This window comes from Streptomyces sp. C10-9-1 (genome assembly GCF_024497955.1).
GTDB classification, from domain to species: Bacteria; Actinomycetota; Actinomycetes; order Streptomycetales; family Streptomycetaceae; genus Streptomyces; species Streptomyces sanyensis.
Genome location: NZ_JANHKP010000016.1, coordinates 1 through 114,308 on the forward strand (window position 1 = coordinate 1; position 114,308 = coordinate 114,308).

Genomic DNA, 114,308 nt, shown 5'->3' on the forward strand with positions numbered 1-114,308 from the left:
CAGGGGCGGATAGACGTTTGTCGCACCCGACCTGCCCGTTCGATCATGGAAGTCTCGATCGAGGAGGCTTCGTGGGACTGTGTCTGTTCCCCGGGGATGGTGACCTCACCAGCCCGGACATCAGCTGGTCCTACTCGGGCTTCAGCGCCTTCCGCCAGCGCTTGGCCCAGGCCGAGGGGTTCACGCTGCCGGACATGAGGGGCTTCGGCGGGGACCGGCAATGGAGTGAGATCTCATCGACGCTTGAGCCCCTGCTCGACCATCCTGACGACGCTGGCGATCTATCCGCCGCCGACTGTGCCCGGGTCCTGCCCCGGCTGGCCGAGATCATCACGGAGTGGGAGGGCGAGGAAGGTGACTCCACCCTCTCGCGACACATCGAGGACGCCCGACAGCTCGTGATCGTGTTGAAGACCTGCGTCGACTCGAACGTCGAACTGCTCTTTGGGTGACCGTGAGAAGGACCCAGCTGCCAGCCGTCGAGCCGGGACGGCTTTGAGGAAATGACATGGCCGTGAGACAGCACCCATGCCAACCCGCGTGAGACACCGCCAAGACCTGCAGGTCACAGCGTCGCGATATGACACCGAAAGCGAGAACCTACAGGCTTCCTGCCGGTTCACAGAGCGCCTGTCACCGATCGCGTTGTCAACCGACCGGCCGAGTCGGCACGGGCCGTGCGACGAGGCGACCGGAGGGACCCCGGGGCACGACGGAGGCGGTCTCCGAGGCCGCCGAATATCCCCGTGCCGTGCCACCGGCTGACGGGCAGACTCGCCCCATGGCGGACATGAGGGCGTTCCGGGATGCGGTCACCGGCTGGGCGGCGGGGGGTCCCGGGGGGCCGGCGCGCGATCTGGCGGAGCGCCTGGGGGTGCGGACCGCGGTGCTTCTGGAAGGGCGGAGCGACCTCGCGGCCGTCGAGGCGCTGGCCGCCCGGCACGGCCGGAGCCTGGACGCCGAGGGCGTGTGCGCCGTGCCGATGGGCGGGGCGATGAACGTCGCCCGCTACGCCGGGCTCCTTGGACCCACCGGGCTCGGTCTGCGCCTGACAGGGCTGTGCGACGCGGGCGAGAAGGGCTTCTACGAGCGCGGGCTGGCGCGCTCCCGGGCTCCGCTCCGGGACGTCTACGTCTGCACCGCGGATCTGGAGGACGAACTCGTCCGCTCGCTCGGCACGGCAGGAGTCGAGGAGATCCTCCGCGCCGAGGGCGAATTCCGTGCGTGGCAGTCCTTCCAGCGCCAGCCCGCACAGCTCGGCCGGCCCCGGCACCAGCAGCTGCGGCGCTTCCTCGGAACGAAGAAGGGCCGCAAGATCCGCTACGGCCGGCTCCTTGTCGAGGGCCTCGCAGCGGATCGGACACCGCCCCCGCTCGACGGCCTCCTCACGAGCCTGTGACGGCGTGAAGGCACGGGCCCCCTCCGCGTCCGCTCGACAGCGGACGAGCGCGGGCGGCGGACGGCCGACCCGGTGGCAACGGCCGGGCGGGCCCCGGGCAGACGCCGCCTGTTCCCGCGGGTGACCTGCGGGCGCCGTCGCCCTCCGTGGGGTGGTCTCCGGACGCTGAGGTCGGGCAAGACCCGCTGGACCCCGGCCCGCGACAGCCGCCGAAGCGCCACCGGCGGGGGATTCGGCCGGGTCGGGCCAATCGGGTCGACGGGGTGGCCGGGCCACCGATAGACCTGGGGTATGACCTCAGAATCGGAAGAGTTGCTGCCCGGCACGCGCAGGGCCCTGCTGCACCGCATCGCGGTCGCGCAGACGGAGGGGCGCACGCCCAGCTGTGTGGGAGGCGTGCTGCGGGACGGGCGAGTCGTGTGGACTGGCTCGCGCACCGGGCTCGACGAGGCCACCGCTCCCGGGACCGACGCCCAGTACCGGATCGGCTCCATCACCAAGACCTTCACCGCCGTGCTGGTCATGCGTCTGCGTGACGAGGGGCTCCTCGACCTCGGCGACCCGCTGGAGAAGCACCTTCCCGGCACCGAGGTGGGCGAGGTGACCGTCGCCCAGCTCCTGGCGCACAGCGGGGGTCTGGGCGCCGAGGCGCCCGCTCCGTGGTGGGAGCGGACGCCGGGCTCCCTGCGTCCCTCGCTCCCCGACGTGATCGGGGAGGGCGCCCGGATGCATCCCCCCGGCCGTCTGTTCCACTACTCCAACCCCGGTTACACGCTGCTCGGTTCACTCGTCGAGGCGCTGCGAGGGATGTCCTGGGAGGAAGCCCTCCGGCGCGAGGTCCTCGAACCGCTGGGGCTGCATCGTACGAGCGCTCAGCCGCAGGAGCCGTACGCGAGGGGGTGGGCCGTTCACCCCTGGGCCGACGCCCTGCTGCCCGAGCCCGCCGAGGACCTGGGCCTGATGGCACCCGCGGGGCAGCTGTGGTCGACCGCCGCCGACCTGCTCCGCTTCGCCTGGTTCCTGGCGGAGGGTGACGACCGGGTCCTCGGCGCGGCCTCGGTCCGGGAGATGCGCACCCCCGCCGTCCCGGCGTCCGCCGGGGACTGGAGCGGCACCTACGGTCTGGGGATGCAGATCACCCGCAGCGGGGACCGCACCCTGGTGGGCCACTGCGGTTCCCTGCCGGGCTTCCTGGCCGGCCTGTGGCTGTGTGTCGAGGAGGGCGTGGCCGCCGTGGCGCTCGCCAACGCCACCTCGGGGCCGCTGCCCGGCCCGGCGGCGGCCGAGCTGGTACGGATCGTCGCCGACGCGGAGCCCCGCTTCCCGGCCCCCTGGCGCCCCGCCGGGGACGTGGACACCCGGCTCCTGGCCCTGGCGGGCCCCTGGTACTGGGGAACCCACGCCTACGGACTCCGCCTCACCTCCGACGGCGGGCTGACGCTCGACCTGCTGCGCGGCGGAGGGCGCGGCTCCCGGTTCGTCGCGGCGGGCGAGGAGGCGTGGACCGGCCTGGACGGGTACTACGCAGGAGAGACGCTGCGGGTGGTGCGCCGCTCCGACGGGTCGGTCAGCCATCTCGACCTGGGGTCCTTCGTGTTCACCCGGGAGCCCTATGAGCCGGGTGACGCGGTGCCGGGCGGTGTGGACGAAGGCGGTTGGCGCGGCATCTGAGAGCTGCCCGGGCAGCTGCGCCGTGCGGAGGCTCTCCGGGGGGATGGTCCGGCCCGGAGCGGTCCGCGGCAGGGACGCACGGGCCGGCCGCCTCCTGGGCGGTCGGCCCGTTGCGGCGCCCGGGAGGCCGGGGTGCCTCGCGCGGGCGCTCAGAGGGTGAGCTTGAAGCCCAGATGGGACGGGGTGAAACCAAGGCGCTCATAGAAGCGGTGGGCATCGGTCCGCTTGGTGTCCGAGGTGAGCTGGACGAGTCCGCACCCCAGGCGGCGTGACTCCTCGACGGCCCACTCGATCAGCTGTGTTCCCAGGCCGCCGCCACGCTCGTCTTGGTGGATGCGGACGGCTTCGATGATCGCCCGGGTGGCACCGCGTCGAGACAGGCCGGGCACCACGGTGAGCTGCAGCGTGCCGACCACGCGGCCGCCCCGCACCGCCACCGTCTGGTGCTGACGGGGGTCCGCGGCCAGCTCTTCGAACGCGGTGAGATACGGGGCGAGGTCGTCCGGCGTCTCCCGCTGCGCTCCCAGCGGGTCGTCGGCGAGCATGGCCACGATCGCCGGGATGTCCTCTGCCGTCGCGGGGCGTATCTGAAGATCGCTCATGCCCCGCAGACTACGCAGTCCGTCCGTGCGGTCCGTGGAGGTGCCCGACGGCCGGGAGCAGTGGGGCGAACGGCCCGAGACCGGCGGGCGATGCGGGGTCCCGCGCCCTACCGTCCCGTGCCTCCCGAGCCGTGGCCCGCTGTCCCCGGTGCGTGGTACGGCTCCGCGGCGAGGAGGCGAGGAGGCGAGGAGGCGAGGAGGCGAGGAGGCGAGGAGGCGGGGAAGCGGGCAGCCCGGGAGCCCTCCGGAACGGGGCGCCGAGCACCCGCTCCGGGGGCGAGGGTCCTCCCGCCGGTTGGCGTGGGTCAGCCCGCTGCCACGGTCAGGGGGGCGAAGCGGCGGGTCCAGTCCCCGGGCAGCTCCTGCATTCCGAGGGTCATCACCGCGTTGTGGGCGATCGTCTCCAGGCCCTGGGCCCGCACCCAGCGCAGTAGTTCCTCGTGCCGGACGTCGATGTCCGTCCGCAGGGGCCGGTCGGTGCACCGCGCCAGAGAGGCGATCAGCGCCTTCGCCGTGTCCGTGTTCTCGGCGATCAGAGGGCCGACGACATGCGTGTCCATATTGGGCCAGGCGGCGGTGTAGCCCACCAGAGCGCCCGCCCTCTCCGCCACCCGCAGGTGGTCGGCGAAGGCGGGAAGACGGGCGAGGAGCGGAGTGCGGTCGGCTCCGAACACCTCGGCGTCCAGACGGAGCATCCGGGGGATGTCCTCCGCTGTCGCGGCACGGGTGGCGACCGGGGGCACCGCTTCCCCCCGGGTGAAGCGGCCCCGAAGCATCTCGGCCCGCCCCTGGACCCGGAATCCCAGCTCCTCGTAGAGGGGGCGCCCGGTGGGTGTGGCGTGGAGAGTGAGCGGAGTGTCCCCCACCTCCGCGAGAACGTGCCGCATCAGGCGCCTTCCGATCCCCTGGCGCGAGAACCGTTCGGCGACCAGCACCATGCCGATGGCCGCGAGGCCGGGACCGTACGAGGTCACCACGCAGGCGGCGGCCAGGCCCTTGCCGTCGGGGGCGTCGATCCCGTGCCCTGTGCCGGCGCTCAGCAGGAGTCCCCACTTGTGCTCCTCGCGTGGCCATCCCCGGTCCTCGGAGAGATCGGCGCAGGCGGAGAGGTCACGGTGGGTCAGGTGCCTGATGGACAGTTCGGCAAGAAGTGTCGGCATGGAGCCAGGCTGTACGACTCATGGATCTTCCGTCCAGTCCTTTCGGGCAATACTCGGCCGCCCACTCGGCCCCGCGGCAGGCGGTGGCCTCTTCGGTTCGGAGCCCGGGGCCGATCCCGGGACCCACCGGCACGGAGCCGTCCGAGCGTGATGGCGCTCCGTCCGACCGGGAGGAGGGCCTGGCCCGCAGGCAGGGACCGGGCACGTCGTTTCACGTGAAACATCCACCGCGACGCCTTCCTCGCCGTGTCCGGCGCGAGGGCTACCGCGGGATCCCCCCGGGGGAGCGGGCGCCGACCGCGTGCTCCTGAGGGATGCCGGGGACGCGAGTGGCGTTGGTCAACCTCGGGGCCATGGCGGCCGGGGGCCGGTCGCACCGCCCTGTGCGACGGGGCATTGGGAGAGTGACACAGCCTAGAGGGAAAAGGATTCGCCCGGGCGGGACTTCCCGCTCTTGCCTCCGGCTCCGTGGGGCCTCTGCCATCCTGCGACAGCGGCCGGTGCGGACGGAGCGCGTGAGGCGCGGCCCCGCACGGCCCCCGACGCGCGGAACCGACCGAGATACGGCGGGTTCGGCCGGACGCGGCGCCCGGACCGAGATCCGGCGCACCCGATCGAGAGATGTTCGAGTGAGGCAGACACATGGATGCTCCGGCCGGTATGCCGGCAGGGAACGGCAGGCCCGGTGGCAGAGGCATACGGGCGACAGCACAGCCGTGGTCCGCACACGGCGGGCACCCGTCGGGCGGCCCCCTCCCCGGCCCCCTGCCCCCACTGTCCCCCGGCACCGCCCGGCCGAACGCGGAACAGCCGGTGGTCCCCGCCGATCCTGACTCCCCGGTGCGCCCCGCGGGCCCCTGGGCCGCCGGCCCCGGCAGACGGCCGCAGCTCTCGATCGTCCGGGAAGCCGCGGACCCCGGGGAGGCCCCCGAGGCGCGCCGGGCCCCCACCGCGCCCCCCGTACCGGAAACCGCCCCCACCGCACCCCCGTCGAGGGACGCCGTCCTCGTACGCCGCACGATGGCCGCCGTCGCACCGGTCGCGGACCAGCTCATCTCGTACTTCTACGCCCTGCTCTTCGTCCGCCACCCCGCGCTGCGCCCGATGTTCCCCGTCGCGATGGACCTCCAGCGCGACCGGCTGGTGAAGGCCCTGCTGACCGCCGCGGAGCACATGGACGACCCTGCCGTCCTCTCGGGCTACCTGGGGGACCTGGGACGCGGCCACCGCAGGTACGGGACGCAGTCCTTCCACTACCCCGCGGTGGGCGAGGCGCTGATCGGCGCGCTCACCCGCTACGCGGCCGAGGTCTGGGACGCCGAGACGGAGGCGGCCTGGGTGCGCACGTACACCACGATCTCGCAGATCATGATCGACGCCGCCGCGGAGGACGAGCGGCGCCACCCCGCCTGGTGGGACGCCGAGGTGGTCTCCCACGACCTGAGGACGCCCGAGGTCGCAGTGGTCACCCTGCGGCCCGACCGTCCCTATCCGTTCCTCGCCGGCCAGTACACGGCTCTGGAGACGCCCTGGTGGCCGCGGGTCTGGCGCCACTACTCGTTCGCCGGGGCGCCGCGTGCCGACGGGCTGCTGACCTTCCACGTCAAGGCGGTGCCTGCGGGCTGGGTCTCCGGAGCCCTGGTGCACCGGGCCCGCCCCGGTGACGTCCTGAGGATCGGACCGCCCGCCGGGTCGATGACCGTGGACCACGCCTCCGACCGCGGCCTGCTCTGCCTCGGCGGGGGGACGGGGATCGCCCCGATCACGGCCCTCGTCGAGGACGTGGCCGGGCGCGGCGGACGGCGGCCCGTCGAGGTGTTCTACGGGGCCCGCTCCGACCACGACCTGTACGCCCTCGACACCCTGCGGCGCCTTGGGCGGACGTACCCCTGGCTCTCGGTGCTCCCCGTGGTCGACGCCGACGCGAGGTTACCCGCGGCCCTGCGCAGGCTGGGGAGGTACGGTCCGTGGGACGGCTTCGACGCCTGCCTGTCCGGACCCGCCGGAATGATCAGGAACGGGGTGGAGGAGTTGCGCACGCTCGGCTTCCCCGGACGGCGGATCCTGCACGACGCGGTCGAGGACCTGGTGCCGTACGCGTACTGAAGCCGGCCCGGCGGCCTGGCTCAGCCCAGGTCCGGTGCGTGCATGGCCCGCACGCCCTCGATGTTGCCGTCCAGGTAGTGGCGCAGGGACAGCGGAACCAGGTGGACGGCGGCGATGCCGACCCTGCTGAAGGGCACCCGCACGATCTCGTACTCGCCGACCGGCTCCTCCACCTCGGGGCCGTGCCGGAGCGAGGGGTTCATCGACTCCAGGCGGCAGACGAAGAAGTGCTGCACCTTCACACCGGTCACGCCGCCGTCCGCGATGTGCTCCACCGTGTCGACGAAGCAGGGGACCACATCGGTGATCTTGGCGCCGAGTTCCTCGTGCACCTCGCGGTGCAGGGCGTCGACCACGGTGGCGTCCCCCGGCTCCACGCCTCCGCCGGGGGTGAGCCAGTAGGGGTCCATCCCGGGCTTGGTGCGCTTGATCAGGACGAGGTCGCCGCCGTCGAGCAGGACGGCGCGTGCGGTGCGCTTGACCACGGGTCGTTCGGTCATGGCAAGAGAGTGGCCCACATCGGGCCCTCTGAAACGCGTGCCCGGTCCGGATGCGCTGCGAAGGCGGTCACCAGTCGGCGGCCGCACGGAGCAGGTGGTCGTGGGCGCGGGCGATGTGCGGATGGGCCAGTGTGCCGGTGCGGACCACGAGGAAGTACGTCCGCAGCGGAGGGACGGGGGGCTCCAGGAGGGGGATCAGCCGCCCCTCTCTCAGCGCCCCCTCGCACAGATAGCGCGGCAGCACGGCGAGCCCCGCTCCCGCGGTGGTCGCCGCGAGGACCGCGTGCAGGTCGGGCGCGACCACGGCAGCCGCGGCCGCAGGACGCGACTCGAACACCGCGTGCCAGTAGCGCGAGACGAGCGGCAGCGACTCGTGCACCTCCACGACGGGCAGCTGCGCGAGGACCACGTGTCCCTTGCGGAGGTCCTCCGGCGGGAGGTGGTGCGCCCAGCGCGGGGCGGCGACGAGGACGTGCTCCTCGTCGCAGAGGGCGGTCGACGCCAGGAGGCGTCCGCGCGGGCGGGCGGTGGTGATCGCCAGGTCGTGGTGGCCCGCGGACAGCCCGTCCAGCGAACTCTCCGCCGTGCCGAAGGACGTCCGCAGGGCCAGCCCCTGGGACACCAGGGGGGTGAGTGCGGGCAGGGCACGGACCGCGGTGAACTCGGGCGGACCCGCGAGATGCAGTGTGCGGACCGCGGAGTCGTCCCGCAGCCCCCCTTCGGCGATCTCCACCAGTGCGTCCAGGTGCGGGGCGGCCCGGTGGGCGAGTTCGTCGCCGATGGTGGTCGGAGTGACACCGCGGGCCTTGCGCAGGAAGAGCGGACGGCCGAGCTGGCGCTCCAGTGTCCGTATCTGGCCGGTCACCGCCGGTTGGGAGAGCCCCAGCAGTGCCGCGGCCCGTGTGAAGGACCCGGCCCGGTGCACCGTGACGAACGTGCGCAGCAGGGCCAGATCCATGCCATGACCTCCCGATCCGGCGATGCTCTCGAACCCGGCCAACTATAAATATGTCGATAGGGCGCTGTCGCTAGGGTGATTGGACACTGACGCTGAGTCAATTAGCCTTGTCCGCACGGTTCTTCGCAGGGGGAACCGGAACGGTCCGAGCCACGAGGGGGGAGGCTCGGACCGTTCGCCGGGGGGCCGGGGTCAGCGCGCCGCCGCGTCCAGCGCCCGGGCCACGTCGGCCAGCAGGTCCCCGGGGTCCTCGGCGCCGACCGAGAAGCGGATGAAGCCTTCCGGGACGTCGTCCCCTCCCCAGCGGCGGCGCCGCTCGGCGGTGGAGCGCACCCCGCCGAAACTGGTCGCGTCGTCGACCAGCGTCAGGGCGCTCAGGAAGCGCTCCGCATGGTCGCGGTCGGGCAGCACGAAGGAGACCACGCAGCCGAAGCGCCGCATCTGGCGGGAGGCCACCGGATGCGAGGGGTCGCCGGGCAGGCCCGGGTAGCGCAGGCCCGTGACCTCCGTCCGCCGCTGAAGGGACTCCGCAAGCGCCAGCGCGGTGGCCGACTGGCGGTCGGAGCGCAGGTGCAGGGTGGCGAGGGACCGGTGCGCCAGCCATGCCTCCATCGGGCCCGGGATGGCGCCGACGATCTTGCGCCAGTGCCGCACTTCGGCGGCCCTCTCGGCATCGTGGCAGCTCACATGGCCGAGCAGCACGTCCCCGTGACCGGTCAGGCCCTTGGTCCCGCTGGCCACCGAGAAGTCCGCGCCCAGGGCGAGCGGACGCTGCCCGAGCGGGGTGGCGAGGGTGTTGTCCACCGCGACGAGGGCCCCGGCGGCGTGTGCCGCCCCGGTCAGCCGCCGGATGTCGCACACGTCCAGCCCGGGGTTGGAGGGCGTCTCGATCCACAGCAGCCGTGCCCCGTCCAGCACGGCCAGTTGCGCGTCGCCACCGGTCGGAGCCGTGCGCACGGTGATCCCCCAGGCGCGTAGCTGCTCGTGCACCAGCGGGAGTGCCTGGTAGCCGTCGGAGGGGAGCACCACGGTGTCGCCGGAGCGCAGCTGGGACATGAGCACGGCCGAGATCGCCGCCATGCCGGAGGCGAACGCGACGCTCTCCACGCGCTCCCCGGGGGCTTCCAGCTCACCGATGGCCCGCTCCAGGTGCGTCCAGGTGGGGTTGGAGTCCCGGCCGTACGCGTAGGGCCCCGTCGGGTCGCCCGAGAGGTGGAAGTGGGCGGCGAACACGGGCCCGGGCAGGGTGGGTTCGTGGTTCACCGGGTCGGGCAGCCCCGCCCTGACCGCTCGGGTGCCCTCTCCCGCGGGTGTACCGGTCATGCCGCGACGCTCCTCCGCCTGTGCTGGTCGCGCCGGGCGGGTGCCCCGCCCGGCGCCTCGCCCATTGTCGGCCACGGGCGGCGGAGGGGCGGCGGCCCCGGCGGGGCGTGGTCCCCGCCGGGGCCGGGAGGCGCCGGTGGGGCGGGGTTCAGTCGCCGTCGGGCAGCACCACGTTGAGGGCCCAGGAGACGATGGAGATGATCAGGCCGCCGAGGACGGCCGTCCAGAAGCCCTCGACATGGAAGTTCAGGTCGAACTGGTCGGCGAGCCAGGACGTCAGCATCAGCATCAGCGCGTTGACGACGAGCGTGATCAACCCGAGCGTGAGGATGAACAGCGGCAGGGTGAGGACCTGGACCACGGGCTTCACGAAGAAGTTGACCAGTCCGAAGATCAGCGCGACCAGGATCAGGCTGAGCGCCTTCCTGCCGTTGCTGTCGCCGGTCAGGGTGATGTCCTGCACGAGCCAGATGGCGACCAGCAGGGCCCCGGCGTTGGCTAGCGTCTTGACTGCAAAATTCATCATGTGTCTGATCGTGGCAGACACGATCGGGCGAAGGGCAGGGGCGGACGGGCATGAAGGCATTCCGGCTGGACGAACTGGAGGCGGAGCGCGCCGCCAACGAGGGGGCGTATCTGCAGTTCCTCCGCGAGCGGAACATGTCGGTCGGGCTGTACGCGCTGGACGCCGGGCAGACGGACCCGCAGCAGCCGCACGGGCAGGACGAGGTGTACTTCGTCGTCAGCGGTCGCGCCGCGATCACCGTCGGTACCGAGACGACGCAGGTCGGACGGGGCAGCGTGGTCTATGTGCCGGCCGGGGTGCCGCACCGTTTCCACCACATCAGCGAGGACCTGCGGGTCATGGTCGTCTTCTCGCCGCCCGAGGGCTGACGGGGCCGCCGTGCCGGGGCGGCGTCCGGGACGGGGGCCCCGGGTTCCCTAGGGGGTGGCTCAGGGGAGTTCGGGGGATCGAGGGCGCCGCTCGATGTCCGCTGCCGCCTAGCATCGAAGGCACGGACTCGGAGAAAGAGGTGGCGCGATGGCTGTGCGGGAGATTTTCGCGGGGATGCCGTGGTGGGTGAAGTGGATCGCCGTACCCGTCATCGCCCTGGTCGTGTTCGGCGGGCTGATCACGAGCATCGTCGCCTTCGTCGTCGGCCTGCTCTTCAAGGTGCTGCTGTTCGTGGCCCTGGTCGGTGTGCTCGTCTTCGTCGTCAGGAAGTTCACGGCGTCCTCCGGCTCCTCGCGGAGCGACTGGTGAGGATCGGCGAGGGGCCGGTCGGGCCCCTCGCACGGAGCGGGCGGAGCGGCCCGCGCGGCGCCGGGTGACTGCCCGGCGCCACCGCATTAGCCCGCCCGGGGGAACGGAACGGCGTACGCCCGTGCCGTCCCCCGGCTGCCGTTAGAGTGACAGCCTTCTGCCGCCCCCTCGGCCCATCTCCACAGGTGACGGCTCCGCCCCGAGCCCCTGCCGTCCCGGGCAGGTGCCCGCGTCCCGGCCGGTCGGCCCGGAACGGCGGTCCCGGATCTGTGGTCCCCAGGACCGCGGGCTGCGGCGGCCGCGCGGGGGCGGCCCCCGCGGGCGGGCACGCAGCCCGTCACCACGCCTGGGGGTGACCTATGGCCAGGGCTACGTCCGCTGCCGTCCCTACCCTGATCGGCTCGGTGCAGAGGGCCTTGAGGCTGCTGGAGGCGGCCGGGGCGCATCGCGACGGCGCGCCCGCCAAGCAGCTGGCGCGGGAGGCCGGCATCCCGCTGGCCACCGCCTACCATCTGCTGCGCACCCTCACGCACGAGGACTACCTGCGGCGGGACAAGGGCGTCTTCACCCTCGGCCCCGCGGTCGACCGGCTGGCCCTCGACCGCTCCCAGCAGAATCGTCGCGTCAGGCTTCAGGACTCGCTGACCCAGTGGCGGGACGCGATCGGCGTCGCCGTCTACTTCGCGGTGTACCGCGAGGGTGAGGTCGACGTCCTGGCGGTCTCCGACACGCCCTACGCCCCGGCCGTCCCCGAGTGGGCCGACTTCCGCGAGACCGCCCACGCCCATGCGATCGGGCAGTGCCTGCTCGGTCAGCTCGACGCGGAGGCGCGGCGCGACCACCTCGACCGCCACCCGGTCCAGCAGGTCACGCCCTACTCCGTGCGCAACCGGGAGGCGCTGCTGGAGCGCATGGCCGCAAACGCCCGCCCGGGAACGGTGGTCGAGCGCCAGGAGTACGCGCTCGGAACCGTCTGCGCCGCCATTCCCGTCACCGTCGGTGACATGATCGGGACGATGGCTCTTTCTCTGCCCCTGGAGCAAGAAGCCCGTCTCCGTCCCGCAGTTGAACAGCTGCGGAGAGGAGTCAGGGAGCTCATGGAGTCTCTTGCGTTCTCTATCAGTATCTGAAATATCACTCCTTGTGATCTGCTAGCGGTTCCAGCACCATGGCGTCAAGAGGGACCGGGGGATCGTTCCCGGCCAACTCTTCTTCGTCGGTATGCCAGAACGCCGGTACGTCAGCACGGTTCAATCAGCTCCATCTCTGCGAGGTATGTGATGCGCGAGTCGGTTCAGGCCGAGGTCCTGATGAGCTTCCTGGTCTCCGAGGAGCTCTCCTTCCGGATCCCGGTGGAGCTGCGCTACGAGACAGGCGATCCGTACGCGGTGCGGATGACCTTCCACCTCCCCGGCGACGCTCCCGTGACCTGGGCCTTCGGGAGGGAGCTGCTGCTCGACGGGATCAACGCGCCCAGCGGTGACGGCGACGTGCACATCGCGCCGACCGGCCACGAGCCCCTGTCGGACGTGCACATCCGCCTGCGGGTCGGGGACGATTCGGCTCTCTTCCGGGTGGGTGCCCCGCCGCTCGTCGCCTTCCTGGACCGCACGGACAAGCTGGTTCCGCTCGGACAGGAGCTCGCGCTCGGTGACTTCGAGCTGAGCCTGGAGGAGGCACTGGGGCGCATCCTGGCCGAGGAGAACGCGGGCTGAGGGCGGCGGGACCGGGGAAGCCGGCCGCTGGGAGCCCCGGCCGAGGTCCGGGCGGTGGAGGCGCCCGGCCCGCACGCCCCGTCGCGGCGCGCTCCGCCACCGCCCGACCGGCTACCGCTTCCTGCGCCGTCCGCGGCCGCCGGTCCGCCCCGCCCCCGCCGCGGTCCGCTTCTCCCCGGCGGCGGGCCGGTCCGCGGAGACCACCAGGGCGGCGAGCGCCGTGGTGACGGGCACCGAGGCGACCAGGCCGATCGAGCCGACCAGGGTCCGCACGATCTCCTGCGCCACGAGCTCGCTGTTGGCGACCGTGCCCACACTGGACTGGGCGATGCTGAAGAGCAGGAGCAGCGGAAGTGCCGCGCCCGCGTAGGCGAGCACCAGGGTGTTGACGACCGAGGCGATGTGGTCGCGGCCGATCCGGATGGCCGCGCGGTACAGGGCGCGCGGCCCCATCCCCGGGTCCGCGTGGTGCAGTTCCCAGACGGCGGAGGTCTGGGTCACGGTGACGTCGTCGAGCACGCCCAGCGAGCCGATGATGACCCCGGCCAGCAGCAGGCCGCTCATGTCCAGCTCCGGGTAGAGGCCCTTGATCAGACCGGTGTTGTCGTCGGTGTTGCCGCTGAGGCTGGCCCAGCCGATGAACAGCGAGCCGAGCAGACCGATGAGGAGCAGCGAGATCAGGGTGCCGAGCACCGCCACCGAGGTGCGGGCCGTGATGCCGTGGCACAGGTACAGCGCCATCAGCATGATCGCGCTGGAGCCCACGACGGCCACGATCAGCGGGTTCGACCCCTGGAGGATCGCCGGGAGGATGAACAGCGTCAGCACGGCGAAGGACACGGCCAGGGCGATCAGCGCCATGAGGCCGCGCATCCGCCCGACCAGCACCACCGCCAGGGCGAAGATGCCGGCCAGCACGGCGATCGGCACCTTGCGGTTCACGTCGGTGACCGAGTACTGGAGGTCCCGGGGGGCGTCGGGGGCGTAGGCCACCACGACCCCCTGGCCCTCCCTCAACTGCCTCGGGGCGTCGGGCTGGACGATCTCGACGAACCGCCGCCCCTTCTCCGGACCGGTGGTCACCTCCACGGTCGCCCGGGCGCAGTCGCCCTGCCGGCGGTCCACCGCCTCCCGTCCCTCCGGGGTGGAGGTGTCGCCGGTCGGCGGTACCTGGGCCGCGTTGACCTCCTCGCAGGACACCCTTTCGAACTCGACGACGGTGCCCTGCTCGGTCTGGCGGTCGAAGCCCACCCCGGTGCGCTCGTGGCCGGGGGCCCCGCCGGGCCAGAGCACGGCCAGGCCCACCAGCACGGCGGTGGCGAAGGGGATGAGCACCGCGGCGATGACCCTGCGGAGGTGCCGGGACACCGGCTCGGCGGGGCCGTGCGCGTGGGAGTGGACATGCCCGGAGGCCGCGACATCGTCGGGGGCGGCTCCGTGGCCGTGGGAGTGCGGTTCGGGAGTCTGCTGCGAGGAGGTCACCGACAGATCATCGCAAGAACGCGAGGGGCCCACTGTTCAGCACGCCCGGCGGGACGCTAGCGTGGTGGCACGTTTTGCACACGCGGGAGCTCGGAGCACCGGGCTGAGAGGGCGTTGACCTCCGTATATCCGTACGGGACAGCTGCGCCGACCGCCGAACCTGTTACCGGGTAATGCCGGCGTAGGGAGTAGGTCACATGACCACATCGGACGCACACACGCCTGCCTCCGACCAGAGCGGCGAGGCCGGGAGGTCCATCGGCTGGCACAAGGGGTACGTCGAGGGGTCGCGCCCCGACATCCGGGTGCCGGTGCGCAGGGTGCACCTCACCAACGGCCGCGACGTGACGCTGTACGACACCTCCGGTCCGTACACCGACCCCGGGGTCGACACCGACGTGCGCCGCGGGCTGCCGGCCCTCCGGGAGAACTGGATCGTCGGGCGCGGGGACACCGAGGAGTACGCCGGCCGGCCCGTCCGCCCCGAGGACGACGGCATCAAGCACACCGCGCCGCGTGGCGGACTGCGGAACCTCGACGCGGTGTTCCCGGGACGCCCGCGCCAGCCCCGCCGCGGCCGCGAGGGCCGGGCGGTCACCCAACTCGCCTACGCCCGACGGGGCGAGACCACCCCGGAGATGGAGTACGTGGCCCTCCGGGAGAACGTCTCCCCCGAGGTCGTGCGCGAGGAGATCGCGGCGGGGCGGGCCGTGCTGCCCGCCAACGTCAACCACCCGGAGATCGAGCCGATGATCATCGGCAAGCGGTTCCTGGTGAAGGTCAACGCCAACATCGGCAACTCCGCCGTGACCTCCTCCATCGAGGAGGAGGTGGAGAAGATGACCTGGGCGACGCGCTGGGGCGCCGACACGGTCATGGACCTCTCCACCGGCCGCAACATCCACACCACCCGCGAGTGGGTGCTGCGCAACTCCCCGGTGCCGATCGGCACGGTCCCGCTCTACCAGGCGCTGGAGAAGGTGGACGGCAAGGCCGAGGAACTCACCTGGGAGATCTACAAGGACACGGTCGTCGAGCAGGCCGAGCAGGGCGTCGACTACATGACCGTCCACGCCGGTGTGCTGCTGCGCTACGTGCCGCTCACCGCCCGGCGCAAGACGGGCATCGTCTCGCGCGGCGGCTCGATCATGGCCGCGTGGTGCCTCGCGCACCACCGGGAGTCCTTCCTGTACGAGAACTTCGAGGAGCTCTGCGAGATCCTCGCCTCCTACGACGTCACCTACTCCCTCGGCGACGGCCTCCGTCCCGGTTCGATCGCGGACGCCAACGACGAGGCGCAGTTCGCCGAGTTGAGGACGCTCGGCGAGCTGAACACGATCGCCAAGCGGCACAACGTGCAGACCATGATCGAGGGCCCCGGCCATGTGCCGATGCACAAGATCAAGGAGAACATCGACCTCCAGCAGGAGATCTGCGAGGAGGCGCCGTTCTACACGCTCGGCCCGCTCACCACGGACGTCGCCCCGGCCTACGACCACATCACCTCGGGGATCGGCGCCGCGATGATCGCCTGGTGGGGCACGGCGATGCTCTGCTACGTCACGCCCAAGGAGCACCTCGGCCTGCCCGACCGCGACGACGTGAAGACCGGCGTCATCACGTACAAGATCGCGGCGCATGCGGCGGACCTGGCCAAGGGGCATCCCGGTGCGCAGGAGTGGGACGACGCGCTGTCCGACGCGCGGTTCGAGTTCCGCTGGGAGGACCAGTTCAACCTGGCGCTCGACCCGGACACGGCCCGGGAGTACCACGACGAGACGCTGCCCGCTGAGCCGGCGAAGACCGCGCACTTCTGCTCCATGTGCGGTCCGAAGTTCTGCTCGATGAAGATCAGCAGAAGCATCACGGAGCAGTTCGGCGGCGACGATCCGCTGGTCGGCGACGACGAGGCCCGTGCCGGGATGCTGGCCAAGTCGGCCGAGTTCGCGGCCCAGGGCAACCGGCTGTACCTGCCGATCGCCGACTGAGGCCCCGAGGCCGCGATGTCCCCCGGCAGCTGCCGGGGGACATCGTCGTGTGCGGGGGCTTCCTCGGCGGACGGGCTCCCCGTGCGGGCCCGCTGCCGCCGCCGGGCCCGGGACCGTCGGAATCCGGCCCGAGCGGTGGGGCCGCCCGCCCTCCGCCCCGGCTCACGGGTGCCCCAAGGAGGGGTGGCCGGAGTGCGCTGTCCCCGGGGCCCTTGTCGGGCCTCGCGGTGCCGCGCCGCCGCCCGCGGGGCGGGCTGCGCTCGGACACGGTTGGGACGCAGGTCGGTGACGTTTCGGCCGTGACCGGTCCGCGCCTTGCCCGGCGACCACCCCATGGATAAGTTTCAGCCGCTTGTCCGAAATTCGATCTGCCCTGACATGGGCATGGGGAGGGGACCGCAGTGAACTGGTACCTGGCAGTGCTGAAGAACTACGTGGGATTCAGCGGCCGTGCGCGCCGTACGGAATTCTGGATGTACACGCTCTTCAACTTCCTTGCGGCGCTCGTGCTGTACGTCGTGGGCATGGCGATCGACACGATGGTCCCGTACTTCCTCTACGCCGTCGCGACCTTCCTGCCGTCCCTCGCCGTGTCCTTCCGGCGGCTGCACGACACCGGCCGCCCCGCGTGGTGGCTCCTGCTGGGCTTCGTCCCGCTCGTCGGCGGCATCATCCTGATCGTCTTCATGGCCGCCGAAGGCCAGGAGGAGGAGAACCGGTACGGCGCCAGCCCCAAGGCCGTGCCCGCCGCCTGATCTCCACGCCGGCCCCCGTTGCCGTCCCGTCCCCGTCCACCGCACACCCCGGTCCGGCCACCGGCTGCCGGGGGGCGGTGGACGGGCCGGTCACTCCGGCCGGTGCTCCGGGCCGCCGAACTCCGGCCCGGAGAAGTCGGGGCTGGAGAACGTCGGCCGCCGCTTGCCGGTCCGCCCCTCCGAGGGGCTGGTGAAGTCCGGCCCGCTGTAGCCGACCTTGGGTATGCGGCCCACCCGCGGCGGCGGGTCCAGCCGGGCCCGGGGGGCGGTGTCGTCGAGGGCCGCCCTGAGGAAGGGCAGCATCCCCCGTTCCAGCAGTGCCGCACCCCAGGCGTCCTTGGCGCTGCGCACCTCGTCGGGCAGCGCGTCGAAGGGTCTGCCGTCGGCGACATGGCTGGCGTCGTTGCGCAGGGCCGTCAGCAGCAGGGCCACCGCCGCGGCCAGGATCGCGGCGGCGGTCAGGGCGGCGAAGGCCCAGCCGGTCGAGACCAGGGCGCCGGCCAGGGACGGCGGCGGGCTGAGCACCTTCAGCAGGTAGCCGACGGCGAGCAGGATCACCGCGGCCGTGCCCGCGAGCATCGGCGCCAGGACGGTGACCACCGCGGCCAGCCCCGCTCCGGTCCGGGTCGTCTCCCCCGCACCCGACGGGGGGACCGTGCCGGCCGCCGCGGCGCGGACCTCGGCGCGGACCTTCACGTAGTGCTCGTACTCGGCGGCCGCGGCGGCGGTGATCAGGGCCGTCGCGTCCAGTGCGGTGGCGCGCAGCTGCTCGGTCGTCAGTCCGGTGCCCGCGATGGCGGGATCCCGTCCCTCGCGTGCGGTGCGCAGTGCTGCGTCGAGGATCCGCTCGTAGTCGGTGCGGTCCTCGGCCAGCAGGTGCGGAGCGCTTCTCATGTGCATCCCCCGAAGCTCCGTAGGGCCGGATCGCACGTGGTGGCCGGGCGGTCGGGCGGAAACGGAGGAGAGCCTGCTACGGATACGCCGATGGTAGAGCGGTCACGGCACACGGTGACAGAGGGTTTCCGTAATTCGCCGGATGCCCGGGAGGCGGGTGGTCGGTCAGCGAGCAAGCGGCAGCTGCTGGACAAGCAGCTTTCCGGCCATGGTCACGCCGCCGTCCATGGCGATGGCCAGGTCGTCCGCGTAGACGTGCGGGCCCTCGACCCGTGGGCGCTCGCCCTCCCCGCCGTCCTCGGTGCCGACCTCGCCCAGGAGGTAGGGGATGGGGCTGTGCCCGTGGACCACGCGCTGCCCTCCGTAGGCGTCGAGCAGCTCGCGCACGGCCGTCGGGCCGGCCTCGTCGCGGAAGGCGAAGCGCTTGGTGAACTTGCGGAAGAGGTCCCAGCACTGGTCGGGGTCGTTGCGGGTGAGGACCTCGTGCACGGCGTCGTTGACGTCCGCGATGGTGGAGCCGTACTCCAGGTACGCGGTCGTGTCGGAGTGCAGCAGCAGATGGCCGTCCTCCTCGACGACGGCGTCGAGCCGGGCCATCCACTGGAGGTGGACCTCCTCCAGGCGGTCCATGTCCTGCTTCTGGCCCCCGTTGAGCAGCCAGGCGGCCTGGAAGGTGGCGGTGCCGGCACCGGAGTTGACGGGCGTGTCGCCGAACCGCTTGGCGCCGAGCAGCAGCAGCTCGTGGTTGCCCATCAGGGCCTTGCAGTAGCCTCCGGCGGCGGCAGCCTCGGCGGACAGTCTCATGACCAGGTCGATCACGCCGATGCCGTCGGGGCCGCGGTCGGTGAAGTCACCGAGGAACCACAGCCGCGCGTTGCCGGCGGCCCAGTGGAGGTCGGTGTCGATCAGCCCCTTCTCGGCCAGGGCGGCGACGAGTTCCTCCAGGTAGCCGTGGACGTCTCCGACGACGTAGAGCGGTCCGAGGCCGGCGGTCGACGGCTCCTCGGGCGCGACGGCCACCTCCAGCGTGTCGCCGGGCCCCCCCCGGCCGATCACCGGGAGGTTGCGTTCGGTGGGGGTGTACCCCTCGGGCACCTCGCCCTCGGGGAAGGCGCCCCCGGGGCGGGCGTCGTGCCCGGCTGCGGCGGACTGCGACTGCACGGGCACCTGGGCGTACGGCGGTACCCGGAAGTCACGCAGTGTCGCCGTCCGCACCGCGGGTCCCTGACCGGCCCCCTGAGTCATCGACCCCTCCACCACCGTCGCGCGCCGTTCACCACTCGGCCCAACCTGGTCGGGGTGGTCCGCGGTGTCGTTCGCCCATCATAGGAACGCCCCAGGCGGTGTGTGACGCACCAGGGGCGACGAATCCCGCCGCTCTCCTGGTTCACCTGATGTTTCGTCCCAATTGAGAAGCTCTAGTCCTGGGCGGGGGACCGCGGTGCGCTCACGGTGGTGCGCGGGGAGCGGCGCTGCGAGGACGTCCTGACGATCAGTTCGGTCGGTATCACCTGCTCGACCGGCCGGTCCTCGTCGATTCCCTCGATCGCGTCGATCAGCAACTGGACGACCGCGGTCCCGATGCGCCGGGGCTTCAGCGAGAGGGTCGTGATGGGCGGCTCCGTGCTGGCGTACACGGTGGACTCGCTGCAGCAGACGAGCAGCAGGTCCTCCGGGACGCGCAGACCGTAGCGCCGGGCGGCGGCGAGGAGGTCCGTGCCGTTGGGGTCGAAGAGGCCGTAGACCGCGTCGGGCCGGTCGGGCCTGGCGAGCAGCCGGTCTGCGGCGACCGCGCCGGCGCAGGGGTCGTGGGCCGGGTAGGACTCGTACACCGGGTCCTGGCCGACGCGCTCGCACCAGCTGAGGTACGCGGTGGTGGACAGGCGGGTGTAGGTGTCCGTGGTGGTGCCGGTCAGCAGGCCGATGCGCCGGGCCCCGGCGTCCGCGAGGTGGTCCAGCAGGCCCAGCACGGCGGCCTCGTGGTCGTTGTCGACCCAGGCCGTGACGGGCAGGGTGCCCGCGGGGCGGCCGTCGGAGACGACCGGGAGCCCCTGGCGGACGAGCTCGGCGACCACGGGGTCGTGGTCGGAGGGGTCGATGACCACGGTGCCGTCGAGTGCCACGTTGGACCAGACGTCGTGGCGGGAGGTGGCCGGAAGGATCACCAGGGCGTAGCCGCGGTCCAGGGCGGCCGAGGTGGCGGCCCGGGCCATCTCCGCGAAGTAGGCGAACTCGGTGAAGGTGAAAGGTTCATCCCCGTAAGTGGTCACCGTCAGGCCGATTAAGCCGGACTTCCCGGTGCGGAGCGTGCGGGCCGCTGCGGAGGGGCGGTAGCCCAGCCGGTCGGCGACCTCGCGGACGTGCCGACGGGTGGCGTCGGGGAGTCTGCCCTTCCCGTTGAGCGCGTCGGAGACGGTAGTGATCGAGACCCCGGCTGCGGCGGCGACGTCCCGGATGCCCGCCCGCCCCTGCCTGCCGCCCCGGCGGGATGTTTCCGTCCGGCTCACCTGGTGCTTCCCTGCTGCTGTCATGGCGAGCCGATAGTAGGGCTCACGCGGTTGGTCTGGCCGGTCGCATATGCGCGCGTTGACAGTCACGATTCTGCATGATCACAGCAGGCTAACTGCCTTCGAAGATAAGGCTGTTGGCCGATTCAGGCTGCATGCCGTGGGTAGGGAGCGGTGTGCACCTGTCAGGCGGGTCAGGTTGCGAACCGGTCTCAACTCACCTCTACGAGGGATGCGCGCCACGGAGTGAGCCACCGGCGCGCGACGTGCTCGTGCGCTCCCCAGGCCCTGCCCGAGCGGGATCCGGCGGCGCCCGCGGAGCCCGCCGGGAGACCGCCCGGCGGGCTCCGCGCGGTCGGTGGGCCTCCGGCGGCCCGCAGGGGATTTCCGGCTCCGGCCATTCGCAGGAGACGCGAATCCTCATAAGGTGAGCAGTATTGGTGAGCGGTACACGGTGGCCGGCCCGGCGTGCGCGCGGGGAACGGCCGGCAGGACGGTCGAGGAGGACCTGCGGTGAGCGAGACGACGCCCAAGCTGCGCGCGGCGCTGGACGACATCCCCACGTACAAGCCGGGCAAGCCCGCGGCGGCCGGCGGGCCCGTGGCCTTCAAGCTGTCCTCCAACGAGAACCCCTACCCTCCGCTGCCCGGGGTGATGGAGAGTGCCCTGGCGGCGGCGGCGAGCTTCAACCGCTACCCGGACATGGCCTGCACCGGGCTGATGAACGAGCTCGCGGAGCGCTTCGGCGTCCCGGTCTCCCACCTCGCGACGGGCACCGGCTCGGTGGGTGTCGCCCAGTCGCTGCTCCAGTCCACCTCGGGCCCCGGTGACGAGGTGATCTACGGCTGGCGTTCCTTCGAGGCGTACCCGATCATCACCCGGATCAGCGGCGCCACGGCCGTTCCCGTGCCGCTCACCCCGGGCGAGGTGCACGACCTCGACGCGATGGCCGAGGCGGTGACCGACCGCACCAGGCTGATCTTCGTCTGCAACCCCAACAACCCGACCGGCACGGTCGTCCGCCGGGCCGAGCTGGAGCGCTTCCTCGACCGTGTGCCCTCGGACGTGCTGGTCGTCCTGGACGAGGCCTACCGCGAGTTCATCCGCGACGCGGAGGTGCCGGACGGCCTGGAGATCTACCGGGACCGCCCCAACGTCGCCGTGCTGCGGACCTTCTCCAAGGCGTACGGGCTGGCGGGCCTGCGGGTCGGCTTCGCCGTCGCGCACGAGCCGGTCGCGGCGGCGCTGCGCAAGACGGCCGTGCCCTTCGGTGTCTCGCAGCTGGCCCAGGACGCGGCGGTCGCCTCGCTGCGTGCCGAGGACGAGCTGCTGGGGCGTGTCGGCTCCCTGGTGTCCGAGCGGACCCGGGTGTACGAGGGGCTCGTCGGCCAGGGCTGGACCGTGCCGGAGACCCAGGCGAACTTCGTCTGGCTGCGGCTCGGCGAGCGGACCGTCGACTTCGCGGCCGCCTGTGAGGAGGCCGGCGTCGTGGTGCGGCCCTTCCCGGGGGAGGGCGTGCGGGTGACCATCGGCGAGACCGAGGCCAACGACCTCTTCCTCCAGACGGCGGAGGCCTTCCGCAAGGCCCTCTGATCCGCCTGCGCGTGTCCGCCCCGGCGTCCCGGCGCCCGTTCGCGCCGGGGTGACGCGCCGCCGCACCCGCCACGGCTCGCTCGGCCCGCCTTTCGGTGCCGTCCCGGAGGCGGCGGGCGGTCGCGGGGCTCCCCCGATCCGTCCTGGCACCCCCGTGAGCACCCTGCTCACGGGGGTGTTCCCGGTGGCCGGGCGCCGGTCCTGCCGACCGGCCGGGAGGCGCGGCCCGTGTGGCCGGCGCCACACTCCGGCGGCGCCCGGGGTGGAGGGGCGGTTTTCGGACCCCCCGGTGAAAGGTGCGGATCGTGAATGAGCCATAATGCTTGTGAATGTGAACGCGTTCACAAGCTCCCCTGTTTCTCCCCGGATGCGGGGGTTTGGCAGGCGGGCGGTTCGCGGTGACCACGGCGACGTAAGGAGAACCGACGTGGACCTGAACCTCGCACTCGCGCCCGAGACACTGGCGCGCTGGCAGTTCGGCATCACCACCGTCTACCACTTCCTCTTCGTCCCCCTGACCATCTCGCTCGCCGCGCTCACGGCCGGACTCCAGACGGCCTGGGTGCGGACGAACAAGGAGAAGTACCTCCGGGCGACCAAGTTCTGGGGCAAGCTGTTCCTGATCAACATCGCGATGGGCGTGGTCACGGGCATCGTGCAGGAGTTCCAGTTCGGGATGAACTGGTCCGACTACTCCCGCTTCGTGGGAGACATCTTCGGGGCTCCGCTCGCCTTCGAGGCCCTGATCGCCTTCTTCTTCGAGTCGACCTTCATCGGCCTGTGGATCTTCGGCTGGGACAAGCTGCCCCAGAAGATCCACCTGGCCTGCATATGGATGGTCGCCCTCGGGACCACCCTCTCCGCCTACTTCATCCTGGCGGCCAACTCCTGGATGCAGCACCCGGTCGGCTACCGGATCGACGAGGAGCGGGGCCGGGCCGAACTCACCGACTTCTGGCTGGTGCTGACCCAGGACACCGCGGTCACCCAGTTCTTCCACACCATCACCGCGGCCTTCCTGGTCGGCGGTGCCTTCATGGTGGGGATCTCCGCCTTCCACCTCGCCCGCAGGAAGCACGTCCCGGTGATGAGGAGCTCGCTCCGGGTCGGCCTGGTGACCCTCACCGTGGCCGGTCTGCTGACCGCGGTCAGCGGCGACCTGCTCGGCAAGGTGATGTTCAAGCAGCAGCCGATGAAGATGGCCGCTGCCGAGGCGCTGTGGGACGGCGAGGCCCCCGCACCCTTCTCGGTCTTCGCCTACGGCGACGTCGACGCGGGGCACAACAAGGTCGCCATCGAGATCCCCGGCCTGCTGTCCTTCCTGGCCAACGACGACTTCGACTCCTATGTGCCGGGGATCAACGACGTCAACAAGGCGGAGCAGGAGAAGTTCGGCCCCGGGGACTACCGGCCGAACATCCCCGTCGCCTACTGGGGCTTCCGCTGGATGATCGGCTTCGGTATGACGTCCTTCGGGATCGGCCTGCTCGGCCTCTGGCTCACCCGCAGGCGGTTCCTGCTGCCGCCCGCGCTGCGGACCGGGGAGGAGGAGGTGCCCCGCCTGGTGCTCTTCAGGACCAAGGCGCTCAGCCCCCGCCTCACCGGGTGGTACTGGCGCATCGCCCTGTGGACCACCGGCTTCCCGCTGATCGCCAGCTCCTGGGGGTGGATCTTCACCGAGATGGGCCGCCAGCCCTGGGTGGTCTACGGCGTGCTCCGGACCAGCGACGCGGTCTCCCCCGGTGTCTCGCAGGCCGAGGTGATCACCTCCATGACGGTGTTCACGCTGCTCTACGCCGTGCTCGCCGTCATCGAGGTCAAGCTCCTGGTCACGTACGTCAAGGCCGGCCCGCCGGAGCTGACCGAGGCCGACCTCGACCCGCCCACCCGGATCGGCGGACACGACCACGACGCCGACCGGCCGATGGCCTTCTCGTACTGAGACCGCAGAGGAGCTGTTGACGCATGGAACTCCACAACGTCTGGTTCGTCCTGATCGCGGTCCTCTGGATCGGCTACTTCTTCCTGGAGGGCTTCGACTTCGGCGTCGGTGTCCTGACCAAGCTGCTCGCCCGCGACCGCGCGGAGCGGCGGGTGCTCATCAACACGATCGGGCCGGTCTGGGACGGCAACGAAGTGTGGCTGCTCACCGCGGGCGGGGCGACCTTCGCCGCCTTCCCCGACTGGTACGCCACCCTCTTCTCCGGTTTCTACCTGCCGCTGCTGCTGATCCTCGTCTGCCTGATCGTGCGCGGGGTGGCCTTCGAGTACCGGCACAAGCGTGAGGAGGAGCGCTGGCAGGCCAACTGGGAGCGGGCGATCTTCTGGACCTCGCTGCTGCCCGCCTTCCTCTGGGGCGTGGCCTTCGCCAACATCGTCCGCGGTGTCGCCATCGACGCGGACAAGGAGTACGTCGGAGGCCTGCTCGACCTGCTCAACCCCTATGCCCTGCTGGGCGGGCTGGTGACGCTGACCCTGTTCACCTTCCACGGCGCCGTCTTCGCGGCCCTCAAGACCGTGGGGGAGATCAGGGTGCGGGCCAGGGCGCTGTCGCTGAGGCTGGGTGCGGTGGCCGCCGTTCCGGCGGTCGCCTTCCTGCTGTGGACCCAGGCCCTGCGGGGCGACGGGGCCAGCCTGGTGGCGCTCGCCGTCGCCGGGGCGGCGCTCCTCGCGGCGATCGCCGCGATCCGGGCCGGTCGTGAGGGCTGGTCCTTCGCCCTGTCCGGCGTCGCCATCGCCGCGGCCGTCGCCATGCTCTTCCTGGCGCTCTTCCCGCGGGTGATGCCCTCGACCCTCGACGACGCCTGGAGCCTGACCGTCACCAACGCCTCGTCGAGCCCCTACACGCTCACGATCATGACCTGGCTCGCCGTGATCGCCACTCCGGTGGTCCTGCTCTACCAGGGCTGGACCTACTGGGTGTTCCGCAAGCGCATCGGCACCCAGCACCTCGCCGACACCCACTAGCGGGGGATGTTTCACGTGAAACCGATCGATCCGCGTCTGCTGCACTACGCCCGCGCCACCCGCCTCTTCCTGGCGGCGGTGGTCGCGCTCGGCCTGGCCGGGGCCGCGCTCGTCGTCGCCCAGGCGATGCTCATCGCCGAGATCGTCGTCGGCGGCTTCCAGCAGGACCTGGCGGTGGCGGAGCTGGCGACGCCGCTGCTGCTGCTCGGGGCCGTCGCGGTGGGCCGGGCCGTCGTCTCCTGGCTCACCGAGCTGGCTGCGCACCGGGCCAGCGCCGCGGTCAAGTCGGAGCTGCGCGGTCGGCTGCTGGACCATGCCTCGGGGCTGGGTCCCGGTTGGCTGAGCGGGCAGCGCAGCGGCTCCCTCGCCGCCCTGGCCACCCGCGGGATCGACGCCCTGGACGACTACTTCGCGCGCTATCTGCCGCAGTTGGGCCTCGCGGTCGTGGTCCCGGTGGCGGTCCTGGCGCGGATCGTCACCGAGGACTGGGTCTCCGCGGCGATCATCGTCGGCACCCTGCCGTTGATCCCTCTCTTCATGGTGCTCATCGGCTGGGTGACGCAGGCCCGGATGGACCGGCAGTGGGGCCTGCTGTCGCGGCTCTCGGGGCACTTCCTCGACGTGGTGGCGGGCCTGCCCACGCTCAAGGTGTTCGGCCGGGCGAAGGCGCAGGCGGAGTCGATCCGGGAGATCACCTCCGAGTACCGCCGGGCGACGATGCGCACCCTGCGCATCGCCTTCCTCTCCTCCTTCGCCCTGGAACTGCTCTCCACCCTCTCGGTGGCCCTGGTGGCCGTGACCATCGGCATGCGCCTGGTCCACGGCGACCTGGACCTCTACACCGGTCTGGTGATCCTCGTCCTGGCGCCCGAGGCGTATCTGCCGCTGCGGGCGGTCGGCGCCCAGTACCACGCGGCGGCGGAGGGACTCTCGGCCGCCGAGGAAGTCTTCGAGGTGCTGGAGACCGGGCAGCGGCCCCCCGGCACCGCGGCCGTCCCCGAGGTGCTCCGCCTGGAGATCGAGGAGGTCTCCGTCCACCACGAGGGCCGGCGCGGGGCGGCGCCGGAGCGCGCCTCGCTGGTGGTCGAGCCGGGTGAGACGGTGGCCCTGGTCGGGGAGAGCGGCAGCGGGAAGTCCACCCTGCTGAACGTCCTGCTGGGCTTCACGGAGCCGACGAGCGGAACAGTGCGGGTGGGCGGTGCCGACCTCCGGGAGATCGACACCGAGGAGTGGTGGCAGCAGGTCGCCTGGGTCCCCCAGCGCCCCTACCTCTTCGCCGGGACGATCGCCGACAACGTGCGCCTGGCCCGTCCCGGGGCCGATGACGCGGCGGTGCGCGAGGCGCTGCGGGACGCGGGCGCGCAGGAGTTCGTCGATGCCCTCCCCCACGGCGCCCGGACGCCGCTGGGTGAGGACGGGGCCGGCCTCTCCGCAGGGCAGCGCCAACGGCTCGCGCTCGCCCGGGCGTTCCTCGCCGACCGTCCGGTGCTGCTTCTGGACGAGCCGACCGCCGCCCTGGACGGTGAGACCGAGACGGCCGTCGTCGAGGCGGTCGGGCGTCTCGCCCGGGGCCGCACGGTGCTGCTGGTCGTCCACCGCCCCGCCCTGCTGTCCGTCGCCGACCGGGTGGTCTCCCTCGCCTCCGCCTCCGTCGAGGAGACCCCGGACGCCGTTCCCTCGGCCGAGGCTGCCGGCGGTCGCCGCGAGCGTCCCGCGCCCGGCCCCGGCGAGGTGCGGACCGGTGACCCGACGGAGTCCCGCCCCGGCGGCGGTGCCCCGGATACCGGGCGCTCCCGGGGAGGCCCGGTCCTGGCCCGGGTGCGGGCGGCCGCGGGCGGCCTCCACGGCAGGCTGCTGCTGGCGCTGCTGCTCGGCACCCTGGCCCTGGCCTCGGCGGTCGGCCTGATGGCCGTGTCCGGATGGCTGATCTCCCGCGCCTCCGAGCAGCCCCCTGTGCTCCATCTGATGATCGCGGTCACCGCCACCCGCGCCTTCGGCATCGGGCGCGCCGTGTTCCGCTACGCGGAGCGGGTCGTCGCGCACGATGCCGTGTTGCGGATGCTCGCCGAGACGCGGGTGGCCGTCTACCGGGGGCTGGAGGCCATCGCCCCCGCCGGGCTGGGTGGACGGCGGCGGGGAGACCTGCTCTCGCGACTGGTCGCGGACGTGGACGGCCTCCAGGACTACTGGCTGCGCTGGCTGCTCCCCGCGGGAGCGGCCGCCCTGGTCGGCGCCGGGACCGTCGGGTTCACCGGCTGGCTGCTTCCCGAGGCGGGCGCCGTGCTGGCCGTCGGCCTGCTGGTGGCGGGCGTGGCGGTCCCGCTGCTGAGCGGCGCCGTCGCGCGGCGCGCCGAGCGGCAGCTGGCCCCGGCCCGCGGCCGCCTCACCGACACGGTGGTCGACCTGCTGCGCGGTGCCGCGGAGTCCACCGTGGCCGGGGCACGCGCCCGCAAGCTCGCCGCCGTGCGGGAGGCGGACGGCCGGCTCACCCGGATCGCCGCCCGGGGCGCGGCCGCCACGGCGCTGGGCGGCGGGCTGTCCGCGCTGGTCTGCGGGCTGACCGTGCTGGGCGCCGCGGCCGTCGGGCTCCGGGCGGTGCAGGAGGGCCGGCTCTCGGGCGTGGCGCTCGCCGTCGTCGTGCTGACCCCGCTCGCCGCCTTCGAGGCGGTCGCCGGTCTGCCGCTCGCCGTGCAGTACCGCAAGCGGGTGGAGCGCAGCGCGGAGCGTGTGTACGAGGTCCTCGACGCCCCCGTCCCCGTGCGGGAGCCCTCGTCCCCCGCCGAGCCGCCCGCCACGCCCTTCCCGCTGGTACTGCGCGGAGTCGGGGCACGGTATGGGACGGATGCGCCCCGGGCGCTGTGCGACGTCGACCTCACGCTCACCCCCGGCCGTCGCGTCGCGGTGGTGGGCACCTCCGGAGCGGGCAAGACCACCCTTGCCCAGGTGCTGCTGCGCTTCCTGGACACCGACTCCGGCCGCTACACGCTCGGCGGCACCGACGCCGGGACCCTGGACGGTGACAGCCTGCGTCGCTTCGTGGGCCTGTGCGCCCAGGACGCCCATCTCTTCGACAGCTCGGTGCGGGAGAACCTGCGCCTGGCGCGCCCCGGCGCGAGCGAGGAGGAACTGCGCCGCGCCCTGGCCGCCGCCCGTCTGCTGGACTGGGCCGACGCCCTGCCCGACGGCATGGACACCCTGGTGGGCGAGCACGGTGCCCGCCTCTCGGGCGGCCAGCGGCAGCGACTGGCCCTGGCCCGGGCCCTGCTGGCCGACTTCCCCGTGCTGGTGCTGGACGAACCGGCCGAGCACCTCGACCTGGTGACCGCCGACGCGCTCACCGCGGACCTGCTGGCCGCGACCCGCACCCGCAGCGGCGCGGGGCGTGCCACGGTGCTGATCACCCATCGGCTGCGCGGGCTGGAGGCCGTCGACGAGGTGGTCGTCCTCGAGGAGGGGCGGGTCGTGCAGCAGGGGCCCTACGAGGACCTGCTCCTCGTCGACGGACCGCTCCGGGCGATGCTGGAGAGGGAAACCGCGGCCGAAGAGGGAGGAATCCGACTTTCCGCCTCCGTCGGTGCTCACTAGGCTCGGAGGCATGACCGCCTCCGCACGCTGGGCCACGCATGGTCCGGCGGAGCCGCCCGGCGGGCCGGAGGACCGGGTGCCCGGGCTGCTGCGGGCCCTGCGGTCCATCGGCGCCGGGGCGGAACTCCGCTCGGCCCTGGACCGCATCTGCCGCACGGCGGCCGAGCTGACGGGGGCACGGTACGCGGCGATCGGGGTGCTCGACCCCGAGGGCGGGGAACTCGGCGACTTCGTCGCCCACGGGGTCCCCCCGGAGACCGAGGAGGCGATCGGGCGCCGGCCGGACGGTCGCAGCGGTCTCCTCGGCGCGCTGATCCACGATCCCGGCCCGCTGCTCCTGGACGACCTCACGGCCGACCCCCGGTCCCTCGGCGTCCCTCCGGGCCACCCGCCGATGCGCACCTTCCTGGGGGTCCCGATCCGGGAGCGGGGCGAGGTCTTCGGCAACCTCTACCTCGCCGAGAAGCACGGCGGGCAGGGGTTCACCGAGGAGGACCTCCATCTGGCGCACGTCCTCGCGACGGAGGCGGGGATCGCGGTCGGCACCGCGCGGCTGTACACACGGGCCCGCCGGCGTGAGCGGTGGATCGACGGCGCGGTGGCCGTCACCACCCAGCTGCTCGCGGGGGAGGACGCGGACGAGGCGCTGGCCGTGGTCGCCGAGCAGGCGATGAGCCTGGCCGAAGCGGCGGCCGGCGTGGTGCTGCTTCCGGAGGAGGGCGGTGGACTGGAGATCGTGGCCGTCTCCACGCCGCCGGTCCCGTCGTCCGAGGGGACCGGCGCGCCGTCCGGGGCAGGGGACCGGTCCTCCGGTGCGGCCGGGACGCCGGGCACCGCGCGGGGGGCCGCCACCCGTGCCGAACTGCTGGGTGTGGTCGTCCCCGCCCGTACCCCGGCGGTGCGGATGCTGCTGGCGGGGGAGACCGTGCTGGTGGCCGACTCGGCGACCGATCCGCGTCTGGCGGGGTCCCGCCTCGCCGGGCGGTTCGGCCCCGGCCTGCTGCTGCCCCTGAGCAGCGGCGGCCGGGTGCTCGGTGCCCTGGCCCTGCCACGGGCGGGCGGCGCGCGGCGCTTCACCCCGGAGGACCTCACGCTGGCGACCCGGTTCGCCGCCCAGGCCGCCCTGGCCCTGATGACGGCCGAGGCGCAGCGGGCACGGGAGCGCCTTGCGGTGCTGGAGGACCGCGACCGCATCGCACGGGACCTCCACGACCTCGTGATCCAGCGGCTGTTCACCACCGGGATGCTGCTGGAGAGCGCCCAGCTCCACAGCGCCGCGGCCGGAGTCCGCGAGGGGGTCGAGCGGGCGGTGGGCGAGCTGGACGTGACCATCCAGGAGATCCGCAGCGCCGTCTTCGCGCTGCGCCAGGGCCCCGCCGACGAACCCGCGGCTCTGGGCACCCGGGTGCTCCGGGAGATCGCCATGGCCGCCGTCCCGCTGGGCTTCGCCCCCAACCACCGCTTCACCGGCCCGGTGGACGAAGGGGTCGGTGAACTCACGGGCAAGAACCTGATCGCCGCGTTGCGGGAGGCACTCTCCAACGCCTTCCGGCACGCCCGGGCGAGCAGGATCGAGGTGGAGGTGGACGCCGCGGCGCAGCTCCCGGACGGCACCCCCGCGGTGCTGCTGTCGGTCGGGGACGACGGCATCGGTCTGCCGGACGGCGGACGGCGCAGCGGCCTGGGGAACCTTGCGCGGCGTGCCCAGTCGCTCGGCGGCTCCAGCTGGACGGGTCCGGGCATCGGCACCGAGGGCAGGGGGACCACGGTGTTCTGGCGGGCGCCGCTGGAGGTGCCCGGCACCTGATCCCGGAGACCGGTGCCTCGGGCGGCGGGGAGCGGGGGCGGGTGAACGGCGTTGCGGGCCCGGGCCGTCCGCGGCCGGGGCGCGCGGCGGACGGCGGTGCGGACCGGCCGGTGCGCGGGGTCGCCCGGGAAGCGGTGGCTGCTGGGCCAGGTGGCCCTACGGCGCCCCGGGCTGACGGTTTCGGCCGGAGGGGCGGGTCACGATCCGTGCATGGCCTGGAGACACGGTGACCGGTTGTGTGTGCTGACGGTGGTGCTGTGCGCGCTGCTGGGGGCTCCCTCCTCCACGGCGACCGCCGTCCCCGCGCATGCGACGCCCTCCCCGGTGCCGCAGCTGCTCTCCTCGGTGGTGCCGCACCCCCTGCTCCCCGCGGCACCGCACGGGCCTCCGGGGCGGCTCCCCGGCATGCCCGTCGGGCGGCCGCAGCCGGCCCCGCAGCCGACCCCTCCTGCGGACGGGCCGGCGGGGCGGGCGACCCCACCGGGTGCGGCGGCCGGCTCCGGGCGGGAGCGGGAGCCGTCCGACCGGCCGCCGCGGCCCTTGGCGCAGAAGGTCCTCCGGCTCTACGAGGACGCGGCCCGCGCGACCGCGGCGTACGAGCGCGGCCGCCGCGCCTCGGTGCGCCAGCGCGCCGAGGCGGACCGCCTCCGGGCGCGGGTCGTCCGGGAGCGCCGCAGTCTGGACGACCTCCGCGAGAAGCTCGGCGCGGTCGCCCGCGAGCAGTACCGGAGCGGGGGCCCCCTCGCGGACGCGGCGCGTCTGCTGCTGGCCGAGGATCCGGACACCCTGCTGCGCGGCTACCGGATCGCCGCCCAGACCCAGCGCGCGGTCAACCGGCTGCTGGACCGTACGGACCGGGCCCGGGCGCGCTTCGCCCGCCAGGAGCGCAGGGCACGGGCGGCCTGGCGGGAGCTGGCCGAGCGCGAGGCGCGCCTTGAGGCCGTGAAGCGCGGTGTCGAGACGACCCTGGAGGCCGCGCAGTGGATGCTGCAGAGCGAGGCCGACCGGCGTGTGGCTGCCGGTTCCTGCGCGGGTGCGGTGCGGCTGGACCAGCCGCCGCTGCCGGACGGCGGGCCCGCGTGGGTGGCGCCCGTGGAGGACTACTGGCTCTCCGCGGGGTTCGCCCGCTCGGGCGGCCGGTGGGCCCACCGCCACACGGGGCAGGACTTCGCCGTGGGCATCGGGGCCCCGGTGAGGTCGGTGGGTGCCGGGCGGGTGGTGAAGGTGTCCTGCGGCGGCGCCTTCGGCATCGAGGTCGTCGTCCGCCACGGTGACGGCTCCTACACCCAGTACGCGCATCTGGCGGGGCTGGCGGTGGACCAGGGGGAGCGGGTGCGCACGGGGCAGTGGATCGGCCAGGTGGGCACCACCGGCAACTCCACCGGACCGCATCTGCACTTCGAGGCGCGGATCACGCCGCACCTCGGGTCGGGGGTGGATCCGGTGGCCTGGCTGCGGGAGCGCGGCGTGCACCTGTGAGCGCCGGTCCCCCGCCCGGCGGAGGCCGGGGACGCGGTCGGCCGACGGCGCCCTCGCCCCGCCCCGGCCGGCCCGTCGGTGGGAGGACTCAGGTGCGCCCGTCGAGCCGGGTGAGGATCCGCTCGATGACGGCGGCGACGCCGTCCTCGTTGTTGTCGACGGTCCGGCCGGAGGCCGCCGCGGTGACATCGGGGTGGGCGTTGCCCATGGCGTAGGAGGTGCCGGCCCAGCTCAGCATCTCGATGTCGTTCGGCATGTCGCCGAAGGCCACGACCTCGTCCGCGGAGATGCCGCGCTCCGCGCAGCACAGGGCCAGGGTGCTGGCCTTGCTCACGCCCAGGCCGCTGACCTCCAGCAGCGCCGTGGGGCTGGAGCGGGTGATCGAGGCGTGCCCGCCCGCTGCCGTGCGGGCGAGCGCGAGGAAGCCGTCCGGGGTGAGGCCGGTGTGGTGGGCGAGGAGCTTGAGCACCGGGGCTCCCTCGCCGGGCCGCCCCTCGTGGAGCAGCTTCTCCGCCGTGGCCACCGTGGCGCCCGGGTCGAGGTGGAAGGGCGGGTAGGCGGGCTCGTAGTGGATACCGGTGGCCAGCTCGACGGCGAACGAGGTCCCGGGCGCGGCGTCCCGCAGGGCGCGCACCACGTCCAGTGCGGTGAGCCGGGCCAGGTCGCGGACCTGGACGAGCTCGCCCCCGGCGTGGAGGTCGACGACGGCCGCGCCGTTGGCGCAGATGGCCAGGCCGTGGCCGTGGACGTGCTCGCTGACCACGTCCATCCAGCGGGCCGGGCGGCCGGTGACGAAGAAGACCTCGATCCCGGCGTCCTCGGCGGCCGCCAGGGCCGCCACCGTCCGGTCGGAGACGGACTTGTCGTCGCGCAGCAGTGTGCCGTCCAGGTCCGTGGCGATGAGCCGCGGCATCGTGGACTGGGGCAGGGGGTCGGTCGCTGAGGTCACCCGATCATTCTCCCGCACCGCGTGCACGTGCGTGCGAGGGGGCGCACATGTGAGTGAGCACACGGTGACGCAGAGGCCCGGGCCGCTCCGTGCCCGGTCCTGCCGGCCGGCACGGGCCCGGAGCGGCGCGGTGCGCTCAGCGCAGCTGGGCGGGGGCCTCGGTGGCGATCTTCTCGAAGACGGCCTGGTCGGCGGCGAAGTCGGACCCGGGGATCGGCCAGTGGACGGCGAGCTCCGTGAAACCGAGCTCCCGGTGGCGGCCCGCGAAGTCGACGAAGGCGTCGAGGGACTCCAGGGGGCGTCCGCGGTCCGGGGTGAAGCCGGTCAGCAGGATCCTGTCCAGCTCGCCCGCGTCCCGCCCGATCTCCGCGCAGGCCGCGTCGAGCCGCTCGGCCTGTCCGCGCAGGGCTGCCACCGACTGCTCCGGGGTGCCCGTCTCGTACAGCTTCGGGTCGCCCGTCGTCACCCAGGCCCGGCCGTGCCGGGCGGCCAGCCTCAGCCCGCGCGGTCCGGTCGCCGCCACGGCGAACGGCAGCCGCGGCCGCTGCACGCAGCCCGGTATGTTGCGGGCCTCCTCCGCGGTGTAGAAGGCCCCCTGCTGCGAGACGGCGCCCTCGGTGAGGAGCCGGTCCAGCAGCGGCACGAACTCGGCGAAGCGGTCGGCCCGCTCGCGGGGCGTCCACGCCTCCTGGCCGAGCGCGGTGGCGTCGAAGCCGTTGCCGCCCGCGCCGATGCCCAGGGTGATCCGGCCGCCCGAGACGTCGTCCAGCGAGATCAGCTCCTTGGCGAGCGTCACCGGGTGCCGGAAGTTGGGGGAGGTGACGAGGGTGCCCAGGCGGATGTGCTCCGTCACCGCCGCCGCGGCCGTGAGCGTCGGAACGGCGCCGAACCAGGGCCCTTCCCGGAAGGACCGCCAGGAGAGGTGGTCGTAGGTGTACGCGGCGTGGAAGCCCAGCTCCTCGGCGTGCCGCCACTTCGCGCGGCCGCCCTCGTGCCAGCGGTCGACGGGCAGGATCACAGTACTCAGACGCATGGGGGCGACCCTACGCCCGGGTGAACCGGGCGGTGTCCGCCCGTGCGTGCCGCGGGCCCTCAGCGCTCCGGGAAGGCGAGGCGCCCGGCCGGGACGGAGGCCGTGAGCCACACGCCGTTGGTGCTCACGCGGAAGACATGGCCGTCCCGGTGCAGCGCCCCGGCCCGCACCGTGAGGACGATCGGGCGCCCCCGGCGCGCTCCCACGCGCAGCGCGGTCTCACGGTCCGGGGAGAGGTGGACGTCGTGCCGGGCCATCGGCCGAAGCCCCTCCGCCCGGATCGCGGCGAGCCGGGCGGCGACCGTACCGTGGTAGAGGTACTCGGGCGGCTCGGCGGGCGGGAGGTCCAGATCGACGCGGACCGTGTGCCCCTGGGCGGCGCGGATGCGGTCGCCGTCCACGGTGAAGCGCCGCTTGTCGTTGACGGCCACCACATGGTCGAGTTCGGCACGGGAGAGGGGGAAGCCGTGCGCGGCGGCCGCGCGGAGCAGGGCGTCGACGGGCACCCAGCCGTGCGGATCCAGGGAGAGGCCGATGCGCTCCGGCCGGTGGCGCAGGTGCTTGGCGAGGTACTTCGAAACCCGCACGGTGCGAGGGGTGCCGATCTCCGGCGGGGGTTCCGTCTCCGCTTCCATGCCGACAGGATGCCCGGTCGGCCGACGGCTCCGCCATCAAAAATCGCAGCCCACAAGAGGTTTGATCCACAGTCAATGAGGGTTGTCCACAGGGTTCTTGGGTTGCCTGTGGACAACCGCCCTCTACTTTGCGCCCGATTGGCCAACATCATCTGTGGACAAGGGGTGTTGATCAACAGCCCTTGTCCCACCGGCGGAAGGGAGCAGGGCGTCCAGCACCCGTGCGCGCAGCTCCCGTTCGGCGGAGACGGCGATGAACTCCGCCGCCCCCTGCCTCCCAACCGCCCGCTCCACGGCCGCGACCGTCTCCGCCGGAAGGGCGACGGCCCGGTTCGCCGGAGGCCCCGCCCCGGGACCCTCGGCGGTCTCCCCGGCCAGATGCCGCGGAAGGTCGCGGGTGGCCAGCATCCGCATGGCCCGGGCCAGTTCGGCGTCCACGGTCCGGCGGGCGAGCGGCCTGAGGCGCCGCACCAGCCCGGCCGCCTCGGCGGCCTGCTCGTCCGTCGGCGGACCGTCCGCCAGGAAGCGCCCGAAGACGTGCTCCGTGGTGAACTCCAGCAGGCGCGCGGCCAGGTGCTCGACCAGCTCCCGAACCTCCGCCAGCTGCACGGCGATCGCCGCCAGGGGGACCCCCGCGGCATGCAACTCGACGGCCACGGAAAGCTCCTGGGGGCTCGGCACCCGGAAGGCGTCCGGCTCGCCCGGGATGCTCTCCAGCACGCCGAGCCGCAGGGCCTGCGCGATCAGCGCCCCGTGCGACCCGCTGCCGAAGGACTCGGCCAACTCGGCCCGGGTGACGCGCCCTTCCTCCTCCTCGCTCCAGGGGCCAGCCACCTCCGCGGCGAGCCCCAGCACACCGCCCAGGCCCCGGCCCTCGTCCCAGGCGTCGAGCAGCTCCTTGATCGACGCCAGGGTGTAGCCGCGGTCGAGGAGGTCGGCGATGCGCCCCAGGCGGTCGAGGTGCACGGGCCCGTACACGTTGGACCGGCCCCTGCGCTCCGGCCGGGGCAGCAGCCCGCGGTCCTGGTAGCCGCGGATCGTGCGGGTCGTGGCCCCGCTCAGCCGCGCCAGGTCGTCGATCCGGTAACCGGGTCCGTCCCCGGCGCCCGGAGCCGACCCGGGCGGATGCCCGCCGCCGCTCACAGCGGAGGCCGCAGGCGGGCGAGCCCGCGCAGTGCCTTGGGCGCGAGGCGGGACAGCAGCCGGGCACCGTGCGCCTCCGGCGTCACCGGGACCACGGCCCGGTCGCGCAGGACGGCGTCGAGCACGGCCTCCGCCACCTTCTCCGGTGGGTAGTTGCGCCTCCCGTACCACTGCGCCGACTTCCGCTGCCGCCGCCGCTGCTCCTCCTCGTCCGCACCCGCGAAGCGCGTGGTCGAGGTGATGCCGGTGTTCACGATCCCCGGGCAGATCGCGGAGACGCCGATGCCCCGGCCCGCGAACTCGGCGCGCAGGCACTCGCTGAGCATCAGCACCGCCGCCTTGGAGGTGCTGTAGGCGGGCAGCGTCCGCGAGGGCAGGAAGGCGGCGGCCGAGGCGGTGTTGACGATATGGCCGCCCTGCCCGCGCTCCACCATCCTGCGCCCGAAGAGCCTGCATCCGTGGACGACGCCCCAGAGGTTGACGTCCAGCACCCGCCGCCACTCCTCGGGGCTGGTGTCCAGGAAGGAGCCGGCGAGGCCGATGCCGGCGTTGTTGACGAGCACGTCCACGACTCCGTGCTCGGAGGTGACCCGCTCGGCGAGCTTCTCCATGGCCTGCTCGTCGCTCACGTCCGCGGTCTCGGCCCACGCCCCGGCCGCTCCCGCGGCCCGCGCCTCGTCCGCCGTGCGGACGGCGCCGTCCGCGTCGCGGTCCACCGCCACCACGCGGGCCCCCGCGGCGGCGAAGGCGAGCGCCGTGGCCCGCCCGATGCCGCTCGCCGCACCGGTCACCAGGACCAGCTGCCCGCCGAAGCGCCGACCGTACGCGCCCCGGGGCGGGGCGGCGGGCTCCCGCCCGGCGTCGCGCTCCCCTCCGCTCCCGCCCGGGCCGCCCGGTTCGTGCGCCTCCGCGAAGTCGCCGATCCAGCGGGCCAGTAGGTCGGGCCGGGTACGGGGCGCCCAGTGGCCCGCGGCCAGCGTGCGCCGCGTCAGCCGGGGCACCCAGCGGTCGAGGTCGTCGTACAGCCGCTCGGACAGGAAGGCGTCACCGGCCGGGGTGATCAGCTGCACCGGTGCGTGGGCGTGGGCGTCGGGCCGCGGACGGCGCAGCCGCGCCCGTACGTTGTCCCGGTACAGCCAGGCGCCGTGGGCGGCGTCCTGCGGGAGGGAGGCGGTCGGGTAGGAGCCGGCGGGAACGCCCTCCAGCCGCTCCAGCACCCCCGGCCAGCGCCGGCCCAGCGGGCCGCGCCAGGCGAGCTCCGGGAGCACCGGGGTGTGCAGCAGGTACACGTACCAGGACTTGGCCCCCTGGCTGAGGAGCTGGCCCACCGCACGGGGGGTGGGGCGGCGCGTCCGCCGCCGGATCCAGTGGCCGAAGTGGTCCAGCGAGGGCCCGGAGACGGAGGAGAAGGAGGCGATGCGGCCCTCGGCGCGCGCGGAGGTGGCGAACTCCCACCCCTGCACCGAGCCCCAGTCGTGGCCGACCAGGTGCACCGGCCGCCCGGGGCTCACCGCGTCGGCGACGGCCAGGAAGTCGTCGGTCAGCTTCTCCAGCGTGAAGCCGCCGCGCAGCGGGCTCGGCGCGGTGGAGCGGCCGTGTCCCCGCACGTCGTAGAGCACGACGTGGAACCTCCCGGAGAGCCGGGAGGCCACCTCGGACCAGACCTCCTTGCTGTCCGGGTAGCCGTGCACCAGGACCACCGTGGGCCGCGAGGGCTCGCCCAGTTCGGCGACGCGGAGTTCGACGCCCCCGCTGCGTATCCGGCGCTCCCGCGCCCCCTGAAGACCGCTGCCGCCCACCCGTCCGTCCTCCTCCTGCCGGACGCCCCGCGGGGACCGGCGGTTCGGCGCCCCGGTCCGGGCGCCCCCCGTGCGGAAGGGCGCGGGCGACCGGCGCGGGTGGCGCAGGGGGACGGCCGTCCGTCTCCGCCGGGCCACGATCCGTGATCTGCCACCGATGAATGTGACAATGTACGGCGGCCGCGTCAAGGGTGCCGCCCGGACCTCCCGGCGGGCACCGGGCACCGGCCGGGGCGCCGCGCCCCGGAGGCCGCCGCCCCTCTCAGGTCGCACGGCCCCTACGGGGCCCTACCCCTGGAGTCGGACACGGGTCGGTCCACGAGGCTGACGTCAGGTGTGGCACGCGCCACTAGCGTCGACCCCGTGACTGTGATCGCGACCGAAAGCCTGAGCAAGCGGTTCCCCCGGGTGACCGCGCTTGACCGGCTCTCCTTGGACATCGGCCCCGGTGTGACCGGCCTGGTGGGCGCCAACGGAGCCGGCAAGTCCACGTTGATCAAGATCCTGCTGGGCCTGTCCCCGGCGACCGAGGGCACCGCCGCCGTGCTCGGCCTCGACGTCGCCACCCGCGGCGCCGAGATCCGCGAGCGGGTCGGGTACATGCCGGAGCACGACTGCCTGCCGCCCGACGTCTCGGCCACCGAGTTCGTCGTCCACATGGCGCGCATGTCGGGCCTGCCGCCGACGGCCGCCCGGGAGCGGACGGCCGACACCCTGCGGCACGTCGGCCTCTACGAGGAGCGGTACCGCCCCATCGGCGGCTACTCCACGGGCATGAAGCAGCGGGTGAAGCTGGCGCAGGCGCTCGTCCACGACCCGCGGCTCGTGCTGCTGGACGAGCCGACCAACGGCCTCGACCCGGTCGGCCGCGACGACATGCTGGGCCTGATCCGCCGTATCCACACGGAGTTCGGCATCTCGGTCCTCGTCACCTCCCACCTCCTGGGCGAGCTGGAGCGGACCTGCGACCACGTGGTCGTGATCGACGGCGGCGCCCTGCTGCGCTCCAGCTCCACCCGGGACTTCACCCGCACCACGACCACCCTCGCGGTGGAGGTCACCGACTCCGACGCCCACCCCGACGGCACGGCCGCCCTGCGCGGGGCGCTCCTCGCGGCCGGAGTGCGGCCGCACGAGGGCGAGGAGCAGGGACTGCCCGGAGCCGGCCACATCCTGCTGCTGGAGGCCACCGGCGAGGAGACCTACGACCTCGTCCGCGACACCGTCGCCGAACTCGGCCTCGGACTCGTCCGGATGGAGCAGCGACGCCACCACATCGCCGAGGTGTTCCGGCCCGGGACGCCGGACGCGGAGGCACGGACCATGGAGGTGCAGACCCCGTGACCCCCCAGACCCCCGGGCCCGCCCGGACGACCGGGGCACCCCTGCCCTCCGGGGCCGCGCACTCCCCCGGGAGTGCGCAGCCCCCCGGCAGCACCCGGATCCACGACATCGGCTACCGCCACTACGACGGCCCGCGGCTCGGCCGCTCCTACGCCCGCCGGTCGCTCTACACGCAGTCGCTGCGCGGCGCCTTCGGGCTGGGGCGCTCGGCGAAGTCCAAGGTGCTGCCGATGATCCTCACGGGGATCATGTGCCTGGTCGCGGCGATCACGGTGGCCGTGGCCCTCGCCGTGCCCGGCAGCACCGAACTGCCCATGGAGTACACCCGCTTCGCGATCGTCATGCAGGCGCTGATCGGGCTGTTCCTGGCGGCGCAGGCGCCCCAGTCGGTCTCCCGGGACCTGCGCTTCAAGACGGTGCCGCTCTACTTCTCCCGGCCCATCGAGCGCTCGGACTACGTGCTCGCGAAGTTCGCCGCGATGGCCTCCGCGCTGTTCGTGCTCACCGGGGCGCCCCTGGTGATCCTCTACGCGGGTGCGCTGCTCGCGAAGTTCGACGTCGCGGACCAGACGAAGGGATTCGCCCAGGCCGTGGTCTCCGTGGCGCTGCTCTCCCTGCTCTTCGGCGGGATCGGACTCGTGCTGGCCGCCTTCACCCCGCGCCGCGGCTTCGGAGTCGCCGCGGTCATCGCCGCGATGACCATCACCTACGGTGCCGTGACCACCGTGCAGGCCATCGCCTTCGAGTCGGGCTCGCCCGGCGCGGTGGAGTGGCTGGGACTGTTCTCGCCCGCCACGCTCGTCGACGGCGTGCAGACCGCGTTCCTCGGCGCCACCTCCGCCTTCCCCGGCGGGCAGGGGCCCGGCGCGGGCGTCGGGGCGGTGTACCTGGCCGTCCTCCTCGCCCTGGTCGCCGGCAGCTACGCCGTCCTGATGCGCCGCTACCGAAAGGTCGGACTGTGACCACCATCGACATCGCCAACGCCTCGCGGTGGTTCGGCAACGTCGTCGCCGTGAACGACGTGAGCATGAGCATCGGACCGGGTGTCACCGGTCTTCTCGGCCCCAACGGCGCGGGAAAGTCCACCCTGATCAACATGATGGGCGGCTTCCTCGCCCCCTCCACCGGCGCCGTGACCCTGGACGGGCAGCCGATCTGGCGGAACGAGGGCGTCTACCGCCACATCGGCGTGGTGCCCGAGCGGGAGGCCATGTACGACTTCCTCACGGGCCGGGAGTTCGTCGTCGCCAACGCCGAACTGCACGGGCTGGACGGCCGGGCGGCCGGGCGGGCCCTCGCCACGGTGGAGATGGAGTACGCGCAGGACCGCAAGATCGCGACCTACAGCAAGGGCATGCGCCAGCGGGTCAAGATGGCCTCCGCCCTGGTCCACGAGCCCTCCGTGCTGCTGCTCGACGAGCCGTTCAACGGCATGGACCCGCGCCAGCGGATGCAGCTGATGGACCTGCTGCGCCGGATGGGAGCCGACGGCAGGACGGTGCTGTTCTCCTCGCACATCCTGGAGGAGGTCGAGCAGCTCGCCTCGCACATCGAGGTGATCGTGGCCGGGCGGCACGCCGCGAGCGGCGACTTCCGCCGCATCCGGCGCCTGATGACCGACCGGCCGCACCGCTACCTGGTGCGCTCGAGCGACGACCGGGCGCTCGCCGCCGCCCTGATCGCCGACCCCTCCACGGCCGGCATCGAGGTGGACGCGGCGGAGGGCGCCCTGCGCATCCAGGCCGTCGACTTCGGCCGGTTCACCGGGCTGCTCCCCCGGGTCGCCCGCGAGCACGGCATCAGGCTGCTGTCCGTCTCGCCGTCCGACGAGTCGCTCGAATCGGTCTTCTCGTACCTCGTAGCGGCCTGAAAGGACCTGTGACCACGATGTACAACCCCACGGTCGCCCGGCTCACCTACCGGGCCGTCCTCGGGCGGCGCCGGGCCGCCATCCTCTTCGTGCTCCCGGCGCTGCTGCTGCTCCTCGCCGCCGCGGTGCGCGGCTTCCACGGCGCCGACGACCAGGTCGCCGCCGACCTGCTGGGCGGCTTCGCCCTGGCCACGATGGTGCCCCTGATCGGAGTCATCGCGGGAACGGGCGCGATCGGTCCGGAGATCGACGACGGCTCGATCGTCTACCTCCTCTCCAAGCCGGTGAAGCGCTCCGAGATCATCGCCACCAAGTTCACGGTGGCCCTCGCCGTCACGATGGCCTTCTCGGCGCTGCCGACGCTCCTCGCGGGCTTCATCCTGAACGGGAACGGCCAGCAGGTCGCGGTCGCCTGCGCGGTGGCCGCGCTGGTCGCCTCCTTCGCCTACAGCGCGCTGTTCCTGCTGCTGGGCACGGTGAGCCGGCACGCGGTGGTCATCGGCCTCGTCTACGCCCTGGTCTGGGAGTCGCTCTTCGGCAGCCTGGTACCCGGCGCACGGACGCTGAGCGTCCAGCAGTGGTCGCTGGCGCTGGCCGAACGCATCGCCGGGGAGGGCCTGTTCGGCTCCGACGTCGGCATGGCGGCGGCCGTGTCCCTGCTCGTGGGCGTGACGGTCGCGGCGATCTGGTATGCGGGCAGCAAGCTCCGCGGCCTGACCCTGGCCGGGGAGGAGTAGCCCCGGCCGACCGGGACCAGCCCGCCCGGCGCCGCCCCGCACCGCGGGGCGGCGCCGGGCGCGTTGGTGTCCCCGGACCCGCCGCGGGACCGGGGACGGGGAGGTGTGCCCGGAACCCCGGCCGGATATTCGGTGGAGCGCGGACGGCCGCCCGCGGCACAGTGGTCCCACCGGTGGAACGGCCCGTGCCGTGCCCGCCGGAGGGACCGGGAGCGGAGCACGTCGGCGGCACGGAGTTCGAGTCCCCGCCCACCGCGCTCCCGTCGGGGCGGGCCGGGCGGGCCGCGGCGGGGCAGGAGCCACCGGCCGCGTGCCGCTCGGCGCTCCGCCCGGGGGCGGCCGCTTCGAGCGCGCATCCGCGCGGGCCGCCCCCTCCCGGAGCCCTGCCGCTCAGCCGGTGAGCAGCTCCTCCAGCACCACCGCGATGCCGTCGTCGTCGTTCGACGCGGTGACCCGGTGCGCCACGGCCTTGAGGGTGTCGTGCGCGTTGGCCATCGCGACCCCGTGCGCGGCCCAGCCGAACATCGGGATGTCGTTGGGCATGTCGCCGAAGGCGATGGTGTCCGCCGCGCGGAGGCCGAGGCGGCGGGCGGCGAGCGAGAGCCCCGTGGCCTTGCTCAGCCCGAGCGGCAGGATCTCCACCGTGCCGGGGCCGGCCATGACGATGTCCACCAGGCTCCCCACCGTCGCCCGGGCGGCCTCCGTGAGTTCGTCGTCCCCGAGCGTGGGGTGCTGGATGTAGAGCTTGTTGAGCGGGGCCGCCCACAGCTCGGAGGGCTCCCGCAGCGGCACGTAGGGCAGCGGCCCCTCCTGGGCCCGGTAGCCCTCGCCGATCAGGACGTCCCCGTCCAGCCCGTCGCGGCCGGCGGCCAGCAGCAGGGGGCCGACCTCGGCCTCGATCTTGGCCAGGGCGAGCCCTGCCAGCTGGCGGTCGAGCGTCACGGAGGTCAGCAGGCGGTGCTCGCCCGCGTGGTACACCTGCGCGCCCTGGCCGCAGACCGCGAGGCCCCGGTAGCCGAGGTCGTCCAGGATGTGGCGTGTCCAGGGCACCGCGCGGCCGGTGACGACGATGTGTGCCGCGCCCGCCGCGGTGGCCGCGGCGAGCGCCTCGCGGGTGCGCTGCGAGACGGTGTCGTCGCCCCGCAGCAGGGTGCCGTCGAGGTCGGTGGCGACGAGCCGGTAGGGGAAGCTGCCGCTGCTCACCGGGAGATCGGCTCCAGCACCTCGCGGCCGCCGAGGTAGGGGCGCAGCACCTCCGGCACCCGCACGGACCCGTCGGCCTGCTGGTGGTTCTCCAGGATCGCCACGATGGTGCGCGGGACGGCGCACAGGGTGCCGTTGAGCGTGGCCAGCGGCTGGACCTTCCGGCCCTCGCGCATGCGGACGGAGAGGCGGCGGGCCTGGAAGCTGTCGCAGTTCGAGGCGGAGGTCAGCTCGCGGTACCTGCCCTGGGTGGGGATCCACGCCTCGCAGTCGTACTTGCGGGAGGCGGACGCCCCGAGGTCGCCGGTGGCGACGTCGATCACCTGGAAGGGCAGCTCCAGGGAGGTGAGCCACTGCTTCTCCCACTCCAGCAGCCGCTTGTGCTCGGCCTCGGCCTCCTCGGGGGCGACGTAGGAGAACATCTCCACCTTGTCGAACTGGTGGACGCGGAAGATGCCCCGGGTGTCCTTGCCGTAGGTGCCGGCCTCGCGGCGGTAGCAGGGCGAGAAGCCCGCGTAGCGCAGCGGGAGCGCGTCCGCGTCGAGGATCTCGTCCATGTGGTAGGCGGCGAGCGGGACCTCGGAGGTGCCGACGAGGTAGTAGTCGTCCTTCTCCAGGTGGTACACGTTCTCCGCGGCCTGGCCGAGGAAGCCGGTGCCCTCCATGGCGCGCGGGCGGACCAGCGCCGGGGTCAGCATCGGGGTGAAGCCGGCCTCGGTGGCCTGGGCGATCGACGCGTTGACGAGGGCGAGCTCCAGCAGGGCGCCCACGCCGGTCAGGTAGTAGAAGCGCGAGCCGGAGACCTTCGCGCCGCGTTCGACGTCGATGGCGCCGAGGGCCTCGCCGAGCTCCAGGTGGTCCCTGGGCTCGAAGCCCTCCGCTCCGAAGTCGCGGACGGTGCCGTGCGTCTCCAGGACGACGAAGTCCTCCTCGCCGCCGACCGGGACGTCCTCGTGGACCAGGTTGCCCAGCCGGAGCAGGAGGCGGCGGGTCTCGTCGTCCGCCTCGTTCTGCGCTGCCTCGGCGGCCTTCACGTCGCTCTTGAGCTGCTCCGCCTTGCCGAGCAGCTCGGCGCGCTCCTCGGGGGAGGCCTTGGGGATCAGCTTGCCGAGCGACTTCTGCTCGGCACGCAGCTCGTCGAAGCGGACGCCGGAGGACCGCCGCCGCTCGTCGGCGAGGAGCAGGGCGTCGACGAGGTCGACGTCCTCTCCACGGGCGCGCTGGGACGCGCGGACTCGGTCGGGGTCCTCACGGAGCAGGCGAAGGTCAATCACCCCACCAGGCTACCGGTGCCGACTCGGGCCCCCGCACCGGATATTGCCGTGCGTGTCGTTATGTCCTTATTGATCCCCTTGATAAAAAGCCGCGGGGAAAACCGGCCGGCGAATGGCACGCTGCCGCGCCCCGGGAAGGCGGCGCCGGGGGCGGTCGGGCCGCCCCCGGCGCCCTCCGCCCGGATGGCGGGCGCGCTGTCCACAGGAATGGCAAGGGCGGCACAGGTTATCCACAGGCTGTGTGAAGACCCTGTGGATTCTGGAATTGATCATTCCGAAGCTGTCGGGATTGCCATCGGATTCGCGGTTCAAACCCCATTCGCCCACTCATTCGGGTGGGAGATTCTCCCCTTGCGGGGGTGATCGGTGGAATTGGGCCGACGGGGGCGCCCCGCACCCCCGGGGCGCCCCAGGCGCCGAAGGCGGTCCACCGAGCCGATTTGTCGACCCTCCGACGGTTCACTGTCGACTTGTCCCCAGGTCGAGAAGCGAGCCTGTGGATAAGTTCTGTGGACAAGAAAAGTCAGCCCGTAGGACCGGGGCGCCGCCCGCCGCGGGATGCCGCGAGCCGGAAACCGCCGCCCGCCGCGGCCCGCGCGGCTCAGTCCTCCGCGCGGCCGTCCTGGCAGCGTGCCAGCCAGTCCGACGCGGCCGTGAACTCCGCGTCCGAGGTCCCGGCGCGCAGCGGCCGCACATCCTGCCGGGCCACCCCCGCCCGCGGGTACGACCCGAGGAAGCGCACCTTCGGGCAGATCCGCTTCAGCCCCATCAGCGCCTCGCCCACCCGCCGGTCCGCGATGTGCCCCTCCGCGTCCACGGCGAAGCAGTAGTTGCCGATGCCCGCGCCCGTGGGCCGGGACTGGATCAGCATCAGGTTGACCCCGCGCACGGCGAACTCCTGCAGCAGCTCCAGCAGCGCGCCGGGATGGTCGTCGCCCAGCCAGATCACCACGGAGGTCTTGTCCGCCCCGGTGGGCGCCGACGGCCGGGCCGGGCGCCCCACGAGCACGAAGCGGGTCTCCGCGTTGTCCGCGTCGTGGATCTGGGTGACCAGCGGCTCCAGGCCGTAGGTGGCCGCCGCGAACTCGCCCGCGAACGCCGCGTCGTAGCGGCCCTCCTGCACCAGCCGGGCGCCGTCCGCGTTGGACGCCGCCGACTCCCACAGCGCGTCCGGCAGATGGCCGCGCAGCCAGTTGCGCACCTGGGGCTGGGCGACCGGGTGGCCCGTGACGGTCTTGATCTGCGACAGCTCGGTGCCCGGACGCACCAGCAGCGCGAACGCGATCGGCAGCAGCACCTCGCGGTAGATCATCAGGGGTTCGCCGGCGGCCAGCTCGTCCAGGGTGGCCGTCACCCCGCCCTCCACCGAGTTCTCGATGGGCACCAGCGCGGCCGCGGCCTCGCCCGCACGGACGGCGTCCAGGGCCGCCGGCACGGACAGCATGGGGACGAGTTCGCGCGTGGCGGCCTCGGGAAGCGTGCGCAGGGCAGCCTCGGTGAAGGTCCCCTCGGGGCCCAGGTACGTGAAGCGCGTGGCGGACATACCGTCACCCTAAGGCCTGTCCCGAGGTCCCCGGCGGGCGTACGGCGACGGCCGCGGCACCCCGCCGCGTCCCCGCGGCCCCCCTCCGCACACCCGGTACGGCGGGGCGGACAGCCTGCGGCCCCCGGCCGGCCCCCCGGCGCCCGTCCGCGGGCCGTCCTCAGCCCTCCAGCAGCCGCTGCCCCACGTACTCGCCCTCCGCCGGGCCGGGCGGCACGGCGAACAGCCCGCTGGCCTCGTGCCGGATGAACGCCGAGAGCGCGTCGCCCCGGTCCAGCTTGCGCTGCACCGGGACGAAACCCCGGAGCGGATCGGCCTGCCAGCACACGAACAGCAGCCCCGCGTCCGGGGCACCGTCCTCCCCGGGCCCGTCGTGGTACGAGAAGGGCCGCCGCAGCATCGCCGCACCGCCGTTCTGCTCCGGCGCGGAGATCCGGGCGTGGGCGTTGGCGGGGATGACGAGGGAGCCGTCCGGGCCCACCGCCTCCAGGTCGGGCTCGGTCGCCTCGGTGCCGCCGGTCAGCGGAGCGCCGTCCGACTTGCGCCGCCCGATGACCTTCTCCTGCGCGTTCAGGGCGAGCCGCTCCCAGTCGTCGAGGAGCATCCGGATCCTGCGGACCACGGCGTACGAACCGCCCGCCATCCAGGCGTGCTCGGTGTCCCGCGGGACGAAGACCCGCTGCCGGAAGTCGGGTTCGGAGGGCTTCGGGTTGCCCGTGCCGTCGATCTGGCCCATCAGGTTGCGCGCCGTCATCGGCTTCCCGGTGGCCCCCGGGGAGCGGTTGAACCCGCCCATCTCCCAGCGCGGCACCGCCGCCCGCCCGGCCGCCCTGCGGATCGCGTGCAGGGCGTGGAAGGCGACCAGGGCGTCGTCCGCGCCGATCTGGACCCACAGGTCGCCCTCCGACCGCTTGGGGTCGATGCGGTCCGCGGAGAACACCGGCAGCGGGTCGAGCTGCTCGGGGCGGGCAGCCGTGAGCCCGGTGCGGTCGAAGAAGCTGCGGCCGAACCCGAAGGTGACGGTGAGCGAGCACGGGCCGGCGTCCAGCGCGACACCCGTGTCGCCGTCCCCGGCGGGCCGGCCGGCCATCAGCTCGGCGGCCAGCGCCGACCACCGCCGCATCAGTGCCGCCGCCTCCCTGCGCCCCGCCCCGGGGGCGAGATCGAAGGCGGCGAGATGGCCGTGGGACTGCTGCCGGTCGGTGATGCCCGCCTGGTGCTCGCCGTGGAAGGCCACCGAGGTGGAGCCCACGGTGCTCAGCGCCGTCGGGGAGTCGGCGGTCGCGGAACGGCCCAGGGCGCCGCCCCCGGCGCCGAGGACGAGTCCGGCCGCACCGGCGGCGCCCGCGGTGCCGAGCAGCCGCCGCCTGGAGATGTCTGTGTCGCTCACGGGTGGTTCAACCGATCTCGATGGTCTCGTCGACGGTGGTCTGGTCGATGTCGGAGGTCCGCACGGTGACCTTGATCTGCCAGTCGCCCGGCATGGGGATCTGCACGCTGCCCGCGCTCCAGTGCCCGGCCGAGACCCGGTCCGGCGTGATCGGCAGCGGGCCGATCTCCTTGGCCTTCAGCGTGAAGGACACCTTCAGCTCGGGGGCGTCCAGCGGCTTCCCGCCGGGGGTCACGGCCCAGACGTGCATCTCGTTGGAGCCCGCCCGGGCGGGGCCCAGGGTGAGGCGGACCGTTCCCTCGCCCCCCTCGCCGCCGGTGTCGAAGGGGAGCTCGACCTCGGTCGGCCCGGCCGGTGCGGCGGGGGCGGCCTGGACACCGGAGGCCGCGGCGGCCTCCTGGGCCCGGCCCGGCTCGGTGGAGGTGAGCGCCGTGGTCACGGCCAGCAGGACCGCCGCGACCCCGGCCTCGACGAGCACGGAGCGGCGCAGACCGCTGCGCTCCGCGTCCGCGTCGCGGGCGCGCTTGCGGGCGGCGTCCGCGACGACGGCCCGCTGGCGCTCCAGCTGCGCCGCGCGCCGGGCCCGGGCCGGGTCGGCGCCGTCCCCGGCGGCCGCGACACCGGCGCTTCCGCCCGTGCCGGTGCCCTTGCCCGGGGCGCCTGTACCGGTGCCCTCCGTGCCCGTGCCCGTGCCCGGCTCGGGGTCGGTGAGCTGCCGCGTCCAGCGCCGGGAGAACCAGGCGACGGCCACCAGGAGAGCCACCAGGGCCAGCTTCACGAGCAGCAGCTGTCCGTAGCGCGTCCCGGTGAGGGCGGACCAGGAGCCGACCTGCCGCCACGACTGGTAGAGCCCGGTGGCGGCGAGCACCGCCACCGAGGCGAAGGCCACCGTGGAGAAGCGCCGCACCGCCTCCCGCTCGATCGAGGGGGTGCGGTACAGCGCGGTGAGCAGCGTGGCCAGGCCGCCCAGCCACGCCGCGACGGCCAGCAGGTGCAGGACGTCCACCGGCATGGCCACGCCCGGCTGGATTCCCGTCGAGGCGTGCTCGGACAGCGCCCACGTGGCCGCGATCCCGGCGGCGAGGACACCGCCGCCCATGGCGAGGCCGAAGGTCAGGTCCCGGCGGGTGCCGGTGCCCGGCCCGTCCTGCGCCGGGCCCTCCGCGGCGTCGGCGCCGGCCGCCGGCATCCGGGCGTACGCGCCGAAGAGCACGGCGACGAACAGCGCCGCAGCCCCGAGCAGCAGCAGCCGGGAGACGAGCGCCGCACCGGTCTTGGTGTCCAGCACGTCGCCGAGGGCGGCGAGGTCGAGGACGTCCGCGAGGCCGCCGCCGCCCGTGTAGGGGGCGCGCAGCAGCAGCATCACGAGGGTGGCCGCGGTCGCGGTGATCCACCCGCGGACGACGAGCCGCCGGACGGGCCGCTCCGCCGCCCCGCGCGGCCAGCACAGCAGCACGAACGCGCCGCCGCCGGCGAGCACCGTGAAGCCCGCGTAGGCCGCGTACCGGGCGAGGTCGTACAGCGTCCCGACGAGCCCGCCGCCGGCCTCCTGGTCGGGAAGGGCGACGGTGGTCTGCGAGGGCGCGCCGATGGAGAAGGTGAAGGCCCCGGCGACGGGGTGGCTGTCCGCCGACACGCCCTGCCAGGCCACCGTGTAGGTGCCGTCCGGCAGACCGGGGTGCAGCGTCACCCCGTACACCACGCCGCCGTCGGTGCCGAGTTCGCGGATCTCGTCGGTGTCGGCGCGCTTGCCGCTCGGTTCGAGGACGCGGATGGAGTCGTCGCCCACGGCGATCTTCTCGGAGAAGGTGAGCGTGACCTCCGCGGGCGCGGTGGCCACCACCGCCCCGTCCGCCGGGTCGCTCGCCAGCAGGACCGCGTGCGCGGCCGCCGGGGCGGCGCCCGCGAGCAGGCCCCCGAGGGCCGCGGACAGCAGCACGGCCGCCGCGAGCAGCAGGCGTACGGCCCGCCGCACGGGACGCGGGGCGGTGGTGGTGGTCGTCATGCGATCAGTCCCTCACTCACGTCTCAGTGCTCCGGGTTGTGGGTCGCCGCCTTGACGGGGACGTCCACGGTGATCGGGTCCGACGTCTCGAAGTGCAGCTCCACGGAGACCGTGTCGCCCTCCTCGGGCCGCTCCTTCAGTGCCGTGAACATGATGTGGTTGCCGCCGCGTTCGAGGTCCAGGGAGCCCTCGGCCGGGATGTCGAAGGAGTCCACCTCCGTCATCCGCCCGTCCTCGGTGCGGTGGATGGACACCTCGTCCGAGATGCCGCTGGTGACCGAGGTGAGCCGGTCCCCGGCACCGCCGGTGTTCTCGACGGTGAGGAAGCCGGCGGCCATGTCCGAGACGGGCTGCGGCATGAAGGCGCCGCTCACCGTGAGTTCGGGGGCCGCGGAGGAGCCGCAGCCCGCGAGGAGGAGCGGGGCCGCGACCGCGGCGGCCAGTGCGGCGGCGGTGCGGCGAGGTATGCGCCTCACGGCTTCTCCCCCTTCACCAGCTTGGGCAGGTCCTTCGCCCAGGTGTCCGCGTCGGTGTCCTCGCCGTAGAAGACGTAGCCCTGGTCGGTCTTCGGGGAGAAGGCGATGACCTGGGCGCCGTGCATCGACTCGACGGTGCCGTCGGGGTTCTTCTTCGGCGGGTCGATGCCGATGTGCAGCTCCCGCGCCCCGGCCTGGATGGTCTCGAAGTCGCCGGTGAGGCCGATGAAGGACGGGTCGCCCGCGCTCGGCAGCCACGAGGCGAGCTCCTCGGCGGTGTCCCGCTCGGGGTCGGTGGTCACGAAGACGACCTGGAGCCGGTCGCGGTCGGCCTCGGGGAGCTGCTTCACGGCGATGGCGAGGTTGCTCATCGTCAGCGGGCAGACGTCGGGGCAGTGGGTGTAGCCGAAGTAGATCAGGGTCGGCCTGCCCTTGGTCCGCTCCCGCAGGTCGAAGCTCTCGCCGCGGGTGTCGGTGAGGACGAGGTCGGGCTTGGTGTACGGAGCGTCCAGCACGGTCGCCGCCTTGGTCTTCGGCTGCGCCGAGACCTCGAAGGCGGAGCCCGTACCGGAGGCGTCGGTACCGCCCGTCGAGCAGGCGGTCAGGGCCAGCGCGGCGGCCGCGAGGAACGCGGCCGCCGGCAGGTGCTTCTTGCGCATGGTGCGAGTGTCCCGTCGTGGGTGAGGGGGGCTTCAGGCGCGGCGGCGGCCGGCGAGGACGCCGAAGGCCACGCCCGCGGCGCCGACGGCGATGCCGACGCCGCCGAGGATCCGGGCGGTCGGGTCGCTGCCGTCGGCGGAGGCGGCGGCCTGCTCCGCCTCGGCGCCGTGCGAGCCGTCCTCCCCGTCCTTCTCGTCCTGCGCGGCGGTGTCCGCGGACCCGCCGCCGTGGTGGTCGCCGGTGGCGGCGGACAGGGCCAGGACCGGGGCGGGGGCCTCGGGCTCCTCGCCGCCCTCGACCGGGGCCTCGATCCAGCGGACGACCTCCTTGTTGTCGTAGGTCTGGACGGCCTTGAAGACCAGCTGGTCGGCGTCCTCGGGGAGGCGGCCCAGGGACACCGGGAACTGCTGGAAGTAGCCGGGCTCGATCTTCGAGCCGTCGGAGGTCCAGGTGACCTTGGTGACGGCCTCGGTGATCTGCTTGCCGTGCACCTCCAGCGGCTTGTCGAGGGTCTCCTTGGTGATCTCGACCTTCCAGCCGGGCACGGCCTGCGGCGTCACCGAGGACAGCGGGTGCTCGGCGGGCATGGAGACCTCGAGCTTGACGGTCGAGGCGTTGTCCCGCTCGTTGGGGACCTTGAAGTTGACGGTGGCGTAGCCGCCCTTGGCGGCCTCGCCCTGCGGCTGGACGGTGACGTGCGCGAAGGCCGTGCCGGAGAGGGCGAGGACGGAGACGGCGGCCGCGGTGGCGGTGGCGGCGACACGGGAAACGTTCATGGGAAAGCACTCCACGGTGGGAAGAAGGCGGGATGTGCCGTGCGCGGACGCGCGGGGGCACGGCGGCTCCGCTCCCGTCGAGCGAGCCGCGTTCAGGCGACGAGTGCGAAGGCGGGCGGGGGCCCGCGCCTGATCACCGTGTGCTGGAGTACCGCGCCGCGGGCCGCGGGCGGAGGGCCCTGCGCGGGGGGCGCCAGAGAGGGGGCCGGAGCCGCGCCGGTGGCACCCGCGCACAGGGCCGCGACGAGCGTCAGCGCGGCCCGCAGCGAGCGCAGCCGGGCCGTCTCGGCCAGTTCCTGCGCCGAGTCGGCGGAGAGCAGCATCAGACGGACCAGCGCCCGGTCGCCGCGCCGCATGAGCAGCCCCGTGGCCACGGCGGCCAGCAGATGGGCGAGCAGCATGGCGAGCGAGGGCAGCTGCCCGTCCGCGGCGGCCGTTCCGGCGGCGTGGGCGCCGTGCACGGCGTCCGCCGGGTCGAAGCCGGCCGTGGTCACGATGCGCCGCGCGTCGGCCGGGGTGAGGGAGGCGGGAGTGCCCCCGCACACCAGCTTGGCGGCGACCCTGACCAGGGCGTCGTCCGCCGTCGGGGCGAGGTGCAACCGGGTCTGGGCGGCCCCGAACAGGCCGTGCAGGCTCAGCTGCCCGCCGGTGAGCACCAGGGCGATGGCGGGCAGCGAGCGCTGCCGCCCCGCGAAGGGCAGGACCAGCGCGAAGACGCCCGCGAAGCCCCCGGCCAGGGCCCAGGCCGGCACGCCCTCGCAGGCGGCCAGCGCATGTCCCGTCCCGGACAGCACGACGCAGACCGCGGCGAAGACCGCGGCCCTCAGCAGCCGGAGACCGACCCCGGTGCGTGCGCGGTGCACGACGGACGTGGAGGACATGGCCGGGTCATCATCCCACTGGCCCCGCGGGCCCCGTACGGCAGGTCCCAAAGATCCGGTTTGCCGAGTCCGGGCCGTTGCCCGGTCCGTCCCGCCGGCCCCGGGCACGGCCCCGGGGAACTCGGGCAGGGTGGGCGCCCGGACCGGTCCGCACCCCTGCCGCCCGCCCGCCGAACGGGCGCCGCCGCCGTCTTCGCGGGCGTACCGGCGGGGGGTTCGGGCAATACGTATCGGTATGTCGAGCCGCGATCGGGAGGCTGGAGCATGAGCATCTGGTGGTCGCTGTGCCTGCGGCGCGATGCCGCCAGCGTCCCGCTGGCCCGCCGGCTGTTCCTGGGCACCATGGAGACCGCAGGCGTCGACCCCGAGGTCTGCCACGACCTGTCCGTCGCGCTCACCGAGGCCTGTGCCAACGCGGTCGAGCACGGCGGCGGGACGCCCGGTGCGCACGGCCCGGAGGAGTTCCGGGTGACGGCCTACCTGGACGGCGAGAGGTGCCGCATCGAGGTGGCGGACTCGGGGCCCGGCTTCGCACCGCGGAGCGCGTCCGCCCACGGCCCCCACGGCCCCCACGGCCCCCTCGGGCGCCGGGCGCCGGCCGACGCGGAGAGCGGCCGGGGCCTCGGCCTCATCGCGCACCTGGCCGACCACGTCCAGGTGCGCACCGGCCCGGGGCGGGGGTCCGTGGTCAGCTTCGACAGGCTCCTCACCTGGCGGGATGGCGCCCCGCTGGCGGCGGTCTGAGCCGCGGGGGCGCGCCACCGGGACCGTCCCCGGTGGCGCGCCCCCGCCGCCTCGTGCGCTCTCCGGCGGTCAGCCCTGGAGCGCGGCCATCCACGCCTCGACCTCGCCGGAGCGGCGGGGCAGCGCCGCCGAGAGGTTCCGGTTGCCGTCCTCGGTCACCAGGATGTCGTCCTCGATGCGGACGCCGATGCCCCGGTACTCCTCGGGCACGGTCAGGTCGTCCGCCTGGAAGTACAGGCCGGGCTCGACGGTCAGGCACATGCCGGGCTCCAGCGTGCTGTCCACATAGGACTCGGTGCGGGCCGCGGCGCAGTCGTGGACGTCCATGCCGAGCATGTGACCGGTGCCGTGCAGCGTCCAGCGGCGCTGGAGGCCGAGCTCCAGGACCCGCTCGACCGGGCCCTCGACCAGGCCCCACTCGACGAGCTTCGCGGCCAGCACCCGCTGGGCGGCGTCGTGGAAGTCGCGGTACTTGGCGCCGGGCCGCACGGCGGCGATCCCGGCCTCCTGGGCCTCGTAGACCGCGTCGTAGATCTTCCGCTGGAGGTCGCTGTAGCGGCCGTTGACCGGCAGCGTGCGGGTGACGTCCGCCGTGTAGAGCGTCGTGGTCTCCACGCCCGCGTCGAGCAGCAGCAGGTCGCCGGAGCGGACCGGGCCGTCGTTGCGCACCCAGTGCAGCGTGGTGGCGTGCGGGCCGGAGGCGCAGATCGAGCCGTAGCCGACGTCGTTGCCCTCGACGCGGGCGCGCAGGAAGAAGGTGCCCTCGATGTAGCGCTCGCTGGTGGCCTGGGCCTTGTCGAGCACCCTGACGACGTCCTCGAAGCCGCGGGTCGTCGAGTCGCAGGCCCTCTGCAGCTCGCCGATCTCGAAGTCGTCCTTCACCAGCCGGGCCTCGGAGAGGACGACGCGCAGCTCCTCGTCGCGCTCGGCGGTCACCTTGTCGGTCAGGGCGGCCTCGATCCCGGCGTCGTGGCCGCGGACCACGCGGACCGGGCCGGTCGCCTCCCGCAGGGCCTCCGGCAGCTCGCGGACGTCCCGCGCGGGCAGGCCGAGCAACTGCTCGGCCTCGGCCAGCGAGTGGCGGCGGCCCACCCACAGCTCGCCCTGGCCGGACAGCCAGAACTCGCCGTTCTCCCGTTCGGACCGGGGCAGCAGGTGCACCGTCGCCTCGTGGCCGTCCGCGGTGGGCTCCAGGACGAGCACGCCGTCCTCGGTCTGGTCGCCGGTGAGGTAGGCGTACTCGGTGGAGGCGCGGAAGCTGTACTCGGTGTCGTTGGAGCGGGTCTTCAGATTGCCCGCGGGGACCACCAGGCGCTCACCGGGGAAGCGTGCGGAGAGCGCCGCGCGCCGGGCCGCCGCGTGGCCGGCCTGGGGGACGGGCTCCAGGTCGCGCAGCTCGGTGTCGGCCCAGCCCTGGGTCATGTTCTCGGCCAGCTCGTCGGACACGCCCGGGTACAGGCCGTTCTTGCGCTGCTTGATCGGCTGCTCTTCTTCCGGGGTCTCCGGGGTGAGCTCCTCCGCCACGTCTGCCTCCTCGGCCTTGGGGCCGCTCGCGATACGACTCGGGGCCTCCCGGTGGCGGGGTTCCGCTCACCGGGGGGACGGTTCCATCGTATGTGCGGGGGGAAGACGGCCTCGCCCGGTCCGGGCGACTGTGAGGAATCAGTCGAAACGGGCGGCGAGCAGTACGGCCTCCTGTGCTCCGCCGCTCCCTCCGCCCCCTTCCGGGAGGACCGCGTCCATCACATGGCCGACGAGGGCCGACGGGTCCTCCCGCACCGGCCTCGGGGCGCCCGCCGCCGCCGCGTGGAGCCGCGCGAAGGCCCGGTCCATGGGCTCCCCGGTGCGCCGCAGCAGCCCGTCCGTGTAGAGCAGCACCGTTTCTCCGGGGGCCGGGGACAGCTCCACGCTGGGAGCCTCCCAGCAGGCCAGCATCCCCAGCGGGGCCGAGAGGGAGGTCTCGACGAACTCGGCCCGCCGGTCGCCGACGACCAGCGGCGGGGTGTGGCCCGCGCTCGCCAGAACGATCCTGCGTGCCGCGGGCTCCGCGTAGGCGAACAGCGCGGTCGCCGTGCGGGCGGGCTCCGTCAGCCGCAGCAGCAGCTCCAGGTCGGACAGGACGGCGACCGGGTCCTCCCCCTCCATCACGGCGTAGGCCCGCAGCGAGGCGCGGAGGCGGCCCATCGCGGCGAGCGCGCCCGGACCGGAGCCGCCGACCGAGCCGACGGCGAGGCCCAGCGCCCCGTCGGGCAGCGGCAGGGCGTCGTACCAGTCGCCGCCGCCCCGCTCGCCCGCCCGGTGCCGGACGGCGAGGGACACCCCCGGCACCCGGGGCAGCCGGCCGGGCAGCAGCCCGTCGGCGACCGCGGCCACGGTGGCGCGCGCCCGCTCCAGTTCGAGCAGGCGGGCCAGGTGCCCGGTGGCGAACCTCATGTAGAGGCCGATGAGGTGAACCTGCCGCTCGACGGGCTCGGCGGGCTCGTCGTAGAGCCACACGGCCGCGCCGAGCGTGCCCGACTCCTCGCCGGCCAGGGGGGCCGTGTAGCTGGCCGCGTAGCCGAGGCGCCGTGCCACCTCGCGCTGCCGGGGGTGGAGGTCCTCGGAGAGCAGGTCCGGGTGGGCCACCGGCTCCGGGACCGGGCGGGCCGTGCGGCCCCGGTCCAGCATCGCGCCGTACGCGGTGGCCTCGCGCGGCACCGTCTCGATGTGTCCGAGGTCGGCGCGGCTGAGCCCGAGGCCCCTGGTCAGGGTGCGGCTCGTCTCGGGAGGGAGCGAGCCGTCGAGTGCGGGGTCCCGGGGCGGCTCCAGGACGACCAGCCCGCGGCGGGCGCCGGCCAGGGCCGCTCCCGCGTTCAGCAGCTCCTCCAGCGCGCCGTCCACCGTGCCCGTCCGCGCCAGCCGCTCGGTGAGCTCGTGGAGCGTCGTCAGGTCGGAGACCCAGCCGGCCAGACGGTCCTGGATCAGGGCGCCCGGGGGAGGGTCGGGGGGGAGCGGGGGGAGGGGTGCGGAAGTCTGAGAGGGGGAGGGCACCATGGAGCTGATTCCGGCCACATTCGGTCGGTGTGGGGCGTTCATCGCCGCCGGCTTTCCGGCAGGAGCGTTTCGCTGAATAGCATCGCAAACCCCTAGGTCCATCTGCGCCGCTACCTATGCATCCACATCTACACGCAGTCGCAAGGTGATGTCCAGCATTGCCCCGGTGGGTTTGATGGTGTTCGTGAGGCTGCTAACTTGGCTGAAAAATGCACCTGATGGGCGATGTCTGCGGTCGACTGAGGGCGTTCGACAGGGGGATCCCGGGGCTCTCATCCCGGGGAAGCGTCATGGCAAGCGGGCTGGGTACGTGTACGTAGACGGTGACGGCGAGGGGCAGTTGGTCCGCCCCGGAACCTGACGGCGGGCACAGGCGTCCTCGACGGTCGAGGGCCGTGCCCCATCCTCGACCCGACGGGAGCGTTCCGTTCCGGACGCACACGCCGGGAGCCATCCCTCACCGCGCGTTCCATGGACCTCAGCCGACGTTCGGCCCGGGCGGCACCCCCGCCGCCGGTGGACCGGGTGGCCCGAGCCCCGCGGTACCGGGGGCGGCACGCCGATCAGTGCGCATGTGTACGCACAGTGAACTCATGCACGTGTAGTGATGTGGACCCGGCGTTCAACGGAAAGGAACGAGCGCACATGCGCGAGATCCTCGGAAGGCGACGCAGGCTTCGGCACCGCCCGCAGAAGGGGCCCGACCAGCTCGACGCGGCGCTCACCAGCGCCGTCGCCTGGGGCTGGCCCGTCCTGCCGGGTGCGGAACGGAGCACCGCGGCGGACCCGGACGACGACTTCGTCGGGGACGGCGGGCGCGACTGCTCCTGCCCCGACCCCGAGTGCGCCGTACCCGGCGCACATCCCTTCGACCCCGGACTCCTCGCGGCCACCACCGACGAGCGCATGGTCCGCTGGTGGTGGGGCAACCGGCCGACCGCCCCGGTCATCCTGGCCACCGGAGGCCGCGCCCCCTGCGCGGTCAGCCTGCCCGCGGTCGCCGCGGCCCGCGCACTGGCCGCGCTGGACGACCGCGACCTGCGCCTGGGGCCGGTCGTGGCCGCACCCGAGCGGTGGTCGCTGCTGGTCGCCCCCTACGGCCTGGAGCGTCTCGGGGAACTGCTCTACGCCAAGGACCACGTACCCGGCTCGCTGCGCTTCCACGGCGAGGGCGGCTACCTCGCCCTCCCGCCGTCGCTCACGGGTTCGGGAACCGTGCGCTGGGAGCGTGCGCCCCTGCCGGGCTCGGCCGCACCCTGGCTGCCCGACGTGGAGGCCGTCATCGACGCCCTGGTCGAGGCCAGCGTGGAGGAGGGGGAACCCGGCGCGGGGGACACCCTCCGGCCGCCGGGCGGTCAGGTCTTCCCGCCGGAGCCGGGCGAGGGCAGCCGGCTCGCCCACTGAGCGGGGCGGCCCGGCGCCGCCTCCCGCGGGTCCCCCGGGCACGCGGCCCGGGGGCGGCCCTCCGGTAGCCCGGGCCCCGGGGCGGGGCCCCCGTGTGGGCCCGGTGGGTCCGCGCGTGCGCACCGCCGGTCGGCCCGGCGGGGAAGGACGGCGGATGGTACCCGAGGCCGGACGGTCTCCCCGGCCCGCGCGGTGGGGGCGATGTGGGCCGGAACTCGCTCCCGGGAGCGGGCCGGGACTCCGCGTCGACCACGGCACCGCGGCGGCGCCGGCGGACCGCGCGGGTACCACCCGTACGGCGGCGGCCCGCAGGCGTGCGGGTGACCGCGTCGACCGGAGTGTGTCGACCGGAGTGTGCGGAACCTCCACCGCGGAATACGGGGCGTCTCCTGCCCGGCCCTTACCGACTGCTTGCGGAGTTCACCGCCCCGGAGTTCGACGGGGCCGGCTGCTGCGACGCGTGGAGAGCAACTCCCCCCAGGGCAACGGGTGTTGGGACGGCCGTTGCTCCCGGGAAATGGAAACGCCCGGTCGCTGGCGACGGGGGATGCACCAGCGACCGGGCTTCCAGAACGGTAACAAGAGATCTGCGTTCCGCAAATTCGATCTCTCGTATTCGGACAGGGATTTACCTTCCCGGAGAGCGAGTTGTGACTGGCATCACCCGCGGCTCCCGGGCCGTGCCGCGCTCAGCTCAGGGTGACCTGGCGGTTGGTGAGACCGCCGCGGGCACGGCGCTCCTCGGCCGTGAGCGGGGTGCCGTCGGCCAGGGCCGACGCCAGCCGCTCGGCGAACTCCGCCGCGGGCTTCTCGCAGTCCTCGGCGCCCATCCCGGTCGGCAGGTCCCACACGGGGACGACCAGGCCGTGCGCACGGAAGGAGCCGACCAGGCGGGTGCCCTCCCCGAGCGAGGACGCACCGGCGGCGTGCAGCCGCGCCAGGGCGTCGAGCAGGCGCTCCTCCGGGTGCGGCATGACCCAGCGCAGGTGGTTCTTCTCCGGCGTCTCGCACCAGTAGGCGGAGTCCACCCCGGCGAGCTTCACGGTCGGGATCGCCGCGGCGTTCGCCCGCTCCAGGGAGGCGGCCACCTCGGAGGAGGCCTGCTCGGCGGAGTCCGGCACCCAGAACTCGAAGCCGGAGTGCACCGTCGGCTCGAAGGGCGCCTCGGGGTCCAGCAGGTCCTGCAGCCGCGCCGCGCCCTCCTCGGCACGGCCACCGGTCACCGGAGTCCCCGGCTCGGCCGCCAGCGCCCTGGTCAGGGTGGAGGCGAGGTCGCGGCTGAGGTCGCCGGACGGCGTGTCGTTCTGGAGGCCGACCAGCACGGAGCCGTCGTCCCGGCGCAGCGCGGGCCAGGCCATCGGCAGGACCGTCGCCAGGGTCACGGACGGCACTCCCTCGGGCAGGCCGTCCTTGAGCGACAGCTCCACGGTCGCGGCGGGCACCAGTTCGCGCAGTGCCACCCAGTCGCACTCCCCGGCCAGGCCCTCGAACGGGCGCTGGACCAGCTCGGTCACGGAGTGGCTCGCGGCGCGCCCGTGGCACGCCTTGTAGCGGCGGCCCGAGCCGCAGGGGCAGGGCTCGCGGGCGCCCACGACGGGCACGGGCTCGTTCGCTCCTGCGGAGCGTGCCCCGGCCGTGGTCCGAGGCTTCGTCGCCTTCGTCTGGGGGCGCTTCTTGGCCATGGTGTGGCTATCTCCCGATTGCGGCGGTGCGGTGTCGGCGCGAGCCTAGCCGCATGCCGCCGCGCCCGGGGCGCACTGCCGGGCATCGCGCGCGGGAGCACCCCGCGGGCTGCTCCCCGGACGGCCGCACGCGTGTCCGCGAGCCCCTCCCCGGGCGCATCGCGATCGGCGCGCCGGGCGCGTCCCGCCCCGGGACCGGCGCCGCACGCGCTCAGAGGTCGTCGAAGGCGTCCGCGAAGCCGAAGGACGGACCGCCCACCCGCGTCGCGAAGTCCTCCCGGCGGTGACCCGCCGCCAGGACCACCCAGACGGTGACCTCGCCCCCCAGGCCGTCCCGCACGCCCCACTCCCGGGCCAGTGCCGAGATGATGTTCAACCCGCGGCCGCCGCGTGCCGTCACCGAGGGCGTCGACGGGACGGGTCGGGTCGGCCCGCCCCCGTCCGTCACCTCCACCGTGAGCCCGCCCGTCCCGTCGACGCGCCAGGCCGCCACCACATCGCCCTCGCCCGCGTCCGCGGCCCCGAGCGGCCTGCCGTGCCGGCAGGCATTGCTCAAGAGCTCCGACAGGACGAGAACCGCATCGTCGACGACCGAGTCGGATACACCGCCGAGGAGCAACTGCTCACGCATCCGGCGCCGTGCCCGCCCTACGCCGGCAGGGCCGTGGGGCACGGCCATGCTCGACGACGTGGGCACCTCCTGTGCCACCACCAACGCCACCCCCGAGACCTCCTTTGCCCCACGCCACGGTGTGGATGCCCTCCCGGACCGTGCCGGAAACCGGCCAAGCGCGCAGGCGTGACGCATTCGACATGTGTGGCCACGCAGTGAATGCGCCGGTGCACTCCCCGTGATCGGCTCAGCCGCGGCCCAGCTGGGACAGGACCGGCCCCGGGCGGTTGGTGATGATCGCCTCGACGCCGAGGCCGACGCACAGCTCCACGTCCTCGGGCTCGTTCACCGTCCACACGTGCACGGAGTGCCCCGCAGCCCGCAGCCGCTCCACCACGCCCGGGTGGCTGCGGACCATGCGGATCCCCGGGCCGGCGATACGGGAGCCCGCGGGGAGCCGGCCGTCGCGCACCCGGGGCGTGGCGAACTGCATCAGGTAGACGGTGGGCACGGTCGGCGCCGCGGCAGCCACCCGGTGCAGCGACCGCGCGGAGAAGCTCATGATCCGCACCGGGGACTCCTCCGGTGAGGGCGGCGCCGCCAGCCCGAAGCGGCCCAGCAGCGTCAGCAGGCGCTCCTCCACCTGACCGGCCCAGCGGGTCGGATGCTTCGTCTCGATCGCGAGCTCCACCCGCCGCCCCGCGTCGGAGACCAGCTCCAGCAGCCGCTCCAGGGTCAGCACCGAGGTGAGCGAGGGGTCCTTCCAGTCGGGGCTCTCCGGGGCGTCCTTCCAGGAGCCGAAGTCCAGGGTCGCGAGGTCGGCGAGTTCCAGCGCCGAGACGGCGCCGCGGCCGTTGGAGGTCCGGTCGACCCGGCGGTCGTGCACGCAGACGAGATGCCCGTCCGCGGTGAGCCGCACATCGCACTCGAGGGCGTCCGCCCCGTCCTCGATCGCCTTGCGGTACGCGGCGAGGGTGTGCTCCGGGGCGTCCTCGGACGCGCCCCGGTGGGCGACGACCTGGATCCCGGACTGGCTCCGGCGGGGCTGAGGTGCTGAGGTCACCGCGTCATGGTGTCACCGGAACGGGGCAGACGGAGCAGGGGATCCGCCAGCCGCCCCGCCCCGGCCTCCGGCCCTCCCGGAGATGCGGGCGTTTTGCCGGAAGTAAAGGATTGCCGCGATACACACAGGTCCTGCTTACAGTGGCCTGACGTGCGGTGGGAAAGGCTGGTCGGCGGACATGTGCTCAACGTGCCCCGTCCGGCACCGGAGCCCGTCCGCCGGCGCGGGCCGAGCCGTATACCGATGTGGAATCTGAGGAGACACAGCTGTGAGCACCGAGAACGAGGGCAACACGGAACCGGCAGCCCCGTCCGTACCGCCTCGGCCGGAGAATGCTCCCGCGACGCCCCCCGCCCCCGGCTCCCCGGAGGGACGGGCCCCCGCGGGCCCGGCCGCCCCCGGCCCGGAGCCCGTGCCCGGGGCCTACGGGGACGACGCCGCACCCGGGCCCCGGCCCGACGGCGCGGCGACGCCGCCTCCCCACCCCGCGTCCCCGTCGGGCACCCCCGCACCGGCTCCGACCGGTGCCCCGCACCAGGCGGGCGGCGCCGGCTGGCCGCCGCCCCCGTCCGGACTCCCCTCCCACGGCGGGGGCGACGGCGGGCCCGTGTGGGGCGCGCCCGCCGCCGCCCCCGCGCCCCGCCGCCGCCCGGGCGGCCTGGTCGCCGCCGTCCTGGTGGCCGCGCTCGTCGCGGGCGGTGTCGGCGGCGGCATCGGCTACTGGGCCGCCGAACGCAGCGACGGCGGCTCCACCACCGTCTCCGCCGCCGCCCCCCGCTCCCTGGAACGGGAGCCCGGCAGCGTCGCCGCCGTGGCGGGCAAGGCCCTGCCCAGCGTGGTGACCATCGAGGCCGCGGCGGGCGGCGGTCCCGGGGGCGAGGCCGGCACCGGAACCGGCTTCGTCTACGACAAGGAAGGCCACATCCTCACCAACAACCACGTGGTGGAGTCCGCGGCCGACGGCGGCACGCTCTCCGCGACCTTCTCCGACGGCAAGACCTACGACGCCGAGGTCGTCGGCCGGGCCCAGGGCTACGACGTGGCGGTGCTCAAGCTCAAGAACGCGCCCGCCGGGCTGGTCCCGCTGCCGCTGGGCGACTCGGACAAGGTCGCCGTCGGCGACTCCACCATCGCGATCGGCGCGCCCTTCGGGCTGTCGAACACCGTCACCACCGGCATCATCAGCGCCAAGAACCGCCCGGTCGCCTCCGGCGACGGCTCCAGCGGCAAGAACTCCTACATGAGCGCGTTGCAGACCGACGCGTCCATCAACCCCGGCAACTCCGGCGGCCCGCTCCTCGACTCCGGCGGGGCGGTCATCGGCATCAACTCGGCCATCCAGTCGGCGGGCAACGGCTTCGGCCAGTCCCAGGCGGGCTCCATCGGCCTCGGCTTCGCCATCCCCGTCAACCAGGCGACGACCGTCGCCCAGCAGCTCATCAGGACCGGCACACCCGTCTACCCCGTGATCGGCGCCACCGTCGACATGTCGGGCCAGGGCGACGGGGCCCGCATCGCGCAGGAGGGCGCGGGCGGCACCGAGCCGGTCACCCCCGACGGCCCCGCGGCGCAGGCGGGTCTCCGGCCCGGTGACGTCATCACCGGCTTCGACGGCGAGCCCGTGGACAGCGGTCCGACGCTCATCAGCGAGATCTGGACCCACAAGCCGGGTGACCGGGTGACCCTCACCTACGAGCGCGACGGCCAGGAGCGCACGGCCGAGCTGACCCTCGGCGAACGCAAGGGCGACCGCTGACCCCTTCGGCCGCCCCACGCGGCCGGGCGGCGCCGGGTAGTCTGTAGCCCGCTCCGGCCCGTCGGGCCCGGGGCGCGGGTGGGTTGCCCGAGCGGCCTAAGGGAACGGTCTTGAAAACCGTCGTGGCGCAAGTCACCGTGGGTTCAAATCCCACACCCACCGCTTGCAGGTCAGAGAACTGGCTGGTCAGAGGGCGGGTCCCGGATTCCGGGGCCCGCCCTCGGTGTTCACCCTGTCTCACCCCATGCCGCCCGATTCCCGGTGTTGACCAGGGCGTGTGGCCAACCTGTGGCCAGGCTGGCCACGGCCGTCATGCGTCCCGGCGGGCTTCCAGAGCGGCATCGATCATGCGGTTCGATGCGTCCTGGTGGCCCCGGAGCAGCTTCGCGTAGAACTTCCACAGGACGGCCGGACTGTGGCCGGCCCGACGGGCCACCTCCACGGGATCCACGCCAGCCTTGATCCACAGTGAGACGCAGGCATGCCGCAGGGAGTACGGCACGTCCGCGAGGGGCGTCCCGGCCTCCTCGGCGGACAGGGCCTTTCCCCGGGCCGCCTGCCACAGCTCCGTGTACTCCGTGGACCGGACGCGTCCTCCGCGTACCGCACGGAAGAGCAGCCCGTCCGGGGCCGTTCCGTGTTCGTCCAGGTGCGCGCGCAGCATCGCGACCAGCACGGGTGGAATCGGGACCGGACGGGTGGCCCTGCGCGCCCTGCGCTTCAACCCGCGCTCCTCGTAGGACTTCCCGTCGTCCGTCCATCCGGACCCGACCTCCGGGCGGCTCCTGGACAGCACCAGCTCGCCCCAGCCCTGCGCTGGCAGCTTGCAGTTGCTCCGCTTCAGACCGGCGACCTCGGCGGGCCGGAGAGCGGCGTAGTACATGCACCCGAAGAAGGCGTGCAGATGCCGTCCCCTGGAGCTGACGTCCGCCACGGCCGCCAGCAGGTCACGCGCCTGCTCAGGCCCGGGGACGAACTGGAAATCGACCTCGTCCGTCGTCTCCGGGGGCGACCAGTCGATGCGGTCCAACGGGTTCGCCGCCAGCAGGTCGCGCTCGATGGCATAGCGGAAGGCGTTGCTGAGGACGGCCCGCTTCCTACGGACCGTGTTGTCCGCGGCCTGCTTCCCGGCGAGCGTCCTGGACAGCGCCCGAAGGGCGCCCCGCACGTTGTCCGACTCGGCTATGTCCACCACCTTCAGCGAGTGGTCCGACACCCACGCCAGAGCCCGACGAACCTCGACGGGTGGTTCCACCGCGTCCTTGCGGCAGATGTGGTCACCGGTCTCAGGGTCCAGCACCATGCGGAACGCCCCATGGAGCAGGTGCCGCACGAGTACAAGCGAGGCAAGGCGCTGTTCCGTCAGCGGATCAGGCGGGCGGGACTGCCGGAGTCGGTGGCGGCGCCGGCCGAGCCGGACTTCCTGGCCGTCCTGGAGAAGGGGCTGCGCTCCTACGGCCTGCCCGTACTGGACGACATGCTGAGGGAATCCGTCCTGGTCGATCTCGGCTACGTTGACGGCAAGGCACTCGCTCAGGCCCGCAAGGACGCCGACGCCGCCCCAACCGTCCCCGATCTGCTGTGCGATGTCCTCGCCCTTGAGGTCGGACTGCGGAGCCTCATGTGACCAGCCACGACACGGAAGCGGAACCAGTGGAAGCGACGAACCTCCTCTACCGGGACCCGGCCCTGTACGACGTGATTCAGTCCGACAGCACCGGTGCTGGGATGTGTCAGACCCTGATCGAGACGCACTGGCCGGACGCCCGGACGCTGCTCGACTTCGGATGCGGCACCGGCAGGGACCTGGAGATCCTGGCCAAGCGCTTCGAGTGCATCGGCTTGGACCTCCAGCCCGGCATGGTCGACTACGCCCGTCACGTCCGCCCGGAGCTGGACATCCGCATCGGAGACATGCGCACCGCGCGACTCCGGCGGCGCATGGACGTGGTGACCTGCATGGGCAACAGCCTCACCTACGTCCACGACAACAACGAGATCACCCAGGTCTTCGCCACGTTCGCGGCCCACGCCCACAGGGGCAGCCTGCTCATCCTGTGCTCCCCCGTCGCACCCATCACGAGGACCGAACCGATGACCGCCACGGTCGACACCCCGAGCGGCCCGGCGACCGTCACGATCCGCCACGAGTGGGACCTGCGAACGCAGATCAACACCATGCGCCGGCACTGGGCACTCCCCTCAGGAGACGAGGCCCAGGACGAGATCCGCAGACGCGTCCTCTTCCCGTGCGAGCTGGAACAGTACGCGGGACGCGTCGGCTTCGAGATCCTGGACATGACCGACGGCTCCGGAGGCACGCTCACGGGGCCGACCGTGTACACGGTGGCCAGGTACACCTGATTTGTTCAACGGGCGGCGAGACGCTGAGCAGGCCGTTTCTTCCGGATCACCACACCAGACCCGAGCCGTCGGTGGTGTGATGGATTCATGAGACCCGAGCACTGTGCGACCAGGAACCACATCGAGGTGTGGCATGAACGCGTACTGCCGTCGGGTCCAGAGCGGATCGGGTTCGGGACGGTGTTACGCGGCTCGCTTCTGCCAATCCTGATCTGGGCCGGCATCGCGTGCTTCGTGTACATCGTCTACAACCCGGTCGTCGCGATGGTCCTCGGTGGGCTCTTCGCGTTGTCATTCATCGTGGGGTTCGCGCTCCGCCGCAGGGCAAGGCACTCGGTGCGGTGTAGTGCCTACGGTGCACTGGGCGGAGTGCTCGACAAGTCCATGGCCGGGTTCTGAGGCGTGTGGTGGAGGCGGTCCGAGCTGACGGCAGCCTTGACGGCAACGGCGGCACACAGTGACCCGTGATCGCCAACGTGGGCGATCAGTTCGGGAGACCGCGGGGGGCTCCCGCAAGGCGTTGCCCGATCCTACGGATCAAGAGGTCAGTTGTCGGGCCCGAGTGGCAAGCAGGGAGCTGAGCCGACCCAGTGGACCAGGTGTGGACCGCCGGTGGCGGCGCGGGGCCCGGATCGTACGGAACGACCAGGTCAGACACGTACGCCAGGCTTCCCGTAGCACTGTCTTGAAAACCGTCGTGGCGCAAGTCACCGTGGGTTCAAATCCCACACCCACCGCAGTGGCCGACGGCCCCTGACCAGGCGTTGTGGTCAGGGGCCGTTGTCGTGCCAGCGTGCTGCCGGGAACCGCCCGTACCCGCGGTTCCCCGCGCTGCCGGATATCCGCGGGGCCCCGCGGTGACGCGGACTCACAGCGCAGCTCGGGCCTCGGTCATCAACGGTCGGGTTCACCACACGGGCGGTGCCATCCGACTCCCGTCTCCGGGAAGTGCCGCCCCGCCGGATCAGCGGATCGCCTCGTCCGTGAGCACGTACAGCAGCCCGACCAGGGAGCCGCTGCTGACGATCTCGCGGCGGTCGTTCATGCCCCGCACGTCGGCCAGCGGGATTCACTCGATCCGGTCCGACTCGTTCTTCTCCGTCGGCGGGCCCTCGTATGTCGCCCCGTCGGCCCGGAAGGCGTGGTGCTGGGAGTCGGTGATGCCGTTGGTCGGCTCGGCGTAGATCAGCGGCTTGATGGGGCCGGGCCGCCAGCCGGTCTCCTCCTGAACCTCCCGGGAGGCCGCTTCCGCCGGGCTCTCGCCTTCCTCGACCAGGCCCATGGGCAGTTCTCACGCCCAGGGGTCCGTGATGAAGCGGTGCCGCCACATCATCAAGACCTCGCGCCGCTCGTTGACCACGGCGGCGACGGCCAGGTGCCGGAGCTTCACGACGTGGTGCCCCAGCGGTTCCCGTCCGGCGTCTCGACGTCGGTGAGCCACAGGTTCACCCAGCTGTTCTCGTAGATCGGACGTTCGCCGTGGATCTTCCACTGCATCGCTGCGGCCCCTCTCGACCTACCTCCAGCATCACAGAGCCAGGCTGAACTCCGTTCGGTCTCAGGTAAGTTCCCATTGAAGTGACGAATACCGGCACGCCTGCTCCTACGAGGTCGCCACCTCATGCGGGAGTGCGCACGAGTCGTCCCTCACATGCAGGCGCCGGAGGTCCTGCAGTGCGGCGACAGGGCTCCCCCCGGTTCTGCGATTTCCTGGGCCAGGTGGTCGTCAGTGGCCGCTGTCGGCATCCGGCCGTTCCGGGAGGGTGAGCGGACATCGGCGCATCGAGGCGGGACCACTCGGTGCTGCACCAGGCGGTTCGTGTCGGGGTGCTCGATGTGCTGCGGCGCGAGGTCTTCGAGAGGAGCCGGACCAGCCCACGGTGAAGCGGATGGCCGGGCAGGAGGCGCTGCGTGCTCCGGGCACCCGGATACCCGCCCCGGGCGCGTGTGCCGTGGTTCCGGGGAGTGCGACCACCGGCGGCGGGAGAACGGCCCCCCGCGTCCCGGAAGCCGGCCCCGCAGTCCCGAACCCCGCGGTCCGTCCGCGTCGGTGATCGACCCCGGTCCCGGGCCGCCGGGCGGGTCGACGACACTCGAAGCGGCGGGGAGCCCGCACATCAACCCCTTGTACCGACACGAAGGCTGAGCATGCGCGTCACGATGGACACCCGACCCGGTGGAACGGCCCCCAACGAGGACTGGGTGGCCGGCACGCCCGCACTCGCCGTGGTGCTGGACGGACTCAGCACCGCAGGGCTCGACACGGGATGCCGCCACGGAGTGCCCTGGTACGTGTCCCGCCTCGGCAGTCGGCTTCTCGCCGAACTGGCCGATCCGGAGGTCCCGCTCGCGAGCGGCCTGGCCCGGGCACTCGGGCACGTGGCCGCACTCCACCCCGACTGCGACCTGGGCAACCCCGGCACCCCCTCGGCGACGGTGGCGGTCCTCCGGCAGCGCGAGGGCTTCCTCGACCACATGGTCCTGGCCGACTCCCCCGTCGTCCTCGAAGGGCAGGACGGCGTCACCGTCGTCACCGACCTCCGCGTCGACGAGGTGCTCCCCGAACTGCGGGCCGAGGTGGAGCAGTACGAGACCCACACGGCCGAGCACAAGGAGGCCGTACGGCGTTTCGTGACCGCCCAGCGGCAGACCCGCAACGTCCCCGGCGGCTACTGGGTGGCGGCGGCCGATCCGGAGGCCGCGGACCACGTGGTCACGGGAAGCACTCCGGCCGATGGCGTACGGGCGGCGGCCGTCCTGTCCGACGGCGCCTCGTGCCTGGTCGACGGGTACGGCATGGCGACGTGGCCCCAGGTCTTCACCATGCTCCGGGCCGGAGGGCCGAGTGAGCTCATCGACACCGTCCGCAAGGTCGAAGCCACGGACCCCAACGGCCGGCGATGGCCGCGCTACAAGTCCGGAGACGACGCGACCGTCGCCTTCTGCCAGTGGTGACCGCGGGACGGCCCCGCGTCGCCGCGTGCGATATCGGGTAGTGCGCCCGCCGCCGGACATGGCAGACTCTCGGCACACCGAAGGGGTGTAGCTCAGATGGCCAGAGCGCCGGTCTCCAAAACCGGATGCCGCAGGTTCGACTCCTGTCACCCCTGCCATGAAGGCGGTGGCCCGTCCTCCGGCGCAGGACGCGGCACCGGACGGCGGCGGCCCCGCCGTGCGCACGGCTTCGCCGCCGGGCGGGGGAGTGCGGCGGTGGGGCGCGGTTGCCGAGGAGAGGCGTGAGGGCGGTTCAGCCGCCCCGGGCGCGCCGTGTCCCGGAGCGAGGGGGCGCGCGGCGGGCGGAGCACACGGCCGGGCGCGTGTCGCGGCCGCGGTCGTGACGGGGGAGACGTGGACAAGGGCTGGCCCGAGCGCTGGTGGACGACGGCACTCTGCGCCCTGGCGCTCACCGGTCTGGTGTTCTACGACGTCTGGAAGATCGTGGAGAACCTCGCCGGCCAGCGCGTGGACGGCGTGGACCTGCTCGGCCGGTGCCTGGGAGGCATCTGCTTCGCGCTCATGGCCGTGGTGACCGCGCGTCGTGCGGTCGTCCTCCGCCGCGGCGCGGGGGCCGTCGGCGCCGGGACGCAGGCCGACGGCTGAAGTCCGCGCCAGGCCATGCCGGTTCCCGCCCGTCCCGCCGCGCGGGGAACACGCCCGGCGCTCCGGCGGGCTCCTCTGCCCCGTGGGTCCGGGGGCGGTGTGTGAGGGGACCGTGGTCCCGTCGCCCCCGGCACCGGGCAACCCCGGCGCGGGGGACGGGGCCCGTCCGTGCGGTGGCGCCGGCGGCGGGAGTTCCCCGGCCTGTCAGGCCGTGTAGAGCGTGCCGTACATCCTCCACTCAAGAGGCGTGTCGAGGGACAGGTTGCCGTTGTAGAGGAACCGCCGAAGGGCCGTGTCGACCCGGCTGGTGTCGCTGTCCGGGCGCTTCGCCTTGATGGCCTTGCGGTGCACGTCGAGGAATGCGTCCAGGTACTCCTTCTCGGAGCCGCCCTCCGCGGGGGTGTCCGCCTCCGCCAGGGCACGTTCGCGGAGGTCGTAGAAGCCGTTCGCGGCCGTGTCGGGACCGTGGAAGACCATCGCGTCGTAGTAGACGAACTGCCCCAGGGTGCCGAGGCCGTCGAGCTTGGCCAGCCGGACCGCTGGGTCGAAGTACACGCGGTCGCGTTCCACCTCCTGGGCCTCGCGGAAGGCCTCGACCTCCGCCTCGGCCTCCCAGGCGGCGGTGAAGCCGGGGTCCAGGCCCTTGTGCGAGTCCGTGCCGTCCACCGTGCGCAGGGCGGGCAGGTAACGGGCGAGGCCGTTGCCGGGGTGGTCCTCGGTGTAGCGCTCGACGAGCGTGAGCAGGTCGTGGGTGCCCGTGCAGAACCCGACGATTCCCGCGGTGTAGCCCCTTCCGTCCCCGATGTCCTTGACGGCGCCGTATGTACTGCGCCAGTCCGCGGTGGAGTTCACGGCGGTCGCCACGAACCGCTGTGCCAGCTCCTTCTTCGCGGGTGCGGCCAGGCCGGGGGGCAGGTCGGCGATCGCCGCGTCGTCCGGGTCCTCCGCGGACTCCTTGGCCTGCTGGCGGGTTCCCTGGGTGGAGGACGCGGCGGGTTTGCTCAGTGCGTCGCTCTCCGAATGTGCGGGTGCGAAGAGGTAGGCCACCGCCGTCAGGCCGACGGGGAGGGCCGCGAGGAGCAGGCATCCGGCGCGTTTCATGGCGGTCAGGGTAGCCCCGGACCTCGCACAGGCATCCGAGGGGCGCCGCTTCGCCCGGCCGGGAGGAGGCGTGGTCCGGTCCGGGGTGCGAGGGGTGAAGCGAGGCCGGAGGGCCGGTGACGGGCGGGAGGAGGCGGCTGTTCGGGCTGCGTTCGAGTTCTGGCCTGCGGTCGGCCGGTTTCCGGCCACACCTGATGCTTCACCGGAAATTCACAACTCGTGGAAATGTCCACCCCACAGGTCCATGCGCTACCCTCATGGCCCCCGGGCACAGTGTGACAGAGGGGGCGTTCGAACCGTCCAGGTTCGTTCCTGTGAACAGGTACGTCAGCCCGGGAGCGTACGACGCGCCCGATCGGTGTCCATGGGGATGTGCGTCGGAGTGGAAAAGTGGCTTGATCATGGTCAACCTGGTCGACGAGATGTCGGTGGAAGGAGTGACCGTGAGGCCGATCGGTCTGATGATCGCACCGTTTCGCCGGGGGTGGGCGGCCCGCGCGAAGCCGACCCGGTGACGCCGCCGGGATCCGGTGGCGGGCAGGAGTCCTGGTTCGGCGGCGCGCCGGCCGGGACCCCGGGCGGCTCCGCCGCGGAGAACGCGCGAAGACCGGACCCGTGGATCACACAGGGTGACGTCCCGTCGCCCGGTTCCTCCGATGCGGGCAGAACCCGCCCGCTTCCCCGGGCCGCCGCCGCGCAGGCGGGCGCCCCCCTCGCCGACGCCCCCTCCGCCGACGCGCACGACCCCAACGAGGTCACCGTCCAGATGGACGCGGTGCGCATCGGCGGCTCCGACGGCGAGTGGTCCGTCCGCCCGGCCGAGTCGGCCGCCGAGGTCCGCCGAGAGCCCGACGGCCCCGTGTTCGTGGACGAGTCCGGTCGCCGCAGCCGCACCTTCCGGCGCCTCGGCACCCTGATGGGGGCCGCCTGCGCCGTCTACGCCGTGATCATCGTGGGCACGCTGCTGTCCGGGAACTCCGCCGCGCCCTGGCTCCCCGTCCCGGACCAGGACCAGGGGGTACCGGCCGGGCAGGTCGAGATATCCACGCCGCCGTCCGAGTCGGCCGAGCCGTCACCCACCGTGAGTGTGCTCCCGACGCCCAGCGCCACCGGCGGCGTACCGCCCGCGGCCCCCGCCAGGGTCGTGCCCACCCCCTCGGCGAGCGCTCCCGCTCCGAGCGGCTCCCCCACCCCCGACCCCTCCTCGGCGGCCACCACGGCACCCTCACCGGACGCCACCACGGAGGATCCCCCGGCCGAGCCCTCCTCCTCGTCCACGCCCCTGCCCTCGCCCTCCGCCTCCTCCGGCGGCCCCACGCCGGAAGCGACCACGTCCCCCACCGGCGGGGGCTCCGCGGTCGAGAGCCTCGCCCTCCCGGTGCCCGCCGGGTTCGCCGGCGGGGCCGCCCACTCCTCGACGGAGAGCGTCCTGTGAGCAGATCCACCCGCAAGCGTCTTTCCGCTCGCAAAGGCGCTCCGGTCGGCCGTCGCCGTTCGCTGCCGCTGCGCTTCCTGCTTCCCTCGCTGCTTCTGGTCGCCGTGATGACGATGCTGATGCTCCGCGGCTACGTGAACAGCGAGATCCTCGCCGACCACCGCGTCAGCTCGGAGACCGCCAGCGACCAGGTGCCCCCGGAGGTCCACGAGAGCGGGCCGGTCCTCGACACCCGCGGCGACCGTGTGACCAGCCTGAGTGTGCCCGACGACAGCATCGTCCTCACCTTCGACGACGGCCCGGACCCCACCTGGACCCCCAAGGTGCTCGACGTGCTGAAGAAGCACCGCGCCCACGCGGTCTTCTTCGTCACCGGCACCATGGCCTCGCGGCACCCGGACCTCGTCCGCCGCATGGTCGACGAGGGCCACGAGGTCGGGCTGCACACCTTCAACCACCCCGACCTCTCCCTGCAGTCCAAGAGCCGCATCGACTGGGAGCTGTCCCAGAACCAGCTGGCGCTCGTCGGGGCCGCCGGTATCCGCTCGTCGCTGTTCCGGCCGCCCTACTCCTCCTTCGCCGACGCGATGGACAACGCGTCGTGGCCCGTGACGCGGTACGTCGGAACGCGCGGCTACATCACCGTCGTCAACGACACCGACACCGAGGACTGGCGCAGGCCGGGCGTCGGCGAGATCATCCGCAGGGCCACCCCGGAGGACGGCAAGGGCGCGATCGTCCTGATGCACGACTCCGGCGGCGACCGCTCGCAGACCGTGGCGGCACTGGACCGGTTCCTGCCCGCGATGAAGGCCGAGGGCTACCGCTTCCAGAACCTCACCGAGGCGCTCGACGCGCCGAGCGCCCACACACCGGTCACCGGAGTGGACCTGTGGAAGGGCAAGGCATGGACCTTCCTGGTCCAGGCATCGGAGGACACCACCGACGTCCTGGTCGTCGCGCTGGCGGCCATCGGCGTGCTGGTCTTCACCCGCTTCGGCCTGATGCTCGTGCTGTCCGGCGCCCACGCCCGCCGGGTCCGCCGCAAGAACTTCCGCTGGGGCCCCGCCCCGGTGACCGAGCCCGTCTCGGTGCTGGTGCCCGCGTACAACGAGGCCAAGTGCATCGAGAACACGATCCGGTCCCTGATGACGAGTGAGCACCCCATCGAGGTGATCGTCGTCGACGACGGCTCCGCCGACGGGACGGCCCGCATCGTCGAGGACATGGGGCTGCCCAACGTCCGCGTCGTGCGCCAGCTCAACGCGGGCAAGCCCGCGGCCCTCAACAGGGGCCTGGTGAACGCCCGCTACGACCTGGTCGTGATGATGGACGGCGACACGGTCTTCGAACCCTCCACCGTGGGCGAACTCGTGCAGCCCTTCGCGGACCCCAGGGTGGGTGCGGTCGCGGGCAACGCGAAGGTCGGCAACAAGGACTCGATGATCGGCGCCTGGCAGCACATCGAGTACGTGATGGGCTTCAACCTGGACCGCCGGATGTACGACATGCTGCGCTGCATGCCGACGATCCCGGGCGCGGTCGGGGCCTTCCGGCGTTCGGCGCTGGAGCGGGTCGGCGGCATGAGCGACGACACGCTCGCCGAGGACACCGACATCACCATGGCCCTGCACCGCGACGGCTGGCGCGTGGTCTACGCGGAGAACGCCCGGGCCTGGACCGAGGCGCCGGAGACCGTCCAGCAGCTGTGGTCGCAGCGCTACCGCTGGTCCTACGGCACGATGCAGGCGATCTGGAAGCACCGCCGGGCCCTGGTGGAACGCGGGCCCTCCGGCCGCTTCGGCCGCGTGGGGCTGCCGCTGGTCTCGCTGTTCATGGTGCTGGCACCGCTGCTGGCGCCGCTGATCGACGTGTTCCTCCTGTACGGGCTCATCTTCGGGCCCACCGGGAAGACGGTCGCCGCCTGGCTGGGCGTCCTCGCGGTGCAGGCGGTCTGTGCCGCCTACGCGTTCCGGCTGGACCGGGAGAAGATGACGCACCTCGTCTCCCTTCCCCTCCAGCAGATCCTCTACCGGCAGTTGATGTACGTGGTGCTGCTCCAGTCCTGGATCACCGCACTCACCGGCGGCCGCCTGCGCTGGCAGAAGCTGCGGCGCACCGGAGTGGTGGAGGCGGCCCCGGGCTCGGTCCCGAGGCAGTCGGCCGAGCAGGCGAGCGGCAGCGATCGGAGGCCCGTCGGATGACCACGCACGAGCAGGCAGCGGGGCCCGGCCCGTCGCCGACCGCATCGGCCGGCGCCTGGCAGGCCGATCCCCCGCCCGCCGCACCGGTCGGCGTCCGGGAGGCCGAACCGCCGGGTGCCGAACCGTCCGGTACCGCCCCGGCCGGTCCCGTGGACGCCGATCCGCCGCGGTCCGAGACACCCGGGCCCGAGGGCGCCGCTCCGGCGGAGCGGAAGCCGGGCCGCGACCGCTACCTGGACCTGCTGCGGTCCGTCGCGCTCGTCCGTGTGGTGGCGTACCACGTCTTCGGCTGGGCCTGGCTGACGATCCTCTTCCCCTCCATGGGGGTGATGTTCGCGCTGGCGGGCATGCTGATGGCGCGCTCGCTGGACCGCCCGGCACGCCAGGTGATCATGAGCCGGGTGCGGCGTCTGCTGCCCCCGCTGTGGGCGTTCGGCGCGGTGACGCTGTCCGTGCTCATCGCGGGCGGCTGGAACCCGCTGAAGGACACCGGCGAAGGCGCCGCCTGGGGCCTGGTCAGGGTCCTCTCCTACCTGGTGCCGTTGGGCGCGCCGCCCTACCCGTTCGGCGACGACTGGGCGGTGCAGGCCGCGGGCCCGCTGTGGTACCTGCGCGCCTACCTGTGGTTCGTCCTGGCCTCGCCGCTGCTGCTGTGGGCCTTCCGCCGCGTCCCGTGGGCCGTGCTGGCGGCCCCCCTGGCGCTGACGGCCGTCGTCGGCACCGGTCTGGTCGCGATCCCCGGCGAGACGGGTGAGGCGGTGACCGACTTCGCCGTCTACGGCGGCTGCTGGGTCCTGGGCTTCGCGCATCACGACGGGCTGCTGAAGCGGATCCCGCGGTACGCCGCGGTGTCCTGGGGCTTCCTGGTGATGGCCTTCGGCCTGTGGTGGGCCTCGGGCCACGCCGGTTCCGGCGGCTGGAACCTCAACGAGATCCCGCTGGCACAGGCGGCCTGGTCGTTCGGCTTCGTGCTCATCCTGCTCCAGTACGCCCCCTCCTGGGAGCGGCTCCCGGGCCGGCTGGCGAAGTGGGACGGGCTCGTCACCCTGTCCAACAACCGGGCGGTCACGATCTACCTGTGGCACAACCTGCTGATCTTCGTGGCGGGGGTGGTCGTCACCCAGGGGTACCGGCTGCCCTTCCTCGCCGGGGAGAGGGGCGACGCGGCACTCGACGCGACGTACTCGATGTGGACGTTCGTGGTGGTCTGGCCGCTGATCGCCCTGGCGGTGCTCGCGGTCGGCTGGATCGAGGACGTCGCGGCACGGCGGCGGCCGCGGCTGTGGCCGGACGGGAGTGCCGGCAACCGGGCCGGACGCCGCGCCCGCAGGGCGTAGGGAGCCACCGGCGGCGGAGCACGCGGCGTCCGGGCGCGACGCGCGGGGATGCGCCCGCACGGGGGACGCGCTGGGCCGGGTGCGCCCCGGCCCCGCCGCCGAACCGGTCACCTCCGCCCGGTCACCGGGAGAACGGCCCGGATGTGCGCATACCTCTTCTCCATGAGGAAGATCCTGCTCTCCGCGCTCTCTGCCGCCGCCCTGCTCGCCGGTCCCCTCCCGGCCACCGCCGCGGACCACCGCCCACCGCCGTGCACCGCCTCGCCCCCGGCCCGGGCGGGGAAGGCGGCGGACGTCGTCCGCATCGCCGAGGAGGCGCGCCGCGACCTGGACCTCAACTCCGTCGTCCTCAAGGTGACGGTGCGCGGGCGGGAGGTGGTGACCTCCGCGATGGGCGAGTCGATGACCGGCGTGCCCGCCGATCCCGCGATGCACTTCCGCAACGGGTCCGTGGCCATCTCCTACCTGGGCACGGTGCTGCTCCAACTCGTCGACGAGGGCCGGGTGTCGCTGGACGACCCCGTCTCCCGCTGGCTGCCCCGGCTGCCGCACTCCGAGCAGATCACCCTGAGGATGCTCGGCAGTTCGACCTCGGGGCTCGCGGACTACGTCACCGACCCGGGCTTCCTGGCGGCCCTGGACGCCGACCCGTTCCGGCAGTGGGGGCCGCGCGAGCTGGTGGGCATCTCCACCTCGCACCCCCTGTGGTACCGGCCGGGCACCAACTGGAGCTACTCGCACGCCAACTTCGTCATCCTGGGCAGGGCGCTGGAGCGGATCACCGGCAGGCCGCTGGACGCACTGCTGCGTGAGCGGGTCCTCCGGCCCCTCGGGCTGTCCGAGACCCGTTCCTCCACGACGCCCGACATCCCCGCGCCGGTGCTGCACGCCTTCACCGCCGAGCGCGGCACCTACGAGGAGTCCACCTTCTGGAACCCCTCGTGGAGCACGGCGCCGGGCGCGGTGATGACGACGGACATCTGCGACCTGGCCCGCTCGGCCGCGGCCGTCGGCACGGGGGAGCTGCTCTCCCGGCGCGCCCACCGCGAGCAGCTGGACCCCGGGACCGTGGGGCTCGGCGGACCGACGGACACCTGCCCGGAGACGGTCTGCCTCGCCAACACCGAGGCGCGCCACTACGGGCTCGGCGTGAACGTGCTGAACACCTGGATCACCCAGAACCCCGTCTTCAACGGCTTCGCCGCCGTCCAGGCGTACCTGCCGTCCCGTCACCTGGCCATCGCCGTGTCGACGACCCTGGGCCCGGACTCCCCGGACGGCAACACCGCCCAGCTGGTCGCGGCCCGGATCGCCGCGGTCCTCGCACCGGAGCGGCCTCTGGGGTAGGGCGGTGCCCGCCACCGGGGACCGCGGGCGCTCCCCCGCGGTCCCCGCGGTCCCCGGTGGCGGGAGAGGACGGCCGGGCCGTTGACCGGCCGCCCCCGGCGGTCAGGACCGGGTGGCGTCCTCGGCCCTGGTGTGGGCCACCAGGGCGTTGGCGTGGCCGTGCCCCAGGCCGTGCTCGGCCCTGAGCCAGGACACGAGCTCCATGTGCCGGGTCAGCGGCGAGGCGCGGATCAGTTCCTTCCACTCGGCGACGGGGCGGCCGTACGTCCTCTCGATCGAGGGGAAGTAGCTCGCGGGGCCCTTGGCGGCTGCGGTCATGGCGGGTGCTCCGTATCTGCGTCGGCGGTGCTCGCTCCGGTGGTCTCTGCCGTGCCGTGAGGGGAGACCGCCCGCGACGCCGGGACTCGTCGGCACGGGGGTGTGAGGACGGTCACACGGGGACGGCCCGCGGGGCACGCCGGTGCGGACGGCCGGAAAGCGTCCGAGCCGAGCCGTTTTCGGCCAATGACGCCGCCGGGGGCCGGGTGTTCTCAACCGCCCGGCCCCCGGCCCGCCTCTGAGAGACGGGAGGCGGCCGCCGGGCGCCGATCCGCGCTCCGCGGCGCCGCCTCCCGCATCCCGCCCGGCACCGGAGTACAGCGAGGAACGATGACCAGATCCCGCACCGCCCCCCGCACCGCCCGCATCCCCCGCACCTCCCCCGCCCGCGCGGCGCTCGCGCTGGCCGCCGCGGCGGCCGTCACCGCGCTGGCCGGGGCGACCGCTCCCGGGGCGTACCCCGCGGCGTCCGGGCCCGGGCAGCACCCGGCCGCCGCTCCCGCAGCCCACGACGGCCCCGCGGTTCTCCAGGGCGACAACCACATCGCCGACCGTCCCGCGGCCTCCGGGGGAGTCCCGGCGGGGCCGGCCGGGGCCCGCACCGCCTGAGGCCGACGGCCTCCGCCCTCCGGGCCCCGGGGTGCAGCGCCCCGGGGCCCGGACCTCCCGCGGGACCCCTTGCGGCCCCGCCGGCCCCTTGTCGATACATGCGCGTATCCGATACGTTCACGCATCCGAGAAGGGACCGCCATGAGCACCACCGCACCCCGCCGGGTGACCGCCCGCCGCGCCCGGACCCGTCGCCGCATGCTGGACGCCGCGCTCCAGGTCTTCGCCGAGGAGGGCTTCGGGCGCTCCACCGTCGAGCAGGTCTGCGAGCGGGCCGGGTTCACCCGGGGGGCGTTCTACTCCAACTTCGCCTCCCTCGACGAACTCTTCCTCGCCATGTGGGAGGAGCGCTCCGAGCGCATGCTGGAGGACCTGCGCGAGGCCCTCGACGAGGTCACCGCGGCGTCACCGGACCAGGCCCTGCGCGCCGCCCTCGGGGCGATCCCGGTGGACGACGCCTGGTACCGGGTCACCGCCGAGTTCACCGCCCACGCCCTGCGCAACCCGGCGCTGCGCCGGGTGATGGCCGCCCGGGAGCAGGCCGTCCTGGACACGGTCCTGCCCGTCGTCGTCGCCACGCTGGCCCGCCTCGGGCGCCGGGTCCCGGAGGTGACCGCGCTGGGCCGGGCGCTCGTCGCGGTGCACGACGGCACCTCGGTGCAGGTGCTTCTCGAACCGGGGGCGGAGGAGCCCCGGCGGAGGCGGGAGGAGCTCTTCCTCACCGTCCTGAACGCCTACAGCACACCGATCGCCGAGGAGGCACCGTGAGCGGGGACGCCGACGTCATCGTCGTGGGCGCCGGGCTGTCCGGCCTGGTCGCGACGTACGAGCTGGTCCGGGCCGGGCGGCGGGTGATCGTCGTCGACCAGGAGAGCGAGGCCAACCTCGGGGGGCAGGCGTTCTGGTCCCTGGGCGGCCTGTTCCTGGTGGACAGCCCCGAGCAGCGCCGCATGGGCATCCGGGACTCGGCCGCGCTGGCCCTCTCCGACTGGCTCGGGTCGGCCGGCTTCGACCGGGAGCGCGAGGACCACTGGCCGCGGCGCTGGGCCGAGGCCTACGTCGACTTCGCGGCCGGGGAGAAGCGGGCCTACCTCCACCGGCTCGGGCTGCGCGTGATGCCGACCGTCGGATGGGCCGAGCGCGGCGCGGGCTCGGCGTCCGGGCACGGCAACTCGGTGCCCCGGTTCCACGTCACCTGGGGGACCGGTCCGGAGGTCGTCCGCGTCTTCCGCGAACCGGTCCTCGCGGCGGCCGCCCGGGGGCTGGTGAGCTTCCGGTACCGGCACCGCGCCGACGGGCTGATCACCGAGGGCGGAGCGGTGGTCGGCGTCCGCGGCACCGTGCTGGAGCCGTCCGCGGCGCCGCGCGGCGCGGCCTCCTCCCGAGAGCCGGCGGGCGAGTTCGCGCTGCGGGCCCAGGCCGTGGTCGTGACCTCGGGCGGCATCGGCGGCGACCCCGAACTGGTGCGGCGCAACTGGCCCGCCGAGCGGCTCGGCCCCGCACCCCGTTCCATGATCACCGGAGTCCCCGCGTACGTCGACGGCCGGATGCTGGGCATCGCGGAGGAGGCGGGAGCCTCCCTGGTGAACCGCGACCGGATGTGGCACTACACCGAGGGCGTCCGCAACTGGGACCCGATCTGGCCCGACCACGCCATCCGCATCATCCCGGGCCCCTCCTCGCTGTGGCTGGACGCCACGGGCAGGCGGCTGCCGGCGCCGCTCTTCCCCGGGCACGACACCCTCGCCACCCTCCGGCACATCGTCTCGACCGGCCACGACTACTCGTGGTTCGTGCTGACGCGCTCCATCGTGGAGAAGGAGTTCGCGCTCTCCGGCTCCGAGCAGAACCCCGACGTCACCGGGAAGGACCTGAAACTCGTCCTCTCCCGCGCCCGCAGGGGCGCCCCCGGCCCGGTGCAGGCCTTCCTGGACAAGGGCGAGGACTTCGTCGTGCGGCGCACCCTCCCCGAACTCGTGGCGGGCATGAACGCCATCGCCCCCGGCCCGAGGCTGGACGCGGCGCAGGTGGAGCGCGAGGTGGCGGCCCGCGACCGGGAGGCGTCGGGCGCCTACTCCAAGGACTTCCAGATGATGTCGGTCGCCAACGCCCGTGCGTACTGGCTGGACAGGCTCACCCGGGTCGCCCGGCCGCACCGGCTGCTCGACCCCGCGCACGGACCGCTGATCGCGGTGCGCCTGCACCTGCTCACCCGCAAGACCCTCGGCGGGCTGGAGACGACCCTCGACTCCCAGGTGGTCCGCCCCGACGGCGAGCCCTTCGAGGGGCTGTACGCGGCGGGCGAGGCGGCGGGCTTCGGCGGCGGCGGGGTGCACGGCTACAACGCGCTGGAGGGCACCTTCCTCGGCGGCTGCGTCTTCTCCGGACGGGCGGCGGGCCGGGCGATCGCACGGAGCCTCGGATGAGCGCCGCGGGCACCGCCCTGGTCACCGGTGCCTCCTCGGGCATCGGCGCGGCCGTCGCCGCGGCCCTGACCGCCCGCGGGTACCGGGTGTACGGGACGAGCCGCCGCCCCGGATCCGTCACCGACCCGGTCCCGGGCGTGGAGTACCTGGAGCTGGACCTGACCGACCCGGCCTCCGTCCGGGCGTGCGCCGCGGCGGCCGGCCCGGTGGACGTCCTCGTCAACAACGCGGGGGAGAGCCAGAGCGGGCCGCTGGAGGAACTGCCGGAGGAGGCGCTGGAGCGCCTCTTCCGGCTGAACGTCCTCGGCGCGGTGCGGCTGACGCAGCTGGTGCTGCCGGGCATGCGGGCCCGGCGGGGCGGACGGATCGTCATGGTCGGCTCGATGCTGGCCAGTTTCCCGCTGGCGTACCGCTCCTCGTACGTGGCCTCCAAGGCCGCCCTCAGGGGCTTCGCCACGGCGCTGCGCCGCGAGGTGGCGCCGTACGGGATCGGGGTGGCCACCGTCGAGCCCGGGGCGGTCCGCACCGGCATCAGCGCCCGCCGGACGGGCTATCTGGCCGAAGGCTCCCCCTACCGGGAGGAGTACCGGGCGATGCTCGCCGCCCTCGACGCCAACGAGGCCCGGGGCGTCCCGGCGGAGCGGGTCGCGGCCACCGTGCTGCGGGCCGTGGAGGCGGCCAGGCCCCGGCCGCTGTACGCGGTCGGCAGCGGTGCGCCCCTGGTCTTCGCGCTGCGCCGACTGCTCCCGCGGTCCACCGTCGAGCGGATGACGGCCCGTCGCCACGGGCTGCGCCCGGTGGCCGGGCACGTCCCCGCTACCCGGCCGGGCGGCCACGCTGGCGGCCCACCCGGTCGCGGGTGATCATCGGGGCATGGATGCCACGATTCACCTCGCCCAGCAGCCCGAGGCCGACGAACTGCTCGGGCGGAGCGCCCTCGCCGCCCTGGTCGGCATGCTGCTGGACCAGCAGGTCCCCATGGAGTGGGCGTTCACCGGCCCGTACACGCTCGCGCAGCGGCTCGGCGGCGACGACCTCGACGCGGGCGCGATCGCGGCCCAGGATCCGGAGGCCTTCGCCGACCTGCTCCGCCGCAAGCCCGCGGTGCACCGCTACCCCGGCTCGATGGCGAAGCGGGTGCAGGAGCTCTGCCGCCATCTCGTCGAGGAGTACGACGGCGACGCCGAGGCGGTCTGGCGGGACGTGGACAGCGGACCGGAGCTGCTGGCCCGGCTGCGTGCCCTGCCCGGGTACGGGGAGCAGAAGGCGCAGATCTTCCTCGCGCTGCTGGGCAAGCAGTACGGGGTGCGGCCGCGGGGCTGGCGGGAGGCGGCCGGCGTCTACGGCGAGGAGGGTGCCCACCGCTCGGCGGCGGACATCACGGGACCCGAGTCGCTGGCCCGGGTGCGCGCCTACAAGCAGGAGAGGAAGGCGGCGGCCGGACCCTCGGGTTCGGGCAAGCGTTCCGATCGCGCCAAAGGTGCCAAGTAGACGCCAAACGGCGGCAGTTGGGGCGGAGGGATCTCGTCCGGGTGTCAATGGCATGAAATGCGCCGCCAGTTGTGACTGAAGTGTTCCCAGATCCGGATGAGATCGCTAACTTCCCTTCCACCCACGTTCGCATCGGGAAGGACCTCTGTGACCGTATCCCCTCGCAGAGCCGTGGCCACCCTGGCCGCAGCCGCACTCGCGACCCCGCTCCTGCTGGCGTCCGCCTCCCCTTCCGCAGCGCACCGCGCCGACCCCGGCGACCGGGCGGCGAAGGACGCGGCGAAGCTCGCCCGGAAACTGGTGGCCAGGGCGTCGGCCGACGACGCCTTCCGCCACCTGGAGAAGTTCCAGCAGATAGCAGACACCACCGACGGCCACCGCGCCGCCGGCTCGCTCGGCCACGACGCCTCCGCCGCGTACGTGTACCAGCAGATGAAGCGCTGGGGCTACAACGTCTCCTACCAGACGTTCCAGTTCCCGTACACGGAGACCCAGGCCGAGGAGCTGTCGGTCGTCGCACCCGCCCCGCGGGACGTCGAGATCGCGGCGATGACCTACACGACGTCCACCCCGGTGGGCGGGATCACGGCCGCCCTGGCCGCCGTGCCGGTGGACGACACGACCGGCTGCGAGGCGGAGGACTACGCCTCGGCCACCTTCACGGGGAAGATCGCGCTGATCAAGCGCGGCGGCTGCACCTTCGCCCAGAAGCAGGCCACGGCGGCCGACGCGGGCGCGGTGGGCGCCATCGTCTACAACAACACCGACGGCGTGCTCTCCGGCACCCTCGGCGACGCCGCGGCCGGGCGCATCCCGACCGGCGGAGTGACCAAGGCGGCGGGCGAGCAGCTGGTGGCCGACCTGGCGACCGGGCCGGTGGAGGTCTCCCTGGAGATCCGCCAGCTCCAGCAGACGCGCACCACCCGCAACGTGATCGCCGAGACCAAGCGCGGCAACGCGGCCAACACCGTGATGCTCGGCTCCCACCTGGACTCGGTCAGCGAGGGTCCCGGCATCAACGACAACGGCTCCGGTTCCGCCGGTCTGCTGGAGGTCGCCGAGCAGCTGGCGAAGAAGGAGAAGCGGCCGGCCAACAAGGTCCGCTTCGCCTGGTGGTCGGCCGAGGAGAACGGCCTGCTCGGCTCCGAGCACTACGTCGCCGAACTCAGCGATCTCGGCAGGAAGGAGATCAAGCTCTATCTGAACTTCGACATGATCGCCTCGCCGAACTACGGGCTCTTCGTCTACGACGGCGACGACTCCGACGGCGTCGGCGCCGGGCCGGGGCCGCAGGGCTCGGCGCAGCTGGAGCGCGACATCAACGCCTTCCTCGACCGCCGCGGCACCCCGCACGAGGGCACGGACTTCACCGGGCGCTCCGACTACGGCCCCTTCATCGAGGTGGGCATCCCCTCCGGCGGCACCTTCACCGGGGCGGAGGGCATCAAGACCGAGGCCCAGGCCGAGAAGTTCGGCGGTCAGGCGGGCGTGGCCTACGACCCGAACTACCACGCCGCGGGCGACGACCTCGACAACATCAACATGGACGCCTTCGCCGTGAACATCGGCGTCATCGCCAACGCAGTGGGGACCTACGCCCATGACATCAGCTCGCTCCGCACGCCGGTCGAGTCCGTTCCGACGGGCGGCGACGCGGGCAGCGGCGGCGGCCTGCACGACGGCCACGGCCACGAGGTGACCGAGTAGCACGCACACGAGACCCGTCCCGGCACCGGCTCCGGTGCCGCCGGACTCCCGGCACCCCCCGGCGCGACGCGCGCCGGGGGGTGCCGTCGCCTGCGGGCGGTGCGGCAGGCCCACCGCGCGCGGCCTCCGGCCCCGCAGCCGGGTGCGGTGTCGGCCCCGGGCGGGTGCCTCCCGGTGCGGGTCCGCCGGCACCGGCACCCCGCCGACGGGCCCGCGACGGGAACCGGCACCCGCTCCGGGAGCCGGTTCCTCAGCTTCTGCCCGGGTTTCACCCTGATGGCCACCTGGCCTCGCGGCTGCGCCGGGAGCCCGTCGCCCGGTAGGCTTTCCGTGTGATCTTCAAGCGCATCGGCAACGGGCGGCCGTACCCCGACCACGGCCGGGAAAGCACCCGGCAGTGGGCGGACGTCGCGCCCCGCCCGGTCCGCCTCGACCAGCTCGTCACCACCAAGGGCCAGCTGGATCTCGAGACCCTGCTCGCGGAGGACTCGACCTTCTACGGCGACCTCTTCGCCCATGTCGTGAAGTGGCAGGGCGACCTCTACCTGGAGGACGGCCTGCACCGCGCCGTGCGTGCGGCCCTCCAGCAGCGCCAGGTGCTGCACGCCCGGGTGCTCGAACTGGGCTGACCGGCTCCCCCGCGCCCGGCCTCCGGGCGCGGTCCGTGCGGCTTCCCGGACCGCCGGGCCCTGTCCGCGGTCCGGTGCGCCCGGAAGCGCTCCGGCAGCCCCGGGACCCGCCCGGTCCGCCCCCGCGTGACGGCCCGCCCAGCCTTCCTGCGTGCCTCCTTTCGAGGTCAATCGCCTCCCGGACGGACGCAGGCAGCTGATCGTTTAGTAGGCATGGCGCCGAGACGGCACTACGCTGCGCCCATGAGCATGCTCACACCCCCCGGCATGGGCGGAAAGTACCGCATCACGGGCAACGCTTATCCCCGGATGCGACGCCCGCGGAGGCGCCGCAGAATCGTCTTCGCGGTCGTGGCCGCGGTGGTCGCCCTCGGCCTGGCCGGCTGGGGCACCGTCCAGCTCATCGACGCCTTCACCGGCGGGGACGAGACCACGGCCACCGCCGCGAAGAAGGCCCGGGAGTGCGAACCCGTCCCCGTCGTCTCCGCCGCGCCGCCCCCGCCGCCGCCCGGGGAGATCACCGTGAACGTCTACAACGCCACACCCCGCAGCGGACTGGCCAAGGCGGCCGCCGACGAGCTCAAGAAGCGCGGCTTCGCCATCGGGGAGATCGGCAACGCCACCGAGGAGTACGACAAGAAGGTGCCCGGCACCGCGGTGCTCCTCGGCGGTGCCACCGCCCACGACGGCCCCTTCCGGGTGCTCGGCACCCAGCTCACCGGCACCCAGCTCAAGACCGACACCCGCGAGGGCGCGGAGGTCGACCTGATCATCGGCACGGCCTTCACCGCGCTGTCGCCCAAGGCCGAGGCCGACACCGCGCTGGCGGCGCTGAGCAAGCCGGCGCCCTCCCCTTCCGGCTGCTGAGCCCCGGGACGCCCGGACGGTCGCGGGACGCACCGGGCCGGCGGCGCCCTCGCGCCGCCGGCCCGGGCCGTCACCGTCGCCCTGCGGTGCTACTCCGCCGCGCCGTACATCCGGTCGCCCGCGTCCCCGAGGCCGGGCACGATGTAGCCGCTGTCGTTCAGCCGCTCGTCGACCGAGGCGGTGACCACGGTGACCGGGGTCCCGGCCAGCTCGCGCTCCATCACCGCCACGCCCTCGGGGGCGGCGAGCAGCACGACGGCCGTGACGTCGTCGGCACCCCGGTCGATCAGCTCGCGGATCGCGGCCACCAGCGTGCCGCCCGTCGCCAGCATCGGATCCAGGACGTAGACCTGACGCCCGGAGAGGTCCTCGGGCATCCGGGTCGCGTAGGTCGACGCCTCCAGGGTCTCCTCGTTGCGGATCATCCCCAGGAAGCCCACCTCGGCGGTCGGCAGCAGCCGCACCATGCCGTCCAGCATGCCCAGGCCCGCGCGCAGGATGGGCACCACCAGCGGGCGGGGGTGGGAGAGCTTCACACCGGTCGTGCCGGTCACCGGGGTCTCGATGTCGACCTGCTCGGTGCGCACGTCCCGGGTGGCCTCGTAGGCGAGCAGGGTCACCAGCTCGTCGGCGAGGCGCCGGAAGGTGGGGGAGTCGGTGCGCCGGTCGCGCAGTGTGGTGAGTTTGTGCGCCACCAGCGGGTGGTCGACGACGTGGATCCGCATGGCGTCCACAGTAGCCCGCGCTCGCATCAACCCCTGCGCCGGAGGGAAGGTGGTGGGGTACCCCGGCCGCGGGACGGGGCGCAGTCAGAGTGCATGGGGTGGTGTGACCGATGGCGGAGCCCGACCCGGAGCGTGCCGAGCACCCGGAGACCGACGCCGACCGGCGCAGGCGGCGCGCGCAGTTCCTGCGTGAGCTGAACGAGGCGAGGGCGCTCCGCGACCGGGTCCAGCCGAGGAAGGCGCGTGCGGCCCGGATGCGCCAGCAGATGCGTATGAGGACCTTTCGCTGGTGATCCTCCGGGCCCCCGGGAGCCCTCCCTGCGGGGGACACGGCAGAACTGGTGGCCGACGCAACGCGGGAAGACCTCTCGCCCGGCGCATGTTTCTGCCACGATTCCGGGAGGGCGGGGCACGCACGCCGCGCACCGCCGGTCGTCACACCTCTGATCAGTGGGAGAGTCACGGTGTACTTCGCCGCACTGCTCGCGCGCACTCACGACGGGTGGCAAGCGAGCGACACAGAGCTCGACGATGTGGAGACCCTGTCGGACCTGGCCGACCTGGCCCGGGACGCCTCGGTGGACGAGGACACGGTGGTCCTCTTCATCGAGCAGGAGGACGCCTGGTTCGGCGTCCTGCGGATCGAGGGGGAAGAGGACCCCCGGATCTTCGTCTCGGACGCGGCCGCGGCCGCACGCTCCTCGTACGGGGAGATCCTCACGACCGAACTGCTCGGCGGGGACGAGGACCCCGCCGACGACCTGGACGCACTCGACCTGGACGGCACCGAGGACGGCGAGCCGGACCGCGAGGACGGGGAGGGCGAGTCCTTCGGGGACGAGTCCGTCCCCGCGGGACCGGTCGGCGACCGGTCCGTGCTCGCGGACCTCGGCCTGTCGGAGTCGGACCTGCTGGCTCTGGGCTCCGAGGCGCTGCCCGAGATCACGGAGGCGCTCGGCGCCGGCGAGATCCTGGAGACCGTCCGCTGACGCCCCCTGATGAACCATCCGATGAACCGCCCGAAACCCTCTCGTACCCCCGGTCACCCCGGGAGTCCTGACACCCACGACCCCGACGCCGACCGCGTGCGCGGGCCCTGGCTGGCGCCGATGCGACGCGCGCTGACCGAGGCCGGGCGCGCGGCCGCCGCCGGGGATGTGCCCGTGGGTGCCGTCGTGCTGGCCGCCGACGGCACCCTGCTGGCCACCGGCCACAACGAGCGCGAGGCCGCCGGCGATCCGACGGCCCATGCCGAGGTGCTCGCCCTGCGGCGGGCCGCCGCACGGGTGGGCGCATGGCGCCTGACCGGCTGCACCCTGGTGGTCACGCTGGAGCCCTGCACCATGTGCGCGGGTGCCCTGGTGCAGTCCCGTGTGGAGCGCGTGGTCTACGGCGCCCGCGACGAGAAGGCGGGTGCCGCGGGCTCGCTGTGGGACCTGGTGCGCGACCGCCGGCTCAACCACCGGCCGGAAGTGATCGCGGGCGTGCTGGAGCAGGAGTGCTCCGAGGTGCTGACCCGCTTCTTCCGTGATCGCCCCGCACCGCTCTGACCTGCGGCCGCGCCCACGAGGCGGACGTCACCGCCGCAGAGTCGGGGAACCGATTTCGGAGCACGGCCTCCGGTGGGCTAGGATCTCTCCCGGTAGCGTGTCCGAGCGGCCGAAGGAGCTCGCCTCGAAAGCGAGTGTGGCGTAACCCGTCACCGTGGGTTCAAATCCCACCGCTACCGCTGTGGAAGGGGCGAACCGGTCGGAAGACCGGTTCGCCCCTTCCGGTTCGCCGAGCCGGTTTCCGCCTCGGTCTCCCGCCTCGGCCGGCCCCGGCGGCGGTCCCGGGTTCCCGGCCTCCGTCCGCGGCCGGAGCGGCCCCGGAGCGCTCGGCTAGACTCACGCCGCGCACGGACCGGGGCAGGGGCAGCAGGGAGAGCGGACGATGGTTCAAGCCAAGAAGATCGCCCTCTACATAGTCGGCGTCTTCGTCCTGTACACGATCATCACCTCCCCCGCCAAGGCCGCCGACCTCGTGCAGATAGGGTTCGAGGGCATTTCGGACGCCGCCAAGGGCGTCGGAGAGTTCATGACCCAGCTCGTCAACTAGCCCGCCCGGCCCGGCGCCGGGACGGGCCCCCGCACTCGGCCCCGGGAGCCTTGCATGATCCGCCATCTGGTCCTGTTCAAGCTCGACGAGGGAGTCCGCCGCGACGAGCCGCGCGTGCTGGCCGGTGCGCAGGCCTTCCGGGACCTCGACGGGGTCGTCCCCGAGCTGGAGTTCTGGGAGTGCGCCTGGAACATCACCGACCGGCCCATCGCCTACGACTTCGCCATCAACTCCGCCGTCGCGGACGCCGACGCGCTGAAGCGCTACCTGGAGCACCCCGCCCACCAGGCCGCCGCCGCGCAGTGGCGGGAGTTCGCCACGTGGGTGATCGCCGACTACGAGTTCTGAGCGGCTCCCGGCCCCGCAGGGACCCCCCGCCGGTCGCGGCGGGGGGTCCCCGCGTTCGCCGGGCCGGAGCCCCGCCCGGCGGCCCCGGCGGCGGCACCGGGAGCCGCGCCCCGGGCCCCTCCGCCCGCCTGCGAAGGCCGTCAACACGGCGTGACGAGGTGCTTGCACACAGTGGACATGTCTTGTGATGCTATGACCGCTTTTGACGGATGAGTTGACTGAAATCGACCGCAAAGGGGTGGCGTGACCGTGCCGGCCAGTACTGCGCCTCAGGTGCCGCCCCAGAACGAGCGGCCCAACCAGTCCACCCCTGCCGCCGCGCCGGCCCCGCCCCGGCGTCCGGGCGCGCGGCCCCAGGGGCGCGGGGCGGACACCCGGGCCCTCACCCAGGTCCTCTTCGCCCGCCTCAAGGCGCTGGAGCCGGGCACGCCCGAGCACGCCCGGGTGCGCGCGGCGCTCATCGAGGCCAACCTGCCGCTGGTGCGCTACGCGGCCGCCCGCTTCCGCTCGCGCAACGAGCCGATGGAGGACGTCGTCCAGGTCGGGACCATCGGTCTGATCAACGCCATCGACCGCTTCGACCCCGACCGCGGCGTGCAGTTCCCCACCTTCGCGATGCCCACGGTCGTGGGCGAGATCAAGCGCTACTTCCGGGACAACGTGCGCACCGTGCACGTGCCCCGGCGGCTGCACGAGCTGTGGGTCCAGGTCAACGGGGCCACCGAGGACCTCACCACCGCCCACGGCCGCTCCCCGACGACCGCCGAGATCGCCGAGCGGCTGAAGATCGGCGAGGACGAGGTCCTCGCCTGCATCGAGGCCGGGCGCTCCTACCACGCCACCTCCCTGGAGGCCGCGCAGGAGGGCGACGGGATGCCCGGGCTGCTCGACCGGCTCGGCTACGAGGACCCCGCGCTGGCGGGCGTGGAGCACCGCGACCTCGTCCGCCATCTGCTGGTCCAGCTCCCCGAGCGGGAGCAGCGGATCCTGATGCTGCGTTACTACAGCAACCTGACGCAGTCCCAGATCAGCCAGGAGCTCGGTGTCTCGCAGATGCACGTGTCAAGGCTTCTGGCCCGAAGCTTCGCGCGACTCCGATCCGCAAACAGGATCGAAGCGTAAGCAGAACGGGTAGACCCCTTCCGGGAAACGGAGGGGGTCCCCAACCCCGAACACCCCTTGTTTCCTGGGGCTTTCCACCCGATACTTGTCGACATGTCGCTACAGCGCGTTGCCGACATGTGACATTCTGCGGGAAGCGTGTTTGCCGTGGCCCCGCCGCCGGTATTCAGGTGGAGGCTGCGTTCCTCAGCCGGTCGCGGCCACCGCGACCGTCCGCGACCTCAAGGGGGTGGCATGTCCGCAGAACAGGGCAGCTCGAAGGTGCTCACGCGTGCGCACGGCGTACCGGCGCAGGCGACGGCTCCGGTACCTTCCGCGCCCGACGCCTCGGAAGCCATCGACACCCGCACCCTGTCCCGCTCCCTCTTCCTGCGCCTGCGTGCGCTCGACGGTGAGGGCGCGGCCGAGGACAGCCCCGAACGCACCTATGTGCGCGACACGTTGATCGAGCTCAACCTGCCGCTGGTGCGCTACGCGGCCGCCCGGTTCCGCTCGCGCAACGAACCCATGGAGGACATCGTCCAGGTCGGAACGATCGGCCTGATCAAGGCGATCGACCGCTTCGACTGCGAACGGGGCGTGGAGTTCCCGACGTTCGCCATGCCCACCGTCGTCGGCGAGATCAAGCGCTTCTTCCGGGACACCTCGTGGTCGGTGCGTGTCCCGCGCCGGCTCCAGGAGCTGCGCCTCGCCCTCACCAAGGCGAGCGACGAGCTCTCCCAGAAGCTGGACCGGTCGCCCACCGTCCCCGAACTCGCCGCGGTGCTCGGCGTGTCGGAGGAGGACGTCGTCGACGGGCTGGCGGTCGGCAACGCGTACACCGCCTCCTCCCTGGACTCGCCCTCGCCCGAGGACGACGGCGGCGAGGGCTCCCTGGCCGACCGGCTCGGCTACGAGGACAGCGCGCTGGAGGGCGTGGAGTACCGCGAGTCGCTGAAGCCCCTGCTGGCCAAACTGCCGCCCAGGGAACGGCAGATCATCATGCTCCGCTTCTTCGCCAACATGACGCAGTCCCAGATCGGCGAGGAGGTCGGCATCTCCCAGATGCACGTCTCGCGCCTGCTGACGCGCACGCTGGCGCAGCTGCGGGACGGCCTGATCGCCGACTGAGCCGCCGCGGCGCGGCCCCCGCAGGGGCCGGCCGTCGCCGCGCAGGGCGCACGGGGGCGGTGCCCCGCCTGTTCGGGGGGCGGGGCGCCGCCCCCTGCCGGCCCGCGTTTCAGGCCAGGGCCAGCCAGGCCACCGCGCCCAGCACCAGCACCACGGCGACGACGCCGAGGATGAGGCCCGTCCGCGACGAGGACGGGGTGGCGGGGGAGGCGGCAGGGGTCGCGGCGTGTCCCTGCGGGGCGCCCTCGTCGACGAACGCGCGGAACATCTGCGTGCTGCCCGCGGGGTCGTGGGTGCCCTCGGGGCCCTGGTTCTGCGGAGCATGGGGGTTGTGTGCCATGGGCCAGGACACTAGCGAACGGCGCTCCGGCGCCCAACCCCGGGCGGTCCGGATCCGGGCCGCCGCTCCTCGTGGTGGGGGCGCTGCCCGCCCATGGGCTTCCCATGACCCGTGCCAGGCCAAGGCTTAGGGCTTCCTTTACCCGTTCCGGGCCGTTTTCGTTTGCCTGTAGCAACCAAACTCTTCTATCGTTGCCCTAAGCAACAAGATGGGGAGTGGAGCGATGGCCGAGAGGAGCCAGTACGAGGACCTGGCGCGGCAGATCAGTGCCGTGGGCGCCGTGAAACGGGCGCTCGCCCGCCTGCTGCCCGCCGAGTGCCCCGCCGGCTCCGCGGCCGTGCTCTCCCTGGTCGACCGCCACGGCGACATGCGTCTGCGCCGGCTCGCCGAGCTGCTCGCCGTCGACATGTCGGTGACCAGCCGGCACGTCGCCCATGCCGTGGACCGGGGCTGGCTGGAGCGGCTGCCCGACCCGGGCGACGGCCGCTCCCGCATCCTGCGGCTCACCCCCGCGGGCCGGGACCTCCTCGACGGCCTCGGGCGCCGCACGGCGGACCTCTTCGCCCACCACCTCGGGGACTGGACCGACGACGAGGTCGGACAGCTCAACGCCCTGCTGGCCCGTCTCCGGGAATCCCTCGGCGACTGCCGGGCCCACGCCACCCGTACACCGACCACGTAAAGGAAGCCCATGGCTACGACCACACCGTCCGGTGTGCGGGGCGGCCACGCCGAGCACGGCGGCGCCGACGCCCCCGGCGGCGGCGCCCCGATGACCCACCGGCAGATCATGGAGGCGCTGTCCGGGCTCCTGCTCGGCATGTTCGTCGCGATCCTGTCGTCGACGATCGTCTCCAACGCCCTGCCCGAGATCATCGGCGACCTCGGCGGCGGCCAGAGCGCCTACACCTGGGTCGTCACCGCCTCGCTGCTGGCGATGACGGCGACCACCCCGCTCTGGGGCAAGCTCGCCGACCTGTTCTCCAAGAAGCTGCTGGTCCAGCTGGCCCTGATCGTCTACGTGCTGGGCTCGGTGGTCGCCGGGCTGTCGACGAGTTCGGGCATGCTGATCGCCTGCCGCGTGGTCCAGGGCATCGGGGTCGGCGGCCTCTCCGCCCTCGCCCAGATCGTCATGGCCGCGATGATCTCCCCGCGGGAGCGCGGCCGCTACTCCGGCTACCTCGGTGCGACCTTCGCCGTCGCCACCGTCGGCGGACCGCTGCTGGGCGGCGTCATCACCGACACCGACTGGCTCGGCTGGCGCTGGTGCTTCTACGTCGGCGTGCCGTTCGCGGTCATCGCGCTCGTCGTGCTCCAGAAGACGCTCAAGCTGCCCGTCGTGAAGCGGGAGGTCACGGTCGACTGGTGGGGCGCCTCGCTGATCAGCGCCTCCGTCTCGCTGCTGCTCGTGTGGGTCACCTTCGCGGGCGACAAGTACGCCTGGGCGTCCTGGCAGACGGCGGCCATGGTCGGCGGATCCGTGGCGCTCGGAGCCCTGTTCGTCCTCGTGGAGTCCAGGGCGAGCGACCCGATCATCCCGCTGCGCCTCTTCCGCAACCGGACGATCACGCTGGCCTCGCTGGCCTCGCTCTTCGTCGGCGTCGCGATGTTCGCCGGCACCGTCTTCTTCAGCCAGTACTTCCAGCTGGCCCGGGGCGAGTCGCCGACGATGTCCGGAGTGCTGACCATCCCGATGATCGGCGGCCTGTTCGTCTCCTCGACCGTCTCCGGTCTGGTCATCACCCGCACCGGCCGGTGGAAGGCCTGGCTGGTCGGCGGCGGCGTCCTCGTCACGGCGGGACTGGGCCTCCTCGGCGGCATCCGCTACGACACCCCGTACTGGCACGTGGCCGTGTTCATGGCCGTCATGGGCCTGGGCATCGGCATGATGATGCAGAACCTCGTGCTGTGCACGCAGAACCAGGTGCCCCCGCAGGACCTCGGCGCGGCGAGCTCGGTCGTCACCTTCTTCCGCTCGCTCGGCGGCGCGGTCGGCGTCTCGGCGCTCGGCGCGGTGCTGGGCACCAAGGTCACCGACTACGTGGGGGAGGGCCTGCGGAAGCTGGGCCCGGAGGCCGCCGCGCTCGGCCACGGCGGCACCGGAGGCGGGGGCATTCCCGACCTGGACGCGCTGCCGGAGCCGGTGCGCCTGGTGGTGGAGGACGCCTACGGCCACGGCGTCGGCGACGTCTTCCTCTACTCCGCCCCCTTCGCCCTGCTCGCCCTGCTGGTGACGCTGTTCATCAAGGAGGTCGCGCTGAAGACGCACCACGGCGAGGAGGGCTGAGACCGGCCGCGGGGGCGTTGCCCCCGCGGCACCTCCCCGCCCGGGGCGGGGGGAGAAGACCACCGGAGCGGACGCGCGACCGTAGCGGATGCGCGCGCCCCTCGGGTGGAGACGGGCCCCGGGACGGGCGCGGCGGGCAGGGGACGGCCGGCCGCCCCGGCCCGGGGCCCGTACACGTCGGGGCGGACCAGGACGGCGGGACGGCGCCGGCGGCTGACCGCCCTCCGGCCGCCGCCTCCCGACCGCCCGGCCCGGCGCCCCGCGGCGCGCCGCCCTCCTCAGCGGGACGGGCCGAGCAAGCGGGCCCCGTTGTCGTGGCAGACCGCCCGCAGCCAGTCCTCGCCCAGCTCCAGCCGCTCCAGGGCGTCCAGCTGGTGGAGGTAGGGGTAGGGGATGTTGGGGAAGTCCGTCCCCAGCACGATCCGGTCCCCCAGGTCGGCGAGGCGCCCCCGCTCCTTCACGGGGAAGGGCGCCAGCGCCTCGCTGAAGTCGGTGAAGGCGACCGTGGTGTCCAGGTGGACCTCCGCGTAGCGCTCGGCCAGGTCCAGGAACTCCCCGTACTCCGGCATGCCCATGTGCGCGACCACCAGCCGGAGCCCCGGATGCCGGGCCAGCAGCCGGCCCACCGGGCCGGGCCCGGTGTACCTCCCGGGCGCCGGGCCGGACCCGCAGTGGACGACCACGGGGACGCCCGCGTCCGCGATGTCGCCCCAGGCCGCGTCCAGCAGGGGGTCGTCCGGGGCGTAGTCCCCCACCTGCACGTGCGCCTTGAAGACCCGCGTCCCGCCCTCCAGGGCCTCCCGCACGTAGCGCTCCGCCCCGTCCTCGGGGAAGAGCGTCGCGGTGCGTGCGCAGTCGGGGACCCGCTCGGCGAAGTCCGCGGCCCAGGCGTTCAGCCACTCGGCCATGCCCGGCTTGTGCGGGTAGACCATCGAGGTGAAGGTGCGTACGCCGAACGCCCGGAGCAGCGCGACGCGTTCGTCCTCCTCGTGCCGGTAGGTGATGGGCCACTCCAGGCCGGTCAGCGGGCCGGCGGCGTCGAAGTAGGCCCACACCTTGCGCATCACCCGCTCCGGCATGAAGTGCGTGTGGACGTCCACCAGCCCGGGCAGCCCCAGACGCGTCCAGAAGCGCCGCACACCGGCCGTCTCCCCGCCGGACGCCGGTGGGGCGGCCCCCTCCCCGGAGACCCGCACGCCCTCCCGGTCCCGCACACCGTCCCCCGCGGGCCGCGGTTCCCCGGCCCCCGTCCCGTTCGCCATCCGTACCCCTCCCGGACCCTGCGCCCCTGCGGCGCCCGTGATCGGCCCGCCGTGAGGGGGAGCCGGAGCCGGCCTCCCCGCGGCGGACGCACCCGGCCGTCCTACCACCCGGTCCGGCGGCCGTGGCGGGCAGCCCCTCCACTCCCGCCCGGCGGCCCGCGCCGCGCCCCGGTGACACCCCGGAAGCTGGGGAACCGTCAGAACAGGCCCTCCTGGCCCGCTCCCTCCGCCGCGGCGGAGGCGGGCAGCGGGGCGAGGGGCACCCGGATCCCCTCGCCTGCATCCGCTCCCGTGAGCGCCCAGCCCGTCACCAGGCGCGTGTCCAGCACCACGATCCGGTCGCCGCCCGTGCGCGGGTCGTCCGCACGCAGGTACAGGTCCGGACCGGCCGCCGCGGCCAGGCGCCCGGCGACGACTCCGCCGTCCACCAGCTCCCGCACCGACGCCGCCGCCACCGGCAGCCCGTCGAGCCCGAACAGCCGGCTGTGGTCGACCACCCGGCACTCCAGCCGCTCCAGCGTCTCCGCCCAGCCGTCGAACCCGGCGGCGCGCGCGTGCAGACGCGCCACCTCCGCGCGCCGCTCGCCCACCGGAGGCAGAGCGGACCGCAGGACCCGCTTGCGCGCGTACGGGACCCGGTCCGGCACCCCGAGCGCGGCCCGCAGCAGCTCCTCCGTCCGCCGGGCGGCCATCAACGGCCCTCGGCCCAGCCAGGTGTACGCCACCGCGCCCTGCTCGCGGAGCCGCGCGGCCCCGCGCTCCTCCGCGGTGATGCCGACCTTCACCACCCCGGGGCCGAACCAGGCCAGGTAGACCCGGAAGGTGCGGGGATCGTCGGGGACCCCGTCCGCCGCCACCGAGAACGCCCGGTCGAGGCGGGAGCACTCCGGGCAGCGTGCCCCCGCGGCGCGCGCGGGCACCGGGGCGCCCACCGGGCAGGGCGCGGCCCGTGCGCCGACGCAGGAGCGCCCGCCCACGACGCGGAAGCCGATCGGCCGACCGGGATCCAGCACGCTGACCCGGCCGCCCTCCCAGCGCAGCACCGCCCCGGGGCCTTCCTCCGGCCACCCGAGCCCGGCACACCGCCACGCCACCCGCACCCACCGCCTCCGACGGGGGCCCCGCACCGTGCGAGGGCCCTCAGTGGAGGCTAAGGCCTGTCCCGCGCTACCGGGTGGGCGCGACGACGGCCACGGCACCCCGCCGCGTTGCCGCATGGCCCGCACGCACCCGGCACGAAGGCGACCCTCCGCCGGGGGGCGCACGGGATTCCGGGGCCGCACGTCGACCCACGGGATCGCGGGCCGCTCCTCGGCTGCCACGTCCGACAGCCCTGAGTCGGATGACGGCGCCCGGCGCGGGCGGCCGCGGCCGCGCAGTCGCCGGACGGGGGCTGTGGAGTGGGCTATGCCTCAATGCGCTTGCTGGCAGTGCGGCCATGGTTCCAAGCGTCGACCACCAACTTGTAGGCAGTACTGGTACGGGAGCCGGTGCCACTGTTGTTGAATCCTCCGCGCGACGATCGGCTCAGGATCTCGGATCGCCACTTGGCGGCAGTGCCCATCTTCTGGATTTTCTTGGCCAGTTCGGCGTCGTTCACCAGGTCACCCCAACGGCCGATGAACTGACCGATGCCACCGAGAAGCATGCCGTCCCAGCTCTCCGCGGCACGACCCCAAGCCTCCTCCGCGATCGTCAAAGTGCGGTCGAAGACGGACGCGCCGTAGCGGTCAGTGATCTGGAGCACGCCGGACACGGCCCCCACACTGTTGGTGGAAGACGATCCGAGGGACAGCCCGTGCTTCTTGAGGATGCGATCCGTGTCCACGAACAGGGGCACGCCGCCGGTGAGCCCCACGTGATACTCGTCAATGGGGCGCGGCTTGTGCGACTCTCGGTTCTTGATCAGAAACAGGATCGCCTCTTGGGGCTGAGTGAGCCCTTCGTGGACGTCGGCGCGGATGGTGGTGATGCCGGCCAGGACGGAGGCGCGCCAACGGTGTTGGCCATCAACGATGTACAGGTCCCCGTCGTCTCTCCTGGAGACGATGATCGAGCCGATCGCCTCTCGAACCAGGTTGTTCGCTATGTTCTGTGCTCGCCGCTCGTTGAGCGTGCGCTGCGCCTGCGGATCGATGTTGAGGTCGGAAACGGAAACCTCTTGTCCGTACTCCACCTTGTGGGCTGGAAGCTCGAAGGTGTACCGAGCTTTGGGCATGGTTGTGCCTTCCTGCGCTGTGATCAGGGGATATTCGGCTAAGCCGGGATGTGGGGACCAGCGCGTCCACTCATCTAACCATCCGTCACATAAGCGCCACAATCAGCGAGTTCACAGAAGGCTCCTCCCGATCTCCCAGTGCCCAGCTGAGCCAACCCCGCCCCGCCAGCCACTCGCCCCACCTCCCATCCCGTCTGCTCGGCTTGTCCTGGGGCGACGGCAGACGGGACGGGAGTTTCCCGTCCCCAACCACATTCGGCCGGCTCCCCGAGGGCTTTCACCGAAACACGAGAGCCACGATGCCCCGAGGTCGTGCTCCTGTAGACGCCGGTCAGCCGTCCACCTTGACCCGCTGCTCGGCCATGGAGGCGTTCGGGTTGACCGTCCCACCGCCCCGGTGGCGGCTTGCGGTCGCCCGGATGGCAGGCCGCGCGGTTCCCGAGTCCCGTGCCCCGCACGTCCTTCGGCTCTGGCCGCTCCGGACCGGCCTCGTCCTACCTCGGGAGGCTGCGCCCTGGTCAGGACGCCTTCGGCGTGAGCGCCTCGCGAGCGCCCGGCTACGGCAGCCCGTCACCAGGTGCGTCCCCTCTGCGCACAGGGCAAGGACGCGAAATGGGACGCTGACCGTCGAAAGTGCCGCGCGGTCGGGGAGTGCTGCGAGGCGTGCCCGTCACGCCGGGTGATCCTCACTGACCACCGCGCGGCTCAGGAACGGGAGCGCAAGATCGCCGGGCAGAAGTGGCGGGCGGCGCCGGGGTAGCCTGCGGAACTCGTCTTCACCACGTCCGCGGGCAGGGTGATCGATCCGCGCGGCCTGAACAGGATGCTGACCATCCTGTGCCGTGACGCGAAGGTTCGGCGCGTACGTGTGCACGACCTGCGCCACACGTGCGCTTCCCTGCTGCTCGCCCAGGGAGTGGACGCGCGCACGATCATGGAGACGCTGGGGCACAGCACGATCACCATGACGCTCGACACCTACGCGCACGTGATGGGCACAACGCTCCGGGCCGCCGCCGATCGGATGGACGACGCGTCGGGCCCGGAGACCGACGAGGACACTGCCTGATCGGCTCCGTCCGGCAGCGTTGATGTCACCCGTTGATGTCAGAGGCCCCCTGGACGATGTCCAGGGGGCCTCTGAGCTGTGTGCACTCGGCAGGATTCGAACCTGCAACCTTCTGATCCGTAGTCAGATGCTCTATCCGTTAAGCTACGAGTGCTTGTGCTTCCCGGGCTTTTCCGCCCGGTCGGCGTTGCGGGAACAACATTACATGACCTGCGCCGTCACGCGAAATCCATTAGGTGAACCCGTTCTGACCTGGGCAAACGTCCATACGATCAGCTGACGTCTTCCGTGTGGCACCCCGGCCCGGTGGGCTTCTTCGTGACCCGTCCGGAGTACTCGACGGACAGGGAGGGGTGAGCGCCGGACCCGGTGCGGTGGCCGTCCCTCTCCGGCGCGTGGTGACCGCAGGGCCGCCGCGCCGGCGGCTCGCGGGGGGAAGGCCGCCGGTGGCACCGGAACGGCCGAAGCCCCGGCCGGGGGCCGGGGCTTCGGTGTGGTGCGGAGGCGGAGGGATTTGAACCCTCGATGGGGGGTAAGCCCCAAACCGCATTAGCAGTGCGGCGCCATAGACCGGACTAGGCGACGCCTCCAGCCCACCCGCGTGAGCAGGTGGTGCGTGCAGATGATGACACAGCCGCACGGCCTGTCACCAATCGCCGTCCACGGTACTAGGAGCGCGGCCCGCAGAGCAAAGCCTTTGCCTGCGGTTGCGCAACGCCGCGCCCTGAGCAGCGTTAGAGATGCCGGGGCCTCCGCTCCCCGCCGGAACCGTGATCTCCCAGGAGCTCCCATGCTGCGCCGTCTCGCCCTCACCGCCGCCGTCTCGGCCGCCGCGCTCGGTGCGGCCGCACCCGCCCCCGCGGCGGTGGCCGACCCCCTGCCCCTGCCCCTGCCGGTCCTCGGCCTCACCGGCGACGCGCCCGGCTCGGCACGGACGGCGCCCGACGAGCTGACCGTGGTGGTCTCCAGGACGGGCTACGCCCGGACGGACGGCCGGTACCGCCTGGAGTGCGACCCGGTGGGAGGCACCCATCCGGCGGCCCGCTCGGCCTGCGCGCGCCTGGACGAGATCGCCCGGAGCGGACGGGACCCCTTCGCCCCGGTCCCGCGCGGGCGGATGTGCACGCAGCAGTACGGCGGCTCGGCGACCGCGCGGATCACCGGCACCTGGCAGGGCCGGCCCGTCGACGCCTCCTTCGACCGATCGAACGGCTGCGAGATCTCCCGCTGGCGGTCACTGGAGCCCGTCCTTCCGAACACCGGGCCGTAGCCCGTCCTTCCGGACACCGGGCCGCAGCACGCCGATGTACACCGCCCGTACACAAGCCGACGGAGGGCTCCCCCTCATCCACCGGCCAGGCCCCGGCGGCAGCGCTTAGACTCCCTCAGTGACAGGCCGGGGCCCGAGGGGCAAGATGGGACCGGCCGTCCGCACTAGGCAGTAGGTCAGGGAGGAACCGTCGTCGTGAGCAGCAGGCCATCCCGAGGCGCTGCTCGCCTCGCAGCCATACTCGACGCCCTCCCCGACGGGCTCGTCCTGGTCAACGCCAACGGCACCGTCGTCAACGCCAATGCCATCGCGCTCGACCTCTTCGAGGCGCCCGGCACGGCCCTGGTCGGCCGCGGGCTGCTCGACCTCGTGCCCGGCTTCGACTCCCAGCTGATCCCCGGCTCGATGCGCCGTCCGGACGTCGCGGACTCCCGCGGGCGCACCAAGCCCACCCGGATGATCGCCCGGCGGACCGACGGCAGCGAGTTCCCCGTCGAGGTGACGAGCGCCGGACTGGACGGCCGCGAGGCCTACGACTCGGCCGGCGGCTACACGGGGGACGAGCTGCTGATGCTCGTCGTCCGGGACCTGACCGGAACCCTCGACACCGAGGCGGAGCTGGCACGCTCGCAGCGGCAGACCGAGATGATCCTCCGGGCCGCCGCGGAGGGCGTCGTCGGGACCGACACCGACGGCCGGGTGGTCCTGGTGAACCCGGCCGCCGCGCAGATCCTGGGCTTCCGCGCCAGTGACCTGGGCGGGCACCAGCTCCACCCGCTCATCCTCCACTCCCGCGCGGACGGCGAGCCGTTCCCGTACAACGAGTCGCCGCTCGCCGACACCCTCAAGTCGGGGCGCAAGCACCGGGTGCGGGGGCAGGTCCTGTGGGCGAAGAACGGGGACCCGGTCTCCGTGGACCTCACCACGGCCCCGGTGCGGGACGGCGACCAGCTGGTCGGCGCGGTGATGACCTTCACCGACCGCAGGCCGTACGAGCAGCTCGCCGAACGGCACGCGGCGGAACTCGCCGAGACCACCGAGCGCCTGGGCGCCGAGCTCAAGGAGACCACCGAGCGCCTTACGGCCGAGCTCGAGGAGGCCACCGGGCGGCTGACGGCGGAACTCGACGCGGCCACCGAGAAGCACGAGGCCGAGCTGGCCGACAAGGCCGAGCGCTACAGCGCCGAGCTGGAGGCGGGCGCCGAGCGGTACGAGGAACTCGCCGGCCGCCACGCACAGCTCACCGCGGTCCTCGGGGAGTCCCTGCGCGGCCCCTTGGAGGAGCTGCGCGCCGAGCTCGCCACCCTGGCCGCCGACCCCGCCGGGCAGCTGTGGCCCGAGGCCAACCAGATCCTGCACCACCTCGCCGCCGGCTACTCCCGGATGACGACGCTGGTCGACAACGTGCTCGGCTACCAGCGACTGGACACCGGCGCGGAGCGCCTGGTGAAGGCGAAGGCCATGCTGGACGGCGTGGTCGCCGCGGGCGTCGAGGGCGCGGTGGAGCTGATCGGCCCCGGGCGGGCGCAGTTCGCGGTGCACGCTCCGCCGATCGAGGCGGAGGTGGACGGGCCCCGGCTGGCCACGGCCCTGGCGCATCTGGTGGCCGATGTGGCCGGTGTCGACTCGACCGGTCGCACCCGGCCCGCGCCGGGCGGCGGGTACGTGGACTCGACGATCGTGGTCGCCGCGGCGCAGCGGGGCGACGTGGTGCGCATCGAGGTCCGGGGGCCCTTCTCCGGTGGTGACCCGGTGCACGGGCCGATCGTGCGCGGGATCGTCGGCGCGCACGGGGGCGTGCTGCAGACGCACGAGGTGCCGGGCGCGGGCGGCAGCGCCTTCGTGCTGGAGCTGCCGCTCGGGGAGGGCGCGGGCACGGTGGCCCCGCCGCCGGCGCTGGAGCTGCCGGCGGCCCTGCCGGCCCAGCAGTCCGCCGAGCCGGTCGCGCCCGCCTCGCCGCGCAGTTCGGGCGGCGGGCGGCGACGGGCACGACGGGCTTCCACCGACGCCTTCCTCGACAGCCCGGTGGCGGCCGAGGACCCGGTGGCCGCGCGCCCGACCGGGCGGCGCCGGGCCCCGGGCCAGGAGCTGATCCCCTCCCAGGACGCGGCGCAGGAGGCGGCGGAGGGCGTCGCCCGCGGCGCGTCGGACGGCGGAACCGGTAGGCGGCGCGGACGCCCCAGTCCGGCCGAGGCCGCGGTTCCCGTACCGGGCGCCGCGCCGGCCGCCGAGGGCTCGGTCGTGACGGCGGCCGAGAGCGCCGGCGGACGGGCCGCGTTCGGTGAGACCGTGCCGCCGCAGGGTGTCCCGGTGGACGCGAACGGCCTGGCGGGGCCGCCGACGGGACGCCGGGCGCGCAGGGCCGTCGAGCCCGCGCGCACCGCGCTGCCGGAGCTGTCGGCGGCCCCCGCCGAGCCGGGAACCCCTCCCGGGCGGACCCAGGCGCCGGGTGCCGCCGACCGGCTGGTTCCCGCGGAGCAGGGGCGGCCCGGGCACCCGCAGCCCGGGGCGGCTGCACAGCCCGAGCTTCAGCCCGCGCAGTCCACGGGCCGCAGGGCGCGGCGCGCGCTGGCCGCGGCCCCGGTGGAGGCGGAGCCTGCCGTCCGCGCCCCCTTCGCGCTGCCGCCCGCCGACGCCGACCGCCCGGTGGCCCCGGGGCCGGACGCTGCGGAGCAGGCGGCCGCGGGCGGGCCGGAGTCCGCCCCTCCGCCGCGGTCCGACTCCGCGCCGCAGCCGACCCCGCCCGGGCCGTCCACCGCTCCCGCGCAGTCCGTCGCCACGGGGCGCCGTCGTGCGGTGGCGCCCCGGCAGCCGGGTGACGTGCCGGACACCGCCGCGGGCACCGCGGACGTCCCGGCGCCGTACGCGGCGGATCCCGCCGGCCCGGGGGCCGCGGACGCGACCGGTATGGAGGGTGGTGCCGACGGCGGGCATCGCGCCCTGGGTCCGGGGCCGGGTGCGGCCGCGTCCGGGGCGGGGCGGCAGGACAGCGGCTCGGTCTCGCTGCCGCTGCCGCGGGAGATGCCGTCGCCGCGGGCCGCCCAGCCGCTGCCCGCCGAGGCGCCGGCGCCCGCGGACTCCACGCAGGGGCGCGCGTTCAGCGTGCGCACCCTCGGCCAGGGCGTCCCCCTCGCGCAGCAGCTGACCCAGCAGCAGAGCCCGACGCCTCCGCCCACGGGCTCGGGACGCCGACGCAAGCTCGGCAACCGCCAGGACGCCGCCCTCCCCGGTCCGGGGGGCGCGGCGCCCCCGCAGATGCAGCCCCAGCCGCAGGCCGCCCCCGCGCCTGCACCGCCGGGCGCGGGGGTGCCCGCGCCGGGAGAGGCTCCCGCCGGGCCCGCCGGTCAGGGCCCCGCGACCGGGCAGCCCAGGCTCCCGGCCGACCGGTCGGAGGGACGCGCCTACGCCATAGGCGCCCCGGACGAGGGTGCCGAGGGGCCCGAGCCCCTGGACGGCCCGGGCGGTGCCGTGGAGGTCGCCAACCGGCCTCAGCCGCAGCCGGTCGACGACGAGCTGCCTCCCGAGCCCCTCGACAACCCGCGCCGCCTGCTGGTCTGGCCCGCTCCGGACGCCACCACCCAGCAGGCCCTCAGCGACCGGGGCTACCGGCCTGTCGTGGTGCACTCCCGGGAGGAGGTCGACGCCCAGATCGCTGCCTTCCCGGCGGCGCTGTTCGTCGATCCGCTGACCGGGCCGATCACGCGCACCGCGCTCCAGTCCCTGCGGACGGCAGCCGTGGCGGCCGAGGTGCCGGTGCTGGTGACCGCAGGGCTCGGGCAGGCGACCCGGGAGGCCGCGTACGGGGCGGACCCGGCGGTGCTGCTCAAGGCCCTGGCACCGCGGGACAGCGAGCAGCACCCGCCGCGGGTGCTGCTGATCGAGGAGCACGAGGAGATCGCGCTCGCGCTGACCGAGACCCTGGAGCGGCGCGGGATGCAGGTGGCCCGTGCGGACGCCGACGCCGACGCGGTGACGCTGGCCGGGCAGATGCGACCGAACCTCGTGGTCATGGACCTGATGCAGGTGCGGCGCAGGCGTGCCGGGATCGTCGACTGGCTCCGGGCGAACGGGCAGTTGAACCGCACGCCGCTGGTCGTCTACACCTCGGCCGGGCTGGACCCCGCCGAGCTGCCGAGGCTCGCCTCGGGGGAGACCGTCCTCTTCCTCGCGGAGCGGTCCACCAGCGCGGAGGTGCAGGCCCGCCTCGTGGACCTGCTGGCGAAGATCGGCACCAACTGAGCCCGGCACGGCCGGGACGGGTCACGGCACGCCGGAGGGGCCGGCGGTCCGTCCGCCGGCCCCTCGGGGCACCGTCCGCCGCGCGGGGCGGGGCTACAGCTCCGTCACGTCCAGTTCGCCGTCCGCGTACTGCCGCCGGATGACCTTCTTGTCGAACTTGCCGACGCTCGTCTTCGGCACGGCCGGGACCAGCGCCCAGCGCTCGGGCAGCTGCCACTTGGCTATCCGCTCGGCGAGGAACGCGCGGAGCACGGCGTAGTCCGCCGCGGCGCCCTCCCGGAGCACGACCGTCGCGAGGGGGCGCTCGCCCCACTTGTCGTCCGGGACGGCGACGACCGCGGCCTCGGCGACCTCGGGGTGCGCCATCAGGGCGTTCTCCAGCTCCACGCTGGAGATCCACTCGCCACCGGACTTGATGACGTCCTTGGCCCGGTCGGTCAGGGTCAGGTAGCCGTCCGGGCTGATCACACCGACGTCACCGGTCTTCAGCCAGCCGTCCTCGCTGAACTTGTCCGCGGGCCGGAGTTCCTCGCCGCCCGCTCCGCCGTAGTACGCACCGGCGATCCACGCGCCGCGCACCTCCAGCTCCCCGGCGGACTCCCCGTCCCAGGGGAGCCGCTCGCCACCGGGGCCGACGAGGCGCGCCTCCACCCCTGCGGGGAAACGGCCCTGGGTGACGCGGTACGGCCACTCCTCCTCGGCCGAGAGCCCGGCCGGGGGGTGGGCCATGGTGCCGAGCGGCGAGGTCTCGGTCATGCCCCAGGCGTGGCAGAGCCGCACTCCGAGCTTGTCGTACGCCTCCATGAGCGAGGGCGGGCAGGCGGCACCGCCGATGGTGACCTGCTTCATGGAGGACAGGTCGCGCGGGTTGGCGGTGACCTCGGCGAGGAGGCCCTGCCAGATGGTCGGGACGGCGGCGGCGTGGGAGGGCCGTTCGCGTTCGATCATCTCGGCGAGGGGCGCGGGCTGGAGGAAGCGGTCCGGCATCAGCATGTTGATGCCGGTCATGAAGGTGGCGTGGGGCAGACCCCAGGCGTTCACGTGGAACTGCGGCACCACGACGAGCGAGGTGTCCCGGTCGGTCAGGCCCATGGACTCGGCCATGTTGACCTGCATCGAGTGCAGGTAGATCGAGCGGTGCGAGTAGACGACGCCCTTGGGGTCGCCGGTGGTGCCGGAGGTGTAGCACATGGCGGCCGCGGAACGCTCGTCCAGCTCGGGCCAGTCGTAGGTGGTCGGGCGTCCCGCGATCAGGTCCTCGTACTCGTGGACCCGGGCGTCGGTGCCGGTCAGCAGCGAGCGGTCGCCCGGCCCGGCGACCACGACGTGCTCGACGGTGGGCAGGTGCGGCAGCAGAGGGGCGAGCAGGGGCAGCAGGGAGCCGTTGACGATGACCGCGCGGTCGGCGGCGTGGTTGACGATCCAGACGAGCTGCTCGGCGGGCAGCCGCAGGTTCAGCGTGTGCAGGACGGCGCCCATGGACGGGATGGCGAAGTACGCCTCGACGTGCTCGGCGTTGTTCCACATCAGCGTGGCGACGCGCTGGTCGCCGTCGATGCCGAGCTCGTCGCGTAGGGCGTTGGCCAGCTGGGTGGCGCGGCGGCCGACCTCGGCGAAGGTGCGTCGCTGCGGTTCCGCCTCACCGGTCCAGGTGGTGATCTGAGACGTCCCGTGGATCGACATCCCATGCTGAAGGATGCGGGTCACGGTCAGCGGTACGTCCTGCATGGTGCTCAGCACGGCGTCCTCCCGGTGGGCGCTGGCGCTACGTTGCGGCAAGTGGGAAGATTCTGCGCACATACTGAGCGGTATGTCACTACCCGGGAGTAATCAATCACTCGAAGCCCGGGGTGCGGCACACCGCCGGGGAACGCGGCACCGCACGGGGCGACCCGGCACCTCCGCCGCGCCCGGCGGACCGGGCGGCGCGCCGGGCGCCCTCAGGGCACCGGCCTGATCTCAGGGTCCTCCCGGAGCTTGCCGAGCGCCCGGGACACCGCGCTCTTGACCGTGCCCACGGACACGCCGAGCACCTCGGCGGTCTGCACCTCGCTCAGGTCCTCGTAGTAGCGCAGGACGACCATCGCCCGCTGCCGGTCGGGCAGCCGCGTCACGGCACGCCACATCGCGTCCCGCAGCGCCTGCTGCTCGGCCGGGTCCGCCGCGGGGGCCGTCTCGGGCTCGGGCGGCTCGTCGCAGGCGAACTCGTCCACCTTGCGCTTGCGCCACTGGGAGGTCCGCGTGTTCACCAGGGCGCGGCGGACGTAGCCGTCCAGCGCCCGGTGGTCCTCTATCCGCTCCCACGCCATGTACGTCTTGGTGAGCGCGGTCTGGAGCAGGTCCTCGGCATCGCTCGGGTTCGCGGTGAGCGACCGGGCGGTGCGCAGCAGCACGGGCCCCCGCGCCCGCATGTAGGACGAGAAGCAGGGGTAGCGCGTGTACGACGGCACCGGCGTGGCGGCCTGGGAGGCGCTCGTACAGACTGGCGTGGTCATGAGTCCACGCTAGGAGCGCCCCCGGCCCCACGGATCGGCCCCAGGGACCGAAGGCCCGTCCCCCTCAGGTTGTAGGTCCGGACCGCCCCGCACCTCCTGAAGGTGGAGGGCGCCCCCGAGGCCTCCACCTCCCGGCCGCGACCCGCAGCAGCCGGGTCGCCGCCGTCGCCGCGTGCGGCGCCCTCCCCTGTGGGGCACCGCACCGCGGACCGCCGCCCCGCCCCTTCGGCACCCCCTCCGGGGCGGCGCGGCTCCGCCCGGTCGCCGAGCGGGCCCCGTCGGCTGCTGCACCCCCTTTCCCCGGGCCCCTCGGCTTCCCGCGTCCGGCTTCCCGCGTCCCCCTCGGGCCGGTTCCCCCGGCTCAGTCCGGTGCGCGCGGACGACCCCGGAACGAGCCGGAGCCGTCCCTGTCCACGCCTCTCATGTCCTCTCCTTCGTGCAGGCCCACGGGCGCTGTGCCCCTTGCCTCCGGGCGATCGGCCTTCGCTCCGGAGCGTGTCCACGACGTCGCAGGGACAGAACTGCCCAGCCGTCCCCGGTGAATGCGTCGGCACCGGGCCATTCGCTCTCAAGCGTGAGGGGCGCCGGGTAAACCCCCTTCCGGTTCCCGGGCGCGCGCTCCGCCCTTCGGTACGCCTCCCGCCCTGCGGTACGCCACGGCCCGGAGTCCCCGGGCGCGCCTGCGAGCCTCCGGTGCCGGTGCGGGTGCCCACGCCGGCGTTCTGCGGGCGGACGGGACCGGAGGAGGCCGGGAGCGCGGGCGGTTCCTCACCTCGGGAGGGACGCGCCCGCCCGCGGCCGGTCACCCCGCGATCCGCGAGGCGGCGAGCTCCCAGGGACGCAGTTCCCCTGCCCCCTCGTCCTGGTCCGCGTCCTCCTGGTCCGCGTCCTCCTGGTCCGCGTCCTCCTGGTACCAGCCCGTCCCGGCCACCCAGGTCTCAAGCCACCGGGCCAGGCTCACGTCGTCGACGAACCAGGCGGCGGCCCAGTCGTCACCGACGGCGTTCGGCTCGAAGAGGAGCACCGCGGCCGTCTCGCTCCGGCAGTCCACCGCGGCGTACATCCCGCAGCCCCATTCGAGGACGGGAACCACGCCCTCCGGCCAGAAGGGCGCCTCCTCCTCGGCGGAGGCGGACCGCTCGGCGTGGTAGGCGCTCACCACCGTGCGCGTCGGACCCACCAGGGGGAGCAGGGTGTACTCGGGGCCGAAGCCGCCGTTGGCCACCTCCCGGTACAGGGCGGCCAGCAGGGGCGGGAGCGCGAAGCCGAGAGCGGCCTCCGAGGCGGCCACGTCCGCGGCAGAGACCGCGGGCGGCAGCGGGGTCTCTCCGGCCCGCGCCCGGTCCGCGACACGGGCGAGGAGGTCTTCGTCGGTACTCACCCACCGGATGCTGTCAGCCGCCTCTGACAACCGGCCCGGCCGCGGCCCGCCCGCGCCGCGGCCGCGTCCGCCGGTGCCAGGGCCGGAGGAGGCATGAGCCCGCCGCACCCGCCGCGACCCCCTCGGAGACTCCCCGTGGCCGACGCGCAGGCGCCGTGCACGACTGCCGGGTCCGTGACCGGGCCCCGCACCCCCGGGTTCGCGCATCCTCCGGGACCGAGCGAGCGGAGGGCAGAATCGGATCATGGCGAAGCAGTCCGCACGGCCGGTCCGCCGTGCCTCCCCCGGTTCGGTGCTGTCGTTGTGGTCGCAGGACTCCGTGCTGTCGATCGGCTCCGTGGGATCGGTGCTCTCCGTGGGGTCCGTCGGCTCGGCCCTGTCGGTGGGTTCGATCGGCAGTGCCCTGTCGGTGGGCTCGATCGGTTCCTCCCTGTCGCTGATCTCGGCCGGGTCGTGGCTGAGCACAGGGTCGCTGCTCTCGGCGCAGTCGCGCTGGTCGGTGCTGTCGTGGCGCTCCTCTCACGGCTTCCTGGCCGTGGGTGCGCTGGGGGCGGCGACCGGAGGCGCCCTGCTGCTGGTCCGGATGCTGCGCGAGGCCGGCACCGGCACCGGCACCGGGCGACGGTGAAGGGCCGCCACCGAGTGGCGCCGCGTGGCGGTCCGCCGGAGCCCGCAGTCCGGTGTCCGGGCGCCGCGCGGACCCGACCGGTCCCGGAGAGCGGCAGGGCGGCAGCGGCTTCGCCCTTCATCGGGACGGAAACCGGGGCGGACGAACACCGGAGGCCGCCGGAGGCCGCAGGCGCTTCGCGCTCCGGCCCTCCGAGCCGGCGGAGGACGCGAGCTTCGAGCACATGAGGGGTCGCCCCGACACGCCGTCCACCTGTCCGTGCGCGATTCCGGGCGGGTTCGCATGCCTTCCGGCCCGCGGCGCCGTGGTGGTGGGCCGGTGGGGTGAGCGGTCCTGAACGACCGTGAACGCACACCGGGCTGCGGCCCCCGGCACCCTCGTGCCGACCCCGGGGCCGCCGCGCTGCCGCGCGAGCGGCGAGGTCACTGGTGCACGTGGGCGCGCTGGCCGTCGCGGTCGAAGATCATGATCAACTCGGCCGGGCCGCCCAGGGCCGTGATGGCGTGCGGGACCATCGTCGCGAACTCCGCGGCCTCCCCCGTGCCGACGTCGATCTGCCGCTCGCCCAGCCACAACCGCACGCGCCCCTCCATCACGAGGAACCAGTCGTGGCCCGGGTGCACTCGTTGGCCGGGTGGTGCGTCGGACGGTTCGAGGCGCATCTTCACCGCGACCGTCCGCCCGTCCGGGCGGCTCAGCTGCCAGGTCGTCCGCGTGCCGCTGCTGTGTGCGACCGGGCGGATGACGACGTCGCCGTCGGCGGGCGCCTCGAAGAGCGCGTCGAGACTCAGCTGGAGGGCGTTGGCCAGCGGTACGAGCACGTCCAGGCTGAGTGTGCGCCTGCCCGTCTCGATGCGGCTGATGGTCGAGGGGCTGAGGTTGGTGCGCTCGGCCAGTTCGTCGAGGGAGTACCCCAGGGTGGTGCGCATGCTGCGCAGGCGCGATCGTGCCAGGGCTTCGATGTCGGCGACTCCGTTCATGTGCCCATCCTGACGCGTCTTGCGGATTGTGCAAGTGTGCTTGCCGAACTCGCTAGGCGCTGTACGGTCGGATGCATGAGCGAACACCCCGGACACAGCGGGCACCCGGCCTCGTCCGAGCCCACCGAGCGGGCCGGCCACACCCCGCACCCGACCATGGAGCGCCACTGCGACGTGGCCGTGATCGGTGGCTCGGCCGCCGGTCTCGCGGCCGCCCTGCAGCTCTCCCGCCAGCGGCGCGGCGTCGTCGTGGTCGACGACGGCACCCCCCGCAACGCCCCGGCCGCGCACATGCACGGCTACCTCGGGCGCGAGGGAGCCGCTCCCGGCGAGCTGGTGGAGACCGGGCGCGCGGAAGTGCGCGCACACGGCGGGGAGGTGCTCCCCGGCCGGGTCGTGGGAGTGCGCCGTCGCGACGACGGCCGGTTCCACCTCGACCTCACCGGCGGGCACGCGCTGGTGGCCCGCCGGGTCCTCGCCGCGACCGGCCTGTCCGACGAACTCCCCGCGATCGACGGTGTCGCCGGAGGGTGGGGGCGAGGGGTGATCCACTGCCCGTTCTGCCACGGCTTCGAGGTGCGTGACCAGCGCCTGGTGCAGATCGTCACGCACCCCCTGGCGCTCCACCCGACCCCGCTGTTCCGGCACCTGAGCGACCGGCTGACCGTCGTGCTGCACGACCCGGCCGGGCTCGACGAGGAAGCCCTCGAAGCCCTTGCCGCCTCCGGCGTCACCGTCGAGCGCGGCGAGGTCGCCCGGGTCCGCACCGGCCCGGACGGCGAGGTGTCCGGGGTCGAACTCGGCGACGGCCGCGTGCTCGAGGCCGACGCCGTCGTGGTCGGCTCGCGGTTCCGGGCGCGCGTCGAGGCGCTGGCCGGGCTCGGGCTCACCGCCGCTCCGCACCCGACCGGCATCGGCGACGTCCTCGCGGTCGACGCGCGCGGCGAGACCTCCGTACCGGGGATCTACGCGGCCGGCAACGTCACCGACCCGAGCCTGCAGGTGCTGCCGTCGGCCGCCCAGGGCAGCCAGGTCGGCTCCATGATCGCCTTCAGCCTCGCCGAGGAGGAACTCCGCGCCGCCGTCCGGCACTCGGGCGAGGAGGCCGACTGGGACCACCGCTACGCGGGCCCCGACCGGGCCTGGAGCGGCAACCCCAACGGCACACTCGTCCACGAGGCCGCCGCCCTGTCCCCGGGCCGGGCCCTCGACGTGGGCACCGGCGAGGGCGCCGACGCCCTCTGGCTGGCCGAACACGGCTGGAAGGTGACCGCCACCGACATCTCCGGCAACGCGCTCGCCCGGGTACGCTCCGAGGCCGAGCGGCGCGGACTCGCCGTCACCCTCGTACGCGGCGACGCCAACGACCCCGCGCCCTTCGGCACCGAGACCTACGACCTGGTCTCCCTGCAGTACGGCTCGTTCAAGCGAACGCCCGACCAGCGCGGTCTGCGCAGCCTGCTCGCCGCCGTCGCCCCCGGCGGCACGCTCCTGGTCGTGCACCACGACCTCACCCCCCTGCGCGACCCGGTGGACGTGGCCACCCAGACCCGGATGTACGACCCGGAGGCGTTCGTCGGGGTCGACGAGATCGCCGCCGCCCTCGCCGCCGACCCCGGCACCTGGCGGGTCGAGACGCACGAGACCCGGCCGCGGCCCGCCGGCGCGGCCAGCACCCACCACGTCAGCGACGTCGTACTGCGCGCGACGCGACGGCCGGCCTGATCGCACGCCGGACCCGTCAGCGCGCCCGCCCGCCCGGCCGGCCGGGTCCCCGGGGCAAGCCGCGGCCGCCGAGGCGGCCTTCGCGGCGGACGACCGCTCGACGGCTTACCGGCGCGCGGCCGCCGGGGTGGCCTGCGGGCTGATCTTCTCGATCACTTCGTTCGCCTGCTCGGTGGGCGACCGCGACGAGCCGAGGGCGCTTGCCTGCGGTGCCGTACCCGTCCGGGATCCGTCGATCGCCGCCGGGGGGTAGGAGCCACGGGCACGGAGCCGGTGGCTGACCGCCTCGTCGAACGACACCGGCCGCTCCCACCGGGAGTGGCGGGCTGACCGACGGCTCGCACCGGGCACATGAGGGGAGAGCTGCCTGCTTCGCAGGGACTCCCGCCGCTTTGCCCGACCTTCACCGATCACCGCCATCGGCGGGGCCGAGGCCGGACGACGACCGCCCGGACCTGCGTGGGGTGGGTCGGGCCAGGCGTGTGGGCGAAAGCGCGGTGCCGGGCGGGTGCGTCGCCGAGCCAAAGGTAACGGAAAGGTAAAGCTCTGGGAGGGTTGTGATCCCACCTCGCTCTTCCTCGGTGACGAGCCACGAAACCGAGGGAGCGCGGAGCGATATGGGACTCAGTCTGAAGAAGGTCGCCAGAACGGCGGTGGTGTCGGCGGCGCTGCTCGCGGGCGCGGGAGCCGCTGCCTCGCCGGCCGCCGCGGACGACACGGGCAGGAACCGCGTCCTGGTCGTCATGCTGGACGTCCAGGACCGGGTCCACGCCGACCCCGGTGCGACCAAGGCGGACTTCGCCGCACGCTACTTCGGGGCCGACAACTCCCTGAAGTCCTACTACGACAAGGTCTCCCGCGGACGCGTCGACTTCGTGCCCGCGCTTCCGGAGAAGGTGATCGGCCCCTTCAAGATCTCCGTGAGCGGGGGCACCTGCCAACCGGGGGAGATCAAGGTGAAGGCCGAGGCCCTCATGGCGGCCAAGGGCTTCAAGAAGGGCGAGGACTACGACAGTCTTTCCATGGTCACGCCGAGGATCGGCTGCTCCTGGTCCGGGCTGGCCACCATCGGGCGGGGGGTCAGCTGGATCCAGGCCCCGCGAGGCACCGCCAACCTGGGGGTGATCGTGCATGAGTTCGGCCACAACCAGGGCTACCCCCACCAGCCGGGCCTCGTGTGCAAGGACGGGAACCTCACCGACTGCGCCGAGGGCAGGGGCGGCAAGTCCCCGATGGGCGGCGGTGGCACCCGCCTCGGTCTGACCGCCACCCAGCTCATCCGCAGCGGTTGGCTCGACGCCGCCGAACACCGGCGGGTCAAGGACTCCGGCACCTTCACCCTGCGTCCCCTGTACGGCGAGCAGCAGGGTGTGCGTGCCCTGGAAGTGCCCCTCGGCGAGGACAAGGTGGTCCTGGAGTACCGCCGCCCGACGGCCGGACTGGACGAGGAACTCGGCGGCGTCTACGCCTACCGCGTCACCAAGGACCACTACGCCGGGGGTCGGCAGATCCGCCTGGGATCGAACGACGGTGACGGCGCCGTGACCACCTTCACCGACACCGCCCACAAGCTGAAGGTCTCCGTCACCTCCACCGGTGCCGACGGCGCGGAGGTGGCGATCAGCATGAACGGCAAGGCCGCGCCCCCCGCCGAGAAGACCACGCCGGTCGTCACGGAGGAGGTCGAGCCCCCGTCCCGGCCCACCCCCTCCGACGACGCCCCCGTCGTCCACGGCGACGACGAGCCCCCGGCCGACGACGCCCACGGCGACGACGCCGCCGGGGCACCGGGAGCCCCCGCCCACGGCGCCGGCACGGGAACCGCCGGCGCACCCGGTTCCTCGTCCGACGACGGCACACACACCACGAACTCCGACACGGACCAGACCCGTCTGGCCGCCACCGGCAGCGACGCCACCGTCCTGGTGCTCGTCTCCGTGAGTGCGTCACTCATGCTGGTCCTCGGCGCTCTCGCACTGAAGCGCACCCGCCGCAACCGCGCTCACCCCTGACGTCGCACCAGTAGCCGCAGCAGGGGCGTGTCCGGGCCGGCCGCGAGGCGGACCGGGCACGCCCCTGCCCCCACCAAGGCCGCTCATCGCATCGAACCGACGAGCCCGTATCCCGGACGGCGGATGCCGGCGCAACGCCGCCGCACGCCCCCGGCAGGCCCCGCTCAACCAGACCCAAAGCCGACGCATCACCGACACAGGCGCCTTCCAGACGAACCCGCACCGCACCGCCTCCACCCCGCCCCTCGGACACGGCAGACACCTCGACCACCCGGCCGACACCCCGCCAACCCACTCGACACCCCACGGGTCCGTGCCGCGGCTCCCCGTCCGGACGCGACGCCGCAGATCTGCACGTCCGGCTGCAGTGACCCGGCCGGCACGAGAGGAACCGGGACGGCACGGACAACCGGCAACCGCGTCCTGCGCGAGGCGGGACACGGCCCCGCACCGGCTTCGCCGTCGGCCTTGCGCCGGACCGTGGCCATGGCTGCACCCCCCGGCGAGACCTTCAGGAAGAGGACGGACGTGTCCGGATCGATCTGCCCACGCTGCGGTACCGCCCGACCGCAGTCGGGCCCAGACTGCCTCTGCGCGGCCCCCGGGGCGACCCCGGGACGCGACACCCAGCCGTTCGAGGAGACATGGGTACGCCCCTATCTCTGCGGCCCGCCAGCCTGCGAAGCCGGGCCCCCGGACGCGCCCGCGGACCCGTGGGCAGGGGAGAGCATGAGCCCGCCCGGCCCCGTGCGGGGCATCATGCAGGCCTACACGCCACTGCGCCAGGACGAGGGCTGGGTGACGGACCACCGCGATTCCGGCTACCGCGACTCCGGTCCGCTGGAGACGCCTTCACGAGGACTCCTGCCCCCGCACCATCCGGCTGCCGGGCTCGCCGGTCCTCGGGACTCTCCCGCTTCCCCGGCTTCGGGTGCCGCGGATGACGACACCGCCGTCCTGCGCCTGGTCGGTGCCCAGCACACCGTCGACCCGCCCACCGCGCCCCGGGAGGGGACAAGCCCCCGCCGGCTTCGCAGGGGAAGTGCGGGGGCGAGGCACCCCGCCGGTCGGAGTCGGGGTGCCAAAGCCGCGGGCACTGCGGCCCTGTTGGCGGCGCTGGTCGGCACGACCGCGCTGGCCGGCGCTCTGGTCGGCGCTGGGGGCACCGCGCAGCGAGTGGCACCCGAAGCGACGTCCTCCGCCCACTCCGACCCGAAGCCGACCACCTCACCCACCCCCGTCGGCAGCCCGCGTCAGGAGACTGACGAAGGGGAGGACGCCGCTGCCGGCGCTGCCCCGTCGGCGTCGAACTCCCCCACCTGGTCCCGCCCCACGACGACCCCGCCCGAAACCACCCCGCCCGTGCCCACCCCGACGACCGCCTCTTCCGGAGGAAGCGCCGAGGAGTGCCTCGTGCCCCGCCTCCCCGGGGCGCCGTGCCCGATCGCCGGAGAGCAGCAAAGCCTCCCACCGAAAGGGAGATCCACCGGCCTGTGCTGTGGAGCCAGCGGCCCTGAAGTGGCCGACCTGCAATTCCGGCTCCGGTGGCTCGACCTGTACGGCGGCCGGCTCAACGGCACGTACAACCAGCGCCTGACCGACTCGGTTCTCGCCTACCAGCAGAGCCGCGGCATCACATCCGATCTGCCGGGCCAGTACGGTCCGGCGACCCGCGCCGCACTCCAGCGCGAGGTGCCCGACATCGTCAGCGACTGATCTCCGGTGGATGCAGAGAGGGCCGGCGGCTCAGGACGACTCCTTCGAGTGGTCCACGGCCCCGCGGTGCGATCCGGCACGTGAACCTTCGTTCCGCAGGCCGGGAGCGGGGGTGGCCCGACGGCGGACGGCACCCCTCCGGCTGCCGGGCGCGTGAGCTGCCACCGCTCGCCGGCCCCCGGCAGGGAAGGGGACCTTCCCGGTCAACGGTCACATCCCGTGGGCCGGCCATCCTCAAGGTCAGCTCCGGCTCCGGGGGCGTTCCTCGACGAGCCGGCCGAAGACGATGAGGCGTCCCCGGGTGCTGTACTCGGGGGTGCAGGTCGTCAGGGTGATGTACCGGCCGGAGGTGGTGAAGGGCGATCCGCCGGGGATCGGCCGGAGCACGCTGACGTCGGTCGGGGGTGTCTCGGGGATGCGGCCGGCGACCTCGTAGGTGTAGGCGGCGGTCGCGGTCTCCACGACGATCCGGTCCCCGGGTGCCAGTCTGTCGATCTCCCGGAACGGCTCGCCGTGGGTGTTCCGGTGCGCGGCCAGCACGACGTTGCCGGTGGGGTCGGAGGGCATCCCCGTTCCCGTGTAGTGGCCCACCAGCCCTCTGTCGAGCACCTGCTCCGTCCCGGTGCCCTCCGCGATCGGTGAGGCCAGCCCGAGTGCGGGGATGCGGAGGATCGCGAATCCCTCGCCCGGCTCGAACGCCCCGGTCTCGTCGGCCGTCCGCGGGTCACGGGCCTCGTCGGTCCATGTCTGTTCCAGTCTGGAGAGTGCCTCGTGGGCCTCGGCCCGGGCCTGGACGTTCGTCCACCACACCTGGTGGACGACGGAGAGGACCATGGCCAGGCCCGATGTGATCAGCACGGCACTCGCGGCCCGGGAGGCGCCCTTGGACGGTGGCTTCCTGCGGCGGCCGGGCGCCCGGCGCCGCCGGGAGCCGGCTCGGCGCCTCGACGCCCGTCGGGCCGCGGGCCGTGGTGAGGCGGACGCCTCCGCGTCCGGTGCCGTGGGCTCCGGAGCGGCGCTCGTCTCGGGAAGCGGCTCCGGTGCGAGCGGGGCGCCGCTGGTGTGCGGCTCGGAGCCGGTCGGCCAGGGGTGGTGCGGCGCGGGGGCGTACGGCGGCTGCTCGTGGAACCAGCCGTCGGGCGCCGGATCAGGGGTGTGTGCCTGCTGGTCGTAGGGATGCGGGTGGTGGGGCCAGGGGTGGTGCGGCGCGGCGGCGTACGGCGGCGGCTCGCGGACATACCACCCGTCCGGCCAGGGGGCCGGCGCGTACGGCTGAGGGGCCGTCCCGTCGGCGGCCCGGTGCGCGGCGTCCTCCGGATGCGTCGTGGTCATGAGAAGCGTTCCTCCGAAGTCTCGGCCGAGGCGCGCCCGGGGGGCTGAGGGCGGCTGCCACGCGGGCGCGGCACACCGCGGGGTGGAGAGTGCTGCGACGGCTTGCGTCCCGGGCCGCCGCCGCCGGAGTGCCCGGGCCGCCCGGTGCGGCCTGCGCCTCGCCGCGTCGGCGTTCAGGTACCCGGTCGGCCGCGTCCGGGAAGGGAAGCCGCGGGGCCCTGGCCGAACGGGGCGGCACCGCGGTGTGGGGGCCGGGCGCCGCGTGGGGCCGGTCAGAGGCTCTGGGAGGCCCTGTGCCGGGAACGGGCTCGTCGGACCGCGACGAACGCGCCGCCGAGGAGGAGCCCCGTGCCGCCGACGGCGGTCAGCGTGAGCGTGGTGCCGTCGCTGCCCGTTGCGGCGAGGTTCTGGCCCGGGAGGCCGGGGGTGTGGCCGACCTTGCCGGACGGCGCGTCGGTCGAGGACTGCGCGGTGCCCGTGGCGTCGCCCTCCTGTCCGGCCTCGTTCTGCGTGGCACCGTCCTGCGTGGCGTGCTCGTGCGCGGAGTCGGTGCCGGTCTCGTCGACCTCGCCGGGACCGGTGGGGACGGCCGGGTCGGTCACCTCCACGGGAGCGGCGGTGTCGGCCGCTTCCTCCGGTGCGACGGCGGTGCTCGGCGCGGCGCCGGCGGCCGGGGCCCTGCCGTCGAGGCCGACGGCGACGGTGGCGGCGTCGGCGGTCCGGCCGGTGACCTTCACCGTCACCTTGCT

99 protein-coding genes, 5 tRNA genes, 3 pseudogenes and 1 riboswitch (1 of these 108 running past the window's edge) are annotated in these 114,308 nt (G+C 73.6%); of the genes and pseudogenes, 60 read left to right on the forward strand and 47 right to left on the reverse strand.

Annotated features, from left to right (window positions below; translation table 11 throughout):
- The 3 genes from NPS70_RS22240 to NPS70_RS22250 form a co-directional block, all read left to right on the forward strand.
- A partial coding sequence (locus NPS70_RS22240; RefSeq protein ID WP_308315037.1) for a hypothetical protein occupies nt 1–452 on the forward strand: 452 nt, incomplete at its 5' end.
- 329 nt (nt 453–781) lie between these two features.
- On the forward strand, nt 782–1,399 hold the full coding sequence (locus tag NPS70_RS22245) for a TOPRIM nucleotidyl transferase/hydrolase domain-containing protein (protein ID WP_256526143.1): 618 nt from the start codon (nt 782–784) through the stop codon (nt 1,397–1,399).
- Between the two features lie 291 nt (nt 1,400–1,690).
- On the forward strand, nt 1,691–3,070 hold the full coding sequence (locus NPS70_RS22250; RefSeq protein ID WP_256526144.1) for a serine hydrolase: 1,380 nt from the start codon (nt 1,691–1,693) through the stop codon (nt 3,068–3,070).
- Nucleotides 3,071–3,219: 149 nt separating this feature from the next.
- Here NPS70_RS22250 and NPS70_RS22255 read toward each other — a convergent pair whose 3' ends face one another.
- A complete protein-coding gene (locus tag NPS70_RS22255; protein ID WP_256526145.1) occupies nt 3,220–3,672 on the reverse strand; it encodes a GNAT family N-acetyltransferase in 453 nt (150 codons plus the stop codon).
- A gap of 305 nt (nt 3,673–3,977) precedes the next feature.
- Nucleotides 3,978–4,832, reverse strand: coding sequence for a GNAT family N-acetyltransferase (locus NPS70_RS22260; RefSeq protein ID WP_256526146.1), 855 nt, complete (start codon nt 4,830–4,832; stop codon nt 3,978–3,980).
- Nucleotides 4,833–5,474: 642 nt separating this feature from the next.
- Here NPS70_RS22260 and NPS70_RS22265 point away from each other — a divergent pair.
- Entirely contained in the window at nt 5,475–6,938 is a 1,464-nt protein-coding gene (locus tag NPS70_RS22265) for a globin domain-containing protein (protein WP_256526147.1), read from the forward strand.
- Between the two features lie 20 nt (nt 6,939–6,958).
- Here NPS70_RS22265 and NPS70_RS22270 read toward each other — a convergent pair whose 3' ends face one another.
- From NPS70_RS22270 to NPS70_RS22285, 4 genes are all read right to left on the reverse strand, one after another.
- Nucleotides 6,959–7,438, reverse strand: a complete 480-nt coding sequence (locus NPS70_RS22270) for an NUDIX domain-containing protein (protein WP_256526148.1) — start codon at nt 7,436–7,438, stop codon at nt 6,959–6,961.
- Between the two features lie 67 nt (nt 7,439–7,505).
- Nucleotides 7,506–8,396 (reverse strand): LysR family transcriptional regulator, encoded by an 891-nt coding sequence (locus tag NPS70_RS22275; protein WP_256526149.1) that lies wholly within the window; start codon nt 8,394–8,396, stop codon nt 7,506–7,508.
- A gap of 192 nt (nt 8,397–8,588) precedes the next feature.
- Nucleotides 8,589–9,719: a cystathionine gamma-lyase gene (locus NPS70_RS22280; RefSeq protein WP_256526150.1), complete on the reverse strand. Its 1,131-nt coding sequence runs from the start codon at nt 9,717–9,719 to the stop codon at nt 8,589–8,591.
- A gap of 148 nt (nt 9,720–9,867) precedes the next feature.
- On the reverse strand, nt 9,868–10,245 hold the full coding sequence (locus NPS70_RS22285) for a phage holin family protein (RefSeq protein ID WP_256526151.1): 378 nt from the start codon (nt 10,243–10,245) through the stop codon (nt 9,868–9,870).
- Between the two features lie 50 nt (nt 10,246–10,295).
- Here NPS70_RS22285 and NPS70_RS22290 point away from each other — a divergent pair, with 50 nt between their 5' ends.
- The 4 genes from NPS70_RS22290 (at nt 10,296) to NPS70_RS22305 (ending at nt 12,698) form a co-directional block, all read left to right on the forward strand.
- Complete coding sequence (locus NPS70_RS22290; RefSeq protein WP_256526152.1) at nt 10,296–10,613, forward strand: cupin domain-containing protein; 318 nt, start codon at nt 10,296–10,298, stop codon at nt 10,611–10,613.
- Nucleotides 10,614–10,767: 154 nt separating this feature from the next.
- On the forward strand, nt 10,768–10,983 hold the full coding sequence (locus NPS70_RS22295; RefSeq protein ID WP_256526277.1) for a DUF5326 family protein: 216 nt from the start codon (nt 10,768–10,770) through the stop codon (nt 10,981–10,983).
- 359 nt (nt 10,984–11,342) lie between these two features.
- Nucleotides 11,343–12,113 (forward strand): IclR family transcriptional regulator, encoded by a 771-nt coding sequence (locus tag NPS70_RS22300; RefSeq protein WP_256526153.1) that lies wholly within the window; start codon nt 11,343–11,345, stop codon nt 12,111–12,113.
- A 150-nt stretch (nt 12,114–12,263) separates the two neighbouring features.
- A complete protein-coding gene (locus NPS70_RS22305) occupies nt 12,264–12,698 on the forward strand; it encodes an SsgA family sporulation/cell division regulator (protein WP_256526154.1) in 435 nt (144 codons plus the stop codon).
- Nucleotides 12,699–12,809: 111 nt separating this feature from the next.
- Here NPS70_RS22305 and NPS70_RS22310 read toward each other — a convergent pair whose 3' ends face one another.
- On the reverse strand, nt 12,810–14,180 hold the full coding sequence (locus NPS70_RS22310; RefSeq protein ID WP_374212040.1) for a YibE/F family protein: 1,371 nt from the start codon (nt 14,178–14,180) through the stop codon (nt 12,810–12,812).
- 72 nt (nt 14,181–14,252) lie between these two features.
- Nucleotides 14,253–14,385: riboswitch (TPP riboswitch) on the forward strand.
- On the opposite strand from NPS70_RS22310, the gene thiC reads away from it, so the two are divergent.
- Together thiC and NPS70_RS22320 are read left to right on the forward strand one after the other, a co-directional pair.
- Complete coding sequence (gene thiC / locus NPS70_RS22315; RefSeq protein WP_256526156.1) at nt 14,378–16,168, forward strand: phosphomethylpyrimidine synthase ThiC; 1,791 nt, start codon at nt 14,378–14,380, stop codon at nt 16,166–16,168. It overlaps the preceding riboswitch by 8 nt.
- Before the next feature lie 401 nt (nt 16,169–16,569).
- Nucleotides 16,570–16,923, forward strand: a complete 354-nt coding sequence (locus NPS70_RS22320) for a DUF805 domain-containing protein (RefSeq protein ID WP_256526157.1) — start codon at nt 16,570–16,572, stop codon at nt 16,921–16,923.
- Between the two features lie 90 nt (nt 16,924–17,013).
- Here the strand turns inward: NPS70_RS22320 and NPS70_RS22325 are convergent, their stop codons facing one another.
- The 3 genes from NPS70_RS22325 to NPS70_RS22335 all read right to left on the reverse strand — a co-directional run bounded on the left by NPS70_RS22325 (nt 17,014) and on the right by NPS70_RS22335 (nt 20,348).
- A complete protein-coding gene (locus tag NPS70_RS22325; protein WP_256526158.1) occupies nt 17,014–17,823 on the reverse strand; it encodes a hypothetical protein in 810 nt (269 codons plus the stop codon).
- 159 nt (nt 17,824–17,982) lie between these two features.
- A complete protein-coding gene (locus NPS70_RS22330; RefSeq protein WP_256526159.1) occupies nt 17,983–19,077 on the reverse strand; it encodes a metallophosphoesterase in 1,095 nt (364 codons plus the stop codon).
- A 158-nt stretch (nt 19,078–19,235) separates the two neighbouring features.
- Nucleotides 19,236–20,348: a LacI family DNA-binding transcriptional regulator gene (locus NPS70_RS22335; RefSeq protein ID WP_256526160.1), complete on the reverse strand. Its 1,113-nt coding sequence runs from the start codon at nt 20,346–20,348 to the stop codon at nt 19,236–19,238.
- 489 nt (nt 20,349–20,837) lie between these two features.
- Here NPS70_RS22335 and hisC point away from each other — a divergent pair, with 489 nt between their 5' ends.
- The 6 genes from hisC to NPS70_RS22365 all read left to right on the forward strand — a co-directional run bounded on the left by hisC (nt 20,838) and on the right by NPS70_RS22365 (nt 31,755).
- On the forward strand, nt 20,838–21,917 hold the full coding sequence (gene hisC / locus NPS70_RS22340; RefSeq protein ID WP_256526161.1) for a histidinol-phosphate transaminase: 1,080 nt from the start codon (nt 20,838–20,840) through the stop codon (nt 21,915–21,917).
- A gap of 433 nt (nt 21,918–22,350) precedes the next feature.
- A complete protein-coding gene (locus tag NPS70_RS22345) occupies nt 22,351–23,859 on the forward strand; it encodes a cytochrome ubiquinol oxidase subunit I (protein WP_256526278.1) in 1,509 nt (502 codons plus the stop codon).
- Between the two features lie 23 nt (nt 23,860–23,882).
- Entirely contained in the window at nt 23,883–24,884 is a 1,002-nt protein-coding gene (cydB, locus tag NPS70_RS22350) for a cytochrome d ubiquinol oxidase subunit II (protein WP_256526162.1), read from the forward strand.
- Nucleotides 24,885–24,899: 15 nt separating this feature from the next.
- A complete protein-coding gene (gene cydD / locus NPS70_RS22355; RefSeq protein WP_256526163.1) occupies nt 24,900–28,469 on the forward strand; it encodes a thiol reductant ABC exporter subunit CydD in 3,570 nt (1,189 codons plus the stop codon).
- A 10-nt stretch (nt 28,470–28,479) separates the two neighbouring features.
- Nucleotides 28,480–30,276, forward strand: coding sequence for a GAF domain-containing sensor histidine kinase (locus NPS70_RS22360; RefSeq protein WP_256526164.1), 1,797 nt, complete (start codon nt 28,480–28,482; stop codon nt 30,274–30,276).
- 210 nt (nt 30,277–30,486) lie between these two features.
- Nucleotides 30,487–31,755 (forward strand): M23 family metallopeptidase, encoded by a 1,269-nt coding sequence (locus NPS70_RS22365; protein WP_256526165.1) that lies wholly within the window; start codon nt 30,487–30,489, stop codon nt 31,753–31,755.
- Between the two features lie 88 nt (nt 31,756–31,843).
- Here NPS70_RS22365 and NPS70_RS22370 read toward each other — a convergent pair whose 3' ends face one another.
- The 5 genes from NPS70_RS22370 to NPS70_RS22390 form a co-directional block, all read right to left on the reverse strand.
- A complete protein-coding gene (locus tag NPS70_RS22370) occupies nt 31,844–32,704 on the reverse strand; it encodes an HAD hydrolase family protein (RefSeq protein ID WP_374212041.1) in 861 nt (286 codons plus the stop codon).
- A gap of 136 nt (nt 32,705–32,840) precedes the next feature.
- Entirely contained in the window at nt 32,841–33,737 is an 897-nt protein-coding gene (locus tag NPS70_RS22375) for an LLM class flavin-dependent oxidoreductase (protein WP_256526166.1), read from the reverse strand.
- Between the two features lie 59 nt (nt 33,738–33,796).
- Nucleotides 33,797–34,372: an RNA 2'-phosphotransferase gene (locus NPS70_RS22380; protein WP_305886217.1), complete on the reverse strand. Its 576-nt coding sequence runs from the start codon at nt 34,370–34,372 to the stop codon at nt 33,797–33,799.
- A gap of 123 nt (nt 34,373–34,495) precedes the next feature.
- Nucleotides 34,496–35,515 (reverse strand): MerR family transcriptional regulator, encoded by a 1,020-nt coding sequence (locus NPS70_RS22385; RefSeq protein ID WP_256526167.1) that lies wholly within the window; start codon nt 35,513–35,515, stop codon nt 34,496–34,498.
- Nucleotides 35,512–37,314: an SDR family oxidoreductase gene (locus NPS70_RS22390; protein WP_256526168.1), complete on the reverse strand. Its 1,803-nt coding sequence runs from the start codon at nt 37,312–37,314 to the stop codon at nt 35,512–35,514. Before NPS70_RS22390 ends, NPS70_RS22385 begins: the two co-directional genes overlap by 4 nt.
- Nucleotides 37,315–37,683: 369 nt before the next feature.
- On the opposite strand from NPS70_RS22390, the gene NPS70_RS22395 reads away from it, so the two are divergent.
- From NPS70_RS22395 to NPS70_RS22410, 4 genes are read left to right on the forward strand one after another with little or no spacing between them, the layout of a single operon-like run.
- Entirely contained in the window at nt 37,684–38,658 is a 975-nt protein-coding gene (locus NPS70_RS22395) for an ABC transporter ATP-binding protein (RefSeq protein ID WP_256526281.1), read from the forward strand.
- A gap of 41 nt (nt 38,659–38,699) precedes the next feature.
- On the forward strand, nt 38,700–39,620 hold the full coding sequence (locus NPS70_RS22400; RefSeq protein ID WP_256526282.1) for an ABC transporter permease: 921 nt from the start codon (nt 38,700–38,702) through the stop codon (nt 39,618–39,620).
- Complete coding sequence (locus tag NPS70_RS22405) at nt 39,617–40,528, forward strand: ABC transporter ATP-binding protein (RefSeq protein ID WP_256526169.1); 912 nt, start codon at nt 39,617–39,619, stop codon at nt 40,526–40,528. The genes NPS70_RS22400 and NPS70_RS22405 overlap by 4 nt, the downstream gene beginning before the upstream one ends.
- Nucleotides 40,529–40,545: 17 nt before the next feature.
- Entirely contained in the window at nt 40,546–41,265 is a 720-nt protein-coding gene (locus NPS70_RS22410; protein WP_256526283.1) for an ABC transporter permease, read from the forward strand.
- Between the two features lie 390 nt (nt 41,266–41,655).
- Here the strand turns inward: NPS70_RS22410 and NPS70_RS22415 are convergent, their stop codons facing one another.
- The 9 genes from NPS70_RS22415 to NPS70_RS22455 form a co-directional block, all read right to left on the reverse strand.
- Complete coding sequence (locus NPS70_RS22415; RefSeq protein WP_256526170.1) at nt 41,656–42,468, reverse strand: HAD family hydrolase; 813 nt, start codon at nt 42,466–42,468, stop codon at nt 41,656–41,658.
- A complete protein-coding gene (gene serS / locus NPS70_RS22420; RefSeq protein WP_256526171.1) occupies nt 42,465–43,742 on the reverse strand; it encodes a serine--tRNA ligase in 1,278 nt (425 codons plus the stop codon). Before serS ends, NPS70_RS22415 begins: the two co-directional genes overlap by 4 nt.
- 601 nt (nt 43,743–44,343) lie before the next feature.
- Complete coding sequence (gene pheA, locus NPS70_RS22425; RefSeq protein WP_256526172.1) at nt 44,344–45,285, reverse strand: prephenate dehydratase; 942 nt, start codon at nt 45,283–45,285, stop codon at nt 44,344–44,346.
- 160 nt (nt 45,286–45,445) lie between these two features.
- Nucleotides 45,446–46,675 (reverse strand): iron uptake transporter deferrochelatase/peroxidase subunit, encoded by a 1,230-nt coding sequence (gene efeB / locus NPS70_RS22430; protein ID WP_256526173.1) that lies wholly within the window; start codon nt 46,673–46,675, stop codon nt 45,446–45,448.
- A 7-nt stretch (nt 46,676–46,682) separates the two neighbouring features.
- A complete protein-coding gene (locus NPS70_RS22435; protein ID WP_256526174.1) occupies nt 46,683–48,680 on the reverse strand; it encodes a copper resistance protein CopC in 1,998 nt (665 codons plus the stop codon).
- A gap of 23 nt (nt 48,681–48,703) precedes the next feature.
- Nucleotides 48,704–49,147, reverse strand: a complete 444-nt coding sequence (locus tag NPS70_RS22440; protein ID WP_256526284.1) for a copper chaperone PCu(A)C — start codon at nt 49,145–49,147, stop codon at nt 48,704–48,706.
- 5 nt (nt 49,148–49,152) lie between these two features.
- Complete coding sequence (locus NPS70_RS22445; protein ID WP_256526175.1) at nt 49,153–49,815, reverse strand: SCO family protein; 663 nt, start codon at nt 49,813–49,815, stop codon at nt 49,153–49,155.
- 33 nt (nt 49,816–49,848) lie between these two features.
- Complete coding sequence (locus tag NPS70_RS22450) at nt 49,849–50,592, reverse strand: YcnI family protein (RefSeq protein WP_256526176.1); 744 nt, start codon at nt 50,590–50,592, stop codon at nt 49,849–49,851.
- A 92-nt stretch (nt 50,593–50,684) separates the two neighbouring features.
- Entirely contained in the window at nt 50,685–51,473 is a 789-nt protein-coding gene (locus tag NPS70_RS22455; RefSeq protein ID WP_256526177.1) for a hypothetical protein, read from the reverse strand.
- Nucleotides 51,474–51,737: 264 nt separating this feature from the next.
- On the opposite strand from NPS70_RS22455, the gene NPS70_RS22460 reads away from it, so the two are divergent.
- Nucleotides 51,738–52,217 (forward strand): ATP-binding protein, encoded by a 480-nt coding sequence (locus tag NPS70_RS22460; protein ID WP_256526178.1) that lies wholly within the window; start codon nt 51,738–51,740, stop codon nt 52,215–52,217.
- A gap of 69 nt (nt 52,218–52,286) precedes the next feature.
- On the opposite strand, the gene NPS70_RS22465 is transcribed toward NPS70_RS22460, so the two are convergent.
- Nucleotides 52,287–53,741 carry an aminopeptidase P family protein gene (locus tag NPS70_RS22465; protein WP_256526179.1) on the reverse strand — a complete coding sequence of 485 codons (1,455 nt, stop codon included), beginning with the start codon at nt 53,739–53,741 and terminating at the stop codon, nt 52,287–52,289.
- Nucleotides 53,742–53,879: 138 nt separating this feature from the next.
- A complete protein-coding gene (locus NPS70_RS22470; protein ID WP_256526180.1) occupies nt 53,880–55,352 on the reverse strand; it encodes a PP2C family protein-serine/threonine phosphatase in 1,473 nt (490 codons plus the stop codon).
- Between the two features lie 543 nt (nt 55,353–55,895).
- Here NPS70_RS22470 and NPS70_RS22475 point away from each other — a divergent pair.
- Nucleotides 55,896–56,654 carry a bifunctional DNA primase/polymerase gene (locus NPS70_RS22475; protein ID WP_256526181.1) on the forward strand — a complete coding sequence of 253 codons (759 nt, stop codon included), beginning with the start codon at nt 55,896–55,898 and terminating at the stop codon, nt 56,652–56,654.
- A gap of 689 nt (nt 56,655–57,343) precedes the next feature.
- On the opposite strand, the gene NPS70_RS22480 is transcribed toward NPS70_RS22475, so the two are convergent.
- The 3 genes from NPS70_RS22480 to NPS70_RS22490 all read right to left on the reverse strand — a co-directional run bounded on the left by NPS70_RS22480 (nt 57,344) and on the right by NPS70_RS22490 (nt 60,012).
- Nucleotides 57,344–58,336, reverse strand: a complete 993-nt coding sequence (locus NPS70_RS22480) for a DUF5926 family protein (RefSeq protein WP_256526182.1) — start codon at nt 58,334–58,336, stop codon at nt 57,344–57,346.
- Nucleotides 58,337–58,547: 211 nt separating this feature from the next.
- On the reverse strand, nt 58,548–59,144 hold the full coding sequence (locus NPS70_RS22485; RefSeq protein ID WP_256526183.1) for an ATP-binding protein: 597 nt from the start codon (nt 59,142–59,144) through the stop codon (nt 58,548–58,550).
- Nucleotides 59,145–59,196: 52 nt separating this feature from the next.
- Entirely contained in the window at nt 59,197–60,012 is an 816-nt protein-coding gene (locus NPS70_RS22490; RefSeq protein WP_256526184.1) for a glycerophosphodiester phosphodiesterase, read from the reverse strand.
- Between the two features lie 268 nt (nt 60,013–60,280).
- On the opposite strand from NPS70_RS22490, the gene NPS70_RS22495 reads away from it, so the two are divergent.
- Together NPS70_RS22495 and NPS70_RS22500 are read left to right on the forward strand one after the other, a co-directional pair.
- A complete protein-coding gene (locus NPS70_RS22495) occupies nt 60,281–61,768 on the forward strand; it encodes a trypsin-like peptidase domain-containing protein (protein ID WP_256526185.1) in 1,488 nt (495 codons plus the stop codon).
- Nucleotides 61,769–61,845: 77 nt separating this feature from the next.
- A tRNA-Ser gene (locus tag NPS70_RS22500) sits at nt 61,846–61,930 on the forward strand.
- 148 nt (nt 61,931–62,078) lie between these two features.
- Here the strand turns inward: NPS70_RS22500 and NPS70_RS22505 are convergent.
- Nucleotides 62,079–63,071, reverse strand: a complete 993-nt coding sequence (locus tag NPS70_RS22505; RefSeq protein ID WP_256526186.1) for a tyrosine-type recombinase/integrase — start codon at nt 63,069–63,071, stop codon at nt 62,079–62,081.
- Between the two features lie 12 nt (nt 63,072–63,083).
- On the opposite strand from NPS70_RS22505, the gene NPS70_RS22510 reads away from it, so the two are divergent.
- The 3 genes from NPS70_RS22510 to NPS70_RS22520 all read left to right on the forward strand — a co-directional run bounded on the left by NPS70_RS22510 (nt 63,084) and on the right by NPS70_RS22520 (nt 64,531).
- Nucleotides 63,084–63,395 (forward strand): hypothetical protein, encoded by a 312-nt coding sequence (locus NPS70_RS22510; protein WP_256526187.1) that lies wholly within the window; start codon nt 63,084–63,086, stop codon nt 63,393–63,395.
- A 26-nt stretch (nt 63,396–63,421) separates the two neighbouring features.
- Nucleotides 63,422–64,132: a methyltransferase domain-containing protein gene (locus NPS70_RS22515; RefSeq protein ID WP_256526188.1), complete on the forward strand. Its 711-nt coding sequence runs from the start codon at nt 63,422–63,424 to the stop codon at nt 64,130–64,132.
- A gap of 87 nt (nt 64,133–64,219) precedes the next feature.
- A complete protein-coding gene (locus tag NPS70_RS22520; RefSeq protein ID WP_256526189.1) occupies nt 64,220–64,531 on the forward strand; it encodes a hypothetical protein in 312 nt (103 codons plus the stop codon).
- A 565-nt stretch (nt 64,532–65,096) separates the two neighbouring features.
- On the opposite strand, the pseudogene NPS70_RS22525 reads toward NPS70_RS22520, so the two are convergent.
- Nucleotides 65,097–65,629: pseudogene (locus NPS70_RS22525) on the reverse strand (NUDIX hydrolase).
- Nucleotides 65,630–66,280: 651 nt separating this feature from the next.
- On the opposite strand from NPS70_RS22525, the gene NPS70_RS22530 reads away from it, so the two are divergent.
- From NPS70_RS22530 to NPS70_RS22540, 3 genes are all read left to right on the forward strand, one after another.
- A complete protein-coding gene (locus NPS70_RS22530) occupies nt 66,281–67,087 on the forward strand; it encodes a protein phosphatase 2C domain-containing protein (protein ID WP_256526190.1) in 807 nt (268 codons plus the stop codon).
- An 81-nt stretch (nt 67,088–67,168) separates the two neighbouring features.
- Nucleotides 67,169–67,245: transfer RNA gene (locus tag NPS70_RS22535), tRNA-Trp, on the forward strand.
- Between the two features lie 235 nt (nt 67,246–67,480).
- Nucleotides 67,481–67,732: a hypothetical protein gene (locus tag NPS70_RS22540; RefSeq protein ID WP_256526191.1), complete on the forward strand. Its 252-nt coding sequence runs from the start codon at nt 67,481–67,483 to the stop codon at nt 67,730–67,732.
- Between the two features lie 204 nt (nt 67,733–67,936).
- On the opposite strand, the gene NPS70_RS22545 is transcribed toward NPS70_RS22540, so the two are convergent.
- The gene (locus tag NPS70_RS22545; protein WP_256526192.1) at nt 67,937–68,833 is read right to left on the reverse strand and encodes a chitosanase; all 897 of its coding nucleotides are present in this window, start codon (nt 68,831–68,833) and stop codon (nt 67,937–67,939) included.
- A 511-nt stretch (nt 68,834–69,344) separates the two neighbouring features.
- On the opposite strand from NPS70_RS22545, the gene NPS70_RS22550 reads away from it, so the two are divergent.
- The 4 genes from NPS70_RS22550 to NPS70_RS22565 all read left to right on the forward strand — a co-directional run bounded on the left by NPS70_RS22550 (nt 69,345) and on the right by NPS70_RS22565 (nt 75,156).
- A complete protein-coding gene (locus NPS70_RS22550; protein WP_256526193.1) occupies nt 69,345–70,268 on the forward strand; it encodes a hypothetical protein in 924 nt (307 codons plus the stop codon).
- 107 nt (nt 70,269–70,375) lie between these two features.
- Complete coding sequence (locus NPS70_RS22555; RefSeq protein WP_305886230.1) at nt 70,376–72,472, forward strand: polysaccharide deacetylase family protein; 2,097 nt, start codon at nt 70,376–70,378, stop codon at nt 72,470–72,472.
- Nucleotides 72,469–73,809 carry an acyltransferase gene (locus NPS70_RS22560; RefSeq protein WP_256526195.1) on the forward strand — a complete coding sequence of 447 codons (1,341 nt, stop codon included), beginning with the start codon at nt 72,469–72,471 and terminating at the stop codon, nt 73,807–73,809. Before NPS70_RS22555 ends, NPS70_RS22560 begins: the two co-directional genes overlap by 4 nt.
- A 162-nt stretch (nt 73,810–73,971) precedes the next feature.
- The gene (locus NPS70_RS22565; protein WP_256526196.1) at nt 73,972–75,156 is read left to right on the forward strand and encodes a serine hydrolase; all 1,185 of its coding nucleotides are present in this window, start codon (nt 73,972–73,974) and stop codon (nt 75,154–75,156) included.
- A gap of 102 nt (nt 75,157–75,258) precedes the next feature.
- On the opposite strand, the gene NPS70_RS22570 is transcribed toward NPS70_RS22565, so the two are convergent.
- The gene (locus tag NPS70_RS22570) at nt 75,259–75,474 is read right to left on the reverse strand and encodes a DUF4287 domain-containing protein (protein WP_256526197.1); all 216 of its coding nucleotides are present in this window, start codon (nt 75,472–75,474) and stop codon (nt 75,259–75,261) included.
- Nucleotides 75,475–75,804: 330 nt separating this feature from the next.
- Here NPS70_RS22570 and NPS70_RS22575 point away from each other — a divergent pair, with 330 nt between their 5' ends.
- The 8 genes from NPS70_RS22575 (at nt 75,805) to NPS70_RS22610 (ending at nt 83,203) form a co-directional block, all read left to right on the forward strand.
- Nucleotides 75,805–76,083, forward strand: a complete 279-nt coding sequence (locus NPS70_RS22575; protein WP_256526198.1) for a hypothetical protein — start codon at nt 75,805–75,807, stop codon at nt 76,081–76,083.
- A gap of 141 nt (nt 76,084–76,224) precedes the next feature.
- Nucleotides 76,225–76,851 (forward strand): TetR/AcrR family transcriptional regulator, encoded by a 627-nt coding sequence (locus NPS70_RS22580; RefSeq protein ID WP_256526199.1) that lies wholly within the window; start codon nt 76,225–76,227, stop codon nt 76,849–76,851.
- Nucleotides 76,848–78,509, forward strand: coding sequence for an FAD-binding dehydrogenase (locus NPS70_RS22585; RefSeq protein ID WP_256526200.1), 1,662 nt, complete (start codon nt 76,848–76,850; stop codon nt 78,507–78,509). The genes NPS70_RS22580 and NPS70_RS22585 overlap by 4 nt, the downstream gene beginning before the upstream one ends.
- Nucleotides 78,506–79,372, forward strand: coding sequence for an SDR family NAD(P)-dependent oxidoreductase (locus NPS70_RS22590; protein WP_256526201.1), 867 nt, complete (start codon nt 78,506–78,508; stop codon nt 79,370–79,372). Before NPS70_RS22585 ends, NPS70_RS22590 begins: the two co-directional genes overlap by 4 nt.
- A gap of 10 nt (nt 79,373–79,382) precedes the next feature.
- On the forward strand, nt 79,383–80,000 hold the full coding sequence (locus NPS70_RS22595) for an HhH-GPD-type base excision DNA repair protein (RefSeq protein WP_256526202.1): 618 nt from the start codon (nt 79,383–79,385) through the stop codon (nt 79,998–80,000).
- Between the two features lie 171 nt (nt 80,001–80,171).
- Nucleotides 80,172–81,707, forward strand: a complete 1,536-nt coding sequence (locus NPS70_RS22600; protein WP_256526285.1) for a M28 family metallopeptidase — start codon at nt 80,172–80,174, stop codon at nt 81,705–81,707.
- Nucleotides 81,708–82,039: 332 nt separating this feature from the next.
- Nucleotides 82,040–82,336 (forward strand): type II toxin-antitoxin system VapB family antitoxin, encoded by a 297-nt coding sequence (locus NPS70_RS22605; RefSeq protein ID WP_003955420.1) that lies wholly within the window; start codon nt 82,040–82,042, stop codon nt 82,334–82,336.
- 243 nt (nt 82,337–82,579) lie between these two features.
- The gene (locus tag NPS70_RS22610) at nt 82,580–83,203 is read left to right on the forward strand and encodes a LytR C-terminal domain-containing protein (RefSeq protein ID WP_256526203.1); all 624 of its coding nucleotides are present in this window, start codon (nt 82,580–82,582) and stop codon (nt 83,201–83,203) included.
- 89 nt (nt 83,204–83,292) lie between these two features.
- Here NPS70_RS22610 and upp read toward each other — a convergent pair whose 3' ends face one another.
- The gene (gene upp / locus NPS70_RS22615; RefSeq protein WP_256526204.1) at nt 83,293–83,928 is read right to left on the reverse strand and encodes a uracil phosphoribosyltransferase; all 636 of its coding nucleotides are present in this window, start codon (nt 83,926–83,928) and stop codon (nt 83,293–83,295) included.
- A 110-nt stretch (nt 83,929–84,038) separates the two neighbouring features.
- Here upp and NPS70_RS22620 point away from each other — a divergent pair, with 110 nt between their 5' ends.
- The 8 genes from NPS70_RS22620 to NPS70_RS22655 all read left to right on the forward strand — a co-directional run bounded on the left by NPS70_RS22620 (nt 84,039) and on the right by NPS70_RS22655 (nt 88,605).
- Nucleotides 84,039–84,221, forward strand: a complete 183-nt coding sequence (locus NPS70_RS22620; RefSeq protein WP_256526205.1) for a hypothetical protein — start codon at nt 84,039–84,041, stop codon at nt 84,219–84,221.
- A gap of 171 nt (nt 84,222–84,392) precedes the next feature.
- The gene (locus tag NPS70_RS22625) at nt 84,393–84,917 is read left to right on the forward strand and encodes a hypothetical protein (RefSeq protein ID WP_256526206.1); all 525 of its coding nucleotides are present in this window, start codon (nt 84,393–84,395) and stop codon (nt 84,915–84,917) included.
- A 21-nt stretch (nt 84,918–84,938) separates the two neighbouring features.
- Nucleotides 84,939–85,478, forward strand: coding sequence for a tRNA adenosine(34) deaminase TadA (gene tadA / locus NPS70_RS22630; RefSeq protein ID WP_374212042.1), 540 nt, complete (start codon nt 84,939–84,941; stop codon nt 85,476–85,478).
- A 91-nt stretch (nt 85,479–85,569) separates the two neighbouring features.
- Nucleotides 85,570–85,657, forward strand: a tRNA-Ser gene (locus NPS70_RS22635).
- A 203-nt stretch (nt 85,658–85,860) separates the two neighbouring features.
- A complete protein-coding gene (locus tag NPS70_RS22640; protein ID WP_256526207.1) occupies nt 85,861–86,025 on the forward strand; it encodes a hypothetical protein in 165 nt (54 codons plus the stop codon).
- Nucleotides 86,026–86,079: 54 nt separating this feature from the next.
- Entirely contained in the window at nt 86,080–86,373 is a 294-nt protein-coding gene (locus NPS70_RS22645; protein ID WP_256526208.1) for a Dabb family protein, read from the forward strand.
- Between the two features lie 249 nt (nt 86,374–86,622).
- Entirely contained in the window at nt 86,623–87,495 is an 873-nt protein-coding gene (locus NPS70_RS22650) for an RNA polymerase sigma factor SigF (RefSeq protein WP_256526210.1), read from the forward strand.
- A gap of 234 nt (nt 87,496–87,729) precedes the next feature.
- Entirely contained in the window at nt 87,730–88,605 is an 876-nt protein-coding gene (locus NPS70_RS22655) for an RNA polymerase sigma factor SigF (RefSeq protein WP_256526211.1), read from the forward strand.
- 109 nt (nt 88,606–88,714) lie between these two features.
- Here NPS70_RS22655 and NPS70_RS22660 read toward each other — a convergent pair whose 3' ends face one another.
- The gene (locus NPS70_RS22660) at nt 88,715–88,945 is read right to left on the reverse strand and encodes a hypothetical protein (RefSeq protein WP_256526212.1); all 231 of its coding nucleotides are present in this window, start codon (nt 88,943–88,945) and stop codon (nt 88,715–88,717) included.
- Between the two features lie 223 nt (nt 88,946–89,168).
- Between NPS70_RS22660 and NPS70_RS22665 the strand changes: the two genes are divergently transcribed.
- Entirely contained in the window at nt 89,169–89,627 is a 459-nt protein-coding gene (locus NPS70_RS22665; protein ID WP_256526213.1) for a MarR family winged helix-turn-helix transcriptional regulator, read from the forward strand.
- Between the two features lie 9 nt (nt 89,628–89,636).
- The gene (locus NPS70_RS22670; RefSeq protein ID WP_256526214.1) at nt 89,637–91,232 is read left to right on the forward strand and encodes an MDR family MFS transporter; all 1,596 of its coding nucleotides are present in this window, start codon (nt 89,637–89,639) and stop codon (nt 91,230–91,232) included.
- A gap of 278 nt (nt 91,233–91,510) precedes the next feature.
- On the opposite strand, the gene NPS70_RS22675 is transcribed toward NPS70_RS22670, so the two are convergent.
- The 3 genes from NPS70_RS22675 to NPS70_RS22685 form a co-directional block, all read right to left on the reverse strand.
- Nucleotides 91,511–92,494 carry an amidohydrolase family protein gene (locus tag NPS70_RS22675; protein ID WP_256526215.1) on the reverse strand — a complete coding sequence of 328 codons (984 nt, stop codon included), beginning with the start codon at nt 92,492–92,494 and terminating at the stop codon, nt 91,511–91,513.
- A gap of 197 nt (nt 92,495–92,691) precedes the next feature.
- Nucleotides 92,692–93,588, reverse strand: a complete 897-nt coding sequence (locus NPS70_RS22680; protein ID WP_374212043.1) for a DUF2797 domain-containing protein — start codon at nt 93,586–93,588, stop codon at nt 92,692–92,694.
- 311 nt (nt 93,589–93,899) lie between these two features.
- Nucleotides 93,900–94,712, reverse strand: a complete 813-nt coding sequence (locus tag NPS70_RS22685; protein WP_256526217.1) for a DUF6551 family protein — start codon at nt 94,710–94,712, stop codon at nt 93,900–93,902.
- A 299-nt stretch (nt 94,713–95,011) separates the two neighbouring features.
- Between NPS70_RS22685 and NPS70_RS22690 the strand changes: the two are divergent.
- Nucleotides 95,012–95,258, forward strand: a pseudogene (locus tag NPS70_RS22690) (hypothetical protein); the annotation flags it as partial.
- 232 nt (nt 95,259–95,490) lie between these two features.
- Nucleotides 95,491–95,781 (forward strand): annotated as a pseudogene (locus NPS70_RS22695) (tyrosine-type recombinase/integrase); the annotation flags it as partial.
- A gap of 81 nt (nt 95,782–95,862) precedes the next feature.
- Here NPS70_RS22695 and NPS70_RS22700 read toward each other — a convergent pair.
- Nucleotides 95,863–95,935, reverse strand: a tRNA-Arg gene (locus NPS70_RS22700).
- A gap of 345 nt (nt 95,936–96,280) precedes the next feature.
- Nucleotides 96,281–96,371: transfer RNA gene (locus NPS70_RS22705), tRNA-Ser, on the reverse strand.
- Nucleotides 96,372–96,571: 200 nt separating this feature from the next.
- Between NPS70_RS22705 and NPS70_RS22710 the strand changes: the two genes are divergently transcribed.
- Together NPS70_RS22710 and NPS70_RS22715 are read left to right on the forward strand one after the other, a co-directional pair.
- Nucleotides 96,572–97,051 (forward strand): SSI family serine proteinase inhibitor, encoded by a 480-nt coding sequence (locus tag NPS70_RS22710; RefSeq protein WP_256526218.1) that lies wholly within the window; start codon nt 96,572–96,574, stop codon nt 97,049–97,051.
- Nucleotides 97,052–97,246: 195 nt separating this feature from the next.
- On the forward strand, nt 97,247–101,290 hold the full coding sequence (locus NPS70_RS22715) for a PAS domain-containing protein (protein ID WP_256526219.1): 4,044 nt from the start codon (nt 97,247–97,249) through the stop codon (nt 101,288–101,290).
- Nucleotides 101,291–101,383: 93 nt separating this feature from the next.
- On the opposite strand, the gene NPS70_RS22720 is transcribed toward NPS70_RS22715, so the two are convergent.
- The 3 genes from NPS70_RS22720 to NPS70_RS22730 form a co-directional block, all read right to left on the reverse strand.
- Nucleotides 101,384–103,030: a long-chain fatty acid--CoA ligase gene (locus NPS70_RS22720; protein ID WP_256526287.1), complete on the reverse strand. Its 1,647-nt coding sequence runs from the start codon at nt 103,028–103,030 to the stop codon at nt 101,384–101,386.
- A 200-nt stretch (nt 103,031–103,230) separates the two neighbouring features.
- Nucleotides 103,231–103,785, reverse strand: a complete 555-nt coding sequence (locus NPS70_RS22725; protein WP_256526220.1) for a SigE family RNA polymerase sigma factor — start codon at nt 103,783–103,785, stop codon at nt 103,231–103,233.
- Between the two features lie 802 nt (nt 103,786–104,587).
- The gene (locus NPS70_RS22730; protein WP_256526221.1) at nt 104,588–105,166 is read right to left on the reverse strand and encodes an SMI1/KNR4 family protein; all 579 of its coding nucleotides are present in this window, start codon (nt 105,164–105,166) and stop codon (nt 104,588–104,590) included.
- Nucleotides 105,167–105,410: 244 nt separating this feature from the next.
- On the opposite strand from NPS70_RS22730, the gene NPS70_RS22735 reads away from it, so the two are divergent.
- On the forward strand, nt 105,411–105,794 hold the full coding sequence (locus tag NPS70_RS22735) for a hypothetical protein (protein ID WP_256526222.1): 384 nt from the start codon (nt 105,411–105,413) through the stop codon (nt 105,792–105,794).
- Nucleotides 105,795–106,216: 422 nt separating this feature from the next.
- Here the strand turns inward: NPS70_RS22735 and NPS70_RS22740 are convergent, their stop codons facing one another.
- The gene (locus tag NPS70_RS22740) at nt 106,217–106,774 is read right to left on the reverse strand and encodes a helix-turn-helix domain-containing protein (protein WP_256526223.1); all 558 of its coding nucleotides are present in this window, start codon (nt 106,772–106,774) and stop codon (nt 106,217–106,219) included.
- Nucleotides 106,775–106,849: 75 nt separating this feature from the next.
- On the opposite strand from NPS70_RS22740, the gene NPS70_RS22745 reads away from it, so the two are divergent.
- Complete coding sequence (locus tag NPS70_RS22745) at nt 106,850–108,499, forward strand: bifunctional NAD(P)/FAD-dependent oxidoreductase/class I SAM-dependent methyltransferase (RefSeq protein WP_256526225.1); 1,650 nt, start codon at nt 106,850–106,852, stop codon at nt 108,497–108,499.
- 105 nt (nt 108,500–108,604) lie between these two features.
- Here NPS70_RS22745 and NPS70_RS22750 read toward each other — a convergent pair whose 3' ends face one another.
- Nucleotides 108,605–108,799, reverse strand: a complete 195-nt coding sequence (locus tag NPS70_RS22750; RefSeq protein ID WP_256526226.1) for a hypothetical protein — start codon at nt 108,797–108,799, stop codon at nt 108,605–108,607.
- A gap of 317 nt (nt 108,800–109,116) precedes the next feature.
- Between NPS70_RS22750 and NPS70_RS22755 the strand changes: the two genes are divergently transcribed.
- Both NPS70_RS22755 and NPS70_RS28770 read left to right on the forward strand, forming a co-directional pair.
- A complete protein-coding gene (locus NPS70_RS22755) occupies nt 109,117–110,511 on the forward strand; it encodes a hypothetical protein (protein WP_256526227.1) in 1,395 nt (464 codons plus the stop codon).
- 1,518 nt (nt 110,512–112,029) lie between these two features.
- On the forward strand, nt 112,030–112,227 hold the full coding sequence (locus tag NPS70_RS28770; RefSeq protein WP_256526228.1) for a peptidoglycan-binding domain-containing protein: 198 nt from the start codon (nt 112,030–112,032) through the stop codon (nt 112,225–112,227).
- 240 nt (nt 112,228–112,467) lie between these two features.
- Here NPS70_RS28770 and NPS70_RS22765 read toward each other — a convergent pair whose 3' ends face one another.
- Together NPS70_RS22765 and NPS70_RS22770 are read right to left on the reverse strand one after the other, a co-directional pair.
- Entirely contained in the window at nt 112,468–113,559 is a 1,092-nt protein-coding gene (locus NPS70_RS22765) for a class E sortase (protein ID WP_256526229.1), read from the reverse strand.
- 272 nt (nt 113,560–113,831) lie between these two features.
- On the reverse strand, nt 113,832–114,308 hold the 3' portion of the coding sequence (locus NPS70_RS22770; RefSeq protein ID WP_256526230.1) for a hypothetical protein. The gene runs 948 nt beyond the window's last position; the window shows 477 of its 1,425 coding nt (coding positions 949–1,425); its start codon lies off the right edge, out of view; its stop codon occupies nt 113,832–113,834.

Coding starts and splice junctions, on each gene's coding strand:
- NPS70_RS22570 (WP_256526197.1), bottom strand. CDS start 75,474: ATGACCGCAGCCGCCAAGGGCCCCGCGAGCTACTTCCCCTCGATCGAG.
- NPS70_RS22250 (WP_256526144.1), top strand. CDS start 1,691: ATGACCTCAGAATCGGAAGAGTTGCTGCCCGGCACGCGCAGGGCCCTG.
- NPS70_RS22510 (WP_256526187.1), top strand. CDS start 63,084: ATGGAGCAGGTGCCGCACGAGTACAAGCGAGGCAAGGCGCTGTTCCGT.
- NPS70_RS22460 (WP_256526178.1), top strand. CDS start 51,738: ATGAGCATCTGGTGGTCGCTGTGCCTGCGGCGCGATGCCGCCAGCGTC.
- NPS70_RS22565 (WP_256526196.1), top strand. CDS start 73,972: ATGAGGAAGATCCTGCTCTCCGCGCTCTCTGCCGCCGCCCTGCTCGCC.
- NPS70_RS22305 (WP_256526154.1), top strand. CDS start 12,264: ATGCGCGAGTCGGTTCAGGCCGAGGTCCTGATGAGCTTCCTGGTCTCC.
- NPS70_RS22560 (WP_256526195.1), top strand. CDS start 72,469: ATGACCACGCACGAGCAGGCAGCGGGGCCCGGCCCGTCGCCGACCGCA.
- NPS70_RS22280 (WP_256526150.1), bottom strand. CDS start 9,719: ATGACCGGTACACCCGCGGGAGAGGGCACCCGAGCGGTCAGGGCGGGG.
- NPS70_RS22520 (WP_256526189.1), top strand. CDS start 64,220: ATGAGACCCGAGCACTGTGCGACCAGGAACCACATCGAGGTGTGGCAT.
- NPS70_RS22410 (WP_256526283.1), top strand. CDS start 40,546: ATGTACAACCCCACGGTCGCCCGGCTCACCTACCGGGCCGTCCTCGGG.
- NPS70_RS22435 (WP_256526174.1), bottom strand. CDS start 48,680: ATGACGACCACCACCACCGCCCCGCGTCCCGTGCGGCGGGCCGTACGC.
- NPS70_RS22380 (WP_305886217.1), bottom strand. CDS start 34,372: ATGGAAGCGGAGACGGAACCCCCGCCGGAGATCGGCACCCCTCGCACC.
- NPS70_RS22545 (WP_256526192.1), bottom strand. CDS start 68,833: ATGAAACGCGCCGGATGCCTGCTCCTCGCGGCCCTCCCCGTCGGCCTG.
- NPS70_RS22325 (WP_256526158.1), bottom strand. CDS start 17,823: ATGCACATGAGAAGCGCTCCGCACCTGCTGGCCGAGGACCGCACCGAC.
- NPS70_RS22735 (WP_256526222.1), top strand. CDS start 105,411: ATGGCGAAGCAGTCCGCACGGCCGGTCCGCCGTGCCTCCCCCGGTTCG.
- pheA (WP_256526172.1), bottom strand. CDS start 45,285: ATGTCCGCCACGCGCTTCACGTACCTGGGCCCCGAGGGGACCTTCACC.
- NPS70_RS22375 (WP_256526166.1), bottom strand. CDS start 33,737: ATGCGTCTGAGTACTGTGATCCTGCCCGTCGACCGCTGGCACGAGGGC.
- NPS70_RS22290 (WP_256526152.1), top strand. CDS start 10,296: ATGAAGGCATTCCGGCTGGACGAACTGGAGGCGGAGCGCGCCGCCAAC.
- thiC (WP_256526156.1), top strand. CDS start 14,378: ATGACCACATCGGACGCACACACGCCTGCCTCCGACCAGAGCGGCGAG.
- NPS70_RS22360 (WP_256526164.1), top strand. CDS start 28,480: ATGACCGCCTCCGCACGCTGGGCCACGCATGGTCCGGCGGAGCCGCCC.
- NPS70_RS22595 (WP_256526202.1), top strand. CDS start 79,383: ATGGATGCCACGATTCACCTCGCCCAGCAGCCCGAGGCCGACGAACTG.
- NPS70_RS22445 (WP_256526175.1), bottom strand. CDS start 49,815: ATGCGCAAGAAGCACCTGCCGGCGGCCGCGTTCCTCGCGGCCGCCGCG.
- NPS70_RS22505 (WP_256526186.1), bottom strand. CDS start 63,071: ATGGTGCTGGACCCTGAGACCGGTGACCACATCTGCCGCAAGGACGCG.
- NPS70_RS22265 (WP_256526147.1), top strand. CDS start 5,475: ATGGATGCTCCGGCCGGTATGCCGGCAGGGAACGGCAGGCCCGGTGGC.
- NPS70_RS22475 (WP_256526181.1), top strand. CDS start 55,896: ATGCGCGAGATCCTCGGAAGGCGACGCAGGCTTCGGCACCGCCCGCAG.
- NPS70_RS22285 (WP_256526151.1), bottom strand. CDS start 10,245: ATGATGAATTTTGCAGTCAAGACGCTAGCCAACGCCGGGGCCCTGCTG.
- tadA (WP_374212042.1), top strand. CDS start 84,939: ATGAACCGCCCGAAACCCTCTCGTACCCCCGGTCACCCCGGGAGTCCT.
- cydB (WP_256526162.1), top strand. CDS start 23,883: ATGGAACTCCACAACGTCTGGTTCGTCCTGATCGCGGTCCTCTGGATC.
- NPS70_RS22620 (WP_256526205.1), top strand. CDS start 84,039: ATGGCGGAGCCCGACCCGGAGCGTGCCGAGCACCCGGAGACCGACGCC.
- NPS70_RS22640 (WP_256526207.1), top strand. CDS start 85,861: ATGGTTCAAGCCAAGAAGATCGCCCTCTACATAGTCGGCGTCTTCGTC.
- NPS70_RS22455 (WP_256526177.1), bottom strand. CDS start 51,473: ATGTCCTCCACGTCCGTCGTGCACCGCGCACGCACCGGGGTCGGTCTC.
- NPS70_RS22670 (WP_256526214.1), top strand. CDS start 89,637: ATGGCTACGACCACACCGTCCGGTGTGCGGGGCGGCCACGCCGAGCAC.
- NPS70_RS22765 (WP_256526229.1), bottom strand. CDS start 113,559: ATGACCACGACGCATCCGGAGGACGCCGCGCACCGGGCCGCCGACGGG.
- NPS70_RS22675 (WP_256526215.1), bottom strand. CDS start 92,494: ATGGCGAACGGGACGGGGGCCGGGGAACCGCGGCCCGCGGGGGACGGT.
- NPS70_RS22335 (WP_256526160.1), bottom strand. CDS start 20,348: ATGACAGCAGCAGGGAAGCACCAGGTGAGCCGGACGGAAACATCCCGC.
- NPS70_RS22300 (WP_256526153.1), top strand. CDS start 11,343: ATGGCCAGGGCTACGTCCGCTGCCGTCCCTACCCTGATCGGCTCGGTG.
- NPS70_RS22740 (WP_256526223.1), bottom strand. CDS start 106,774: ATGAACGGAGTCGCCGACATCGAAGCCCTGGCACGATCGCGCCTGCGC.
- NPS70_RS22270 (WP_256526148.1), bottom strand. CDS start 7,438: ATGACCGAACGACCCGTGGTCAAGCGCACCGCACGCGCCGTCCTGCTC.
- NPS70_RS22645 (WP_256526208.1), top strand. CDS start 86,080: ATGATCCGCCATCTGGTCCTGTTCAAGCTCGACGAGGGAGTCCGCCGC.
- NPS70_RS22665 (WP_256526213.1), top strand. CDS start 89,169: ATGGCCGAGAGGAGCCAGTACGAGGACCTGGCGCGGCAGATCAGTGCC.
- NPS70_RS22655 (WP_256526211.1), top strand. CDS start 87,730: ATGTCCGCAGAACAGGGCAGCTCGAAGGTGCTCACGCGTGCGCACGGC.
- NPS70_RS22575 (WP_256526198.1), top strand. CDS start 75,805: ATGACCAGATCCCGCACCGCCCCCCGCACCGCCCGCATCCCCCGCACC.
- NPS70_RS22480 (WP_256526182.1), bottom strand. CDS start 58,336: ATGGCCAAGAAGCGCCCCCAGACGAAGGCGACGAAGCCTCGGACCACG.
- NPS70_RS22590 (WP_256526201.1), top strand. CDS start 78,506: ATGAGCGCCGCGGGCACCGCCCTGGTCACCGGTGCCTCCTCGGGCATC.
- NPS70_RS22725 (WP_256526220.1), bottom strand. CDS start 103,785: ATGACCACGCCAGTCTGTACGAGCGCCTCCCAGGCCGCCACGCCGGTG.
- NPS70_RS22660 (WP_256526212.1), bottom strand. CDS start 88,945: ATGGCACACAACCCCCATGCTCCGCAGAACCAGGGCCCCGAGGGCACC.
- NPS70_RS22470 (WP_256526180.1), bottom strand. CDS start 55,352: ATGGACCTAGGGGTTTGCGATGCTATTCAGCGAAACGCTCCTGCCGGA.
- NPS70_RS22755 (WP_256526227.1), top strand. CDS start 109,117: ATGGGACTCAGTCTGAAGAAGGTCGCCAGAACGGCGGTGGTGTCGGCG.
- NPS70_RS22365 (WP_256526165.1), top strand. CDS start 30,487: ATGGCCTGGAGACACGGTGACCGGTTGTGTGTGCTGACGGTGGTGCTG.
- NPS70_RS22245 (WP_256526143.1), top strand. CDS start 782: ATGGCGGACATGAGGGCGTTCCGGGATGCGGTCACCGGCTGGGCGGCG.
- NPS70_RS22610 (WP_256526203.1), top strand. CDS start 82,580: ATGAGCATGCTCACACCCCCCGGCATGGGCGGAAAGTACCGCATCACG.
- NPS70_RS22685 (WP_256526217.1), bottom strand. CDS start 94,712: ATGCCCAAAGCTCGGTACACCTTCGAGCTTCCAGCCCACAAGGTGGAG.
- NPS70_RS22255 (WP_256526145.1), bottom strand. CDS start 3,672: ATGAGCGATCTTCAGATACGCCCCGCGACGGCAGAGGACATCCCGGCG.
- NPS70_RS22745 (WP_256526225.1), top strand. CDS start 106,850: ATGAGCGAACACCCCGGACACAGCGGGCACCCGGCCTCGTCCGAGCCC.
- NPS70_RS22530 (WP_256526190.1), top strand. CDS start 66,281: ATGCGCGTCACGATGGACACCCGACCCGGTGGAACGGCCCCCAACGAG.
- NPS70_RS22260 (WP_256526146.1), bottom strand. CDS start 4,832: ATGCCGACACTTCTTGCCGAACTGTCCATCAGGCACCTGACCCACCGT.
- upp (WP_256526204.1), bottom strand. CDS start 83,928: ATGCGGATCCACGTCGTCGACCACCCGCTGGTGGCGCACAAACTCACC.
- NPS70_RS22580 (WP_256526199.1), top strand. CDS start 76,225: ATGAGCACCACCGCACCCCGCCGGGTGACCGCCCGCCGCGCCCGGACC.
- NPS70_RS22450 (WP_256526176.1), bottom strand. CDS start 50,592: ATGAACGTTTCCCGTGTCGCCGCCACCGCCACCGCGGCCGCCGTCTCC.
- NPS70_RS22485 (WP_256526183.1), bottom strand. CDS start 59,144: ATGCGTCACGCCTGCGCGCTTGGCCGGTTTCCGGCACGGTCCGGGAGG.
- NPS70_RS22555 (WP_305886230.1), top strand. CDS start 70,376: ATGACGATGCTGATGCTCCGCGGCTACGTGAACAGCGAGATCCTCGCC.
- NPS70_RS22275 (WP_256526149.1), bottom strand. CDS start 8,396: ATGGATCTGGCCCTGCTGCGCACGTTCGTCACGGTGCACCGGGCCGGG.
- NPS70_RS22710 (WP_256526218.1), top strand. CDS start 96,572: ATGCTGCGCCGTCTCGCCCTCACCGCCGCCGTCTCGGCCGCCGCGCTC.